Genomic DNA, 111,575 nt, shown 5'->3' with positions numbered 1-111,575 from the left:
TGATGGTGGTGAGGAAGCGCTCGCCGCCATAGAGGAGATCGGCCAGTGCCAGCGCGGTTTCGGTCTTGCCGACGCCGCTGGGGCCGACCAGCAGGAAAACGCCCACCGGCGCATCGGGTCTGTTCAGCCCGGCCGCAGTGGCGCGCATCGAGCGGTCCAGCGCCTCGATGGCCTGCTCCTGGCCGCGTACCCGCTGACGCAAGTCCGCGGCGAAGCTCAGCACTTTGCTGTTGTGCTCGCGTGCGAGCTGAGAAAGCGGCACACCGGTCCAGTGGCTGATCACTTCGGCCACGAGGCGTGGGCAGACTTCGAAGCTGACCAGGCGCTCGGCGGCCTGGACGCTGGCGAGTTCGGCCTGTAGGTCGCGCAGCTCGGCTTCGAGCTGTTCCAGATCCGGGGCGCGTTGCTCTCCGGCTTCTTCGGTATTGCCTGCCAGGCGGAGCGCGGCGCACTGCTTGCGCAGCTCCAGAAGGCGCTCGGCCAGTGTCCGCTGTGCCGACCAGCGGGTTTCCAGTTGCTCGAGCTCGGCGCGGGCTGCCGTCAGGCGGGCCTCCAGGCCATCGAGCGTCTCGGTCTCGATGCGCAGACCGGCTTCGAGATCCCGGCGCAAGGCCAGGCGCTGGCGCTCGCCTTCGGCGATCTCGCCACGCAGCCGCTCCAGTGTTTCAGGCGCCGCCGCCAGGCTGATGCGCACCCGAGCGCAGGCGGTGTCGAGCACGTCGACTGCCTTGTCCGGTAGCTGTCGGCCGGCGAGGTAGCGGGCCGAGAGCTCGGCAGCGGCGACCACCGCATCGTCGCGCAGGTAGATTCCGTGACTTGTCTCGTAGACCGGGGCGAGGCCGCGCAGGATGGTCACGGCTTCGTCGACGGTGGGTTCGTGCAATTGGACAGGTTGGAAGCGGCGCGCCAATGCCGGGTCCTTCTCGAAGTACTTCTTGTACTCGCTCCATGTGGTGGCGGCGATGGTGCGCAATTCGCCCCGTGCCAGCGCCGGCTTGAGCAGGTTGGCGGCGTCGCCGCTGCCAGCCTGCCCCCCGGCTCCAATGAGGGAGTGCGCTTCGTCGATGAACAGTATGGTCGGCTTCGGCGCGCCCTTGACCTCATCGATGACGCCTTGAAGGCGGCGCTCGAATTCGCCTTTCACGCTGGCGCCCGCCTGGAGCAGGCCGAGGTCCAGGCACAGCAGCTCCACGTCCTTGAGCGTTTCAGGCACCTCGCCGTGCGCGATGCGAAGTGCCAGCCCTTCGACAATCGCAGTCTTGCCGACACCGGCTTCGCCTACCACGATCGGGTTGCTCTTGCGCCGCCGGGCAAGGATGTCGATCAGCTGGCGGATGGCGCTGTCACGGCACAGAACAGGGTCAAGCTTGCCGTCGCGGGCCTGCTGAGTGAAGTTGTGGGTGAAGCGTGCCAGATTCGATTCACCTGCCGCGGCCGGCTTGCCAGGAGCCGTCTGGGGCTGTTGGGACAGCGCAAATTCACGTAACCGCTCGGTGTTCAAGCGCGCCAGCAAGGGCTGGTAATGACTGCCGGCGTAGCGCATCGGATTACGCAGCAAAGCCAGGATCAGCGCTGCCTGATCGATCTGGCTTTGACCAAGTTCCAGATTGCCGACCAACAGCGCGTCCTGCAGCCACTGCACCAGCTCGGCGGAGAAAACCGGGTTGCGCGATTCGCTGTGCTCGCCTCGTGGTTGCAGTGCTTGTGCCAGCTCACCCGCCTCGACGCCGGCATCCTGCAGGGCACGCCTGAGTATTCCATCGGGCCGTTCCAGCAGTCCCAGCAGCAGGTCTTCGACGAGGATCTTGCTGCCGCCGCGCATGACGCAGCGCTCGGCCGCGCTTTCAAGGTCGCGTTTGGTCTCGGCATCCAATGCCTGAACGAGTTGCTGTAGATCTACGTTGATCATGGTTCATCATTCCTTAATGAATCTGGCTGCCCAGGGTGACCATGCCATCGGCGCGCTCGCTGCCGAGCCAACTGGTCCAGCCGAGGCGGCAGGGGTTTTCGGCGCCGATGCGCAGGTCTCGGATGTCGTCACGCCGCAGTTGAAGGCGAATGTCATAGTCGAGCGGGTCGCGCAGGGTGAAGCGCACCAGCGCGCACAGGGGTTGGTAGCCGGTACCGACCGGCAGGAATTCATGGAAGCGGTGCCAGCTCAGCTGACGGACGTGGATGCGAAACTTGCCGCCGCGGTCCCGTACACGTTCGCCCAGCACCAAGCTTTCGCCGAGTTGGCTGTTGGCGCGACCCAGCCGGTTCTGCTGCTCGGCGAGAATGTCCACCTGTCGCTCCAGGCACTGCTCGATGCGCACGTCGGCGTGCTTGAAGTAATAGCGCAGTACCGATTCGATCAAGGCGGCGGAGTGCGCACGGAGGCTGAGCAGGCCGAGGTAGGGCAACAGCCTTTTCCAGTTGAGCTCGGACGCGGCACGAATCTGCGCGCCGCCCAGCCCGATCAGCGCAAACAGTTGCTCGGATAGGGGGTCACGTGCGCCGCTGGTAAAACGAGCGCGGTAGCGATACTTCTGCCATATCGGCAGCATCAGGCGCTGCAGGCGATTGTTGAACAGGTCGAGAAACTCGCGCGTCGGATTTCCCTCGGCCCCGTCGCCCAATGCCTGGTCGGCGTAGAAGGCAGGCAGCGGCGAGCCCGCACCGAAGAGGCTGACCAGATTGATGCGCAGGCGTGCGCGCAGCTCACCCTCCTCTTCGAAGAACTCGACCCGGTCGATGTCGCTCCCCGGGAAACCCAGACTCGGGTTGGCCTGGAACTCCAGATACTCGTAGAGCCGTTCTTCATCCAGATCAGGATGGGCGGCCTTCAAGCGGTCCATTATCAGCAGTACACCCTGGAACAGGCTGTACTCGCGGATACCACGGCTGAGCCGAGTCAGAGCAGGGGCTGCTGTCCCATGCGCGGCGTCCATTGATACACCTCTCCTTGTGTGCTCCTGACGCGCAACTCGTGATACGAATTGAGGCTGGCGTACAGCGCGAAAAATTCATTGAGTATCGAGGCGAAGAGGAACAGGTCGCCTTCACCCAGATAGCCCTCGGGATCCATCACCAGCTCGGTACGCACGCCGCGCACCGGCAGGCCGCGATGCAGCCGGTCGACGTGCTGGTGCCCGATCTGCTTGAGCCCTCCGAGCAGACGCTTGCTGACCTTCTCCGCGTGCTGGTCGTAGTAGCGCGGCAGGTCGTATGTCTCGAGGATCACCTTGAGCGCCTCGACGTTGGCGAGTGACAGGTAGTTGAGCGACATGTTGCTGATCAGCTTCCACAGGAAGTCCCGATGCAGCGGCGGCGCGTAGCTGGGTGTGACCGGACTGATGTTGCGAAAGGTCAGGAATTCGGGAGTGCCTTCGCTCGGCAGGCAGATGTCGCCCAGGCGCAGCTGGCGCGGAAGGTTCTGGTTGGTGCATGTCAGCTCGATGGAGAGCGTCTCGTGTTGGTCTAGATTGCGCAGACCGAAGCTGAGGTAGGTATCCAGGCCATCGCCAAGCATCGAAGGCTGTTGGCGTACGCTGTAATGTGGGCGCGCCACCGGGACGTCGAAGCTGGGATCGTGCTCGAAGGACTCGAAGGCGACATATTCCTCGTAGCCCATGCCGCCAGGCTTCCAGCCGGTCACGCGGTCGACCGAGAAGACACCACAGTGGCTGCTATCGAGCTCCGACGGCATCAGCAGATACTGATCCTGCTTGCCGTCGAGGCGAATCGGAATGGCGTCATGTTCGAAGAGATTCACGACCGGCGTGCAATACAGCCGCACGTTGTCCCGCGTCGGGCGGATGCGCTGTGCGCCGGCCTTCTGGATATCGAAGCGCAGCTCGAAGCCTCGGGCGTGCTCGAGCACATCCTGCGGTAGCCGCTTGAGCACATCGAGACCGAGCAGGTCGACGAAGAGGAATTTCTCCTGGAAGGCGAAATATTCCTGCAGGTAGCGGTAGCCCCGGAACGTGTTGAGCGGGTAGGGGATCAGGGCCTGGTCTTCGGCAAAGCCCACCGGTTCCAGACTCGAGGACGGCAGCCTCAAAACCGGCAGATTCATCCCGAATCCGTCCCGGAAGGGTTTACCGTCAGCGTCCAGCACAACCAGCTCGACACTACCGAGATGGCGCAGCAGGCTCAGGTAGAGCATCTGACTGATGTAGCGTTCGCCGGCCAGATGCAGGCGCAACTGCTTGAGGTTCAGCTCGCCCAGATGTCCGTCGGCCGTCATCTGCAGACGCAGGTTCAGCAGGGCACCGCCGCCCTTGACCGAATAGTCCAGCCCTTCGAGTGCCAACGGCAGCACCTCGGTGGTGTAGGCGGTGCGGAAGCGGCAGGTCACGCCCTGGATGGGCTTGGATTCGACCGGCGTGTTGCGCGGCACCGTCAGCGCCGGGCCGGGTCGCTTCAGCGGATCGAACTGCAGCATGCTGAAGGCCGGTAGCGGGCGCATGTAATTCGGCCACAACAGGTGCATCAGGGAATGGGTCAGTTCCGGCAGCTCATCATCGAGTTTCTGCCGCAGACGCCCGGTAAGGAAGGCGAAGCCTTCCAGCAGGCGCTCGACATCCGGGTCGCGCCCGGCCTGACCGAGAAAGGGTGCCAGCGCCGGACTGCGCTCGGCGAAGCGCTTGCCCAGCTGGCGCAGGGCGGTGAGTTCGCTCTGGTAGTAGTGGTTGAAAGACATTTATCTATCCCTGATCAGTCGGAGCCATTGGCTTGTCCAGCCAAATACTCGGCCCATTCATCGCTGGCCTTGTGCGCACTCAGATAATCCGCTCGAGTTTCGGCAGAGGCGTGTTCCCAATAGGGATTCCAAATCCAGTCCCACCAGTATTCGAGGCTGCCCTGCTTGTTCATGATCACCTCGATGGGCTCCATGTCAGGGAATGCAAACCAAGGCGGTGGTGGCGCCTTGAAGGAAGCATCCAGCCTCTCGAGAAACGTCTTCGAGTTGGTGATCAACTCTATGATCAAGCCGTTGAACTCGCGACGTGCAGACAGTTTCACCACCCCTTCGCCGACGCTCGCAGCATGGGTCGTCTGCCCGAGCGCAATGGTCGTCTGGCCAAACTGCTCTGCGATCAGCTCATGAAGCTGGTCGAATTCTTCTTCGGTAATCATCAGGACGAAGTAGTGATTTGCAGCGTCTTGCTCTCCAATGATGACCTTGCGTGGATAGGCCTCGAACGACGTGGTCAATTGATGGGACATGGTCATCAGGCAGGCACCTGGTTAAGAAAATAAGTGCCTGCAACATGCAGAGCTGGAACAGTCAAAAGGCCTAGAAACGCCATGGATCGGTATAGCCATGTATTCCGCGCCGGCTCAAAGAGTCCGAGGATGGCAGTAGCAAAACAATAGATAGCCAATATCCCAAACATATCGCTGTCCGCTACAGTGGCGAGGTAACCGGAAATGCTGGTGTTTGGCATTTTATTGACCTCTGCCCTTACTTAATCCACATTGATTGAAGTGCCATCTTGGCTCTCCAGCCGAAGCTGCTTGCCACTTTTGAGTTCGACAGAATCTCCGCCGTAATAACCAAGAAAATCACGATTGGTCAGGGCTTGCTCTTCCCCTTTTACCCAGCCTTTAGCCCAGAGACTTCCGTTCTCGTAGCGAATTTCGAGAAAGTAACGCGGCGGATCGTTCTCCGTGATTTCAAAATATGCTCCCCCATCTACACCACCGCTCCATTGAGCGTTGGGGTGGTCAAGTAATGGTTCTGGTTTAGCCACTATTGGCTCCCATCGAACAAAGAACACCTCAACAATTATCACAGTGAGCAGTAGCGCTACGCCTGCCAGACATACCCATTTCAGAGTTTTCAATCCGAAATCTCCAAATTGTCATTTGCGTAGTCATACTCCAAGTCAGGGTTACTGAGCTGAAACTGTTTCATATAGGTACTAGGAATCACGACAGGTGGACGGAAGGGACTATCCAATCCGATGTGATCGACCAGATCCGCGACAAACGTCATGCAGTTGTGATTACCGAGATCATATGCCTGACGCTTGGAGTCGGTGTTCTCAGCTTCCTTCGCTTTGAGCCAGGCTAGTGCTTGGTCAACTACCTGCCCACGTAATACGACTCCAGCGATCCGGCCTGACTGCCCGTGGTTATTGGAAACCGCCCGCAGAGTTTTCTTTAGAGAGGACTCGGTGATCATTCCGCCTTTTAAAGTCACATCAGGAATCGTCCCCGAGCGGGTTTTCCCATTCGGCCCATAGCGGCCATAATCGTAATATTTGGTAAGGCCGTTTTTCTCGTTAACGATCAATACCCCTGCATGGCCCAGATAAGGGGCTTTCTGAGCAGGGATCGTAATCTTTCGGCCAAAGATCTCGGCCTCATAACCATCGATGTGAATCAGGTAATCAGGGAAGACCACCGGGATGACGAAGTCCTCCTGTCCGACTAAGTAAAGCTGTGCAGGGCTTTGATCCTGAGCCGGGGTCGTTTTTACTGTGCCGAGTGGAATCGCTGCTTCAGTCATCTCATTCGCCTCGCAATATCCAGCTCGGCTTTACGGAGAGGGCAGCCGATTGCGGTATGTCCTTCTTGCCCAAGGACCGCGTTAAGCCATTTATGTCCGTCGTACCGTGCACGTGGCTGCCGTCCTCCAAGGTGGCGGTGTAAGCCATGTTTTTCATCGGCGCACCGCTTGCTTGATCCAGCAACTGAACACAGATATCGAATCCCTTCATGAGCAATGGCAGAGGAGCAGTAAACGCCGCCCCACCCCCACTAGTGCCAATCAAAACAGTCCCAGACCCTGCCACCACGGTATTGCCATGACTGCCCACACTGCCCACCACCGCCGCTGGCTTGCCGTTGATCAGCACGGTAGGAATCACCGCGCCGGCCATGGCGCCGCCGCAGGCGGAGGGGTCGCCCATGCGCGCAGCGGGCAGGCTGTCGAACAGCACGTCGGGCGAGCCGGCGGCGATCGGGTTGGTGCCGTGGCCGGGAATCGGGCAGGCGGTGGGATCGCCGAGGCGGGCTGCGGGTTTACCGGACATGTGCCGCTCCTGGGTTGACGTTGACCTGACCGCTGCCGTCCAGGCTCGCGGAGAAATTGACCTGGCGCTTGAGGCCATCCACTTCCAGCAGGCCTTCTATGGTGAAGGCGAGGGTAAGCGGGTCGTGGGTTCGCGGCAGCGACAGCACGCGCACCTGGGTCAGTCTGGGTTCGTACGCTTCGATGAAGCGCTCGATGGCGATACGCGCCTGCTGCAGCGAGTCGTGCAGCGACAGGCGCATATCGTTGAGATCGGGCAGCCCGTAGTCGGGCAGCGTTTGCACGCTGCCCGCCCGGGTGCTGAGCATTTTGGCCAGATGGGCAGCCACCGAGGCCATCGCCGCAACTTCGCGGCTCCAGCCGGTGCGCCGATCGGCGTCGCCACCGAGGCGCTCGAGGAGGCTGCCGTATCCGTTCAAATGCTTACTCCTTGTCCAGCTTGCCGACCAGCGACAGGGTGAAGTCGGCGCCCATGTACTTGAAGTGGGGGCGCACGTTCAGGCTGACGCGGTACCAGCCCGGCTCGCCTTCCACATCGCTGACGATGACCTGTGCGGCCCGCAGCGGACGGCGGCTGCGTACTTCGGCGCTGGGGTTTTCCTGGTCGGCGACGAACTGGCGGATCCACTTGTTCAGTTCCAGCTCGAGGTCGGTGCGCTCCTTCCAGGCGCCGATCTGCTCGCGCTGCAGCACCTTCAAGTAGTGCGCCAGGCGGTTGACGATGAACAGATAGGGCAATTGGGTGCCGAGCTTGTAGTTCAGCTCAGCGTTCTTGCCTTCCTCACTGTTGCCGAAGAACTTCGGCTTTTGCGCGGAGTTGGCGGAGAAGAAGGCGGCATTGTCGCTGCCCTTGCGCATGGTCAGTGCGATGAAGCCTTCTTCGGCCAGCTCGTATTCGCGACGGTCGGAGACAAGGACTTCGGTCGGGATCTTGGTTTCGATCTCGCCCATGCTTTCGAAGTGGTGCAGCGGCAGATCTTCGACCGCGCCACCACTCTGCGGGCCGATAATGTTCGGGCACCAGCGGAACTTGGCGAAGCTGTCGGTCAGGCGGCTGGCGAAGGTGTAGGCGGTGTTGCCCCACAGGTAGTGCTCGTGGCTGTTGGCGACGTTTTCCTTGTAGACGAAGGATTTGACCGGGTTGTCTTCAGGGTCGTAGGGGTTGCGCAGGAGGAAGCGCGGCACGGTCAGGCCGACGTAACGGGCATCTTCCTGCTCGCGGAAGCTTTGCCATTTGGCGAACTGCGGGCCTTCGAAGTGATCCTTCAGATCCTTGAGGTCCGGCAGACCGGTGAAGCTCTCCAGGCCAAAGAATTTCGGGCCGGCGGCCGCGATGAAGGGGGCGTGGGACATGCTGGCGACGCTGGATACGTACTGCAGGGTCTTGATGTCCGGGGCGCTCGGGTCGAAGAAATAGTTGGCGATCAGCGCACCGACCGGCTGGCCGCCGAACTGGCCGTACTCGGCGGTATAGATGTGCTTGTACAGGCCGGACTGGACCACTTCCGGGCTGTCCTCGAAGTCATCAAGCAGGTCTTGCTTGGACGCGTTGAGGATTTCGAGCTTGATGTTCTCGCGGAAGTTGGTGCGGTCGACCAGCAGCTTCAGGCCGCGCCAGGAGGATTCCAGCGCCTGGAACTGCGGGTGGTGGAGTATCTCGTCCATCTGCCGGCTGAGCTTGGCGTCGATCTCCGCGATCATGCGGTCGACCAATGCCTTCTTCACCGGCTCGTGTTCGTTCTGTGGCTTGAGCAGTTCTTCAATGAAGGCCGAGACGCCGCGTTTGGCGATGTCATAGGCCTCGTCGTCAGGGGTCAGTTTGGTCTCGGCGATGATGCGATCGAGAATGCCGAGGTCGGCCAGTTGGGTGCCGCTGTCGACGGCTGCAGCGCTAGTGCTCATGGTATTGGCGTTCCTTGTCCAGGTGATCAGGCGTCCAGGTGTTGTTTCGCGGCCAGGCCCAGCTCGCCGAGCACGCGCTCGCGCGAGTCGCCGTCGGCCAGCACGCTTTCGATGGCCTTGCGGAAAGCTGGGGCGTTGCCCAGCGGGCCCTTCAATGCAACCAAGGCGTCGCGCAGCTCCATCAGCTTCTTCAGTTCGGGCACTTGCTCGACGAGGTTGGCAGGATTGAAGTCCTTCATCGAACCGACGTTCAGTTGCACCGCCAGTTCTTCGTCCGTGGCCTCGTCCTGCAGGCGGTTCGGCACGGCGAAGGTCAGGCTTAGCTCCTGCTTGGCCAGTACTTCGTCGAAACTGTTCTTGTCGATGGCGATCGGCTTGCGGTCTTCGATCTTGCGATCGTCGGCGCGCTGGGTGAAATCGCCGAGCACCATGAGTTTCAGCGGCAGTTCGATTTCTTCCTGGGCGCCGCCGGTGGCGGGCTTGAAGGTGACGTTAATGCGTTCCTTGGGGGCTACCGAGCCTTCTTTGGCCATGGGTGTTCTCCTTGAATGGGTGGCCCGGGGGCCTAATCGAGCACCACCTCGAGGTCGAGGTGGCACAGCCTGCGGTAGATCTCGTCCTTGCTTTCACGCACCGCATGGTTTTGCGGCAACACTTCGCAGCAGTGATGCAAGAGGCGCAGCACTTCGAGGGCGAGAGCGGGTTCCCAGTCGCCGAGCCCAGTGGCGGTCAGCGTCAGGTCCAGTGATTCGAGTTGAGTCTTGGCGAGATCGTATTTCTTGGCGTGCAAACACAGTCGAGCCAGCGTCAGTTGCCAATGGAAGCGTTCGCGCCCGCCTTTCGCATGATTCAGCCCTTGCTTGAGTTGTTGCACGGCGCGCTTGAGCCCATCTTTGCGCAGCTCTGGAAGCACGTCCGCCAATGCCTGTTCCCAGGTCGGTGTTGACCCATGCGCGCTGATCATCGGCTCGTTCGCCGCTTTTTCTGGCTGAACATGCGGCATGACGCGGGCGGCGATCCATGCGCGTGTTTCGGCATCAGCGAAGGGGGTTCCGTCATGAAAGCGCAACTCGTCGAGCCCAGGCACGCGCAGCAAGAACAGCGCGAGCTGGATCTCCACTTCACGCATCGCCTGTTCGGCGTCGAGTTGTTGCAGGCACTCCCAGGCGATGCGTTGGCCATCGAGCCAGAAAGGCGCGCGCGCAATGCTCGTCTCCAGGTCCGCTATCAGGTCCGCATACACACCCTGAGCGAAACGCTCTATATAGGTTGCCAGCTTGTCTGCGGGCAAACCGCGGAGTGCAGTGACGTTTTCGGCGTTGCGCTCGGGCAGGCTCTCAATGGGCAGCCACAGCAAGGTCCGTGCAAGCCGAAGGGCTTTGAGGTCGGTAGCGTTCTGCTTCAGCCACCAGCTGCAAAGCGGGCGAGACTGGTCCTGCAGGGCGCGGAGGCTCTTGTGAGCATCCTTTTCATGCTCGACTGGAGATGTGGCGGTAAAGGCCTGGACAGCGGCCTGTTTGACTTGGGCGATCGCGGCGCCGACGGGGCCGGCTTGTGGGTGTGCGGTTCCTGCTCGCTTGACCATCTCTTCGAGACGCCGGCACAGCGGTAGCAGCAGCGGCGCCTGGCTCCCCAGATGCGCTGACAGGATCGCTTCAAGGCTACGAAGCTCGGTTGCGATGTGTTCGAACAGCGCCAGCTGCTCCGCCATAGGCACGTGATCGGCCAGCACCTGCTCCAAACGGGGCACCAGCCAGTTGATCGCAGCCGCGCGAGTCCGATCTTTACGAGGGTGAATGTCCTGCCAATGCTCACGGCAGAGAAGGCCAATCATGACCAGGCCGGCATGAAGGCCTAGGAACGAGTCCCGCTGATACAGGCCCCAGGTGAGCCATGCGGCAATGCGAATGTCCTTGGACTCGTTGGTCAGCAGCGACTCAGCACCCTGGTTAATGGTGTTCCAGTCCACTGATCCCGATGCGTATAGCGAGGTAGCTTTTGCAAGCTCCTGCTCTAGGCTTTCATAGGCAACGCTGTATCGGGTGTCCTCGCCTGCGAAACCGGCGGCTGAAATAGGAGTACTCGCTACCGCAGACAGGCGGGCGGATAGCTTGGTAGAAAACGTCATTCCATGACCCAAGTGTTGGTGCCGCCATGCGGGACGGCACTCGCGCTTCGATGCGCATTCAGTTGCATGCTATGTGCTGCATGCTTGTCGGGCCGGCATCCTAGGTTGTCGGCCTGGCTATGACTGTGAAGTGGTTTTCATCTGGGGCCACCAGACCATTTCTGCGGCTGGCTACGTTCCCATTGTGTGGCGTGGTTAACTTCTTCACGCCTGTTGCGGTTGAATTGCGGGGCGGGCGGTATGGTCGTGGCCTCGCTCCGGCCCGGCATCGAAAATTAGATGCTGAGGCGGCTTGGGAAAATTTCGGTTGACTCCTGAACTACGCCACCTATAATGCGCACCTTCTCCGGCGCAGGCCTTAGGCGAAACCTCTTGTAAATCAAGAAGTTAGCAGAAACAAAGGCTTGCACGGATGGCAAATTCGAGTAGAATGCGCCGGGCTGGCAGGGTAGTGGTTGAGTCCTGTTGGTGGCTCTGGTCAGGTTGATCGGAGGCGGTTGAAAGAGGTGGTTGACAGCGAGTTTAGACGCTGTATGATTCGCCTCCCGCTGACGAGAGACGCTAGGTTGATCGGAAGCGCAAGCGGTTGAGAAGAAAGAAAAACTTCTTCAAAAACAGCTTGACGAGACACAAGGCTGCTGTAGAATGCGCGGCCTCGGTTGAGACGAAAGACTTGATCGAAACGCTCTTTAACAACTGAATCAAGCAATTCGTGTGGGTGCTTGTGAGGTAAGACTGATAGTCAGCAAGATTATCAGCATCACAAATACTCAGCGAGAAATCATTGAGTGCTCTTCTTTTAGGGGAAGAGATTTGCGATTGCTGAGCCAAGTTTAGGGTTTTCTCAAAACCCAAGCAGTATTGAACTGAAGAGTTTGATCATGGCTCAGATTGAACGCTGGCGGCAGGCCTAACACATGCAAGTCGAGCGGATGAAGAGAGCTTGCTCTCTGATTCAGCGGCGGACGGGTGAGTAATGCCTAGGAATCTGCCTGGTAGTGGGGGACAACGTTTCGAAAGGAACGCTAATACCGCATACGTCCTACGGGAGAAAGCAGGGGACCTTCGGGCCTTGCGCTATCAGATGAGCCTAGGTCGGATTAGCTAGTTGGTGAGGTAATGGCTCACCAAGGCGACGATCCGTAACTGGTCTGAGAGGATGATCAGTCACACTGGAACTGAGACACGGTCCAGACTCCTACGGGAGGCAGCAGTGGGGAATATTGGACAATGGGCGAAAGCCTGATCCAGCCATGCCGCGTGTGTGAAGAAGGTCTTCGGATTGTAAAGCACTTTAAGTTGGGAGGAAGGGCAGTAAGTTAATACCTTGCTGTTTTGACGTTACCGACAGAATAAGCACCGGCTAACTTCGTGCCAGCAGCCGCGGTAATACGAAGGGTGCAAGCGTTAATCGGAATTACTGGGCGTAAAGCGCGCGTAGGTGGTTTGTTAAGTTGGATGTGAAAGCCCCGGGCTCAACCTGGGAACTGCATCCAAAACTGGCAAGCTAGAGTATGGCAGAGGGTGGTGGAATTTCCTGTGTAGCGGTGAAATGCGTAGATATAGGAAGGAACACCAGTGGCGAAGGCGACCACCTGGGCTAATACTGACACTGAGGTGCGAAAGCGTGGGGAGCAAACAGGATTAGATACCCTGGTAGTCCACGCCGTAAACGATGTCGACTAGCCGTTGGGATCCTTGAGATCTTGGTGGCGCAGCTAACGCATTAAGTCGACCGCCTGGGGAGTACGGCCGCAAGGTTAAAACTCAAATGAATTGACGGGGGCCCGCACAAGCGGTGGAGCATGTGGTTTAATTCGAAGCAACGCGAAGAACCTTACCAGGCCTTGACATGCAGAGAACTTTCCAGAGATGGATGGGTGCCTTCGGGAACTCTGACACAGGTGCTGCATGGCTGTCGTCAGCTCGTGTCGTGAGATGTTGGGTTAAGTCCCGTAACGAGCGCAACCCTTGTCCTTAGTTACCAGCACGTTATGGTGGGCACTCTAAGGAGACTGCCGGTGACAAACCGGAGGAAGGTGGGGATGACGTCAAGTCATCATGGCCCTTACGGCCTGGGCTACACACGTGCTACAATGGTCGGTACAAAGGGTTGCCAAGCCGCGAGGTGGAGCTAATCCCATAAAACCGATCGTAGTCCGGATCGCAGTCTGCAACTCGACTGCGTGAAGTCGGAATCGCTAGTAATCGTGAATCAGAATGTCACGGTGAATACGTTCCCGGGCCTTGTACACACCGCCCGTCACACCATGGGAGTGGGTTGCTCCAGAAGTAGCTAGTCTAACCTTCGGGGGGACGGTTACCACGGAGTGATTCATGACTGGGGTGAAGTCGTAACAAGGTAGCCGTAGGGGAACCTGCGGCTGGATCACCTCCTTAATCGAAGACTTCAGCTTCTTCATAAGTTCCCACACGAATTGCTTGATTCACTAGCGAAAAGCGATTGGGTTTCGACCCGAGAGAGACGATTGGGTCTGTAGCTCAGTTGGTTAGAGCGCACCCCTGATAAGGGTGAGGTCGGCAGTTCGAATCTGCCCAGACCCACCAATTGTCATGGGATGTGGCCGATCTGTAGATGGGGCCATAGCTCAGCTGGGAGAGCGCCTGCTTTGCACGCAGGAGGTCAGCGGTTCGATCCCGCTTGGCTCCACCATTAACTCGATATCGCTGAAAGCACAGAAATGAATAGATTCCTCTGGAGTGTATTGATTTCTGGTCTTTGCGCCAGTAACTGTTCTTTAAAAATTTGGGTATGTGATAGAAGTAGATTTGGGTAATTGCTCTCACTGGTAATTATTCAAGTCAAGGTAAAATTTGCGAGATGCTCGAGAGAGCAAAATGCGGATTTTCGGCGAATGTCGTCTTCACGTTATTAGACAGTAACCAGATTGCTTGGGGTTATATGGTCAAGTGAAGAAGCGCATACGGTGGATGCCTTGGCAGTCAGAGGCGATGAAAGACGTGGTAGCCTGCGAAAAGCTTCGGGGAGTCGGCAAACAGACTGTGATCCGGAGATGTCTGAATGGGGGAACCCAGCCATCATAAGATGGTTATCACACACTGAATACATAGGTGTGTGAGGCGAACCAGGGGAACTGAAACATCTAAGTACCCTGAGGAAAAGAAATCAACCGAGATTCCCTTAGTAGTGGCGAGCGAACGGGGACTAGCCCTTAAGCTTCTTTGATTTTAGCGGAACGCTCTGGAAAGTGCGGCCATAGTGGGTGATAGCCCTGTACGCGAAAAGGTCTTAGAAGTGAAATCGAGTAGGACGGAGCACGAGAAACTTTGTCTGAATATGGGGGGACCATCCTCCAAGGCTAAATACTACTGACTGACCGATAGTGAACCAGTACCGTGAGGGAAAGGCGAAAAGAACCCCGGAGAGGGGAGTGAAATAGATCCTGAAACCGTATGCGTACAAGCAGTGGGAGCCTACTTTGTTAGGTGACTGCGTACCTTTTGTATAATGGGTCAGCGACTTATTTTCAGTGGCGAGCTTAACCGAATAGGGGAGGCGTAGCGAAAGCGAGTCTTAATAGGGCGTCTAGTCGCTGGGAATAGACCCGAAACCGGGCGATCTATCCATGGGCAGGTTGAAGGTTGGGTAACACTAACTGGAGGACCGAACCGACTACCGTTGAAAAGTTAGCGGATGACCTGTGGATCGGAGTGAAAGGCTAATCAAGCTCGGAGATAGCTGGTTCTCCTCGAAAGCTATTTAGGTAGCGCCTCGTGTATCACTGCTGGGGGTAGAGCACTGTTTCGGCTAGGGGGTCATCCCGACTTACCAAACCGATGCAAACTCCGAATACCAGCAAGTGTCAGCACGGGAGACACACGGCGGGTGCTAACGTCCGTCGTGAAAAGGGAAACAACCCAGACCGTCAGCTAAGGTCCCAAAATCCTGGTTAAGTGGGAAACGATGTGGGAAGGCTTAGACAGCTAGGAGGTTGGCTTAGAAGCAGCCACCCTTTAAAGAAAGCGTAATAGCTCACTAGTCGAGTCGGCCTGCGCGGAAGATGTAACGGGGCTCAAACCAGGTACCGAAGCTACGGGTTCATCGTAAGATGAGCGGTAGAGGAGCGTTCTGTAAGCCTGTGAAGGTGAGTTGAGAAGCTTGCTGGAGGTATCAGAAGTGCGAATGCTGACATGAGTAACGACAATGCGAGTGAAAAACTCGCACGCCGAAAGACCAAGGGTTCCTGCGCAACGTTAATCGACGCAGGGTGAGTCGGTCCCTAAGGCGAGGCTGAAGAGCGTAGTCGATGGGAAACGGGTTAATATTCCCGTACTTCTAGTTACTGCGATGGGGGGACGGAGAAGGCTAGGCCAGCTTGGCGTTGGTTGTCCAAGTTTAAGGTGGTAGGCAGAGGTCTTAGGTAAATCCGGGATCTTAATGCCGAGAACTGATGACGATCCTTCTTTTAGAAGGAGAAGTGGTTGATGCCATGCTTCCAGGAAAAGCCTCTAAGCTTCAGGTAACTAGGAACCGTACCCCAAACCGACACAGGTGGTTGGGTAGAGAATACCAAGGCGCTTGAGAGAACTCGGGTGAAGGAACTAGGCAAAATGGCACCGTAACTTCGGGAGAAGGTGCGCCGGTGAGGGTGAAGGGTTTACCCCGTAAGCTCATGCCGGTCGAAGATACCAGGCCGCTGCGACTGTTTATTAAAAACACAGCACTCTGCAAACACGAAAGTGGACGTATAGGGTGTGACGCCTGCCCGGTGCCGGAAGGTTAATTGATGGGGTTAGCGCAAGCGAAGCTCTTGATCGAAGCCCCGGTAAACGGCGGCCGTAACTATAACGGTCCTAAGGTAGCGAAATTCCTTGTCGGGTAAGTTCCGACCTGCACGAATGGCGTAACGATGGCGGCGCTGTCTCCACCCGAGACTCAGTGAAATTGAAATCGCTGTGAAGATGCAGTGTATCCGCGGCTAGACGGAAAGACCCCGTGAACCTTTACTATAGCTTTGCACTGGACTTTGAATTTGCTTGTGTAGGATAGGTGGGAGGCTTTGAAGCGTGGACGCCAGTTCGCGTGGAGCCATCCTTGAAATACCACCCTGGCAACTTTGAGGTTCTAACTCTGGTCCGTTATCCGGATCGAGGACAGTGTATGGTGGGTAGTTTGACTGGGGCGGTCTCCTCCTAAAGAGTAACGGAGGAGTACGAAGGTGCGCTCAGACCGGTCGGAAATCGGTCGTAGAGTATAAAGGCAAAAGCGCGCTTGACTGCGAGACAGACACGTCGAGCAGGTACGAAAGTAGGTCTTAGTGATCCGGTGGTTCTGTATGGAAGGGCCATCGCTCAACGGATAAAAGGTACTCCGGGGATAACAGGCTGATACCGCCCAAGAGTTCATATCGACGGCGGTGTTTGGCACCTCGATGTCGGCTCATCACATCCTGGGGCTGAAGCCGGTCCCAAGGGTATGGCTGTTCGCCATTTAAAGTGGTACGCGAGCTGGGTTTAGAACGTCGTGAGACAGTTCGGTCCCTATCTGCCGTGGACGTTTGAGATTTGAGAGGGGCTGCTCCTAGTACGAGAGGACCGGAGTGGACGAACCTCTGGTGTTCCGGTTGTCACGCCAGTGGCATTGCCGGGTAGCTATGTTCGGAAGAGATAACCGCTGAAAGCATCTAAGCGGGAAACTTGCCTCAAGATGAGATCTCACTGGAGCCTTGAGCTCCCTGAAGGGCCGTCGAAGACTACGACGTTGATAGGTTGGGTGTGTAAGCGCTGTGAGGCGTTGAGCTAACCAATACTAATTGCCCGTGAGGCTTGACCATATAACACCCAAACAATTTGATGTTTGCGTGTCAGACGGTTGAAGTCGACAAACAAACCGAAAAGACGCATCGCTCGCAAAGCGAAAGCAACACCGATACACCATCACATACCCAATTAGGGGAAGCGATTCAACACCGACTCCCCAACCGAATTGCTTGACGACCATAGAGCGTTGGAACCACCTGATCCCATCCCGAACTCAGAAGTGAAACGACGCATCGCTGATGGTAGTGTGGGGCTTCCCCATGTGAGAGTAGGTCATCGTCAAGCTTGTACACCAAACCCCCGATCGTCGTAAGACGGTCGGGGGTTTGTCTTTGGGGCATGAAACGGTTCATTGGCATGGGGCGCCCTGACCGAGTACGGCTATGGCGAGGTGACGCAAAAGGGGCACTATGGCATGACGCGATTGAACGTGACCGATGCGCTCAAGGTGATCATCGGGGCCCGCGACAGCAGCTATGAAAAGACCAGCGAAGACATCTACTCGACGCCGTCTACATCGACGTGAAGCATGAGCTGACGCCCTATGGCGGCATCGTCTACGACCTGACCGACAAGCTGTCCGCCTATGCCAGCTACACCGAGATATTCCTGCCGCAATCGGAGCGCGACATCAACGGGCAGCAACTCGACCCGATTGTGGGCGAAAGCTACGAAACCGGGCTCAAAGCCGAGTTCTTCGATGGCCGACTGAATGCCTCCGCGGCGATCTTCAAGATCAAGCAGGACGGCTTCGGCCAGAGCACGGGCGTGGTCATCCCGAATACCCTGCGCGAGTGTGCCTACGAGGCCAGCGAAGGGCCGCCAGCAAGGGCTTCGAACTGGAGGTTATCGGGTGAAGTCGCTGAAGGCTGGAGCGTCGTGGCGGGCTACATCAAGTTCGAGATTCGGGATGCCGTAGGCGATGACGACCATACCTGCTACCCGACCAATCTGCTGCGCACTTTCATCACCTACCGGCTGCCAGGCGCCTTCAACAAGCTGACCATCGGTGGCGGGAGTGAACTGGCAGGACAGGACCTACGCCTACGCGACCAACCCGGCCGGCAGTGTGGGGAAGATCGAGCAGGAGGCCTATGCGCTGCTTAACCTGATGGCGCGCTACGAGGTCACGGAGAACATCACCGCGCAGTTGAGCGTCGTCACCCTGACGGACAAGGAATACTTCGACATGTTCGAAGCCTACGGTGCGTTGACCTACGGTGCCCCGCGCAGCGTGACGGCGTCTGCCAAGTACCGCTTCTGACGGGATCGCGAGGCAGAAACAGAAAAGCCCCGGCTGCATAGGCCGGGGCTTTTGCGTTCGGATACGCAGGGCTCAGGTAAAGAACACCGGTACCACGACGCTGGAGATCAGCAGGATCAGCGCCCCGCCCAGGCGCGAGGAGATCTGCGCGAAGGGCATCAGCGACATGCGCCGGGCGGCGGAGAGCACCGCGACGTCGCCGGTGCCGCCCATGTTGGCCATGCACAGCCCGGCGGTGATGGCCGATTCGATCGGATAGAAGCCCACCAGCTTGCCCACCAGCCCGGCGCCGAACGCCGCACCGGCAACCACCGCGAAGACGATCAGCACGTAGGTCAGCGAGATGGCGTCGATCACCTGGCCGAGGTCGGTGAAGGCCACGCCGATGCCGAACAGCAGGGCGAAGGTCCAGTTGCGCGCGACGAAGCGGAACCACTGCGCCGCGGCGTCATTGATCGACTCGGGCACCAGGTTGGTCACCTTCAGCAGCGCCACCAGCACGATCATCAGCGCATAGGGATGCAGCGGCACGAACTCGCCAAGTATCTGGCCAGCGACGAAGAAGCTCAGCGCTGCCACCAGGCCGATGCCGAGGGCGGAAAGGGTGATCGGGCTTTCCTTCTCGCTGACATCCACGCCGGGCATCATCTGGCCGTTGCCGGTCAGCGACGGGTAGCGGTTGCCGAGGCCATTGAGCAGGCCGGCGATGATGATCGCGAAGACATTACCCAGTGCCAGCGCCGGCACCAGAATCGAGATGTAGTAGCTCGCCGGCTGGCCGAGCAGCTGCTCGTAGATCTGGCTCATCGGCACCGCCCCGGCGCCCATGCCGCCGCCCATGATCGGCATGGCGATGACCACCACGGCGTCCTGTGCAGAGAATCCGAGCAGCGCGCCCACGGCCATGGCGAAGAGCGCGGCGAACAGCACCGAGCAGAGCAGCGGCAGCGCATAGCGCGAGCCGACCTTGACCAGCACCTTGGCATCCATGCCGAGGATGCTGCCGGTGATCAACGCGGCGATGTAGAAGTCGAGGAAGCCGCCGCCTTTCATGAAGGTCGCCACGTCGACCGCAACCGCAGCGGGCAACCAGCCGAAATACACCATCGCCGCGGCACCGAACAGCGCCAGGATGGCGCCGCCGCCCAGGTAGGTCTTGATGATGGGCAGGCGGTCACCGGCGAAACCAAGTAGCTCGCCAAGCAGCATCATCACCAGCAGGGCGCCGATCATGCCGCTGGGCAGGGTGTCGGTGGCGACGGCGCCGGCCATCACGATCAACGCAATGGCGAACAGCGGCAACGGCAGATTGAAAATGCGCTGGGAAAGCAGCGAAGGGCTCGGGCTGCCGTCAGGCATGGCAGCGCTCAGCGTGGTCCGGCTCATTGTTGTACTCCTTCGAACGTGGCGGCCCGGGGGCGCACGTACGGGTGACTGTTTGCGAAAGCGCTCAATTCAGGCGAGTGTGCGCACTAGACTCGGTTGCCGGGCGAGCTTAAGCAGAGATGCCGCACGGCCAATGTTTGGCGAAGTTAAAAAAGCATTACGAAACTAAATAAAGCGGAGCCGTGCTTGACCCAGCGCCCTCTGGGCTGGCTCGATCCGGCCTCTGCCGCGTCGTTATTGGAGAACACATTTGCGCTTGCGCCTGAACACGCTGATTTCCCTGCTGGTCGCCGTCATGGTGGCGCTTGCGCTCGTGCTTGCCCTCTGGCTGTTCAATATTCAGCTACAGGAAACCCTTGAAGAAGGTCAGGCATCGCGCGTGACCAACCTGGCGCAGAGCGTGGCGTTGCGCGCCGATGTGCAGCGTGCGCTGACTCACGCAGACCCTGAGATAAGGCGCCGCTTGCAGACCGATATCGACGGCTTACGGCAACGCCTGGGGGTGAACTTCATCGTGGTAATGGACCGCCACGCCTTACGCCTGACTCATCCCGAGCCGGCGCGCATCGGTCAGGCATTCCGCGGGGGGGACGAAGGCCGGGCACTGGCCGGTGCGATCTATGCCTCCCGTGCAACGGGAAGCCTGGGCACCAGTATTCGGGGCTTCGCCCCGGTGCTGGCCGAGCAGGGCGAAGTGGTGGGCGCGGTGTCGGTTGGTGTCACCCTGGCCTCGCTCGGTGAGCTGTTGAATGAGCGCCGCCGCGATGTGCTGCTCGGCGTGCTGGCGCTCATGCTCTTCGCCGCCTTTGGCGCGCATCTGCTGGCGCGCTACATCAAACGCGTACTGCTGGGCCTGGAGCCCTACGAGATCACACGTCTGGTGGAAGAGCGGCAGGCAATGCTCGCCTCGGTGCGCGAAGGGGTGCTGGCGGTGGACGGTCAGGCTCGCATCACGCTGGTCAATCCGGCCGCGGAACGGCTGCTCGCCAGTACCGGGCTGGGCAAGCCGCCGCTGGGGCGGCCGATCGCCGAATACCTGCCCAACAGCGGCTTACCCGAGGTGCTGAACAGCGTCATGGAGCAACTGGACCGCGAATTCAGCCTCAACGGCCGGGCGATCCTCGTCAACCGTGCGCCGATTCGTCACCAGGGCCGGGTAATCGGCGCCATAGCGACCTTCCGTGACAAGAGCGAGGTCAACGCGTTGGCCGAACAACTGACCGGCGTGAGTCGCTATGCCGAAGCGCTGCGCGCTGCGACCCACGAGTTCAAGAACAAGCTGCACGTCTTGCTTGGTCTGGCTCAGATGGGCGATCTGGACGCGCTGCGGGCGTATCTTCGCGATCTGGCCGACCATCAGCTGGCGCCCGCTACGACCCTTGTCGAGGGGATAGGCGATCCGGTATTGGCGGGCTTTCTGCTTGGAAAACAGAGCGAAGCGCGGGAGCGAGGCATCCTGTTCCAGGTGGATGTCGACCATCCGGTGCCGGCCGCGGCACCTGAACAGATACACGGGTTGGTGACCGTTCTCGGCAATCTGCTGGAAAACGCCTTTGAAGCTGTCGCCGACCAGACTGAACGGCGCGTCAGCCTGACGCTGGATTACGATGAAACGATGCTCTCCCTGCATGTGCAGGACACCGGCGCCGGTATCGAGGCTGCCGTGCGGGAGCGCCTGTTCGAGCGAGGCGTATCCACCAAGGGTGAGCGGCGTGGCATCGGGCTGGCCGCGGTCCAGGAACAGGTCGAGGCCTGGGGCGGAACCCTGTCTGTCTACTCGGAAGCGGGTCGCGGCAGCCTGTTCGAGGTCGAACTGCCCTATCGAACCGCCGCAGAAGGGAAGGGTTCATGAAAACCACCATGCGTGTGCTGATCGTCGAGGACGACCCGATGGTCATGCGGCTCAATGTGGATTACCTCGCCCGTCTCGACGGCGTCGAGCTGGTCGGTCAGTGCGAAAGCGTGCCGGCGGCGCTCGAGTTGCTGGAGCGCGAGGCGGTGGACCTGCTGCTGCTCGACGTCTACCTGCGCAACCGCTCGGGGCTGGAGGTGCTGCGTTACCTGCGCACTGAAGACCGTAACATCGACGCCGTGCTGATCACCGCAGCTTCCGAAATCGAGACCGTGCGTGCAGCTCAGCGACTCGGCGCGCGCGACTACCTGGTCAAACCCTTCAGCTACGAACGCTTTCGCGATGCAGTCGAGGCCTGCCGCCGCGCTCGTGCCGAGTTGGCGCGGTTACCGGATCAACTTGGCCAGAGGGATATTGATCGCCTGTTCAGCCAGCCGCCTGCCGCGGAAACGCGCCGCCCTGGCGCACTTCCCAAAGGCCTGACGGCGGCGTCACTGGCCCAGGTGGTGCAGGCGATCCTGGCGCTGGGTGACGACAGCTTCACCAGCGAGACCCTGTTGACCGCCACCGGTATGTCCCGCGTGTCTGTGCGCAAATACCTCAAGCACCTGAGCGACGCGCAACTGCTGGAAGAGTCCTTCCACTACGGCCAGATCGGCCGTCCGTCGTTTCGCTACCGCTGCCTGGATCGCGCCGCCCTGCAACAGCTGGCGCAAGGCTGAAGGTTTCAGTCTGCCGATTTCGGCGCGCTGTCCCGAGCCGCTTCGACAATCTCACCAAGCACCCGATGCAGCGCATCGCGATGGCCGGAGGCGCCGCCGGACGGTCGGGTGTCCGAGGTCATCACCACTGTCATCTCGAGCCCTGGCACCACGTAGACCATCTGCCCGCCATAGCCCCAGCCGTAGCGCACGGCCTCCCCGCCCAGTTCGGTGATGAACCAGCCGTAGCCATAGCCGTGACCCGTGTAGCGGGATCGCGTGCGCGGCGTCCATGAGGCTTCGATCCAGTCCTGCGACAGCAGCCGCTCGCCCGAGGCGGTCAGGCCGCCGCGGCGGTAGAGTTCGCCGAATGCCAGCAGCGAGCGCGGCGTCATCGCCATCTCGTTACCGCCGAGGTAGATGCCCTGCGGGTCACGCGTCCAGGCGCTGATGGCAAAGCCGTCGAGTGGCGCCAGCCATTGCCGTGCCAGCTGCAAGGTTGATTGCCCCGTCTGCCGTGTGAGAATCGCCGAGAGCAGGTGGCTGGAGCCGGTGGAGTAGATCATCGGCCCGCCGGGCTCTGCCTCGAACGGCCGTGCCAGTGCCGCGCGGACCCAGTTGCGACTCGCCACCCAGGCGCCGTAGTGGCGCCCGGAGGTTGCGCCGAGGCCGGCCTGCATGCTGAGCAGATGGCCGACCGTCACCTCATTCAGGCGCGGGTCAGGGTTGCGCGGCAGGTCGGCTTTCAGCAGCGCGGCGATCGGCTGATCGACGCCCTCGAGGATGCCCTTGTCGATGGCTATGCCTACCAGCGCGGAGATCACCGTCTTGGATGCCGACTTGATGTTGGTTGGCGCTTTCGTGCGGTGACCCCGATAGCTGCGCTCGGCAAGCACCTCACCGTGGCGGGCAACGATCAGGGTTTCCAGCTGTTCGAGCCGTTCAGCCTGGTCGAGTACGGTATCCAGCTCCACGGCTGCAGCCGCCAGCGGGCTGATGACAAGCAACAGCGCCACGTGAGGCAAGCGGCAAAAGCGGGTGATTCGCTGGAAAGAGGTCGAGGCCATGCCGCTTCGACCCTGACGCGGCGGCGCCGTGCGGTGGGCCCGTCTTCTACACATACGAGGCCCTTGCGGTGGTATATGGCGACGCCTACTGGCGGATCCAGGTCTGGCTGCGGCCGAGGGCTTCGATGCCGATGTAGCCGCGCACTTCCAGCTTGTCGCCGCCGTCGAGCAGGGTCGCCTTGGCGCGGTAGGTCTTGCCCTTGGCCGGGTCGAGGATGGTGCCGTTGCTCCAGACCTGCTCGCCGTCCGGCTTGAGGTCCCAGAGGATGGTCATGCCGGTGATGGGCTGGTCCTTGCGCTCGCCTTCGCACTCGGTGCACAGCGGATTCGGGCCATGGTCCGACTGGAGGATTTCAGCCACCTTGCCGCTCAGGGTGCCGTCGGCAGCCTGCTGGATCTCGACGATGGACTTGGGCTTGCCGGTTTCGTCATCGATGGTCTGCCAGCGCCCGGCGGGCGAGTCGGCGGCGGAGGCCAGTGACGAGAGCGCAAGCGGCAGGGCCAGCAACAGGGCGTTGAACAGTGGGCGCATGGTTTCTCCAGTGATCAGTTAGGCAGCGCCGACTCTACCACCGCCGCCCGCCGTCGCGAGGCCTGGAATGGCTGACTGGCCGGTTCTCGTCCGGGCCCATCAGTCGCCCCGCTCGGGGCGTGCGGAGCGGCCGATGCGGGCGGCCAGCTCCAACGCCTCGATCGCGCTATGGAAGCTGTTGGTGCCGTGGTTCGCGTCGGGGTTGAGCACAAAGCGCACGTCCAGGCCCGCGATCGCGTCCAGGCGCCTGGCCAGGTCGCGTGCGTTGCCGACCATGCGTCGCTCGGCCATGTGACGCTGGCGCGGGTCGGTCAGGGGGTCGTCTGGCGCGGGCTCTTCGGCACTGCCGGCGGTGACCAGCAATTGCGCGCCGAGGTCCAGATCGGCGGCCTGCCGTTCGAAGCCGGCCAGCGTGCGTTCGATGTAACCCTTGTACCACCAGATCGAGGGGCTGGCCGCGACATAGCCCTGGAATGCCTGGGGCCGGCTGAGCAGCGTATGGAGCGTGAACAGACCGCCGTAGGAATGGCCGAATAGCGTCTGCGCCTGGGCGTTGACCGGGTAGCGCCTGGCGATCAGCGGTTTGAGTTCGGTTTCGATGAAGGCGAGGAAGTCATCCGCGCCACCGGAGGGTGGCGGCTCGCGGCCAGGCGGGCGTTGCCGGTCCTCCGCGTCGGGGGTGTAGTCCTCGGCGCGTGCCTTGAACTGGTAGAGCGCTTCGCCCGGGTAGCCAATGCCAACCACCAGCACCGAATCGCGCAGGCTCGGTTCGGGACGGTCTTCGAGGGCTTGCGCCTGGATCGCCAGACCAGGGAACAAGGCATTGCCGTCGAGCACGTAGAGCACCGGATAGCCACCCGGTGGCGGTGCCTGGCTCGGCTCGGCGACATAAAGGCGATAGTCGCGCCCGGTGCTCTGCGAGTGGGTCTCATGCTGCACCGTGTGCGGCAGCTGGACCGGCTGCCAGGCGTCGTTGGCCACGGCATCGGCGGCGAGGCCGAGACCGGCCAGCAGGCTAACGAGCAGCGATCTCATGCGTCTGCCGGGCGCGCTGGCAGCGGCCCCTCCTGCCAGTCGACCTGCAACGCTTCTTCGCCGGAGAACCGATGGATGTGGTCGGCGAGGACGAAGCGCAGGCGCTTTTCCGCCTCGTCGGATTCGGCCTGGCAATCGATCAGGAGCTGATCATCGGCGGCATGCATGTGGCACTGGCCAAAGGCGAAGCTGCAGTGCGCGTCCGCCCCGGTCAGCGTGACGTCGGCCTTGTGGGCGAAGTGTTTGCACAATCGTGTCATGTTGCGCAGCGCGCGCGGCGTGGGCACCTGGGCATGAAACTGGGGCATGGTGATACTCCATGGCGAAGCCGCTGGCACCCGTTGCGAGTACCAGCGGCTCGGGTTGGATCAGAACGCGTATCGAGCTCCGACGGTGAAGCTGCGCGACGGGCCGTAGAAGTTGAAGGTGCCGACGCTGCCGACCCGCGAATAGTACTTGCGGTCCAGCAGGTTGTTGGCGTCGAACGTCGCGGTCAGCTTGTCGGTGATCGGATAGGACAGCTTGGCATCGACCACCGCATAGCCGGGTGCGCTCAGGGTGACGTTGTTGCGAGTGACCGAGAAGTCGCTCATGGCCGTGACGCCACCGCCGATGCCCAGGCCGCGCAGTGCGCCTCCATCGAGGGTGTAGGTGGTCCACAGCGAGGCCTGGTGGCGCGGCATCAGGGTGAAGATGGCGTTTTCGTCGCCGGACAGCGTCTCGGTCTTCATGTAGGTGTAACCGGCCAGCACTTCCCACTGCGGGGTCAGGTAACCGCTGACCTCGAACTCGCCGCCGCGGATGCGCGTCTTGCCGGCGGCGACGTAGTCGATGGTGGCGGACTGGCCGTCGGCGTCGGTGGCGCGGTTCTCGTCGGTCAGCTGGAAGGCGGTCAGGCGCGCGTTCAGGTCTCCGCCATAGTAGCTGCCCTTGATACCGATCTCGTACTGCTCGCCCTCGCGCGGATCGATGACGCGCCCATCGGCGCCGACTTCGGTTTGCGGCTTGAACACCTGCGAATAGCTGGCATAGAGCGAGTGCTGCTCGTCCAGGTCATAAACCAGTCCGCCGTAGGGCGTGACGTGGCCGTTGTCTTCGGAGCGCCCGCCCGCGACGCTGCCGGTCGCCAGGGTGGTGGTGGTGCTTTCGCCCTCGTACCAGCTCAGCCGTGCGCCGCCGATCAGTGCCAGGCGCTCGACCGGGCGGAAGGTCAGCTTGGCGTAGAAACCGGTCTCCTTCTCGTCGGAATCGACGCGGGTGCTGTAGGCCAGGTCCGGTTCGGCGAACTGGCTCGGGTCGTAGGTGGCGACATAGATGTTGCCCAGCACCTGGCTGCCGTTGAGGTAGTTGCCGTCGTAGTGCTTGTAGTCCGTGCCGACGACGAACTCGCTGACCTGCCCGAGCAGTTCGAAGGGCTGGCTGTAGTTGGCGTCGACCGAGAGAGTGTCCTGCTCGGTTTCGCGGCCGATGGCCACGGCGCGCGAGGTGCCCGTCGCGCTCACGCCGGTGCTGGTGTAGCTGTAGAGGTAGTCGGTGTCGCGCTTGGAGCCGCGCACGGCGACACGGCCGTAGCCTCCATTGTCGAAGCGGTGGCTGAGCTCGGCGATGACGTCGGTGGTGCGGCCGTTGAAGTCGTTCCAGTCCGAGCCGTAGAAGGTCGAGCGGCTGTAGCTGAGCAGGTTGCCCGCGGCATCGGTGGGGTAGCCGTTGTGCGGGACGATGTCCTTGGTCTGGTGGATCAGCCCGAAGGACATCACGGTGGCGTCGGACAGGTCGATGTCCAGCGCGCCGTAGAAGCTCTCGCTGGTGTTTTCGTTGTAGTCCACTTCGCCGTTGCTGTCGGCGCGCGAGATGACCGTGCGACCCCGGATGCGGCCCTGTTCGTCCAGCGGGCCGGAGAGGTCGGTCTCCAGGTAGCTGGTGTCCCAGCTGCCGTAGCGGCCGGTGACGCTGCCCTGGAATTCTTCGGTCGGGCGCTTGCGCACCATGTTGACGATGCCGCCCAGTTCGCTGGTGCTGTTGAACAGGCCGGACGGGCCACGCATGACCTCGACCCGGTCGAACGGCGACAGCGAAGGCACGGTGCCGTTGATGCTGGCCATGGGCGCGGGCAGGCCGTCGATGTTGAATTCGTCGTACTCGTAGCCGCGCGCATAGATCGAGGAGCGGCCGCTGTCGTTGGAGAGCGTGCGCAGGCCGGTGGAGTACTTGGCCAGGTCGTCCAGGTTCACGAACTGGCGGTCGCGGATGTACTCGCTGGTGTAAACGCTGATCGACTGCGGGATGTCGCGCAGCTCGGCGGGCGTCTTGGTGCCGACGGTGGCGGCGTCGACCGTGTAGCCGCCGGTCTCTTCGGATGACGGCATGTCGTAGAGGCGGTTGCCTTCGACGGTGATGCTGTCCAGCTCGACCGGTTCGCTCGGATTCGCCACGCTCTGCGCCAGCGCGCTCAGCGGGAAGGGGGCGAGCAGGCCGGCGAGCAGCAGCGGCCGGGCGCGACGGCCGAGGCCTGAGGTGCGGAGAATTCTGTCCATGGACGGCTCCTGTCGATGGCGGGCATGAACGGGGTTGGCAAACGTTCGAGCCGCTTAATGATAATGATTTGCATCAAAAGATGTCGGCGCGTAGTCTGCCAGCGTCCGCTCGGCGAAACCTTTGCGTGAGCGAATATTTGCTTTGCGATCCATCGCGTTCGAGGCGCAGCACGGCATGAACCAACCCGACCACATCATCCGCGGCGACGAACTGCCAGCCCCCAGCCGGACCGGGCTGCGCCTGTCCGACGGCGACGACGACCGGCTCTTCTATGGCCGGGTGAAATGGGCGCAGCTGCGCGACGGCTTGTCGCTGCACTGGTCCGATTGCCAGGAGCTACAGGATTTCGTCATGGAAAACACCGTCGGGCCGCGCCTGTCGTTCGTCCTGTTCCTGCAGGGCCAGAGCCGGGTCGACTACGGTGACCTCGCCCTGACCCTCGGGCACGCCTCGAGGCGCCATGCGCCCGAGGGGGTGGCGGTGGCGATGAACGAGCCGGTGTTGTTTCGCCGCCAGGCACGGCGCGGCAGCCATATCCGCAAGCTGGTGGTCAGCCTGACGCCAGACTGGTTCCAGGCCCGGGGTGAGGGGAGCGCCAGCGACGGGGCGATTCGCCGCTTCATGAGCAGCCACCTGGCTCCGCGGGTATGGAAGCCGTCGGCGCGGCTGCTGACCCTGGCCGAGCAGATGCTCAACCCGCCCGGCTATGACGCACTGCTCGAGGGGCTGTACCTGGAGAGCCGCGCCCTGGACATCGCCTGTGAGGCGCTGGTCAGCCTGGGCGACGGCACCGCGGCCGCGCAGCAGGGCCTGCGGCCACAGGAGCATCGGCGGCTGCAGAAGCTGGTCGCCATGCTCGACAGCGGCGAAGCCGATGACTGGACGCTGGAGCGCATCGCCCGGGAGCTCGGCGTCAACGCCACCACCTTGCAGCGCCAGTTCCGCCTGTTCAAAGGCACCACGATTTTCGAGTACCAGCGGGCGCGCCGCCTGCAGGCCGCGTGTGAAGCGCTGGAGCGTGAAGGCGCGAGCGTCACCGAGGCGGCCTGGCGAGCCGGTTACAACAGTGCGGCCAACTTCGCCACGGCCTTCAAGCGGCAGTTCGGCATCAGCCCGCGGCAGGTGCGCGCGCGGGTGTAGATAGGGCAGGGTGCCCTGAGTCGCGGCTTGTCACGACGAGGCAGCCCGGCCTCAGTGACCTCGCCGGCAAACCTGCATCAGACTACGGGCTCCTTGCTCGCCGTCCGGCACCCCAATGGCGGTCCATGGGTGTCCCGTCCGTCGGTGTTTCGTGTTGCTGGTCGCTGGCAGTTCAAGTCTTCGCTTTCGAGGCCGAAACAGGAGCGAGTGAGTGCTCTTCCTGCTGTGGTGGCGTGATGGCCAGCCTTGTCTTGGATGCCGCACGGCTGCTGTCCGCCCCCTGAGGTCACCTGATGAACCGATCCTCGTTCCGTCTTCTGATGTCTGTTCTGCTGCCGATGGCGTGGCTGGCCGGCAGCTGGGCGGCCGCTGCCGAAGGCATCACGGTCGTTACCGAGGAACTGCCTCCCTACAACATGACCGTCGACGGCAAGCTGACCGGCATGGGTACTGAGGTCGTGGAAGCGGTGCTGGCCGAAGTGGGCGAGACGGTGCGGATCCAATCGATGCCCTGGGCGCGGGCCTATGACATCGCGCTGAATTCGGAAAACGTGCTGATCTATTCCATCGCTCGCACGCCGCAACGCGAGGCGCTGTTCAAGTGGGTGGGCGTAATCGCCCCGACGCGTTGGTTCCTGTTCTCGCTGCCGGGCACGCATTTCGACCTGAAAAGCCTGGACGACGCCCGTCAGTATCAGATCGCCACGGTGAAGGAAGATGTTGGCGAGCAGTATCTGATCAGCAAGGGGTTCACCATCGGCCGCAACCTGCAGTCGAGCAACAAGTACGAGCACAACTACGAGAAGCTCAAGGCCGGGCGAGTGGATCTGTGGATTTCCAACGAGTTGAACGCTCACTATCTGGTGAGACAGGCCAGCGGAAATCCGGATGAAACCGCCGTGGCCCAGCTGAACCTGGACGACCTTGGTGGTGCCGACGGCTTGTGCATGGCGTTCAGCCGCAACACGTCAGATGAGGTGGTCGAGCGCTTCCGCCAGGGGCTCGCGCGGGTGCGTGCCGATGGTCGTTATGACGCCATCGCCGCCCGATGGCTGCAATGAACACCCGCATCCCCGGGCCCGCAGCGGTTGCGCCGCGGCAGACCGGATCGCTCGGGCGTCGTTTGGTATTGGTCACGCTCGGCTTTTGCCTGGTGTTCACACTGATGACGGCAGGGGTCAGAACCTGGTCGGCCTGGCAGACTAGCCTTGCGGCGATGCGCGCGGAGCTGGTGCTGATTGACCAGGTGTTTCAGAGCAACCTGGCCAAGGCGATCTGGGAGATGGACAGCGATGCCCTGCAGACCCAGCTCGACAGCGTTTCCGCAGCGGCTCCCATCGGTCGTGTCGAACTGCAGATCCGCCGTGCCGGCCGCGAGCCGGAAATCATCGCGCGCGAGCGGACGCCGCAGCGAGTTCCGCACCGCGCCCCAACCCTGCAGCATCCCCTGACATACGAGCCCTATCCTGGGGCTACCGAAACCGTGGGCGAGCTGACGCTCGAGGGCAACGAAGACCTGCTCTGGGAGCGGCTGGTCGACGAGGTGACCGACATCGTCATCACCCAGGTCATCCAGTCGCTGTTGCTGGCCGGCCTGATCATGTGGATGTTCAACCGCACCGTGACCCTGCACGTACGCCGGATCGCCCGTCACCTGACCCGCTTGAGCCCTGAGAATCTCGATCAGACCCTGCGCCTGGAGCGTTCGGTGGGACGGCACGATGAATTGAGCCTGCTGGAGTCCGGCGTCAACGGCCTGCAGGCGAAGCTTTCGGTCTATCTCGAGCGCCAGCATCAGGACGAACTGGTCCTGGCCGCGCATCGGGATCACCTGGCCGAGCTGGTCGAGGAGCGCACCGCCGAGCTGCGCGCCGCCAACGTGTTGCTCGAGCAACTGTCCCGCAGCGATCCGCTCACGGGGCTGGCAAATCGTCGCCACTTCGATGAGATCAAGGAGGTCGAATTCCGCCGCGCGATGCGGCTCGGCCAGCCCCTGGCGGTACTGATGTGTGATGTGGACTTCTTCAAACGCTACAACGACCACTACGGCCATGCCCAGGGCGACCAGTGTCTGCGCATAGTCGCCGACACGCTCAACACCGTGTTCGCACGTGCCGGTGAGGTGGTGGCGCGTCTTGGCGGTGAGGAATTCGTCGTGCTCCTGCCCGGCGTCGATGCCGAGTCTGCCCAGCGTTCGGCCGTTCGCCTTCAGCAGCGACTGGCGGAGCGGGAGATCCCTCATGAGGCCTCGGCGGTCTCGCCCCTGGTGACGCTTAGCATCGGCGTGGCCGGGTTCGACCGCGACAGCATGGATCAATTCGACCAGCTCCTGCGCCGTGCGGACGAGGCCCTGTATCGGGCCAAGTCACAAGGCCGTAACTGCATTTCCAACTGACCGCTTGCGAGGAACCGCACGATGCATCCGATCGCCTGGATTGCCCTGTCACTGGGCCTGCTCTATTCGACGGCGGAAGCCGCATCGTTGCGAGTGGTAACCGAAGAGACGGCCTACAGCTATCTGAAGGAGGGCAAGGTCAGCGGCCCGGCGACTGAGGTGGTCGAGGCAACGCTGCAGCGCGCAGGACTCCATGACTATCAGATAGGCCTGTATCCCTGGGCCCGCGCCTATGACATGGCACTTCAGGAACCGGGCGTACTGGTTTACCTCATCGCACGTACCTCCGACCGCGAGGCGCTGTTTCGCTGGGTCGGCGAGATCATGCGTATCGAGTACCACTTCTACAAGCTGCGCGGGCGTGACGATATACGGGTGCCTGACCTGGAAGCCGCGAAAGCCTATCGGATTGGCGTTGTGCGCGAAGATGTCCGCCATCAATTCCTGCAGGCCAACGGCTTTACCAAAGTGGTGGTGACGGCGCACAACAGCGACAATTTCAAGCGACTGCTCAACGGGCAGGTTGATCTCGTCCCCATGCCCGAGCGGGACATGATTGCGCTGTGCAACGAGGTCGGCCTGGACGCCGGGGAGGTCGAGCGGGTCTTTACCCCTGATCATTCGACGCGGCTGTACATGGCCTACAGCAGGCTGACCGATGACGAAACCGTGCTGCGCACCCAGGCGGCCTTCGAACATCTCCAGGCGGATGGCACCGTGGCGCGCATCATGGCCGGCCAGCGCTGATCGAGCCGCCGGGTTGCGGCTCGATTTCAGCTGTCCTGCTCGAATTCGCCGAGTGCCTTGCGGCAGCCCACCCCGGAGCCCTCGCCCAGCCCTGCTTCGACCCAAGGCAGGATGGCCAGGGGCGGTGCAATCAGGGCACCGACAACGCTGGCCACGGCTCGGGCTACCAGTTCAGTGGTCACCACGCTGACCTGCGGGTCACTCAGGGTGCCTTGCAATTGCACCGGTGAATTGCCCGACAGCAGGCTGATGTCCTTGGCATGCGCCTTCATTGCCAGGTCCAGGCGCTCGTTGGCGAGGTTGATCTTTCCGCCGCCGGTGATGTTGCTGTCGCGGGTACTGATGAACAGCTGCTCCAGCCGGGCCGTGCCCTGGGTGGCATCGAAGCGTAGATAGGAGCAGTTCATGGGCACCTGGTCCGAATCCGCCAGCGCGGCTACGGCCGCTTCGCCTGCATCCAGGCCAAGCACCTCCACCGCCAGCATGTCGAGCTTCCCTCCGGACATGGCAAGTTCGAGCTTGCCGTCCAGTGCCGCGGCGATTTCGCCCATGGATTGACCCTCGAAGGTCAGGTCCAGCTGGCCGCCTATGGTGCCGGCCGAGTCCTGTGCGACCTGCGGCAGATCGGCCTGGCGCAGTAGCGGAGACAGGTTGACGCTCTCCACCGTCAGATGCAGTTCCCCGGTGGGTTGCGCCGGGCGTACATCGAGGCGTAGCCGGCCGTTGGCGCGCCCCTTGCCGAGGGCCAGTTGCAGCGGTTCGGCCAGCAGCACGCCGTCGTCCAGTTCGACCTTGAGATCCACCGCATTCAGGGGGATGTCCTCCGCCAGCACCTGTTCCGCCTCGTAGCGGATGATCGCATTGCGGTTGCGCAGCGCATCGAGACCGAGGGATTCGTCGGAGAAGACCTGGCCGTCATTGGGGTCGGTCGGCGTGCCAGGCGCCTTGAGGTCGGCGGTATTCAGGGTGTCCGAGTGCAGATTGGCCCAGAGCATGGGGCGACCGCTGAGGTCGAGGCGAACGTCGCCGCTCAGGTCGCTCTTGCCCCACTGCGCACGCAGATCCTGCAGCCGCAGCTGCTGATCTTCCCAGAGCAGCTGGCCGCGCACTTGGTAGCCGGCCAGCGAGGGCAGGCTCAGGCCGGTGAGCGGGTTGAGGTTGGCCGGGTTCGGGCCCTCGAGCGAAACCGCCAGATCCGCCGCCTTCAACTGCAGCGGATCGGTGACCGTGCCATCTACGCTCAGGTGGCTGTCGCGCGACGTCACCTTGCCTTCGACGGGATAGGGTTGGTTGTCGAACAAGGCTTCCAGCGCACCGACATCCAGCTCGAACTGCAGCGGCACCTCGTTGCGCCAGGCCTGGCCCGTCAACTGCAGGCCGGAGTCGCTGGAGGTGGCGTCCACTTCGATCCGCAGGTCCCGTGCCGGGCTTGCATAGCTCAGGTGCGTGTCGCTCAGGCGGGCTGAGTTCTGCCCCAGCTGCGCATGCAACTCACCGTCCAGCGTGCCCAGCGCCGGATAGCCCATCGGTGCAAGCGCACGGCCCAGGTCCAACTCCTCGACGGAGAGATCGACCGTTCCGCTCAGCGAGTCCTTTGTCAGGTCTAGGGCTCCGTTGGCGCTGATGGACCCGTCGCCTTGCTCGGCGTGCAGTTGCTCGATCTGCAAGCGCTGCTGGGCCAGGCTGCCCTTGATCAGGATGTCGCTCAGCGCAGCATCGCCATACAGGAGCTGATCGAGGCTGAGGTCGACCTCGCCGCGATAGCGACGCAAAGGTTGCAACAGGCCCTGGGCACGCTGCTGCAGCGACTGCTTGTCGCCGCTTGCCTGCGCCTGCGTGCTGTCCTGCTCGGTATTGAGCAGGCGCATCACGCCCCAGCGATTGAGGTCGAGCCGGTTGCCCTGCATGTGCAGGGTCAGCTCCGGCGTCTCGCCGCGCTCCAGGATCAACGAGCCGGTGAGATGACTGTCGCCGGTCTCCAGAGCCATGTCCTGCAACGCCAGGCGCTGCCCGTCACGCTTCAACTGGGTGCTGAAATCGAATGCCGGCACGTCGATAGCCGGATTATCGAAGGCCATGAGTTCGGCCGAGTCCGGCGCGCTCACCTTCAGCCTTCCCTGCAGCGCGTCGAGCTGCGGCAGTTGCCTGGCTTCACCGTCGAAATGCGCCTGGATCTCGCCCAGCCTTGCGTCGAGCGTCACCGCATAGGGCGCGCCGCTGGCCAAGGCCTGGGAAGGCGGCTCGCCAGTCAGGCTCAGTTGCAGTGGTTTGCCCTGCACGCTGCCCTGGCCTTCGATGGAGAGCTGGCGCTGGTCCGGGCCGTTATCGGTGGTAGCGATATCAAGGGTGACCTCGGCATCCAGCGCTGCGTCGCGATAGGTCAGCTGCCCGTTCTGGATGCGGATGGTGTCGGGCTGGATGGGCGAGGTGCTGTCGCTGGAGCTGTCCTGGCTTGTCAACGCGGCCCAGTTGGAGCGGCCATCTGCCTGCCGGGCCAGATGGATCTCAGGCTGTTCGAGCTCGAGTGATTGCAGGCTGAGGTTGCCCGTCAGCAACGCACCCACATCGATCTCCGCCTGCAAGGCCTCGAGCTTGAGCATATTGGGCTGTTCGGCCCATTCAGGGTTGGCGATCTGGACATCGCCAACGCTGATCCCCAGCGGAAAGCCCCAATCGATGTCGAGGCTGCCGATCTCTACCGCGCGCCCATCCAGGCGTTGGCTCAGTTGGGCTTCTATCTTTTCCCGTGCCCACTGCGTTTGCACCACCACTGCCGCAGTCACCAGGAGCAGCGTCAGGGCCGCCAGCACGATTCCAAGAATTTTCGCTGCCTTCGCCATCCTGCCTCCCGATCCGATTCGCTTGCGCGAAAGGTGAGTGAGGGTGCCGCGGCACCAGGTGCAGCGGCCTAACGCTGTCGACCCCTTTCAGGCGGAAAAAGGTCACTGCCAATTTTGCGATCCAGTCTGAATGGACGCGCTGCAGCTGCGGCAGCGGCGGAAACACAGGGTGTGCCACGGAGGGGCAAACCGGGAACGCGGACGAATGGCAACCGGGCCCCGTCCGCGTTGGGCAGGGATCAGCCTTGCAGATCGGCCAGCATGGCCGTCGCTACCGCTTCGGCCACCTTGATGCCATCGACTCCGGCCGAAAGGATGCCACCGGCGTACCCGGCCCCTTCACCGGCGGGGTACAGGCCGCGAGTGTTGATGCTCTGTAGCGATTCGTTGTCGCGCTTGATCCGCACGGGTGAAGAGGTCCGTGTTTCGATGCCGGTGAGGATCGCATCGGCACGGTCGAAGCCGCGGATCTGCTTGCCGAACGCCGGCAGGGCTTCGCGGATGGCCTCGATCACGTAGCCGGGCAGCGACGGGGCGAGGTCGCCCAGGCGCACGCCGGGCTTGTAGGAGGGTTCGACCTCGCCGAATTCGCTGGAAGCCCGGCCACGAATGAAATCACCGACCAGCTGGGCCGGTGCGCAATAGTCGCTGCCCCCCAGCTCGAAGGCATGCGACTCGAGGCGTTCCTGCAACTCGACGCCGGCCAGCGGGCCGCCGGGAAAGTCCTCTTCCGGATTGATGCCGACGACGATGCCGGCGTTGGCGTTGCGCTCGTTGCGCGAATACTGGCTCATGCCATTGGTGACCACCCGGTTCGGCTCCGATGTCGCCGCCACCACGGTGCCGCCCGGGCACATGCAGAAGCTGTAGACCGCTCGGCCGTTCTTGGCGTGATAGACCAGCTTGTAGTCGGCGGCGCCCAGTTCCGGATGCCCGGCATACTTGCCCAGGCGGGCCTGGTCGATCAGCGATTGCGGGTGTTCGATGCGAAAGCCCACTGCAAAGGGCTTGGCTTCGATATAGACGCCGCGCTGGTGCAACATGCGGAAGGTGTCGTGTGAGCTGTGGCCGAGGGCGAGCACCACGTAGCGGCTACGGATCTCCTGGCCGTCGGCCATGCGCACACCCTGGATTCGACCGTCCTCGATGATGAAGTCCACCACGCGACTGTCGAAACGAACCTCGCCGCCCAGGGACTTGATTTCCTCGCGCATGGTCGAGACCACGCCGGTCAGGCGAAAGGTGCCGATGTGCGGCTTGCTGACGAACATGATCTCTTCCGGCGCGCCGGCGCGGACGAACTCATGCATGACCTTGCGGCCATAGAACTTCGGGTCCTTGATCTGGCTGTAGAGCTTGCCGTCGGAGAACAGCCCGGCGCCGCCTTCGCCGAACTGCACGTTGGATTCGGGGCTCAGCACCTTCTTGCGCCACAGCGCCCAGGTGTCCTTGGTGCGGCTGCGCACGTCACGCCCGCGCTCCAGCACGATCGGCTTGAACCCCATCTGCGCCAGGGTCAGGGCGGCGAACAGGCCGCACGGGCCGAAGCCGATCACCAGTGGGCGCTCGTTCAGCCCCTCGGGCGCCTGGCCGACAGGGTAATAGCCGGTGTCCGGCGCGACGCGAATGTTGCGGTCGTCTGCAAGGCGCTCGAGCGTCCCGGCTTCATCCGCCACGCTGGCATCGATGATGTAGACGAAGGTGATCTCGCTGTTCTTCTTACGCGCGTCATAGCTGCGCTTGAACACCGTGAAGTCGAGCAGCTCGGTATCGCTGATCTTCAGGCGCGTGACGATGGCCTGGCGCAAGGCCTCGGCAGGGTGGTCGAGGGGCAGTTGCAGTTCGTTGATGCGAATCATGACAGGTCCTGGCCGGTTGCCCCGGCAGAGGTAGGATGGCGGCGCAGCGAACCTGGCTGGCTCGCGCGGCGCGCAGTGTAGCCGCGGCGGCTCGGGCTGTCATGACGCTGGCATCTCTGGCCGGAGCCGACCCTCGCCGATGCGATGGTCGGTCGGCCGGATTCCGATTTTACTGAAGGATGACCCGCGCATTGATGGGCTGCAGCGGGCGGTTATTGGCATGGCCAACAGCCTCGGTCAAGGCCTCGATCTGCGCACGGGACGCGACGACCGGTTGCTTCAGCACCAGCCAGCGGACTCCCTCGGAGCAGGGCGGGGTGGTCAGCGAGCCGTTGAAGCGGTAGTAGTCCAGATCGGCCGGCAGCATGTCGCGGATGTTGGTCTGCGCAGCCACAGGCTGTTTTGTGCCCTCAGCCGGCGGCGTATCCCATAGGCTGGCCAGCACGGCATTCTCCTCGCCCTCCTTGAACATGATCGCCAGCACCGCCAGCTTGCCGTTTTCATCCGCGTGGACCAGGTGGCCTTCCAGAGGATACGACTGGCCCTTGATCAGGTTTTCACTAGGCATGTGAAAGTGGAACTGAATGAGCTGGAACCTGTTGCCATCCAGGGTAAGGGTGCTGCCGGGCTGGTAGGCAATCTGCACGGTATGGCCATTATTCACGGCCTCGCTCGCACCGGCGGCATAGTCGAGCTTCAGCGGTGCAAGCTCGGCTTCGATGAAGCCATTCAAGTCGACCGGCGACTGGTTGTTGCCACTGCAGGCGCTGAACTCAGGCGTGAGTTTCGCCCAGTTATCCGGGCCGGCTTCACCCGAGTAGTCCCAGTGCGTCCCTGGCGTGACGGCAAACGCATGGGTGCAGAAGAGCAGGGTGGCAAGCGACGGGGCAATTTTCATGGCGATTCCTCGACTTCAGTGAGCGACGGTGCTGTCTGCCGTCTGGTTATGCGGCTCCTGGGCTGGCGTGTGGCTACACACCGAAAAATTGAGCTTGCTGTGCAAGCGTCTTGAATGCCGACCGGGCGAGCTGGAGGCATTAACTCTTTGTCGTCGCAGCCCCGACGGCGTTCGCCTCATCCGACGGGGAGTGCAGTATGGGCGACGCGCTTTTCGCTTCCCTTTCCGGTTGGCGAACTTCACCATGCGCGCCTTGTATATGTATTGAAGCCGGAGCGACCCCATGATCAATAACGATGTGATGCGCAGCCTGCGCTACATCCTCAACGTCAATGACGCCAAGATCGCCGAGATCACCTGGCTGACAGGTTGCGAGATCCCCGATAGCGAGGCGGTGGCCTACCTGAAGAAGGACGACGAGGACGGCTTCAAACCCTGTCCGGATCGGATCATGGCGCACTTTCTCGATGGCGTGGTGATCTACAAGCGTGGCAAGGACGAGAGCCGGCCAACCCCGCCCATTGAATTGCCAGTCACCAACAACATGGTGCTGAAGAAGCTGCGCGTTGCCTTCGAGCTGAAGGAAGATGACATGCACGCCATCCTCCAGTCGGTCGACTTCCCCGTTTCGAAGCCCGAGCTCAACGCGCTGTTCCGCAAGGCCGGGCACAGCAACTACCGGGTGTGCGGTGACCAGCTGCTGCGAAATTTCCTCAAGGGACTGGCGCAGCGCAAGGGCTGATCCGATCCGGGTAAATGCGGCAGACATGAAAAAGCCCCGCTGCTCGTCGGGGCTTTTCGTTTGCTGAGCCTTAGCTCTGGATCATAGAAATGACCTTGTCGCGCAACTGAGGATTGTTCTGCACCGCCTGGTTGATGGCGTTGTACTCCTCAATGCTCAGGTCGTTGTTTTCGACCGTCTCCATCATTTTCTCGTTGGCCTGTTGCTGCAGTTGCTGAGCTTCGGCCGGGTCACCGGTCTTTTCCAGCTTGGCGGTGAAGTCCTCGCGGATCTCCATGATTTCGCCAAGCGAATCGGCAAACTTTTCCAGTTTCTTGTCACTGATGTCCGACGCTTGCATGGCCGGTGCCGCCTGAGGGGCTTGCGGCTGGCTCGCCTGCTGAGCGGAAACCTGGGAGGCACCGGCTGCCATGAACAGGGCAAACAGGCTGGTGGACACGAGGCGAGTATTGAACTTGATCATGGTGATAGTCCTGATAGTGAAAAGACCAACAGGCCTTTGCATCAGCCATGCCACCGATGCCGTGACTGCCTAACCTCCTGATTTCATTGGCAACTGACCACCCGTCCCGTTCGCCTCGACGGGCCGAAATGCGCTATGTAAGGTGCCAGAATGACACATGTAGCAGTTTGGCAACGAACCTCGACCTTACGCGGCGCCTTGCTTCTCAAGGTGGTGATTCCTCTCGTCGCGATCATGCTCGGCTTCAGTTACCTGTTGCTGTGGACGGTCGAGCGCAACAGCGAGCGGCGTTTGCAGGAGGAGGTAGAGCTGGTGGCGCGCGCCGTTCGGCTGCCGCTCAGCGACAGCCTGGAAAAACAGCACGACCGCACTGCACAGCAGGTGCTCGAATCGGTGCTCGGTGTCGGTCGCGTCTATGGTGCCTACCTTTATGATGCCCAGGGCGAGCTGGTGGCCTTCGCCGGTGCCATCGAGCCTGACCAGGACCAGTCCTCGATCCAGCAGCTGACCGCCGATGGCAAGCGCCGGGGCGGCTATCAGCGCATCCGCGGGCGGGAGGTCTATTCGTATTTCCTGCCGCTGGAGCAGAGCGGCGGGCGGATCAACGGACTGTTGCAGGTCACTCGTCGCTGGAACGATTTCGAGCGTGACACCCGCCAGCTGCGGATGATCGCCGGTATCTGCGCAGCGGTGCTGGCGCTGGCGGCGGTCTGCATCGTCCTGCTCGGGCACTGGTCGGCCATTGGTAGGCATCTGCATGAACTGACCCAAGGCATGGCGCGGGTGGCCGCAGGGGAACGCACGCATCGTGTCCCACGCAGTGGCCCGCAGGAGATTGCCGTACTCGGGCAGGCGCTGAATCGGATGCTCGACAGCATCGCCGATGCCGAACAGCGCATGGCCGAGCAGAAGGCCCGCGAGGCGGAGCTCGAGGCGCGTTTGCGGCGATCCCAGCAGCTGGCCGCCGTCGGCCGACTCGCCGCGGGTGTTGCGCATGAACTGGGCAGTCCGCTGAGCGTCATCGATGGCAAGGCCCAGCGCGTGCTGCGTAGCGAGACCCTGGAGGATGGCCAGCGCAAGGGCTTGTTACAGATCCGCAGCCAGGTGCAGCGGCTGAGCGAAATCGTTCGTCAACTGCTGGATTTCGGTCGCGCGGCCGGTCGCCCGGCGCGGCGCATGCCCGCCGAGGTGCTGGCGCACTCGGCCGCTGCTGCGGTGGCAGATGAACTGGCCTTGCTAAGTGTCAGGCTGCAAGTCCAAGCCTCGCCCGAGGCGCTGTTCTGCGAGGTCGATCCGGCTCGCTTCGAACAGGCCCTGACCAACCTGCTGCGCAACGCGGCCCAGGCCAGCCCGGGTGGCCAGGTGCTGCTGCGCTGGTGGCGGGACGGTAGCTGTCTGCTGTTCCAGGTCGAGGACGACGGGCCCGGCGTAGACGAGCAGCATCGCGCGGCCTTGTTCGAGCCCTTTTTCACCACCAAACCGGTGGGCAAGGGCAGCGGCCTCGGGTTGGCCGTGGCTCATGGCGTGGTCGCCGAGTGCGGCGGGCGGATCGAACTGGTGGAAAGCCAGCTGGGCGGTGCGGCGTTTCGAATTTCCCTGGCGTTGGCCGATGAGGAGAACAGCCATGCAGATGGATGAAGGCGCGCCCCAGCGGGTCCTGGTGGTGGAGGATGACGACGGCCTGCGCCAGTTGCTGGTCGAGGAGCTGGAGGACCGTGAACTCAGCGTCCGAGCCGTGGCCAGCGCCGAGGAAGCCGTACCGTTGCTGGAGGGCTGGGAGCCGGATCTGGTCGTCAGCGACCTGCGGCTGCCGGGCGCCGACGGCATGGCGCTGCTGCGGCGGGTCAAGGCGATGCAGGCGGCACCTGCGTTTCTGGTGATCACGGCGTTCGGCAGCATTCAGCAGGCGGTGGCAGCGCTCAAGGAGGGTGCCGATGAGTTCCTGACCAAACCGCTGGATCTCGACCATCTCGGCCTCGCCGTGTCACGGGCGCTGGAGACCCGCCACCTGCGCGACGAGGTGCGACGCTTTCAGCAGTTGCTCAGCGATGACCGCTTCCACGGCATGCTCGGGCGCAGCCGGGTCATGCGTGGCCTGTTCGACCAGATCCGCCAGTTGGCGCGTGCCGCAGGCCCGGTGCTGGTAATCGGCGAAAGTGGCACCGGCAAGGAGCTGGTCGCCCGCGCCGTTCACGCCGAAAGCGAGCGGGCTGGCCGACCGTTCCTGGCGATCAACTGCGCCGGGCTGCCGGCCGAACTGCTGGAGAGCGAGTTCTTCGGTCACGCCGCCGGCGCCTTTACCGGCGCCAGTCGCGCCCACAAGGGGCTGTTTCAGCAGGCCGATGGCGGCACGCTGTTTCTCGATGAGATCGGGGAGATGCCGCTGCCACTGCAGGCCAAGCTGCTGCGGGTGCTGCAGGAAGGGACCATCCGTCCGGTGGGCGGCGAGCGTGAGCTGAGCGTCGATGTGCGCATCATCGCCGCCAGCAACCGGCCACTGGAAACCGCTGCCGGCCGCGAGTCCTTTCGCGAGGACCTGTTCTTTCGCCTGGAGACCTTCATCCTGCAGGTGCCGCCCCTGCGTGATCGCGAAGAGGACCGTGAACTGCTCGCCGCCGGCTTCGTCGCGCATTTCGCTGCGCGGGACAGCCGGCCGGTGCGGGGCCTGTCGCGGGCGGCGCTGGAGCAGCTCAGACGCTACCCGTTTCCCGGCAATGTGCGCGAATTGCAAAACGCCATGGAGCGCGCCGTGACCTTTTGTCATGGCCGCAGCATCGAGCTCGAACATCTGCCGACGCGCATCGCCAGTTATCAGGACAGTGCGCCCGGAGGCGGCGCCGACGACCTGCTCGGGCTGATGATGGACGGCCCCCTGCTACCGACCCTGGACGAGCTGGAGATGCGTTACATCCGCCATGTACTGGAGCGCGTCGAGGGCAACAAGCGCCGCGCCGCCGCGCTGCTCGGAATCGGCCGGCGCACCCTCTATCGTCGTCTGGGTGAAAAGGAGCAGGACGGCGACGAGACCTGAGGCGAGTGGCCTGTGTCAGCCGATGCCAGGCGATGGACGCGAGGTTTCATCCGCCTTGCTGCGCTCGCCGGGTCGGCAGTTGCTCAAGGTGCAAGTGGTCCAGCTCGCGGTCGCGCAGCTCTACCCAGTCACGCAGCGCCAGCACCGAGCGCGGCGGCGAAATCAGGTAGCCCTGGAACAGGTCGCAGCCGGCCTCAAGCAGTGCCGACTGCTTTTCCAGGCTGTCGACGCCCTCGGCGGTGACCCGTTTGCCCTGCGCCCGGCAGAACGCAATCATCGCCGCCAGGCTTCGCTGCATGTCCGGCAGAGCCAGGCGCCTGACGATGGCCATGTCCAGCTTGATGGTGTCGGCCGGGTATTCGAGCAGCTGCTGGATCGAGGTGTAGCCAACGCCAAAGTCGTCGATCGCGACCCGGAAGCCGGCCGTGCGTATCGCCTGGACCACTTCCATGGTGCTGTCGCTCAATTCGGCGGCGTAGGTTTCGGTGAGTTCGATTTCCACATTGCCCGGCGCAACGCCGTGGTGCGCGGTACGCTCGATCAGGTAGCGGCAGATGTGATCATCGGTCAGTTGTGCGGAGGAAACGTTGATCGCCAGGATCACGCCTTCGCCGAACAGCTCGACCAGTTCGCCATAGCCAGCCAGCGCCCGGTCGATCACCCAGCTGTCGATCTTTGGAAACAGCCCCGCACGTTCGGCAATGGGAATGAACTCGCCGGGAGAAACCGTGCCCAGTAGCGGCGAGTGCCAGCGCAGCAGCGCCTCGCAACTGACCACCGCACCCTCACGATCCACTGCCGGCATGTAGACCAGACGCCATTGATCGTCACCCCCTATGGCACGCAGCTGGTCCTCGATCATCCGGATGCGTTCATTCTGCTGCTCGAGCTGCGCCGAATAGGCCACCGCCATGTTCTTGCCTTCGGCCTTGGCCTGGTACATGGCGTTGTCGGCGCGGGCCAGCAGCTGGCTGATGGAGGTGGCATCGGCCGGGTAGCGGGCCGTGCCGATGCTGGCGCTGATCGGAAAGTTGCGCTCGCCAAGGCGGAAGCCACCCCGGCACAGGTCCAGCACCGCCTCGCTCAGCGCCGGCACGGCGTCGTCGACGCTATCGGCCAGCAGCAGGATGGCGAACTCGTCACCAGACAGCCGGGCAAATGCTGTTTCGCTATGCGAGCAGGCTGCCCGGCAACGGTCGAGCGCGCCCTGCACCCGTTGTGCGAATGTGTGCAGCAGCAAGTCGCCGGCGTCGTGGCCGTGGCGGTCGTTGACCTGCTTGAAGTTGTCCAGATCGAGAAACAGCAGGGCCAGTTGCTGTCCGCTGCGGGTGCACTGCTCGTGCATGCGAGCGGCCAGCACACCAAAGTGCGCGCGATTGCTGATGTGCGTCAGGCTGTCGGTCCAGGAAATGTCCTGGATACGCTGCAAGGCGGCCGTGTTGCGTTCGTGCAGTGTCTTCATGTTCGCCGTCAGGCGGCCGATCTCTCCGCCCTCGCGCGGCTCATCCAGTGCCTCGCGCCGGCACAACAGCAGGTCGGTCAGCTGGCTGTCGAGCTGGCTGATCGGATCCGTGACATAGCGGCGGACCAGCAGCAGCAACAGGCCGATGGACAGCAGGCAGACCAGTGCTGCGCCCGTGATGAACGCAAGGCGCAGGCGCTGCAGGCGCTGGGCCAGATATTCGGGAGCGGGGACGAGACGCGCGGCCAATGCGCGCGACAGCTCGACATCGGCAGTCAGCCCTGGTGGGGCCGGCGCCAGTGCGGGGGCGATTTCCACTGCCGCGCCGTACTCTGCCTCGAGGCTGCGCTTGAGCGCTATGAAGCGCTCCGGCCTCACCGCCAGCTGAACGGCAAAGGCTTCCTGGCGCTGGCTGGGCAGCGGGCGGCTGTTGGAAGCCGGCAGCAGGAAGTCGGTCGCCAGCAGCAAGGGTCCGCCCTCTGCGGTATCCACATAGCTCATTTCGCCGGTATCCGGCGCTTGCCTGGCCTCCTGGGCGATCCTTCTCTGGGTGGCGTTCATGGTCGCGAACGGCGTCAGGCTGCTTTCGAAGTAGTAGGCCGCCTGGCCGTCGGGCTGAACAATGGCGAAGGACACGAAGGACAACCGCGTCGTGGACAGCGAGCGGATGCTCTGCTGGATGCGCAGCCCCAGCGTTTCGTTGCGGTAGACCGTATCGGACTCGCGCAGAAACTGCTGCAGCGCCTCGCTATCGATAATCGAATAGAGCACGCTGCGGTTGAATGCCTCGTAGTCCAGATAGGCGGATTTCAGCACCGAGAGCTGTTCTGCCAGGCGCGCCTGTTCGAGACCCAGCAGCGAATCACGCTGGGTCAGGTAGGCCGTGGTGGCGGCCATCATCTGGATGATCAGGATGACCGGGAAGATCACCAGCAGGGCGCGTTTACCGAGCGTCATGGGCGTTGATCAGTGCGCTGATGATGCGTCGCCGTGTCTGTGTCGCTTCCAGCGGCCGTGCTTCATAGACCTGGCTCGTTTGCAGGACGGTCTCGGGCGGATAGATACCGGGGTCCTGTTGGACTTCCGATGGCAGCAGGGCCCTGGCTGCCTCGTTGGTTGTCGCCACAGCCAGGTCGGAAGCGTTCAGCGCGGCGATCGCGGGGTCGTTGAGAAAGTTCAGGAAGCGATAGGCGAGCGCCTTTTTCGGGCTGTGTGCAGGCACCGACAGGCAGTCCACCCAGAGCAGGGTGCCTTCCTCCGGCACTACATAGCGCCAGGGTTCGCCTGCCACACCCTGGGCTTGATTGAGGACGTGCTGGTCACCGCTGTAGGCCAGCGCCATGTCCGCACTGTCGAGGTAGCGCTGACTGCGCACCGAGGTGATCACGTATTCGTAGGTCAGCACTGCACTGGACTGCGCCACGAGCAGTTCGAACGCAGCCTTCAGTTCGTCGTTGCTGGCCGTATTGATCGAGCGCTGCTGGTACAGCAGTGGACCGGCAAGGATGTCCTCGTGGTCCTCCATCATGATGATGTGCGGCTCGTCTCGTTTGGCCGGTTTCAACAGGTCGGCCCATGACGACGGCGCGACGGGCAGTCGGTCGGCGCGATAAGCGATGCCGAGCGTGCCCCAGAGATAGGGAACGCTGTAGGGTCCACAACTCTCGCGCCAGCGTTTCGGAATGTGCTTCAGGTTGGGCAGTGAGCCTTCATCGATGGGTTCCAGCAGGCCGCGTGCGCCGAAACGGTTGGCACTGATTTTTCCGCTCAGCGCAACGTCGATCTGGTGATCCGGTTTGGCAAGCACCTCGTCACGCTTGTCGCCACTGTCGAAGTGAACCTGCTTTATCTCCACGCCGGTCTCGGCCTGCCAGCGCGCGATCACCGCTTCGCTGAGGTATTCCTCCCAGTTCAACAGATTCAGCGTGTCGGCAGCCTGCGAGGCGGCCGAGGGGAGCAGCAAGCCGAGGGTTAGTGCCAGAGCGCTGCCGGTGCGGCAGCGTGCAGGTGTTCTCGTGGTGTTCATCCGCTCTTTCACCTGCTATGCACTGCCCATTCCGATCCCTGTGATCCGGACGCGTGGAGCGCCGCCGGGACCGCTTTCAGTGGCGCCGATCTGACCCACCACAGCCAGCACATCCCGGCTGCAGGAGATGGCACTTTAATGGCGCCAGCTAAGTGACGGCAACTCTTTTCTAGTGCGTGCCCGGCCGTTCCGATCAGCGGAGCGCGATCGGCCTTTGCTGCCGTGAGCGAGGCCGCAAGGGACGCTGCAGCCAGGGCGCCAGCAGTCGAGTGGACAGGGGAATGAACAGGTAGGTCATAAGCGGCGTCAGGGCCAGCGTGCTGAGCAGTATCCGCATGACCAGGCTCAGCTCGGCGAGCATGCCGCCGAACAGCAGGTTGAACAGCAACGACACCGGAAAGAACGCCAGCCAGATCGCCACGCTCTGTTTCCAGCGCGGCGCAGTGGGGGTACCGCCACCGCCAAACCAGGCATCGATACCTCGGGCGCGATGCTCGTGGGGCTGGCCGAAGAGTTCGCTGCCGCGCTGCAGCCAGGCCCGGCGTGAGGCCGAATGCGCCCAGGTATCGAGAGTCTGCTCATCGGCAAAACGGAAGACGATCTGGAATTCATCGTCGTCAGGCGGAGGCGCCAGAACGCCGGAACCGAGGTAGCCGGGAAAGTCCGCGGCCAGTTGTTCGCCCTGGTGCAGCCAGGCGAGGAGGTCGTGGTAGCGGCCATCGCGCACGCGGCGGGCCACCATCAGAGTGACGGGTTCGGTAGACATTGTGTATCTCCAGCATCAGGCCGGTAACCCGGGTAGGGCATTCGGCAAACGCAGCGCCGGGGTGGTGGGCTGCGAGATTGTTCAGGCAATGATCATGCCCTGATCGCCATACAGCGCCGGACCCTGGCGGGGCGGCTCATACGGAAGGCGACGGCGCACTATACGGAGATCTGCTGCACTTGGAAGAGGCATATCGTGCAGCCATGGTGCAAGTGGCTACGGTTTGGGAGGTGCAGCCAGAGGAAACTGCTATCTCGGCCGGGATCTCCGCTGAGCCTCTGCCAGCGAGTAGGTTGGTTCCGCCGTTCCGTCCTGCCGGTTACGACGCAGAACCGTAACGCCAGAGCTCCGGATTGTGAACGACGCGCTTGAAACAACCCCACTGCTCGTCCCTACTATCGCCCGTCGTGCTGCAGTCTTCCTGTGCATAGCGACAACTTCCAGCCAAGGATGGTGGACCCATGAGCGGTTACGTACCCAATATTCCCCGAGCCAAGCGCGAAGCCGAGCTGAAGGGTGTTCAGCCTGTCGAAATCCATGCCGAGCGCTGGGCCGAATACGAACGCCGCAGCAGCGAGCCGGCCAAATCGCCCGAGAAGATCAAGCTGGCCTTGCGTATCGGCGTGTTTTTCGATGGCACGCTCAACAACGCCACCAACGCCACGCTCGGCCTGGCATGTGGCGCGCACCATCCCATCACGACCGAAGATCTGGACTCCAATTGCAAACCCTATATGGCCGAGCCGGATAGCAGTTATGGGAATGATCTGACCAATGTGCGGAAGCTGATGAGCCTCCATGTCGATCGGGCCGATGCCGAGGGTTCGGGCCCGCAACGACAAGTCTCCTTAAGGGTTTATGTCGAGGGTATAGGGACCCAAAGTGGTGAGGAAGACAGCGCCTTGGGTTATGCGATGGGGCGGGGCGCTACCGGTGTTCAACAGTGTGTTCAGCGCGCATTCACCATGATCGGTGCAGCTGTTGGGCGCGCCAAGGAGGGCAATCCCGGCGGCGAAATTACTTCCCTGACCTTTGATGTCTTCGGTTTTAGCCGCGGTGCTGCAGCGGCGAGGCATTTTGCTAATGAAGTCGTCAAAGGCAAGCAAGGTCCTCTCGGTGCCGTTTTACAGAGCCATGCAAGCGCGTTTGATAAGAACTTTGTGAACCGTTATAGGAGGGATGTCGATGTCGGTTTTATCGGCCTGTTCGATACCGTCGCTTCAGTTGGTGGTTTGGCGAATCTGGGTAATGTCCGAAGCGCCACGACACCGGGGCTGAATCTCTACCTGCCACGTAAATACTTCAAGGATGTGGTCCAGTTAGTGGCGCGCGACGAAATACGCGCCAATTTTCCGTTGAGCGAGGTCAGCCCGGACCATACCGAAATTATCCTCCCGGGTGCTCACTCGGACATCGGTGGTGGCTACCTGGACGAGGCCGAGGAGCGAGTTCTGGTCAGCCCCATGCAGGCGCTGGTGGTTGGGCAGCGTGTCGATGTGACGACAACCTCTATCTACCAAGATGCGGCCGACGCCCGACAGCGAATGATTGACGCGGGCTGGCCTGCGGCCATGCTGGAAATCGTTACCCCAGAGTCGCAGTTACAGCCTGTTGATCCGCGTGATCGTCTAGCACCCCGGCAAAAGAGGGTGTTTGCAGGTCTGCTGCTTAAACGTCGGGTAAGTAGTGGACTGTCACGCGTCTATTTGCGACTTATGCATAGCCTCGCCAAGAAACATGGGGTTAGGTTAAACGAAGTCGATGAAAAGGATCCAAGTTATTGCGTTCCAAGCGATTTAACCTCTCTTCATGAACGATTTAGCAAGGGTAATTATCAGGTCCCGCCCGCTGAGGGCCGATTGTTGAGACTGCGCTACATTCATGTTTCTGCGAATTGGAATAGTCCGTTAAAGAAGCAGGCGCCCAGCAGTTTAAAGCTGGTATATATCAATGCGCCCAATGTTGGCGAAGTCCGCCACTTTCATCCTCACATTGCTGAATGGAATGTTCCTTGATAAAGCATGTCATCACCCTGCTGGGTATATTCATTCTGGGTGGCTGCCAGACCGCTGACCCCCTATCCGGGGAAAAGGACCCGAAGGACAAATGGTGGAGTTTGGAGTTCTTCTCACCGCTCTATATGGTGGGGTGGGTCGAGGCGAGTCTGGTTGAAGATATCCAGGGTAAAGTGTTCAACCACGGCACCGGCGGAATCGTCGGGACTGGCATCGACAATTTAGAAACTGACTTCGCAAAAGGTTGGCCACGTGGAAAATCGGGTGGAATTGATACTGTAGTGGGTGCGGACCTACCGAGGCGTGTCTATGTGCGGTGGCAGTCGGTAGTGGAGCCGCAGACCTATCGGGCATGGATAGATATCCCTGAAGCTGCCCGGCAGCTCATGCACACCTCCACCCATCGACGCTGTCCGGAAACGCCGGAGGTACCGGCTCTATATCTAGCTGCATTGCATGTAGGACTGGCGCCGGGTGGCGTCGTCCAAGTCTGGACTCGTAATGAATGCAACAAGCCAGTCGAAGTCGCCCGGGCTCAGGCGGAGATAGAACCGCTTGGCCCACATCTTGGAAAGTCAGGTGGCAACTATTATCCGTTGTCCATTGAGTCGAAACGCTATATCGAAAAATACGGAATCCCCTACGGAAGTTGGTGATGTCTTGGGTGTGCATAACAAAAATACGCGCCAAACTGCTTGAAATAACGAGCTGGACAGAGCGCAAGCTGTCGTTCAAGAGAGGCCGGGGATACCCTTGATGCTAATTTGAAAAATGGATAAACAAACAGGTAAGGGAACACCATGCAAGACAACCGAAGACCCATTGCATCCCGATCTAAACGCTGGGCAATGGAACTAACCACGCTTTTAATCAAGCGTGATATCTCGCCTAACCAGATTTCAGTGGCCAGTATCGGATTTGCAGCCGCAGCGGCTGCAAGTATGGTGGCCTCTGCGGGTGTGCTCGCTACTGTCGTGGCCATCCTGTTTATCCAGCTCAGGCTGATATGCAACCTACTTGACGGTATGGTGGCCATCGAAGGCGGAAAGCAGTCACCTTTGGGCAGCCTGTATAACGAGTTTCCAGATCGCATCGCAGACAGCTTATTGATCGTGGCGCTCGGGTACGCGGTTGGCGCTCCGACGCTTGGATGGTTTGCCGCGCTTGTCGCGGCGTTGACCGCTTATATTCGAGTCTTCGGCGGATCACTGGGGCTTCAGCAAACCTTTGTCGGGCCCATGGCCAAGCAGCACCGGATGGCAGTTATAACGGCTGGCCTGGCGTTGAATATTCCTGAGTCTTTGCTCTTCGCGACGCACCATGCTTTGTACTTCGCGCTGGTCGTTATCGCGGCAGGGTCCGTTTTAACCTGCGTTACCCGCACCCGAATTATTGCGCGCCAGTTGAAGGGGGCCGTCTGATGTGGCTCTCCACCCTGTTGATCTCTGTTCTGCGGCTACTGCTGGGTGCTAGCGCTCGTTTCGAAAGCACGCCGGACCTGTCCGGTCAGCGCATCTATTTCGCCAACCACACGAGTCATATCGACACGCTGGCGATCATGGCGGCTCTGCCCAGGGAGGCCAGGCTCAACACCAAGCCCCTTGCCGCAGCTGATTACTGGGGCAAGAACCGATTCCTGAGATACATCGCAACGCGTGGACTCAACGCGGTGCTGATCGAGCGCAAACCCAAGGAAGGCGAAGACGCTCTGGCGCCGGTGCATCAGGTGATGACTCAGGGGGCTTCGGTCATCATTTTCCCAGAAGGGACACGCAGGTTTCAGGCGATTCCTGGCGAGTTCAAATCCGGGCTTTACCGGCTTCATAGGGCCTTTCCACAGGCGCGGCTGGTTCCCATCTACCTGGACAACCTGTATCGCTCGATGCCGAAAGGCAAGCATGTGCCGCTGCCGATTATCTGTACCATTCGGGTCGGTGACCCGCTTGAAGTCATTGAGAACGAAGAGATCGGCCTCTTCTTGAGCCGGGCCCGCGAAGCGGTAGTGAGGCTCGCCGAATGATGATCGAAAACAAGTTCTATCTGTTGATGGCTGGGGTCGTTTCCCTGCTCACGGTGGCCACCGTCACAGGACTGATTCTGAAGCGCTTCGTCAGGACGGACGGTGCGATTGCGACAGTCGAAAACCTGAACCTGAGAACCAACGCCTGGTAGTCGATGATCGCGATCTTTGTCGCCTCGTACCTGTTGGGTAGCACGGCAACGGTGGTGCTGTTCGCGTTCGTTTCGCTCTTTACGCTGCGAGAGTTCATCACACTTACCCCAACCAGGCTTGGCGATCACAACGCGCTGTTCGCGGCGTTCTTTATCCTCATTCCCTTGCAATACATATTCATCGGCATCCATTGGTATTCGATGGTGACGCTGCTGATCCCGGTTTATGCGTTTCTGTTCCTGCCGTCGATTGCCGTGCTGTCACAGGAAACCGATGCCTTTCTTGAGCGGGTCGCCAAGATTCAGTGGGGCGTCATGATTACGGTGTATTGCATCAGCCACGCACCGGCGTTGCTGATTCTCGATCTGGAAGGGTTCGAAGGGCAGAACGCGTTGTTGCTGTTCTACCTGATGTTCGTCGTCCAGATCAGCGACGTTCTGCAGTATGTGTTCGGGAAACTGTTCGGAAAAACGAAGGTGGCGCCTATCGTCAGCCCCTCAAAGACAATCGAAGGGCTGGTAGGCGGCGGCCTGGCGGCGGTGCTGGCTGGAGGCTGCATGTTCTGGCTTACACCGTTCAGCTTCTATCAGTCGTTGGCCATGTCATTCGTGATCGTGGTGATGGGCTTTCTGGGTGGCCTGACGCTCTCGGCGATCAAGCGAAGCCTGCAGGCGAAGGACTGGGGCACCATGATCAAAGGCCACGGTGGCATGCTGGATAGGATGGACTCGGTGTGTTTCGCGGCGCCGGTATTCTTCCATCTCACCCGCTACTTCTTTTCGGTGTGACGCCCTCGGGTCGTGTTCGGAAGAAAGGGCGGTCCGCTTTGGCATCGTTCAACGATCGAAATGCCCCACCAGGCGGCCTCGCTTCAACTCAACCGGTCCCCAAATGCCGCCAGCGCCGCCTCACCGACCACGTCTTCGGCCAGTAGCGGCAGCTCTTGCAGGGGCAGGTCGGGGAGCGATTGGCGCAGCGTGTCCAGATGTCGCTGTTCCCCTGCATGGCGTTCGGCAAGGAAGGGACCGGCGTCGGCCGGGGAGCGTTTGTTCACCACCAATCCGGCCACGTCGATACCGCTGCGCTGCAGCTGGGCCTGTAGCTCGATGGTCTCGAGTACCGGCAGTCGCTCGGCGGCAAGCACGATGACAAAGGCGCAGCGCTGGCGATCCTGGATCAGGTCACGCAGCTGACCGAAGCGTTCGCGGCGTCGGTAGAGCAACTGGCGTACGCGCTGCTGGCGGTCCTCGCCGTCACCCTGCTCCTGGCCGAGCACGCTTTCGCCGAGACCGCTGTCGTCCTTGCCGAAATTGCGCAGCACGTTGCCGAAGCGCTTGCTGCGTTCCTGTCGCTGCAGCAGGCCTTCGGTCCAGGCCGTCATCATTTCCGGTAATGCCATCAGGCGCGAGGTATGGCCGGACGGCGCGGTGTCGAAGACCAGCAGATCGTACTCGGCCAGACCCTGAATGACGGTATCCGCGATGCGTTCGAGCAACGCCGCTTCGTGCATCCCGGGTGCGTCGCGGGACAGTGCCATGTGCTTGTCGACCTCGCCGGCGAGATGGGGCGGCATCAGCCGGCGCAGGGCGCTGCCGACTTCATCGAGGTGTTGGCGAACGGTTTCGTCGGGGTCGAGTTCCAGCCCGTCGAGCCCGGCTGCCAGGCGCACGATGTTCGACCCGATCGAGCGATTCCAGAGGTGCCCGAGGTTGTGCGCCGGATCGGTGGACACCAAGAGCACGCGGCGCCCGGCACGCGCCTGCTGCAAGGCAGTGGCGGCCGCGACGGTGGTCTTGCCGACGCCGCCCTTGCCGCCTATGAACAGCACCCTCCGCTGGGCGGCCAGCGCTAGCAGCATCCGATGTGGTCCAGCGGTGAGTGCTCCATGCCCATGCGCAAGTGCCAGTCGTGAAAACGTTCGTAGAGCTCCGGCATCAGTTCCAGGGTGTACCAGGCGGCCGGGTTGGGCACGCCCAGTGCTTCGGAGAACACCAGCAGCATGAACAGGTCGTCCTCGTCGCGCCGGGCGCGGGCGAAGGTACGCCGGTAGGGCGCGACGTAAAATTCCTTCAGCCCGTCCGACAGGCGCTCCAGGAACGGTTGCGCTGTCATGGCAGCGGCTCGTCCGTGGTCAGGTCGGCCGCCGGGTCGCGACCCTTGCGCATGGCGATGATCGCTTCGAGGGTGACCCACAGCGCGGCGATGAGGATCACCACGTCCATGCCCAGCAGCAACCAGTTTTCGGCGCGATAGAACTGGCCCATCTGCACCAGCAGCGCGTAGATGGACATCGCCAGCAGGAACACCAATGGCACCAGCGTGTACATCGCGGGCCGGCCCTGCTTGATCAGCAGCACGGTGATGATCGACAACGTCAGCCCCGCCAGCAGCTGGTTGGTGGTGCCGAACAGCGGCCAGATCGCCATCCCGCCGCTACCCTCGGAGCCGGCACCGAAGGCCAGCGCCATGCAGACGCCGACGGCGATGAGGGTGCCGACCATCGTGTTGACCTTCATGCCCGCCAGCTCGCCGGCCTCCTGGATCACGAAGCGTTGCAGGCGCAGGCCGGTGTCCATGGTAGTGCCGGCGAAGAGGATCGCCATGACGGCAAGAATGGTAGCGCCGAGGTCCGCCGGCAGGCCCAGGCCGTTGGCCAGCAGGGTGCCGCCGCCCTGGACGAAGGCATTTACGCCGCCCTGACCGAACGCCGTGTACACCTGCTGCCAGTCGAGCAGCGTGGCGAAGCCGGCGGTGCAGCAGATGATCGCCGCCAGCGAGAGCATGCCTTCACCTACGGCACCGAAATAGCCGACGAAACGGGCATCGGTCTCCTTGTCCAGCTGCTTCGACGTGGTGCCCGAGGCGACCAGCCCGTGGAAGCCGGAAATCGCACCGCAGGCGATGGTGACGAACAGCAGCGGCACAATGCTCGGGCTGTCTGGCGGCAGGTCAGCGTTATAGGCGGGTGCGACCAGCTCCGGTGCGCCGAACAACACTGCCATATAGAGCAAGCCGAGACCCACGAACAATTGCAAGCCGTTGATGTAGTCGCGGGGTTGCAGCAGCACCCACACCGGCAGCAGCGAGGCAATGGCGGCGTAAGCGAACAGCAGCAGAATCCAGAACGACTTGGCGCTCAGGCCCAGCACCGTGTCCGGCAGCGAGACCGGAAATTGGCTGCCCAGCAGGATCAGCAGGTAAAGCACGATCACACCGCCCAGTGAAGGCCACAACAGTTTCACGTTGTAGCGGTAAATGAGCTGGCCGATCACCAGCGCGACGACGATCGCGCCCCACACAGGGATCACCGAAGTCGGCGTCGAGACCAGCAGATTGGAGATCACCGCAGCAAAGGCGCCGTTGACCATCAGCAGCACCAGGAAAATCACCACGAGGAACAGGCTGCGGCCGCGCGAACCGATCAGCCGACCGCTGAGCATGCCCACCGACTGCCCGCGGTTGCGCGCGCTGGCCCAGAGCGCCCCGAAGTCGTGGATGCCAGCAAAGAAGATGGTGCCGATCACTACCCACATGAACGCCGGCACCCAGCCCCAGATCACCGCAATGGCCGGGCCAACGATGGGAGCGGCGCCCGCCACCGAGGTGAAGTGGTGGCCCCAGAGCACGAACTTGTTAGTCGGCACGTAATCCACGCCATCGCGCATGGTGTGGGCCGGCGTACGGTAGGTGGGATCAAGGCGGTAGATCTTCGCGGCGATGAACTTCGAATAGAAGACATACCCCAGCGACATCGCCGCCAGCCCGACAATCATCAACGCAATCGCACTCATCTAACGGCTCCTCGCACGCGTGCCAAAACAGGCATCACGCAGGCTTGGGCTACTTGCCCAGTGATCCATGCCACCCATGCAGGTAGCGGTTCGCTGTTGTCGGTGCGGCACCGACGCTGCAGATTCGAGCGATGGCTTCGTGAAGGGTTCCGCCAGCAGTCAAGAACGGTCGTCTCGCCCGTTCAGGACAGGCCAACGGCGGCGACCGGAACCTGCCCGCACGCAGCAGAGCGGCGAACCCTCGCCGGCGGTTCAGGTCCGTTGAAGGACGAGCCTGAGCCGCTGGAGCACGTCCATGCAACGCCTCACCCTGCTGTCGCTTGGCAGCATCAATGCCGATTTCCAGGTGCGGGTCGACGAACCCGCTGGCAGCCGCGAAACCCAGCTGGCCCATGATCTGTGCCGCTTGTCCGGCGGCAAAGCGAGCAACACGGCGTACCTCGGCGCCCGTTTCGGTCACCGCAGCCTGCTGCTTGGCCGCGTCGGCGATGACGGGCTGGCCGAACAGGCACTCGAGCCGCTGCGCCAGGCTGGCGTCGAGGTGGATAACGTCGGGCGCGCCTCGGGTAAGTTCACTGGCGTGTCGATGATCATGGTGCCGCCGGATGGGAAGAAGAACATCGTCCTGGCGACCAATGCCAACGATTGCTGGGATGACGCGGCCATCGAAGCCATGGCCGCGGCCATCGACGGTTGCGAAACGCCCGCCTGCCTGGTGCTCGATTACGAAGTGCCGGCGCCGGTGGTACGCCAGGCGCTGGAAGCGGCCACTCGAAGGGGCATCCAGGCGGTGCTCGACCCGTCCTTCCCCGATCGCGTGGAGCGAGCGTTATTGCCCAGACTGCATGCGATCACACCAAACGTCTCGGAAGCCGAAGGGCTGGTCGGCCGTTCGCTCGACACCCGGGACCAGCTTGCGAAAGCCGCGCGTCAACTGCAGCGCGACGGGCCTGCCGTGGTGTGCATCAAACTGGGCGATGGCGGCTGCGTGCTGGCGACGGTTGACCAGACCCTGCACATCCCGCCGGGCGACGTTGAGCCGGTCGATACCACCGGCGCTGGCGATGCCTTTACCGGCGTGTTCGCCGTTGCCTTGCTCGAAGGCCTTGAGCCACGGGAGGCCGCCGCCTGGGGCGTGGCCGCGGCGAACCTGGCTGTCACAGGTTACGGCTCGCAGCCCGCGTATGCCGATCGGCAACAGGTGGTCGAGCTGGCCCAGAAGCTACTCGACAACGCGAGAACGCTGGATGGCTGAGCCAGACACGCGGTGCCAGGTCGTCTTCGAGCATTACGACCGCGGCGATGAGCGACGGCGCGAAGCCTTGCTCGCGCTGGGCAACGGGGTCCTGTCGTGGCGGGCCAGTGCGCCGGAAGCCTCGGTTCAGCCGCATGTGGATGACAGCGACCACTACGCGGGTTTCTACCGCGCCGGCTGGTATGACGAGGCGCCGCGCGAGGTCAATGGTGACTCGGTGCAGATGGCGGCCCTGGTCAACTTGCCGGACCCCTTCGGTCTCAGTTTTGCGCTAGATGATGGCGATTGGTTCAGCCTCGATAGGGTCGACCTGCAGCGCTATCGGCAAGCGCTGAGCCTGGACACCGGCGTGCTCGAACGGCACCTCGAATTCGATCTGGCTGAATATCGGGTGAGGTTGCTGGAACGTCGTCTGGTCAGCATGGCGACGCCCAATCTTGCCGTGCTGCGCTGGGAGCTGCAGTTGCCGCCCGGCCATCGGGTGCGCCTGCGGACAGTGCTGGACGGTGGCGTACGCAACGCCGGGGTTCGCCGCAACCGTGCCTATGAAGGACGGCGATTGCAGCACCTTGCCTACGACCATGACGAGAAGGGCGTGGCCGCACTCAGCGCCCGGCTGCACGACCATCGCCGTCGACTGGCGCTGGCGACAGAGATCAGGACGCCCGAGCAACCTCTGCAATGGCGCGCCACCCTCGAGGACCATCGGCTGATCCAGCAGACGGACTGCACCGTGCCGGACAGCGGTCGGCTGATCATCGAGAAGTGCGCGGTGGTGCTGGTCGACGAGGAACGACCCGCAACCGGCGAGGATGCGCGTGTCGAGGCACAGCGACAGTTGCCATGTGACGGTTATGAGCAGTTGGAACAGGCCAGCACCGAAGCCTGGCAAAGGCTGTGGCAGGGGTTGTCGCTCACCGCGGGCGACCCGGATCTGCAGCGTACGCTGCACTTTCATGCGTTCCATCTGCTGCAAACCGTGTCGCCGCTCAGCGTTGGGCGTGACCTCGGCTTTCCGCCTCGGGGTTGGATGGAAGGCTATTACGGCCAGGTGTTCTGGGACGAGCTGTTTGCCTATCCGGTACTCGCGACCCACTGGCCAGAGCTGGCCAGAAGCCTGCTGGATTACCGCTATGCCCGGCTCGACAAGGCGCGCGAGCGGGCCCGTCGCGCCGGGCTGCGGGGGGCCATGTTCCCCTGGCGCAGCGCACGCACGGGCGAAGAGGAGACGCCGCCGTGGCAGTGCAACCCGATGTCCGGTCGCTGGATGGCCGACCACACCCGCCTGCAGCGGCATATCGGTTCGGCCGTGGCGTACGACGCCTGGCAGCTCTATCTGGCCACCACTGACGAGGCGTTGCTGGCCGGGCCGGTCGGTGAGCTGGTCATTGAAGTGGCGCGGTTCTGGGCCAGCCTGGCGCAGTTCGATGCGTCGCGGCAGCGCTACCTGATCTGCGGCGTGATCGGCCCGGACGAGTATCACAACAGTTACCCGGACGCCGCAGAGCCGGGTTTGAACAACAACGCTTACACCAATCTGATGGCGGCCTGGACGCTCGACCGCGCGCGGCAGGTGCTGGCGTTGCTCAGTGAGCCCGATGCAGCCGCGCTACGGCAACGACTGCGATTCGAGCCGGACGAGCCGGAACACTGGCAAGCGGTGGCTGAAAACCTTTACCTGCCCTTCGTCGATGACCAATTGCTCAGCCAGTTCGAAGATTTCGACAAGCTGGAAGCGCCTCCGCAGGAGTGGCTGCACGGCGACCGGCCGCGCTTGGACTGGATGCTCGAAGCGCGGCATGACAGCTGCGATCGCTACCAGCTGACCAAACAGGCCGATGTGCTGATGGTTTATCACCTGCTGCCCTGTCAGACGTTGCAGCAAATCCTCGAGCGTCTGGGCTATCGCCATGACAGTGCCTGCACACGCCACACCGTCGCCTACCATCTTGCCCGCATCACCCATGAGTCGAGCTTGTCCAAGGTCGTCTGCGCCGGTGCGCTGGCGGGTATCGACAGCGACGCGTCATGGACCTATTACCAGCAGGCGCTAGCCACAGACTTGGGCTCGCCGGGTAACAGCGGCACCCAGGAAGGCATCCACCTCGGCGCCATGTGTGGCTCGCTCGACGTGATGCAGCGCCATTACCTTGGGGTGCGTCTGGAGCTTGATGGGTTACACATTTTCCCCTCTCCGCCGCCGCAGTTGCGGCAGATAGCGCTGTCACTGGTGTTCCGGCAGGCACGCCTGCATCTGCAGCTGGCTGACGGCTCGCTGTGGGTTCGCGCCGCCGATGAAAACTCGGGTTCGGTGCCGCTGCACTATGCTCAAGGCAGTTGCCAGCTGGGGCCGGGCGAGTCGCTCGAGATCGCCATCCCGCCGCCGCAGGATCGCTCGGCAACGCATTGAAACAAGGAGGCGGGTCGATTCAGCGGAACGTCCGGTCCAGAGCCCGTTCCATAACAGGACGTGCCAGACAAGGAGACGCAGTGATGATGGAGGTCGGAAGCGCTCGCCGATGGCTGGATGGGTTGGGCTGGCTGGTGATCTATGCGTTCATCTGGGCACTCTTCAGCGAAGGTGGCGGATGGTCGCTGGGTATACCAACCATCCTGTTGGCCACGGGGCTTTCAGTCTGGTTAGGGTTGCGGCCCTGGCACCCTTCGCTGCGGGCGCTGCCTGGGTTTCTTCTGTTCTTTATCGGCAAGATGGCCGCTGGTGGCTGGGATGTGGCCGTGCGTGCGGTTCATCCACGCCGACCGCTGCAGCCCGCGTGGCTCGACTACCCGATTGCCAGCCCTTCGCCCCAGGTGCGGCTGGTGCTCTCTGCGCTGGTCGGCCTGCTGCCCGGCACCCTGGCCTCGCGAGTGGAGGGCGACCAGATGCGGGTGCATGTGCTTGATCAGCGCCAGCCGTGGAAACCCACCGTGAGCGAACTCGAACAGCGACTCGAGCAGCTGCTGGTGCGGGGGCGCTCGCACTGATGGCGGTGTACGCGTCCCTGCTGCTGCTGACCATCATCATCGGGCTCGGCCGCGTTATGTTGGGGCCGGGTCGGGTGGATCGGCTGCTGGCAATCCAGCTGTTCGGCACCACCGGCACGGCCTTGCTGTTGGTGCTTGCTCAATGGCAACACCAACCGGCGTTACGTGACGTGGCGCTGCTGCTGGGATTGCTCGCGGCGGTCGCAAGCGCCGCGCTGGTGCAATTGCTGCGCAGGGGCCGGCATGACTGAGCTGTTGCTGGATGGCCTCAGCTGGCTGCTGCTGGTTGGCGGCCTGCTGTTTTTCGTGGCGGGCAGTATCGGTCTCCTGCGCTTTCCCGACACCGTCAGCCGTCTGCATGCCTTGACTAAGGCGGACACCCTGGGCCTCGGGCTGGTGATTGCCGGCCTCTCGCTGCGCGCCGACAGCCTATGGGAGGTCGGGCAGATGCTGCTGATCTGGCTGTTGCTGCTGGCCTCCAGCGCCACCGCCTGCCAGTTGCTGGCGCGACAGGCCGGTGAGGAGCCACGCGATGACTGAGTGGCTGTTCGACGGGGTGCTTGGGCTGCTGCTGTTGGGGCTCGCCTTTGGCGCGCTGCATGGTCGCAACCTCTACACCAGCGTGCTGCTGTTCATCGCCTTCGGCCTCGCGCTGGCGTTGATCTGGGCGCGCCTGGGCGCAGCGGACCTGGCGTTGGCCGAAGCGGCGATTGGCGCCGGGCTGACCGGCGTTCTGCTATTCACCGCTCTCGCTCGCCAACCGCGGCCAGCAGACAAGCCTGAGGCCACCGACACAAGACGCCGTCTCGGCGCTGCCGCCGTGGTGTTGCCACTGCTGATTCTGCTGGTACAAGGGCTGGCGCCGCTGAGTGAGCTAGAGCCGCTTCTGCCGGCGCTGATCACGCTGCATCTAGATGAGACCGGTGTCAGCCACCCGGTAACCGCCGTGCTGCTGAACTACCGCGCCTGGGACACGCTGCTGGAGCTGTGCGTCCTGCTGCTGGCGCTGCTTGGCGCTCGGCAACTGGGGCCGCGACCACTGGATCTGGCCGAACCCTGGCCGCTTCTGCGAGCCTGGGCGCGGGTGCTCGCGCCGCTGCTGGTGCTGGCCGCCGGCTACATTCTGTGGCGCGGTGCCAGCGCGCCAGGTGGCGCCTTTCAGGCTGGGGCGATACTGGCCTCGGGTGTGGTGCTACTGCGCTTGTCGGGCCTGCTGCCGCGACTGCGCTGGTCATCCATGCCGTTGCGCGTGCTGGTGCTGGGCGGCCTGCTGGTCTTTATCGGTGTTGCGTTGATGACCGCCTGGCTGGGCGAGGGCTGGCTGACTTACCCACGCGGGGCGGCCAAGCTGCTCATCGTTCTGATCGAGAGCGTAGCGACCTTGTCGATCGCTGCGAGCCTCAGCCTGCTGGTGGTGGGCGAAGGGGAGGACGTCTCCTCATGAGCAGCGGCCTGTTCTGGATGATCATCGGTGCCACGCTCTGGTTACTCGGGCTGCACGGCCTGCTGACCTTGCGTCAGGCACTGCGCCGGATTATCGCCTTCAACCTGATGGGCAGTGGCGTGTTTCTGGTGATGATTGCCCTGGCGGCGCGCAGCCAGCCGAGCGATCCGCTGCTGATAGCGCTGGTGGTGACCGGGCTGGTGGTGGCGGTCAGCGCCACCGCCCTGGCGTTGCGGTTGGCCGGCGTGGCGCAAGGCCCGGAGCACTCAAAGGGCCAGCAGGAGCCGCGACAATGAATGCGGCGTTACTGAGCCTGTCCCTACCGCTGCTTGCAGCTCTGCTGCTGGTATTGCTGCGGCCGGCTCGCAGTGGCCTCTGCGTGATCCTGATGAGCGCAGCCAGCCTGACCGCCGCGGCGTTTGCCTTGCAGCAGGCGATCAGCCTCGGGCCGCAGCTGTTGCAGATCGGCGGTTGGGAGACACCGCTGGCGATCCGGTTCCAGCTGACCCCGCTCACCGCGCTGTTGATGGTCTTTACCGCCGGCCTGCATCTGCTGGTCGCGCTTTATGCAGCGCGCAGCCCGCACGCCACCGGCAACGAGGACTACTGGCCATTGTCCTGCCTGTTGCATGCGTCGCTGGTCGCACTGTGGCTATCGGCGGACCTGTTCAACCTGTACGTCACGCTTGAATTGCTGAGCCTCTGTGCCGTGGCGCTGGTGGCACTGGCCGGGCGCAAGGCCTATCGACCGGCCTTCAACTACCTGATGCTGTCGCTGGCCGGGTCGCTCGCTTACCTGTTTGGCGTCGCGTTGTTCTATGGCCGCTACGGCGTGCTCGATGTGCTGGTACTGGCCGAGCTGACCGAGGCCGACAACACGACCCGGCTGGCGCTATTGCTGATGAGTGTCGGGCTGATGCTCAAGGCGGCATTGTGGCCGCTGCACCTGTGGTTGCCCCCGGCGCATTCCGGCGCACCGACGGCCGTCAGCGCCTTGCTCTCTGCGCTGGTGGTCAAGGGACCGATCTATATCCTGTGGCTGATCTGGAGCCAGATCGCGCCACCGGAACTGGGGCGTCAGGCCGGGTTTCTGTTCGCTGGGGCCGGCATCCTGGCGTTGATATCTGGCGGCTGGTCGGCGTTGCGAGCGCCACGTCTGAAAATGCTGGTGGCCTATTCGACGGTTGCGCAGCTGGGCTATGCGCTGCTGGCGCTCGGCCTGTTGCTGCACTGGCAGGAAGCGCGCATGGAAGCGGCGCTGTGGCTGTTCATCCTCGCCCACGGCTTGGCCAAGGTATCGATGTTCCTGGCCGCCGGCGAGCTGCAGCGGGTGCTGGGTACGCGTCGGGTGCGCGCGCTGAAAGGGGCCAGCCAGAACATGCCGGTGGCCATGGCGACCTTCGCTGTCGCAGGGGGCAGCCTGATCGGTCTGCCGCCCAGTGGAGGCTTTCTTGCCAAGTGGCTGTTGCTGCAGCCGCTGTTCGAGCAACCTCAGCACTGGCCGTGGGCTTTTGGTGTGCTGCTCGGCACGCTGATGTCGGCGGCCTATGTGTTCCGTGTAGTGGCGCTGGGCTTCGATCGTGCGCGGCCCAACCCACCCAGCGTCAAGCCTGATCCCGTTGCGCAATGGCTGGCGATGCTGCCGGCGCTGTTGGTGCTGGGCCTGGCGCTGATCAGTGAGCCCTTGCTGCTGTGGATCGGCGGGGTGGCGCGATGAACTGGACCCACTGGCTGCCGCTGGCGATCGTGCTCAGCTCGCTGGTGCCGGGCCTGCTGATCTTTACCCTGCGTGAAGATCAGCGTCGCTTGCGGGTGACGCTCAACCTCTGTGGCGTGGTGATCAAGCTGTTGCTGGTGGCGGCGATGATCTATGGCGTGAGCCGCGGCCTGGAGTTTCGCTTCAGCTTGCCATTCCTTCCCGGGGCGCCGCTGGTGCTGCAGGGCGATGCGCTGTCGCTGTTGTTCGTTACTCTATCGTCAGTGCTGTGGCTGGCGACGACCATCTACGCCATTGGCTACCTCGAAAATTCTCCGTTGCAGTCGCGCTTCTTCGGCTACTTCAGCCTTTGCGTGAGCGCCACCGTAGGTCTCGCGCTGGCGGGCAATCTGGTCAGCTTTCTGTTGTTCTACGAGATGCTGACCTTGGCGACCTTCCCGCTGGTGGTGCATCGAGGTACGCCCGAATCGCTGCGCGCCGGGCGCGTCTATCTGGCCTACACCGTGGGCGGCGGTGCATTGGTATTGATGGGCGTGGCGCTGCTGCATGGCCTGGCCGGTGGGCAGGATTTCCAGCCGGGCGGCTATCTTCTGGACGCGGTGGGCGAGCATGACCTGGCGCTGCGCGTCGCCTTCGTCCTTCTGGTCGCCGGGCTTGGGGTCAAGGCAGCGCTGATCCCGCTGCATGGCTGGCTGCCAAAGGCGATGGTGGCGCCGGCACCGGTCAGTGCACTGCTGCATGCGGTGGCGGTGGTCAAGGCCGGTGCGTTCGGCATCATCCGGGTGGTCTATGACGTCTATGGCGCCGAGGCGATGGGTCAACTGGACATGGCCGGCCCGCTGCTCTGGCTGGCCGCGGCAACGATCCTCTATGGCTCGATGCGCGCTCTGCAGCAGCAGGAGCTGAAGAAGCGCCTGGCCTACTCGACCATCAGTCAGGTGTCCTACGTGACACTTGGCGTTGCGCTGCTCGGGCCGATTGCGGCGGTCGGTGGGCTGGTGCATCTGGTCCATCAGGGGCTGATGAAGGTCACGTTGTTTTATTGCGCGGGTATCTTCGCCGAAACACTCGGTATTCACCGGATTCGCGAAATGGACGGCGTCGGCCGGCGCATGCCGCTGACCATGGCTGCGTTCAGTATCGGTGCGCTGGGCATGATCGGCATTCCGCCGATCGCTGGCTTCGTCAGCAAATGGGCGCTGGGCATGGGCGCGCTGGAGGTCGGGCAGGATTGGGTGCTGCTGGTCCTGATGGGCTCGGCGTTGCTCAATGCCGGCTATTTCTTGCCGCTGCTGTGGCGTGGCTGGTTTGCCGAACCGGCTGACTGGCATGAAGACAACTGGCGCGAGGAGCGCTGGGAAACCCACTGGATGTTGTTGCTCCCCGCGATCTTCACCGCCTTTTTGTCAGTGCTGGTGGGCGTGCTGGCCGGCACGGCGCTGAGCCCGCTGGGCTGGGCGCAGTTGATCGTCAATCGGGAGTTCGAGATATGAGCGGCGCCTGGCTCTGGATGTTGGTGCCGCTGGCGCCACTTCTCGCCGCGGGCTGCCTGGCCATCTGGCGCGAACGGGCCATCGGCTGGCTATGGCTGGCCTGTATTCCGGCGCTGGCGCTGGTTGCTCAGCCCGTTCCCTTGCTGGAGCTGCCGATGCTCTGGGATGGCGTGCGCTGGGGCGCCAGCGATGACCTCAGCCGTGCCTGGCTGGGCTTCACCGCGCTGCTGTGGGGCTGTGCAAGCGTCTTCGCCAGCAGCAGCCAGAAGGATGACGCTTGTCTGCTTCGCTTCTGGACCTTTTGGCTGCTGGCGCTGGCCGGCAACCTGATGCTGATCATCTCGACCGACGCCTTGAGCTTCTACCTCGGTTTCAGCGCCATGAGCCTCGCCGCGTATGGGTTGATCGTGCATCGGCGTGGGCCAGGCCCCCGTCGCGCCGGACGGCTGTACCTGCAACTGGCCATCTGCGGCGAAATGGCCTTGCTCGCTGGGCTGATGCTGCGCAGCCACGCCGCGGACGGCGATTTCTCCTTCGCCGCCTGGCAAACGCTGCCCATGGATGGCCTGACGCTGATCCTGTTGCTGGCGGGACTGGGGCTCAAGGCCGGTTTCTGGCCACTGCACGTCTGGTTGCCCCTGGCCCATCCGGCAGCACCTGCACCGGCCAGCGCGGTGCTGTCGGGGGCGATGCTCAAGGCCGGTCTGCTGGGCATCTGGCGATGCTTGCCGGAAAGCGATCCGTTGCTGTCCAGCCTGGCGGACGTGTTGCTCGCCATGGGCATCTTCGGGGCTGTGTATCCGGCGCTGCTCGGGCTCGTTGCAGGCAAGGCCAAGGCGGTGCTGGCCTATTCATCGGTCAGTCAGATGGGCTATCTGGTGATGCTGCTGGCGCTGGCCTGGCGACATCCCGAGCAACTTCAGGCGATGACCGTCGTGCTGATGCTCTACGGCGTCCATCACGGCCTGGCCAAGGGGGCGCTGTTTCTCGCGGCGGGCCTGATCCATGCCGGTCGTCTTCCGCGCATCGGCTGGGCGATCCTGACACTGCCAGCCCTGGCGATCGTGGGGTTGCCGCTGACCAGCGGCGGGGCGGTCAAGACAGCGTTGAAAGACGTCTGGCATGCCGGGGAGTTCGAAAGTTGGCTGGTCTGGCTGAGCCTCAGCAGCCTGACTACCGCCCTGCTTTTGATTCGCGCGCTGTGGTTGCTACGCCAGGATGCCCGCGATGCGCCCGCGATCCGTCCACCGCTACCTCAGCTGTTGCCCTGGGCGTTGCTCAGCAGCAGCTCGTTACTCTTGCCCTGGTTGTGGCCCGCGCTGCGCGAGCCGATGCTGCATGGCCTCTATCCGGGTGGCATCTGGGCCGCACTATGGCCGCTACTGCTGGCATCGGTTTTGGCTGGCGTGGCCTTGAAAAGGGGCTGGAAGGTTCCGGCACGCCTGGTGAATCTACCCAACCCGACGCTGACGCTCTCGCTGCGACTCAGACGCCTGGTACTGCGTCCGCCGTTGCCGGTGCCCATCCTTCGCCCGGATGCTTCGCGCTGGCGACAACGCGAGCGCTGCTGGAACCGCTTCTGGAACAAGGGCGCGCTCAGCCTGAGTGCCTGGCTGTTGGCAGCCCTGTTGTGGCTGGGATGGCTGTGGTGAACCGCTAGACCTGGAAGTGCCCGACCTGCTTGCTCAGGGTGCCGCCGAGGCGCGCCAGTTCCACGCTGGAGGCAGCGGTCTGCTCGGCCGACGTCGCCGACTCGTCGGCAATATCCCTCACGCGGGTAACGCTGCGGCTGATCTCCTCGGCCACGGCGCTCTGCTGCTCGGCGGCGGTTGCGATCTGCTGCATCATCTGCTGGATGGAGGCGATCATGCGGGTGATGTCGACCACCGCTGCACCGGTGTCATCGACCCCCGTAACGGTGCGTTCAGTCAGCTCGCTGCAGGCCTGCATGGTCGCGGCGGCTTCTTCGGCAATCTGTTGCAGCCCCCCGATCAGGTTCTGAATCTCCACGGTTGCATCCTGGGTGCGCCGAGCCAGGGTGCGTACTTCGTCAGCCACCACGGCGAACCCTCGACCCGCATCGCCCGCCCGTGCTGCCTCTATCGCGGCATTCAACGCCAGCAGATTGGTCTGGTCGGCCACGGACTTGATGACATCCAGCACCCCGCCGATCTGTGCACTCTCGCGCTTGAGGCGCGTCATGGCCCCGGTGGACTGGGCCACTTCTTCGGCCAGTTGCCTGATCTGGCTGACGGCCTGGCGCGCAGTGGCCTCGCCGGCCTGCGCCTGCTGATCGGCAGACAGCGCGGCATTGGCCGCTTGCTCCGAATTTCTCGCAACCTCCTGAACGGTGGCGGCCATTTCGTGTATCGCGGTCGCGACCTGATCGACTTCCTGTTTCTGCGCCACCACGCCGGCACTGGCCTGTTCCGTTGCGCTGGACAGTTCGGCAGCGGCGCCGGAGATGGTGTCTGCCGAGCTGCGCACCTGGCCGATCAGCTCGCCAAGGCTGCGTTGCATCTCGCCGAGGGAGGCCATCACGCTGCCTGTCGGGGCGCGGCTGGCACCGGGCAGGCTGCGCATGTCGCCCGAAGCCACGCGTCGGGCAGCGGCAGACAGCTCAAGGGGTTCCGCGCCGAGGGTACGCAACAGCCCCCTGACGATGCTGATGCCGAGCCCCAGGGCCAGCAGTACGGCCACAATGCTCACCCCGATCATCAGGTTGCGCTGGGTTTCGTACTCGGCGTGTTCGGACAGGACTTCGGCGTTGGCGGCTTCGCGGCTGTGCTGCATATAGGCTTCGCCTGCTGCCAGCAACTGGCGAAGCAGGGGTATGCAGTCACGGTTGATCCGTACGATGGCTTCTTCGCGCTGTCCGTTTACGGCGCGCTCGACGATGTCCAGTGCCACCGGACCATAAAGGCTTTCGACGCGTGTCAGTTCGGCAAGCAGCTGGGTTTCCTTGCCCGCATCAGCTATACGGCCAACGGCAGTTTGCAGCTCAGCGAGATGGGTCTGGACGTCGCGGTGGGCTTCCACCACTTCGGCATGCTCGAGCTGAAGATCGGCATCGGAGGTCACCAGCACCAGGTTACGTGCCGCGACCGCACGGCGCTGCGCTGCGATCAGCAGCTCGGATGCAAGCTCCTCGCGGGCGTTCACTCCTTCCACATAGTCAGAAAAGGTGTCGTTGAACTTGGCCAGCTCCACCATCGCCAGGGCGGAGACGAACAGCACGATGAGGGTCAGTGCAGCGAAGCTCAGGCCGAGCTTCAGCTTAACGGTCAGGTTCATTCTTGTTCTCTGAAGGGTGGAGGATTAATTCACGGATTGACTGTGCGGTCATAATAATGGCCGTTAGATATCAATCAATTGTACTTTGGTATTGGTTTTGTACAAGCCCCGTATCGATTGGGTGAATGTAAAGCTGTCGGGATAGGCTAGGTGCCTGCATCCCGGGAGGCCGGAGAGGCCGGTGAGAAATGTCGAGACGAAAAAAAGGCGCCAACGGCGCCTCGAATGGAGCGGTTTGGTTCAGACGGTGCCGAGCGCAGTGCGGTCGCTACCGTCTTCTGCCAGCAGTTGCCCCAGTGGTGTACGGGCGAAACCGTCGTCGGCAACCTGGTCTGCTTGCGGCGTCAGGTCGAATCCGTCCTCGGCGAGCCCTTCGCTCAGGGGCGTACGATCAAAGCCATTTTCGGCGAGGGCCCGATCACCTGGCGCGGCCTTCCCGACAGTGGAAGGGCTCTGCGCCTCACCCAGAACCGGCTGCGGGTGGCTCGGTGGAATGGCAAAGGCGGTGGAGGCGAGGCTGGCCAGAATCAGACTTGCAAATAGCTTTTTCATGATGTTGTCCTCGGTAGGAGTGGGTACGGGACCCATGCTACGGGCGAGGACGAAGTGGACAAACGTGAGCGTATCGATACTGCTAATCGACAGTCTTGATACTTGATTCCAGGGCTCGCCGATAGCGAAACAGCCAGGGTTCAGCTGGCCGTTTTGCCGACAACCTTCCCGCTGCTGCGGCGGGGTTGATCCAGCGCCGCCATGCTGCGGTCATGCAGACGAACCAGAAGTGTCATGGCCGTGAGCGCGCCGAGCAGGGCGCAGAACATGTCGGCCTGGGTGTCCCAGGGGTCGCCCTGCATGCCGAGGAATTCCTCGGCGCCCTGGCCAAGGCCGAGCGCCGCCGCCCACTCGACCAGCTCGTAGACGGCGCTCAGGGTCATCGCCATGCACACGCAGACGAAGGGCAACAGGTGCTTGCCATGGACACGATCCTTGCGCACCAGCAACTCGCGGGCGATCAGCGCCGGCACGACCCCCTGAAGAAAATGCCCCAGCCGGTCATAGGGATTACGGTCCAGCTCCAGCCAGTCCTGCAGCCAGAAGCCCACCGGAACGCGGGCAAAGCTGTAGTGCCCACCGGCAATCAGCCCCAGCGCCTGAACGGCCAGCAGCAGGTAGAGCAGCGACGAGAGGGGGAATCGCTGATGGTTGTAGATCAGAGCCGGCAGCAGGATGGCTGCGGGCAAAATCTCCATCAGCCAGGTGGTGCGGTCATGCGGGCTGAAGGCGGAGGCCAGCAGGGCCAGCAAGACAAGGATAACCAGGGTCTTGAGCAACAGCGTTCGGTGCATTCAACCTGCCTTTCGATAGCGGGGCGACTGTGCAATGGACCGCAAAACCGGGGCGTTGTCTGCCACGAGGAAGCGAATCGCCGCTTTGCGTGCCGATCAGCCGGCGTCAGGGCAGGGCTTTCTCCGCGTAGGTGCGTGTTGCCAGGCCCAGTTGGGAGCGGAAGCTTTCCATGTCGAACATGGTGCATATCTCGCGAATTAGTCCGCTTGGGGTCAGGGTCCAGAAAGCCATGGCAGAAATGCTCAGCACCTTGTCGCTGGGAGGATAGCCAAGCGCTGCGTTTTCAATAGTGCCGATCAGCGTGCTCCAGGTGACCACCTTGTCGCCTTCGGCGACGCACTCTTCGATCACCACCTGGAGATCCGGCATGGCCGTACGAATCTGCATGACCATGGCGGCGAAGCCTGCGCTGGACAGGGGATGGCCGACGAACGAGCTCTTGTAGAGAAAATCCTTGCCGTGCAACTGCTCGGCGAGCGCCAGATGGCCGCGGTTCCAGCTCAGGTCGACGTGTTTGCGTACCCGTCGTTTGTAATCATCCGGTGACATCCGATGCGTCCAGTGCTTGTTGGGAAGGTGAACTCTAGCAATGGCAACCTGCCAGGGCATCCATCGCGTGGGTGCTTTGTCATTTCAGTCCGCAGGCAGGCGCAGGCGGAACGCTGCGCCACCAAGATCGGAGTCATCGAGCCTGAGCTCGCCGCCATAGCTGTCGAGAATGTCCTTGACCACCGCCAGGCCGATGCCCTGGCCAGGGTGCTGGGCGTCAAGGCGTTCGCCACGACGCAGGATGCGTGCGCGCTGATCGACCGGCACGCCGGGGCCGTCATCTTCGACGCTCAGCATCAGGCATTCGCCGTCCTGTTGCAGGCTGACGCGTACCTGATGGAGGCAGAGCCGGTAGGCGTTCTCCAGCAGGTTGCCGAGCAGTTCCATGAGTGCACCCTGCTCCAGCGGCAGGGTAGCTTCTGGAGGCAGCTGCAGCCCGACCTGTACACGCTTGTCCTGATAGACCTTGTCCAGGGTGCTGCACAGGCGCACCAGCAACGGCAGCAATGCGACCCGGTGGCGCACCAGGCCGCTCTGGCCGAGGCTTGCCCGCTGTAGCTGGTAACCAATCTGCTGGCTCATGCGCTCGATCTGCGCGCGCATGACACGGGATTGCTCACGGTTGTCCGGCTGGGCGCTGATGACCTCGCCGACGCTTTGCAGGACGGTCAAGGGTGTCTTCAGGCTGTGGGCCAGGTCACCGAGCGAATTGCGATACTGCTCGCGCTGGCGACGTTCGCCATCGAGCAGTCGGTTCAGCGAGCGCGTCAGGCGCAAGAGCTCACGTGGATGCCGCTCGCTCAGCCGGTCGAGCTGTCCTGCCTCGGCCAGGTCCAGCTCATGGCTAAGGCGCTTGAGCGAGCGAAAGCCCCATGTCAGGCCCAGCCAAAGCAGTGTCAGCAAAACCAGCAGGCCTCCGCCGAGCCAGAGGTAGAGCTGCTGACGGAATTCCTCGAACAGGCTGCGGTATTCGCTGGTCGGTTGCATGGTGACGAAACTGAAGGCCTGGCGCCGATCGTCGCTCAGTCGCAGTTCGACATCGTAGACGAAATATTCCACGCCCTCTGCGTCACGCACTCGCTTGAATTCGGTAACGCCGTCCTGCAGGCGCGGCCGATAATCGATGCTTTCGTCTTCGGCCGAGCGCGATTGCCAGAGCCGTCTGCCTTGAGGATCGAATATGTAGCCCAGCAATTTGGCGTCAGGCAGGTTGAACTCCTCGTCCGGCATGCGGGCGGGCATGACCAGCCGGCCGCCTTCGATGCGCGACGCGGTAATCAGGGTATTGGCGTCGGCGGCCAGGCGCTCTTCGATGACGCGCTCGAAGGCAAGGCTGAACGCAGCCTGCAGCACCGGTAGCAGGGCAAACATGAACAGGATGGCCAGGCCGGTAGCGCCCAGCATGAGCCGCAACCGCAGCGAGAGACTGCCGTTGCGGGAGGTTCGCACCAGCACCAGCCAGCGGCGCCAGCGCCGGCTCATCGGCAGCGCTCGGTAAACAGATAACCGAGACCGCGAACGGTATCGATGGGTTTCAGCCCGCCCTGGGCTTCCAGCTTGCGCCGCAAGCGGCCGACCAGCACTTCGATGACATTGGTGTCGCGCTCGTTGTCGTCTGGATACAGCTGTTCCATCAGGCGTTCCTTGGCCACCACCTGCTGCTGATGACGCATCAGGTATTCAAGGATGCGGTACTCGAACGCGGTCAGCGGCAGCGGTTCATCGTTGATCAGCGCCTGCTTGCGGTTGAGATCGAGCCGCAGCGGCCCGGCTTCGATGCTGGCCTGGGTGAAGCCGGACGAGCGACGCAACAACGCGTTGAGCCGCGCCTCGAGCTCCTCGAACTGGAAGGGTTTGACGACGTAGTCATCGGCCCCGGCGGCAAGCCCTTCGACCTTGTCCTGCCAGTTGCCCCGCGCCGTGAGGATGAGGATGGGAAACCGCTCACCATTGCTACGCAGCTGGCGGATCAGGTCCAGCCCGCTGATACCCGGCAGGCCGAGATCGACCACCGCCAGATCGTGATTGAATTCGCGGGTCTGATAAAGCGCCTCTTCGGCATCGGCCACTGCGTTGACGACGTGGCCGCTTTCGCTCAGGCGAGTCAACAGGTGGTGGCGCAGCAGCGCCTCGTCTTCCACCACCAGCACTTTCATCCTCGGCTCCTGTCATGCAAGCGGCCGGGGCAATCCCGGCCGTGGTCCATTGGGCAAATTGCGCTTTAGAACTGATAGTTCACACCCAGGTAGGCCTGCTTGCTGCTGTGTACGTCGATCGAGCCTACCTTGCCGACGCCGCGCTCAGCCACTTCGGTGCCGGCGTTGCTACGTAGATAACGGTAACCCGCTTCGATCGAGGTGTTGTTGCCGACGTCTTGCAGGACACCGGCCTGCAGACCAACCAAATAACCGATGTCGCTGTCGCGGCGGTAACCGCTGGACTCGTTCTCCAGCTTGGTCAGGCCGGCACTGGCGCCGCCGAACAGACGGGTGGTATCGCCGATCGGCAGGAACAGGTCATAGCTGCCGATCAGGTTCTGCTGGCGCAGTTTAAGCGAGCTGCCGTAGTCATCGGAGACATTCTCATAGGTCGCATAGTAGCGGGCCTCGTCAGTCATCTGGCCCGCGCGGATGCCCCAGGTGCCACTGTTCTTGATGGTGTCATCGAAACGGTTGGTACCGGGCATGTTCTGCTTCAGGGTGCTGGAGCGATCGATATTGACCGTGCTCTTGCCCCAGGTGAGGCCGACGAAGTTGTCGGCGGCTTGGGCGCCGAGGGCGAAAACGCTGAGAGTGGTGGCGATGGTCAGGCTATGCAGCTTGTTCATGTGTCGCTCCTTTGCAGGCGTGGAAAAATTTACGTCTCCATCCTGCCTGCGGTCCCCTGAACCGCGCCTGAACCCTGGCTGAACCTGAGCTGAACGGCTGCGAAGACGGCGCAGCAAGGGCTGCGCCGCCAATCCGCTAGCGCCCGCGACGTCCCAACAGGGCGATCAGCGCTGCGGCTCCCACCGCCACGGCTGCGGTGGTGGCAACCGGATGCTGCGTGGCCCGGGTGTAGAGACTGCGGGTCAGCACCATGCCGGGGTAGTCACCGCTGGCCTTGCCGTCACCGGCCCTGCCTACGTCATTGGCGTAAAGTGCGCCGCGCGAATCTCGCTCCGGACGCCCGCTCTGGATCGCGTCATAGACAAAGGTGCGGTTGATCCAGTCGGCCAGGCGAGGCGCATTCTGGGCCAGCTTCGACAACAGCTTCGCATTACCGATATAGACGTCGCGTTGCGGGTGCTCGGCTGCGTGCAGAATCGCCTGGGCGACCACCTCTGGCGCATACACAGGTGGCGGAAACACCGGCGCGCTGGGTAGGTAGTTCTTGGAGTGGTCCATGAACATGGTATCGGTCGAGGACGGCCGTACCAGCGTTACCGAAACAGGCGTGCCGGATTTCTCCAGTTCCACCCGCAGCACGTCGGTCATGGCCTTGATGGCGTGCTTGCTGGCGCTGTAGCTGCTGTGGAAAGGCAGCGCATTGGCCGACTCGACACTGCCGATGTTGATCAGCGCACCGCCCTTGTCGCGTAGATGTTGCACTGCGATTGCGGAGCCGTAATGGGTGCCCCAGAAATTGGTCTGCATGACCTGTTGATGATCTTCGTCGCTGACCTCGTCAAAGCGGCCCCAGACCGAGCTGCCGGCGTTATTGATCCAGGTGTCGAAGCCGCCGAAGTGCGAGATCGTTTCCTTGGCCACGTGCTCGAGTTGCTCACGCTGGCCGACGTCCGCCATCACATGCATGACCCGATCGCCTGCATTCAGGTCGCGCTCGATGCTGGCCAGCGCTTCTTCATTTCGCGCCACCAGCACCACGCGGGCACCTTTTTCGACAGCCAGGCGGGCGGTGGCAAGGCCGATTCCGCTCGAGGCGCCGGTGATGACGATGACCTGCTCATGCAAGGGTTTCAGAGAGATGCGCATTGGATGTCCTCGGATTTCAATGAAGGGGCTTGGCTCGGTAGAAGCCGGGGGCCCGCTTGCGGTTCCGGGCAGGCGATGGATGGCAGAGGCTGGACACGCTTGGCTATTGGCTGGTGCCACTGCGCGGCAGTCTCCTACTCGAAAGCGCGCAAGTGCATGCAGGGTTGCGTCAGATTCTGCGGAACTCTTTTGATGGCCAATTGATCTCAGTGGGGCTCGGGAGATCTCTCCCGCTTATCCATCGATCAGGAAGTCTGCACATCCGTCGTGCAGCGGTATGCCTCGACATCGAGCCAGGTGCAGGAATGAAACGCTTTGTAGTGCTGGATGGTTTTCGCGGTATTTGTGCGGTCGCTGTGGTGCTGTTTCATACCCAGATATTGCTGAGTTTCTCTGAGCTCAACTTCTTCAGGCATGCCGATCTGTTCGTCGAGTTCTTTTTCGTGCTCAGCGGCTTTGTCATGTTTCACGCATACGGCAGCCGAGATTTCGGCCCGGATGTGCTCAGGCGGTTCGTCATCAGCCGCACCTTTCGGCTGTACCCGCTGCACCTGTTGATGTTGCTTGTGTTCATCGGCTTGGAGTTCGGCAAGTTATGGGCCGAGCACCACGGATACTCGTTCAATGACTCGGCGTTTACCGGCAAGACGGCGCCGAGCGAGATCCTGCCCAATGCACTGCTGCTGCAGAGCTGGATCGGGGATTTCAACAGTCTGTCGTTCAACACGCCAGCCTGGAGCATCAGCATCGAGTACTACCTGTACATGCTGCTTGCGATGGTATTGCTGATCCTGCCGCGTTACTGCGCCCAGGTGCTGGGGTTGGCCACGGTGATCTCGTTCGTGGCGCTGTATATCGAATTGGACGTGATCAAACCATTCATCTGGCGTGGCGCCTCCTGCTTCTTTGCCGGCGCGTTGACCTATCGCGTCTATCAGCGATTGGACGCAGCATTCAGCCGCATGGACGACCGTCTGTTCTTTACCGGCCTCGAGCTGCTATGCCTGTTGCTGGTATACCGCACCTTGACGCACGAGACGCCGCATCAGGGCATCATCGCCAGCCTGCTCTTCTGCGCGGTAGTGCTGGTCTTCGCCGGCGAGCGGGGCGCTGTCTCGCAGTTGCTGCAGCACCGGAGCTTCTCCCGCCTGGGCGAACTGTCGTTTTCGATCTACCTGACCCACGCTGCCGTGATCTTTGCATTCACCAGCGCCGCGGTGGTGATGTCCAAGCTCACGGGCAGCGAATACACCACCATTCTGCAGCAGCCAGGCAGCGAGCAGATCATGCGCTATATCAGCACTGGCAGCAGGCTGGTGGACGACCTGCTGACCTTGCTCGAGCTTGGCATCGTCCTGGCGGTATCGAGCCTGACTTATCATTTCGTGGAGTTGAAGGGCATCGAGATGGGCCGTCGTCTGGCGCGCAGTAAACCGCTGCCGTTATCGCACGTTTAAACAACCTTTCCGGTCCCTGCTGCGAGTCGAGAGTGTAGATCGTGCGCCTCGTCCGGTGGGGCGGTCTGCAGGCTCATGGCGGCGGAAACCTGGGCGGTCCGGGCAATCGCAACCCTCCGAAGGGAGCGGCTTCGTGGTCCGTTGGTTTGCCAGTGCGGGCGCGTTGCACCGGCCCAGGAGGCAGCTCGCCAGCCCGCTGTCGGTTTGTCAGGTGTTCGAGTCGGCAGAGTCGGTCGGTTTTGCCGGGGGATACGTCTCGTGCAATGGCGTTTGCTCTTCACCGTCGACGGTCCAGGTCAGCGTCGCCTCGATGCGGCTGTCCTCCGCCAGGCCGATCCGGTTGTTCAGCGGGCACTGCGCCTCGGGTCCGCTGGTCAGCTTGCCGGATTGCCGGCTACGACTGGTCCCGGCGCGGCCAATGGTGCTTACGTCAAGGTTATAGGTCAGTTGGTGGGCTTCTTCACTGCTGAAACACAGCCGCAGATTAAGCCGGTTGTCGTCGGGAGAGAGCTCCAGCCGGGCCGCGACAGGTGCCGCGGCGGCTAGTAACAAGGCGGCCAGCGTGACTGTAACCATGGGCGCTACTCGATGGACTTGAGGTTGGTCTATTGCTGGGTAATCGTAGCCAGGTTGCCGGTTCCGTTCTGCATGATGACGGCGTTCAACATTTCCGCGCTTTGGGTAATGGACGCCTGATTCGACGCTCCGATCTGGCTGATACGGGCCTCGTTGTAGCTGGCTAGCTGGCTGATGTCAGCCATGTTGCCGTCGCCGACCTGCACGACGCTGGCGCGATTGCCATCGAAGCCTTGCTCCACCTCGACGCTGTTGTCATTTCCGGTCGATGAGCCGCGAAAGCTGTTGTCGCGGCCGCTTTGTTCGACGAGCAGCAGGTTGCTGTCGCCCACCTGGTTGAAGACGACCTCGCCGAACAGGGTGAACTGCTCGATATCCGCGGTATTCGAGTTGCCATTCTGGGCGAGCTGGATCGCGCCGCCATCGCCCTGGTCGATGGTCGCCGAGTTCTCGTCGCCGACTTGGAACACCGCTGTTCGCGTCCCGTTGGAAATGCCGTCTTGCGCCAGGGCTAGCGAATTGCCGTTACCGATCTGACGCGCTTCGGCTATTGCAAAGCCGGTTTGATTGGCGGAAATCCTATTGTTGTCACCAATGCTGCTGGCCTGAAGGTCGTTGGTATACCAGTACTGCTGAACCTCGGCGAGGTTGCCAGTGCCCTCCTGGTAGATGCTGGCAACAGAGAAATAGCTTTCGTCACCCTGGGAGACGGTAACGTCGTTGTCGGAACCGATCTGCACTATTGAGGCCTGGTTTCCCTCGGCAATCAGCCCCTGGTAGATCGAGGCGGTATTGGTGGAGCCGTTCTGCCTGACCAGGGCCTCGTTCAGCCAGCCCGTCTGCTCGATGGTGGCGTCGTTATCGTTGCCGTTCTGCACGGCCTTGGCGCTGTTGTCAGCGTAGAGGTTACTGGCGACCGCGAGCAGGACGGCACCCGTGATGAGGTTGAGACGGCGCATGTCGTTTCCTTTCGTTCTTGATTATTGGTGTTGAACGACCTGAACGCGCTGGCTGCTGCCATATTGGACGACGCTGCTGCTCAAACCGCTGCCTACCTGTTCGATGCTGGCTTCGTTGTTGGAGCCCCACTGAGCAATTGCCGCCTGGTTGTCGCTGCCGATCTGGGAAATATCGGCCAGGTTGCCCTGACCATACTGCAGGATGGTGGCGAGCTGATTTTCGCCCTGCTGAAGGATGTAAGCCGTCTGGTCGTCGCCCGCCTGAATAATACTGGCCAACTGGTTCTGACCGGTCTGGCTGAGGTCGGCGAGATTGTCGTTGCCTTGCTGCAGCACCTGGGCGAGCTGTGATCCCTGTAATTGAGTGGCAGGCACCGCCATGCTACCCAGAACCGACGTGCCGCCGAGAAGATCGGCGTTGTCCATCAGGTCTGCCGCGTGAAGCGGGACGTTGGCGGTCAGCAGAAGAGCGGCAAACAAGCCGCGGCGAAACAGCGCTAGACGATCCATGCAGGCACCTCGAAGTTGTGCCTGGATTTTTCACTGGCGGGGTAGGGCTGAACATCCATCGAACGGTGCAAAAACGGCTTTGGGTGACGAGAGGGGCGGATTAAGCCGTCGCGACTGCTCATAGCTCATCCCGGTCCATATCGAAGGTGTCCTGCAAGAGGTTTTGCAGCTTGCTGCGGCTGATGTCTTCAAGGATCACCTGAGCGGCCTCATCGGCGATCGTTTCGATCTCGGTCATGTTGGGTTGAAGGAACCGCCGGTAGACGGTTCGGGGGCCGTATTCCACCCAGACCAGGCTGCCCCAGCGCGCCGAGGGACGCTCGCGAACCACGAGATCGTTCTCCAGTTCGCTGGAATCCTGCAGGCGAAAGCTCAGATAGCGGTGAAAGTCATGACCGAAGCGTGACACCGTGTTGTCGATGATCAGCCCGCTCAGTTCCGCCTCGCTTTGCGCCTGCGTGGCGGTCTCCTGCGCCTGCGCCGGGCCGAGCAGGCAGCACAGCAGCAGGCCGACCGTCAGGCGTGACACGACTCGGACCAGTCCAGCCGGCCACGCAGCAGGAAGGCCGCCTCGGCGCGGTTGGAGGCGCCAATCTTGCGCAACAGGTTGTGGATGTGACTCTTGATGGTATGCGGGCTCAGGCACAGCTGTTCGGCAATCTCGGCGTTGGACAGGCCCTTGCCGGCCAGGCTGAGGATCTCCCGCTCACGGAGCGTCAGGGACGGTTTGCTACCAGCGAGCTGACGCATGCGCCGCCACTGGCTGAGCAGGCGCTCGGTGAGCACGCGGGGCAGCCAGTCGCCACCTTCGAGCAACACCTGAATGCCATCGAGCAGATGCTCACGCGTGGCATGGCTATAGAACACGCCGCGAATGCCGGGGTGCTTGTCCACCAGTCGTTCGGCCTGTTCGGGGGCAATGTTTACCAGCGCCACGGGGGTGTGTTCGTCGAGGCGGTCGAGCAGCGTCGACAGTTGTTCGGTCTGGCTGTTGCCAGCATCGACCAGGTAGAGGTCCGCCGCGTCGCTGGGGACTTCTTCGAGCCTCGCCAGGGCGACTTCCGCTTGTGCTTCCTCGCCGAGGAAATGCTTGAAGAAAAGGCCCAGCAGTTCATTGCCGGTCAGCAGGGTGACGCTGGGTTGATTACGTTCCCGGTGGGTGAGATCCGCTTCGTCCATGTTCGATCCTTGGATTGGGTACCGTTGAGTCGCGTAGAAAAGTTACTAAACGACCGGCCCGAAATGATGAAGTTCAGCGTTCAGGTCGCGATTAAGCCGGCATCTGCGTCGGGGGGACGATAACCCGACGGACGGTTGGCGAAACGGGCGAGTGGATGGAATGGACTAAGGTGGGTCAATCACCCATTGGATGGAGTCGGCATGAGCAACCCCACTCGCGAACTGACACTGCGCGCACTGCTGACCGGGCTGTTGCTGGGCGCCGTGCTCACACCTTCGAACATCTACTCGGGGTTGAAGATCGGCTGGTCGTTCAACATGTCCATCATTGCCTTGCTGGTCGGCTTCGCCTTCTGGCAAGGCTTGGCGAAGGTGCTGGGCAGGCCTGCCTGGAGCCTTCACGAAAGCAACATCAGCCAGACCACCGCCTCGTCCGCTGCCTCCATCATCTCCAGTGGGCTGGTGGCGCCGATACCGGCCTATACCCTGATCACAGGGCAACAGTTCGACACCCTGCCGCTGATGGCCTGGGTCTTTTCGGTGAGCTTTCTCGGCATCTGGGTGGCCTGGTACTTGCGGCCATCGTTGGTCGTCGAAGCCCAGCTGCGCTTCCCGGAGGGCATGGCCACGCTGGCGACCATGCAGCAGATCTACAGCCATGGCGCCGAAGCCGCCCGGCGGCTGCTGGTGCTGTGCTCGGCCGCGCTGCTGGCCGCTGCAATCAAACTGGTGGACAGCCTGCTGTGGTCCTTGCCGCGCTGGGCTCCCTCCGCGCAATTGGAGCGCCTGACATTCGCCCTTGAACCCTCGTTGCTGCTGCTGGGTTTCGGCGGGATCATCGGCCTGCGGGTCGGCCTGTCGTTGCTGCTGGGCGCCGTGGTTGCCTGGGGCCTGCTTGCGCCCTGGTTGCTCGCCGAGGGTCTGGTCGTGATGCCTTTGGACGCCAGTGGTCCGCAGTTCGCGCTGCTGATCGAGTGGCTGCTGTGGCCGGGGGTGAGCCTGATGGTCTGCGCAACGCTGACGTCACTTGGCTTGCGCTTTGTACGTGCCCGACGGGAGGGTGCGGCCAATCACCTGCAACTGAGTCGGCCTGCGCCCTGGCCTGCGCTCGGACTCGTCCTCGCGGCGCTTCTGGTGATCACCTTGCAGATGACCCTGTTCGATATCCATCCGCTGATGGCTGCGCTTTCGATCCCTTTGGCGCTGCTGCTGGCGATGGTGGCGGCCCGGGTCGTGGGTGCCACCGGCATTCCGCCGATCGGCGCCATCGGACAGCTGTCGCAGCTGAGTTTCGGGGCCATAGCGCCAGGGCAGGTGGCCATCAATCTGATGAGCGCCAACACCGCTGGTGGCGCGGCGGGCCAGTGCACCGACCTGCTCAATGACTTCAAGGTCGGTCACGCCATCGGAGCCTCGCCGTCGCGGCAGGTGATCGCACAGTGCGTGGGGATCCTGGTTGGGAGTCTGATTGGGGTGCTGGTCTACCAACTGCTGATCCCTGATCCAGAAGCGATGCTGATCACTCCGGAATGGCCCGCGCCTGCCGTGGCGACCTGGAAAGCGGTGGCCGAGGCACTGACGGCAGGGCTCGGCTCGATAGGTCTCGACATCCGTTGGGCCATGCTCGCCGGTGCCCTGGCTGGCCTGGTGCTGGGGGCGCTGGAGGGCTTGGCCCCGGCCTGGCGGTTGCGCTGGCTGCCGAGTTCGGCCGCCCTGGGGCTGGCCTTTATCATTCCCGCTTCGATCTCGCTGATGATGGCCTTTGGTGCGTTGCTGGCCTGGCTGTTTTCGAGCCGCTGGGGGAGCCTTGCCGAGCGATTCGTGATTGTTGCAGCCGCCGGGCTTGTAGCCGGTGAGAGCATGGCCGGCATTGGCATCTCGCTTTGGCAACTGGTGCACTAATAGCGTCCTGAGCCATACCGAGGCCGACGAACGGTCAGTCTGTGTGCTTGCGACGAACGGCACTTGCCCTTGGATCGCCCGTTTTGCATGGGTCCCAGCGGAAACGGGCGGCTACCGCAGTAGAAGTGATGAAATTCTTTTCCCTGCCCGCTGCCTGAATAAAGGAACCCCTTTCAACAGGAGAGTGATCATGAAAACGACCCAACTCGCTGCGCTGACCCTGGCTGGCCTGATGTCCACTGGCGTGTTTGCTGCTGGTACCGCCGATAGCGGGACCATGAAGCATGACGATGGGCACGGCTCCATGAGCAGCGATTCGATGAAAAGCGGCTCCATGAACAATGGCAAGGACCGCACCATGATGGACGGCAAGACCACCGATGATACCGATCGCAACGGTCTGACCACCGGGGCGGGTACCACCACCGGTTCCGGTGAGACAGCAGGTCCGGGCACCGAGACTGGCACCAGCGTGGGGAACACCACGTCAACCGGCAACAGCGCAACTGGCAACTGATGCCCGTGGCGTCACATCTGGAGCCCTGGCTGCCTGGCCGGGGCTTTTTCTTGCGCAGCCGTTAGCGTCCTGTTGTCGCTGCTGATCGGGTCGCTGACTGTTGCAGATCAGGAGAAGGTCATGGCTAAGCGTTTTGCGTTGCTTGTGTCGGCGTCTATGGCGGCCTCGCTGGCGATTGCCGCCGGAACGGGCCCGACGCATCCGGAAAAGAGCCGCGAGCATCCTCTGGATACCCGCGAACCACGGCAGGATGTCATAGAAGGGCGAGACGGCAACCAGGACCAGCCGAGGCCGCCGACCCTCGAAACGCCAGAGGAAACTGCGCCCGCCGAGCCGGCGGAGCCGTCGCTCCAGCCGGGTCCCTGCGACCCCCGTTCAACCGGAAGCGGTGCCCCTGCGGCCAGCTGAAATTGCGCCGGCGGAAAACTAAAACGGGAGGCCTGAGCCTCCCGTCAATGTCTCGCGCGAGTGTTTAGAACAGGACGCGGCTGCGAATGGTGCCGTTGACTTGCTGGAGCTTTTCCAGGGCCAGATCCGAATATTCCGCATCGACGTCGATCACCACGTAGCCGACGCGCTCGTTGGTCTGCAGGAACTGGCCGCAGATGTTGATGCCGTTGTCGGCAAACACTTTGTTGATCTCGCTCATCACGCCGGGGATATTCTCGTGGATGTGCAGCAGACGGTGCTTGCCCGGGTGCGACGGCAGCGCGACTTCGGGGAAGTTGACCGAGGATACCGAGGTGCCGTTGTCGCTGTACTTGACCAGCTTCTCGGCCACTTCCAGGCCAATGTTGGCCTGTGCTTCGGCCGTCGAGCCACCGATGTGCGGGGTGAGGATCACGCGATCCAGGCCACGCAGCGGGCTTTCGAACTCTTCGTCGTTGGACTTCGGCTCGACCGGGAACACGTCGATGGCGGCGCCGATCAGGTGCTCGTCCTTGATAGCCTGGGCCAGGTGATCCAGCTCGACCACAGTGCCGCGGGCGGCGTTGATCAGGATGCCGCCTTTCTTCATGGCGCGGATTTCCTTCTCGCCGATCATCCACTGGGTGGACGGCAGCTCCGGTACATGCAGGGAAATGATGTCGCACATACCCAGCAGTTCGTACAGCGAGCCGATCTGCGTGGCGTTGCCCAGCGGCAGCTTGGTCACCACATCATAGAAATAGACCTGCATACCAAGGCTCTCGGCCAATACTGACAGCTGGGTGCCGATGGAGCCGTAGCCGATGATCCCCAGCTTCTTGCCGCGAATCTCGAAGGAATTGGCTGCCGACTTGATCCAGCCTCCGCGGTGGCAGGAAGCATTCTTCTCCGGGATGCCGCGCAGCAGCAGGATGGCTTCGGCCAGTACCAGCTCGGCCACCGAACGGGTGTTGGAGTAGGGTGCGTTGAACACCGCGATACCGCGTTCGCGGGCGGCGTTGAGATCGACCTGGTTGGTGCCGATGCAGAAGCAGCCGACGGCAATGAGCTTCTTGGCAACGTCGAAGACTTCCTCGGTGAGCTGGGTGCGCGAGCGGATGCCGATGAAATGGGCGTCGGCAATCTTCTCCTTCAGTTCCGCATCGGTCAGTGCAGTCTTGAGGTACTCGATATTGGAATAGCCGGCGGCCTTGAGGGTGTCGACAGCGTTCTGGTGAACGCCTTCGAGAAGAAGGAACTTGATCTTGCTCTTGTCGAGTGAGGTCTGGCTCATCTGCATTAAAACCTTAAGGCCGAAGGGTAGGACGAAGTGTCCAGCGAAGGCTGGCCGACCCGAGAACACCGGAGCCGGGAGTCTGCCGAGGCACGTTTCAAAAGGGTGCGTATGCTAGCATACGGGCCCCTCGAAACACCCCATGTCCTGAGCTGAAGCGTACTCAGGGTGACCATGAATCGAATGAGAGTTTCCAAGATGACCGATCTCGCCCTGATCGACGAGCTGAAGACCCTGGTCGAGCCTGGCAAGGTGCTGACCGATGCCGATTCGCTGAATACCTATGGCAAGGACTGGACCAAGCAATACGCTCCGGCACCCTCGGCCATCGTGTTCCCGAAAACGGTCGAGCAGGTACAGGCTATCGTGCGTTGGGCCAACGAGCGCCATGTCGCTCTGGTGCCCTCCGGGGGGCGTACCGGCCTTTCCGCCGCGGCGGTCGCCGCTAGTGGCGAGGTGGTGGTCTCCTTCGATTACATGAATCAGATCCTCGCGTTCGACGAGATGGACCGCACCGTCGTTTGTCAGCCTGGTGTGGTCACCGCTCAACTACAGCAGTTCGCCGAAGACAAGGGCCTCTATTACCCGGTGGATTTCGCCTCGTCCGGTTCGAGCCAGATCGGTGGCAATATCGGCACCAATGCCGGCGGGATCAAGGTGATTCGCTATGGGATGACCCGCAACTGGGTGGCCGGGCTGAAAGTCGTCACCGGCAAGGGCGACCTGCTCGAACTGAACAAGGACCTGATCAAGAACGCCACCGGCTACGACCTGCGGCAGCTGTTCATCGGCGCCGAAGGCACCCTGGGCTTCGTCGTTGAAGCCACCATGCGCCTGGAACGCCAGCCAACCAACCTCACCGCCATGGTACTGGGCACGCCGGACTTCGATTCGATCATGCCGGTGCTGCACGCCTTCCAGGACAAGCTGGACCTCACTGCCTTCGAGTTTTTCTCCGACAAATGCCTGGACAAGATTCTCGGCCGTGGCGACATTCCCGCACCCTTCGAGACCCGTACGCCGTTCTACGCGCTGCTGGAATTCGAGGCGACCACCGAAGCCCGTGCTGAACAGGCGCTGGCGACCTTCGAACATTGCGTCAACGAAGGCTGGGTGGTCGATGGCGTGATGAGCCAGAGCGACCAGCAGCTGCAGAACCTGTGGAAATTGCGCGAATACATCTCTGAGACCATCTCGCACTGGACGCCCTACAAGAACGACATCTCCGTCACGGTTTCCAAGGTACCGGCCTTCCTTGCCGACATCGACGCCATCGTCACCAGCAACTACCCCGACTTCGAAGTGCTCTGGTACGGCCACATCGGCGACGGCAACCTGCACCTGAACATCCTCAAGCCCGAGGCGCTGTCCAAGGAGGAATTCTTCGACAAGTGCGCAGCGGTCAATAAATGGGTGTTCGAGACGGTGGAAAAGTACAACGGCTCGATCTCGGCCGAGCACGGCGTTGGCATGACCAAGCGCGATTACCTGACCTACAGCCGTTCGGAGACCGAAATCGCGTACATGAAGGCAATCAAGGCCGCATTCGATCCGAATGGCATCATGAATCCGGGCAAGATCTTTAAGCCTGAAGCCTGAAGCCTGAAGCCTGAAGCCTGCGCTTAGCCATTTGCTTTCAGCTTGCTGCTACCCCTGAGGATTCCGCCATGAACTACAAGCACCAGTACACCGACGGCACCACGATCCACTTCCCGCTGGGCAAGGTGGTCTGCATCGGCCGCAACTATGCCGAGCACGCCAAGGAGCTGAACAACCCGGTGCCCACCGAGCCGCTGCTGTTCATTAAGGCCGGCAGCTGCACCGTGCCGCTGGAGGGTGGCTTCAGCATTCCGACTGACCGCGGCGTCGTGCATTACGAAGCGGAAATCGCCGTGCTGATAGGCAAGCCACTGTCGCGCAAGCCGAACGAGGAAGAGGTTCGCGATGCGATCTCCGGTTTCGCCCCGGCACTGGACCTGACCCTTCGCGATGTGCAGGCCAAGCTGAAGGAAAAGGGCCATCCGTGGGAAATCGCCAAGAGCTTCGATGGAGCCTGCGTGCTGGCGCCCTTCGTCCCAGGCGATGCGGTACAGGACCTGACCGACATCGGTATCCGCCTGACCATCAATGGTGAAGTGCGTCAGGACGGCAACAGCAATCAGATGCTCAACGCCATTCTGCCGCTGCTGCAACACATCGCCGGCCATTTCAGCCTGCAGCCAGGCGACGTGGTGCTGACGGGTACGCCGGTTGGCGTCGGCCCGCTGAACCAGGGTGATGAGCTGGTGCTGGAGCTGGTCGGGTTGTCTCGTTTCGAGAGTCGCGTGCTCTGAGCAGAGCCGGCCGGGTGAGCGCAATGCACATCCGGCCGCTTTCACCCGTATCCCCCGCCTCGCGGCTCATGCTGTAATCCGTGACTCGTTTCGGGTCAGCATTTCCATGCCAATCAACAGTTATCGTCGCTCCCGTCTGCGCCTGTTGCTCTATGTCCTGCTCGCGCTCAGCATCGTCCTGGCCATAGTGGTCGGTGCGCTGCTGCGCTGGGACCAACAGCTGAAACTCTACTGGCAGGAAGGAACGGTGGATGCGCAGCAGCGCGCGGCAAGCATCTGGTTGCCCGATTATGAGCTGGTGCTTGAAACCAGGCTGGCGGGTCTGGAAGAGGACGAAACATCAGGCCTGACCTGGAACCCGGCGACCGGCACGCTGTTCACCGTTACCGGGCAAAACCCGCAGCTTGTCGAGTTTACGTCCGGGGGCGTGGTGCTCCGTCGCGTGCAGCTGGTCGGCTTTTCAGACCCTGAAGCCGTCGAAGCACTGGACGATGGCCAGCTGGGGATTGTCGACGAGCGGCGCCGGCTGGTTGCGGTGTTTCGCCTGCCGCCCGACGTTGAGCGTCTCGATCTGGGGCAGCTGGCGACCTATGACCTGGGCTTCGAGGACGCCGGCAACAAGGGCTTCGAAGGGTTGGCCTGGAACCCGCGCACCCGACGCATGCTGCTGTCCAAGGAACGCGACCCGCACGGGCTGTTCGAGCTGCCATTTCCCGGCGAAGACGGGGCTGCCGGCGTGCTGGAGGCGCTGCCCCAGCGGCCGCTGCTGGTGCGGGACATTTCCTCCGTGACCATCGATCCACGTACCGGTCATACCCTGATGCTTTCGGACGAGTCGCGCCTGCTGGTCGAGCTCGATCTGCTGGGGCGCCCCCGCAGCTTCATCAGTCTGCTCGGCGGACTCAATGGGCTGGTGGAAGGTATCGACCAGGCCGAGGGCGTGGCCATGGACGGCGAGGGGAATATCTATGTGGTGGGCGAGCCGAACCGGTTCTATGTGTTCAGCCGAAAGTAGGCTGGCGCAGCGTGATGCGTGACGCAGGCCAGCCGCTTCCTGGCTTCAGGCCCCTCGCTTCATGGTCCTGACGCCGTCCTCGGTGCCGAGCAGCAGTATGTCGGCCGGGCGTGCAGCGAACAGCCCGTTGGTGACCACGCCGACGATGTTGTTGATCTGCGCTTCCACATCCGGGGCGAAGCCGATCATCAGGTTGTGTACGTCGAGAATGACGTTGCCGTTGTCGGTCACCACGCCGTCGCGGTAGACAGGGTCGCCGCCCAGCCTGACCAGTTCGCGCGCCACGTGGCTGCGCGCCATGGGAATCACTTCGACCGGCAGGGGAAACTCGCCAAGGCGCTCGACCAGCTTGCTGCTATCTGCAATGCAGATGAAGGTTCTGGCAACGGCCGCGACGATCTTCTCGCGGGTCAGGGCTGCGCCGCCGCCCTTGATTAGCTCCAGGTGGCTGTTGGCCTCGTCGGCACCATCGACATAGAACTCCAGGTCCGATACCGAATTCAGGTCGTACACCGGAATGCCATGGCCCTTCAGTCGCTCGGCGGTGGCGTCGGAGCTGGCCACGGCGCCATCGAAGAAGCCCTTGTGCCTGGCCAGCAGATCGATGAAGAAGTTGGCGGTTGAGCCGGTGCCGACACCGACGATGCTGCGGTCGGTGAGTTGCGGCACGATGAGGTCGACAGCGGCCTGGGCAACGGCCTGCTTGAGTTGATCCTGGGTCATGGCGTAAAGGTCCGGGCAGTGAGTGAATCGAGGGGCGAGAGTATAGCGGGGGCAGATCGGCGGGTCTTGCCTGCAGAACCTGTACGGCTGGCTTGCGCGCCGATTGTCGGTGGCCGCAGGGTTTTTCGCAGAGTAGACTCGTCTGCCCCGCAATGCCCGCCAAGATAGCCACGATGCTCGAAGAATACGTCAAGAAGATCCTCACCTCGCGCGTCTATGACGTTGCGGTGGAAACCCCATTGCAGCCCGCGCGCCAGCTTTCCGAGCGGCTCGGCAACCAGATTCTGCTCAAGCGCGAGGATTTGCAGCCGGTGTTCTCCTTCAAGATCCGCGGTGCCTACAACAAGCTGGCGCAGCTTTCCGCCGAGGAGCTGGCGCGCGGCGTGGTCACTGCTTCTGCCGGCAACCATGCCCAGGGCCTGGCCCTGGCGGCGCGCGAGCTGGGCATCAAGGCCACAATCGTCATGCCGCGCACCACGCCGGAACTGAAGGTTCAGGGCGTGCGTGCCCGCGGTGGCAAGGTGGTCCTGCACGGTGACGCGTTCCCCGAGGCACTGGCGTATTCGCTGAAGCTGGTCGAGGAGAAGGGCTACGTCTATATCCACCCCTACGATGATCCACACGTAATCGCAGGGCAGGGTACGGTGGCGATGGAAATCCTACGCCAGCACCAGGGTCAGCTGGATGCCGTGTTCGTGCCGGTCGGCGGCGGCGGGCTGATTGCGGGCGTGGCCGCATACATCAAGTACCTGCGACCCGAGGTCAAGGTCATCGGCGTGGAACCCGATGATTCCAACTGCCTGCAGCAGGCGATGGCCGCCGGTGAGCGCGTGATGCTGTCGCAGGTGGGTTTGTTCGCCGATGGGGTGGCGGTGGCGCAGATCGGTCAGTACACCTTCGATATCTGCAAGGACTACGTCGACGAAGTGATCACCGTCAGCACCGACGAAATCTGCGCGGCGATCAAGGACATCTACGATGACACCCGCTCGATCACCGAGCCGGCCGGCGCACTGGCTGTGGCCGGGATCAAGCGCTACGTCGAGCGCGACGGCGTCGAGAAGCAGGTGCTGGTCGGCATCGACTCCGGTGCCAACGTCAATTTCGACCGCCTCCGCCACGTGGCCGAGCGGGCCGAACTGGGCGAAAAGCGCGAGGCGATCATCGCGGTGACCATCCCCGAGGAGCCGGGCAGCTTCAAGGCCTTCTGCGAGGCCATCGGCAAGCGCCAGATCACCGAGTTCAACTACCGTTACCACCAGGATCGCGAGGCGCACATCTTCGTCGGTGTGCAGACGCATCCGGAAAACGATCCACGTGCTGCGCTGGTGGAAGGCCTGAGAGCGAAAGGCTTTCCGGTACTCGATCTCACCGACAATGAGCTGGCCAAGCTGCACACCCGTCACATGGTTGGCGGACATGCGTCCGGGGTCAGCGACGAGGTGGTCTATCGGTTCGAATTTCCGGAGCGTCCGGGGGCGCTGTTCAACTTCCTCAACAACCTCGGCGGGCGCTGGAACATCTCGATGTTCCACTACCGCAACCATGGCGCGGCAGACGGTCGCGTGGTTGCAGGTCTGCAGGTGCCCGCCGAGGACCGTCACCTGTTGCCGGCGGCGCTGGACAAGATCGGCTACCGCTACTGGGACGAGACGGACAACCCTGCCTACCAACTGTTTCTCGGCTGACCAGCCGTGCCGCGAGGATCGATGGAACACTATCAACTGCTGAACATTACCCATGCCGCGCTGGCAATCCTGCTCACGCTCGGGCTGATCGCCCATATCGCCATGCTCTGGAAGGCCTCGCGGCGGGCGGATCCGACGGTGTTGCAGAAGAAGCTGCGGCGGACCCGGTTGATGTCGCTGCCGCTGCTCGCCGTGCTGGGATTGCTGCTGCCGGTGACAGGCTGGTGGCTGGCGCATCTGGCGGGCTTTCCGCTCGGCCAGCTCTGGCTGCTGGCCAGCTCGGTACTGTTCCTGATTCTCGTCCCGCTGACGCTGCTGCTCGGTGGCCGTCTGCGCGCCTGGCAAGCAGTGGGCGATACCCCGGCAGCGGCGAAGCTGCCGCGTTTTGCGCTGGTCTATGCCGGGCTGATCCTGCTGATCCTGGTCGCCATCATGGGGTTGATGGGCGCCAAGCCGGTCTAGCCAGGGGCCCTCGCTCAGCGCAGGCTGATGATTTCCCAGCCACGCTGCTGGGCGATATCGCGAAGGGTGGGGTCAGGATCGACGGCCACCGGATGACTGACCCGCTCGAGCAGCGGCAGATCGTTGCGCGAATCGCTGTAGAAATAGCTGTCGTCCAGGCTTTGATCGTTGTCGCGTAGCCAGCGCTCTATTCGCGTCACCTTGCCTTCCTGGAAGCAGGGAACATCGGTCAGCCGGCCGGTATAGCGCCCATCCTGCATTTCACATTCGGTGGCCAGCAGTGTATCGACGCCCAGGCGCTTGGCGATGGGCCCGGTGATGAAACGGTTGGTCGCGGTGATGATCACCACCCGGTCGCCAGCTTCATGGTGTTGGCGGACCAGCGCTTCGCCCTTGGCCAGCACGATGGGCTCGATGTGGTCGCGCATGAACTCGGCGTGCCACTGCTGCAGCAGCGCCATCTCGCTGCGGCCCAGCAGCTCCTGGCAGAAGTTCTGGTATTCGAGCACATCCAGCGCACCGGCCAGGTAGTCCTGGTAAAAGGCATCGTTGCGGGTGCGATAGGCCTCGGCGTCAACCAGGCCGCGCTGGCAAAGAAATTCGCCCCAGGCGTGATCGCTGTCACCGGCCAGCAGGGTATTGTCGAGATCGAATAAAGCCAGGCGCACGCTGCGTTCCTCGAAAGGTGAAGGGAGGCGAAGCATAGCGGGATTGCCCTGGACATGGCAGCGGCGGGGTCGAGTATCGGTCCCCGGGCCGGGTTGGTCGACGGCTTCTCAGCGTGCTTTCTGCTTGTCGCGTTTTTGTGGAACAATGCCGCGACATGCGTTTGCGAGGTTGTATGCCGTGATCGACTCCGATGGTTTTCGCCCCAATGTCGGCATCATCCTGACCAATGATGTCGGGCAGGTGCTTTGGGCCCGGCGGATTAATCAGGACGCCTGGCAGTTTCCGCAAGGCGGGATCAATCCGCGCGAGACGCCGGAAGAAGCCCTCTACCGCGAACTCAACGAAGAAGTCGGGCTGGAACAGCAGGATGTGAAGATTCTCGCCTGCACCCGTGGCTGGTTGCGTTATCGTCTGCCGCAGCGTCTGGTGCGTACCCATAGCCAACCACTGTGCATCGGGCAGAAACAGAAATGGTTTCTGCTGCGTCTGACTGGCGCTGAAGATCGGGTGCGAATGGATCTGACCGGCAAGCCCGAATTCGATGGCTGGCGCTGGGTCAGCTACTGGTATCCGCTGGGCCAGGTCGTTACCTTCAAGCGCGAGGTTTACCGGCGCGCCTTAAAAGAACTCGCTCCGCGCCTTCTGGCACGGGACTGACGGGAGAAAGCCCCTGAGCATGCTCGGCACGCTGCGCAAGATTGTCCAGGAAGTGAATGCCGCCAAGGACCTCATGGCGGCCTTGGGCATCATCGTGCTGAGAGTCAGGGCGGCCATGGGCAGCCAGGTCTGCTCGGTCTACCTGCTCGATCCGGACTCGGGTCGTTTTGTCTTGATGGCCACCGAGGGCCTGAACAAGAAGGCCATTGGCAAAGTCAGCATGGCGCCCAACGAGGGGCTGGTCGGTCTTGTCGGTACGCGCGAGGAGCCGCTCAACCTTGAGCACGCATCCGAGCATCCGCGTTACCGCTACTTTGCCGAGACCGGTGAAGAACGCTATGCCTCTTTTCTTGGCGCACCGATCATTCACCACCGCCGGGTGATGGGCGTTCTGGTCATCCAGCAGAAAGAGCAGCGCCTGTTCGACGAAGGCGAAGAAGCCTTCCTGGTCACCATGAGTGCGCAGCTCGCAGGCGTCATCGCCCATGCCGAGGCGACCGGTTCTATCCGCGGTCTGGGTCGGCAGGGCAAGGGCATCCAGGAAACCCGCTTCATCGGCATCCCCGGCGCGCCAGGTGCGGCAGTGGGCACTGCCGTCGTGGTGCTGCCTCCCGCCGACCTGGATGTCGTACCGGACAAGACGGTTGAAGACATCCCGGCCGAGCTCGCCCTGTTCGAATCCGCACTCGAGGCAGTGCGCGCCGACATGCGTGCGCTCTCGGAAAAGCTGGCGTCGCAGATGCGCAAGGAAGAGCGGGCCCTGTTCGACGTTTACCTGATGATGCTCGACGATTCTGCGCTGGGCGGCGAGGTAGCCAAGGTGATACGCACCGGCCAGTGGGCGCAAGGCGCGTTGCGCCAGGTGGTCGCCGATCACGTCGGTCGTTTCGAAATGATGGATGACGCCTACCTGCGCGAGCGCGCCTCGGACGTCAAGGATATCGGTCGGCGCCTGCTGGGCTATCTACAACAGGCGCGCCAGCAGACCCTGAGCTACCCGGATAAGACCATCCTGGTCAGTGAAGAACTGTCGCCGGCGATGCTTGGCGAGGTTCCCGAAGGCAAGCTGATGGGAATGGTCTCGGTGCTGGGTTCGAGCAATTCCCACGTGGCGATCCTGGCCCGCGCCATGGGCATTCCCACGGTGATGGGCGCGGTGGACCTGCCGTATTCGAAAGTCGACGGCATCGAGCTGATCATCGACGGTACCCGCGGCGAGATCATTACCAACCCGGCGAAGGTGCTGCGCGAGCAGTATCTGGTCCTGGCCGAGCAGGAGCGTCAGCTCTACGAAGGCCTGGATATACTGCGCGAACTGCCCTGCGAGACCACGGACGGCGTGCGCATTCCCCTGTGGGTCAATACCGGCCTGCTCGCCGATGTGGTGCGCGCACAGGAGCGTGGCGCAGAAGGGGTCGGCCTGTATCGCACCGAAGTGCCCTTCATGATCAAGGAGCGCTTCCCCAGCGAGAAGGAGCAGATGGCGATCTATCGCGAGCAGCTGCAGGCCTTCCACCCGCTGCCGGTGACCATGCGCAGCCTCGACATCGGCGGTGACAAGAGCCTGCCGTATTTCCCCATCAAGGAGGAAAATCCCTTCCTCGGCTGGCGGGGCATTCGCGTCACCCTCGATCACCCCGAGATTTTCCTGCTGCAGACCCGCGCCATGCTCAAGGCCAGTGCCGGGTTGAACAACCTGCGCATCCTGTTGCCGATGATTTCCGGCACCCGCGAGCTGGAAGAGGCGCTGCACCTGATCCACCGCGCCTGGGGCGAGGTGCGCGACGAAGGCACTGACGTCGAGATGCCACCGGTGGGTGTGATGATCGAGGTTCCCGCGGCCGTCTACCTCACGCGGGAGCTGGCGCGTCAGGTGGATTTCATCTCGGTGGGCTCCAACGACCTGACCCAGTACCTGTTGGCAGTCGACCGCAACAATCCTCGTGTCGCCGATCTCTATGACTATCTGCATCCGGCGGTTCTCGAAGCCTTGCAGCGGGTCGTTCGCGAAGCCCACGATGAAGGCAAGCCGGTCAGCATTTGCGGCGAGATGGCTGGCGACCCCGGGGCGGCCATCCTGCTGCTGGCAATGGGTTTCGACAGCCTGTCGATGAACGCCACCAACCTGCCCAAGGTGAAGTGGATGTTGCGTCAGATCAGTTCCGCCACGGCGCGTGAGCTGCTGGCCAAGGTAATGGTGATGGACAGCCCGCAAGTGATTCACGCCACCGTGCAGCTGACCCTGCGCAACCTGGGGTTGGATCGCATGCTTAATCCTTCTGCGGCGCTCTAGCCGTCTGTCCCGGGCCGGGGCTGGTTGAGCGCCGGTAGATGGATACAGCTATCACCCAGAATGCCGGCTGGGCCAAAGCTGCGTTCGATGATTTCGGTTGCGCCCTCTGCGCGACGGAGCAGCACGGTGCTGGCGCGGGTCCCGTAGTCAGGGCTGGCAATGAACACGCTCGACAGTCTCTTTTCCCATTCATAGGGCACGCCGGTGCTGGGCAGGTCGGCGTCTGCGGCGGGCTGCGGGTCGCTCAACAACTTCAGCAGGGTGTCGGTATCCGGCGTGTCGTCAATGCAGGCTTGCAGGGCCAGGCGTGCGCGCAGGAGCTTTGGCCAAGGCGTGTCCAGCGCCGCGTTGGACAACCCGTAAACGCCGGCCTCGAGCTGTTTCGGCATGCCGATGCGAGAGTTCAGGTACCACAGCTGATCGGTATCTCCAACCAGCAGGTTGAAGCCGGCGTAGTGATCGAGGCTGCCAACCAGTTCCTCCAGATAGGCCCGCGGCGACAGCGAGCCGCAAAGGAAGCGCTCGGGCAGTTCACCGCGCGAACGGCTGCCGCCGGGCGAGCCGGGTGCACGGATGTTGGTGACTGCCGCGAAACGTCGCCCCGTTGTCACGCCCATCCAGGTGCCGCCGGCCTGCAGGTCGCGGCCGGCCACGACATGTGGCGCGTCCTCCCAAGGGGCCAGGGGCAGGCTTGGACGGGCATGAAACTCGTCACGGTTGGCGGCAACGACCAGCGGTAACGCATGGGTCGGGCGCCAGGCAAATACGATCAGGCACATAGGCAGTCGAAAGCGAGCGAGGCTCGAGGCTAGACGAAAGGGCGGCTCGACTACAAGCAGGCGAGCAGCCCTGCCAGAACTCTGACCGTTGCCAGTCGCTGCCGATCCCCTGTCGCCTGTCGGCCACGCGCGTCGACGCGGCCATGCCTCGGCTTCCAACCTGGTTTTCCGCTACCATGCCGCTTTGTTTTTCAGGGTGGCCCGATGGAGTTCGCGCTTTATCTGCTTCTCGGCGGGTTCGCTGGCGTATTGGCGGGCCTGTTCGGCGTCGGCGGCGGGCTGATCATCGTTCCGGTGCTGGTGTACAGCTTTACCGCACACGGCTTCGATCCCCTGGTCCTTACGCATCTGGCGGTCGGAACGTCGCTGGCGACCATTGTCTTCACCTCGTTGAATTCGATCCTGACGCACCATCGCAAGGGTGCGGTGCAATGGCCTGTCGTGCTCTGGATGACGGTCGGGATACTGCTGGGGGCGGCATTGGGAAGCCTGACCGCAGCGGCGATCCAGGGGCCGATGCTGCAGAAGATCATAGGGATTTTCGCCATCGCGATGGCTGTGCAGATGGGCTTCTCGTTACAGCCCAAGGCCAGCGCCGGCGTGCCGGGCAAGCCGGTACTGACCGTGGCCGGGTTGCTGATTGGTTGGGCGTCGTCGATCTTCGGGATCGGAGGTGGCTCGCTTACCGTGCCGTTCCTTTCCTGGCGTAGCGTGCCGATGCAACAGGCGGTGGGTACGTCCGCTGCCTGCGGTCTGCCAATCGCCATCGCCGGTGCGTTGAGCTTTGCCGTGGTTGGCTGGCAGGATGCGCATCTGCCCGAGTGGAGCGTCGGCTATGTGTACTTGCCCGCGCTGTTTGGCGTTGCGATCACCAGCATGTTTTTTGCCCGCGTCGGTGCCTTGCTAGCGCATCGACTGTCAGCGCTGATGTTGCGGCGTCTGTTTGCGCTGTTGCTGTTGGGCGTTGGAATCAATTTCTTGATCTGAGGAAACCTGGATGCTGCCTTATCCGCAGATAGACCCTGTGGCCGTTTCGCTAGGCCCGTTGCAAATTCACTGGTACGGCCTGATGTACCTGATCGGCATTGGCGGAGCCTGGTTTCTGGCATCGCGCCGGTTGCATCGTTTCGATCCAAGCTGGGACAAGGACAAGCTCTCCGACCTGGTGTTCTGGGTGGCGATGGGAGTGATAGTCGGCGGGCGGCTGGGCTACGTGTTGTTCTATGACCTGGCGTCATACCTCAACGATCCGACGCTGATATTCCAGGTCTGGAAGGGCGGCATGTCATTCCATGGTGGTCTGCTCGGCGTGCTGCTGTGTACCTGGATCTTTGCCCGGCGCAACGGCAAGAAATTCTTCGAGCTGATGGATTTCATTGCGCCCTTCGTGCCGATCGGGCTGGGTGCCGGGCGGATCGGCAACTTCATCAATGCCGAACTCTGGGGCAAGGCGACAGACCTGCCTTGGGCCATGGTGTTTCCCACCGACCCCCAGCAGCTGGCGCGACATCCGTCGCAGCTCTATCAGTTCGCCCTCGAAGGCGTGGCGCTGTTGGTGATCCTCTGGATCTATTCCAGCAAGCCGCGGCCGACCATGGCGGTGTCCGGTCTGTTCGCGGTGTGCTACGGCATCTTCCGCTTCATCGTCGAGTTTGTCCGCGTGCCCGATGCGCAGCTCGGTTACCTGGCGTTCGGTTGGCTGACCATGGGGCAGGTGCTCTGCGTACCGATGATCCTGATCGGCGTCGGGATGATCGCCTGGGGTTACCGCCACGAGCCGGTGAAGGCATCGGCCTGACCGGCCCGGCCCGGCTTGTCGACAAGTGGGCGACAAGCCGGGCGCTGCCTCTTACCATCTGCAGGTTTCCTTTCACCGCGCCCAGGCGCCCGCTTCGAGCCCATCGATGAAACAGTATCTCGACCTGATGCGCCACGTGCGCGACAACGGAACCTTCAAGAGCGATCGCACCGGTACCGGGACCTACAGCGTATTCGGCCACCAGATGCGTTTCGACCTGGCCGAGGGCTTTCCGCTGGTGACCACCAAGAAATGCCACCTCAAGTCGATCATCCATGAACTGCTGTGGTTTCTGCAGGGCGACACCAACATCAAGTACCTGCAGGAAAACGGCGTGCGTATCTGGGACGAGTGGGCCGACGAGAACGGCGAGCTCGGCCCGGTCTACGGTTACCAATGGCGCAGCTGGCCGGCACCCAACGGTGAATCGGTCGATCAGATCGCCAATCTGCTGGCGATGATCCGCAAGAATCCTGATTCGCGGCGCCTGATTGTCTCGGCCTGGAACCCCGCGCTGGTCGACCAGATGGCGCTGCCGCCGTGCCACGCGCTGTTCCAGTTCTATGTTGCGGAAGGCAAGCTCAGCTGCCAGCTGTACCAACGTTCGGCTGATATCTTCCTTGGCGTACCGTTCAATATCGCCAGCTATGCACTGCTGACCTTGATGGTGGCCCAGGTCTGCGACCTGCAGCCGGGTGAGTTCATCTGGAGCGGCGGCGATTGCCACCTCTACGCCAACCATCTGGAACAGGCCGACCTGCAGCTGACCCGCGAGCCGCTGCCACTGCCGCAGATGAAGCTCAATCCCGAGGTGAAAGACCTGTTCGCCTTCCGCTTCGAGGATTTCGAGCTGGTGGGGTACGAGGCCCATCCGCACATCAAGGCGCCCGTCGCCGTCTGAGCACTGCGCCGCTCGGCTTGCCGGCGGCGCTACGATCACCGTTCGCCGAGATAGCGCGCCTGCATGTCCTGCCAGCGTGCGCTGTTGGTGATGTCCAGGATCGCCTGGCTCAGCGGCTCCCGGTAGGGGCTGCCAGCGGGCACTGCAAAGGCGTAGGACTGCTGCTCGAAAATGCCGGGAAGCAGCCGCAGGCCTTCGCCCTGCAATTCCGTGTTGCGGTACTGGAGTATTGGCTGGTCATACACCACCGCTTCCGCCTGGCCGTCGAGCACGGCACTGATGGCCTGGCCGAGATCGGAGTAGGCGGTGGCGCGAATGCGATTTTCCTGTAGGTAGCCTGCGCTGACGGTGCCGTCCACCGTCGCAACGTGTGCGCTGCGCAGGTCGTCCGGACTCTGCAGGCCACTCTTCAGGCTGCCGACCGTCAAGGTGCTGGTGACCGCTGCGGTAAAGGTCGACACCATGATCAAGGCGGCGAACATCCAGACGATGGCGATCAGTCGACCGCCCAGCGTGACCGGCGCCTTGTCGCCGTAGCCGACCGTGGTCATGGTCACCGCGGCCCACCAGAAGCTGTTGCCGAGCCCTTCTACCGAGCTGCCGCCGAACTGCTCGCGGTTGCGCCTGCGTTCGAACAGCCAGAGCAATGCACCGACCATCAGCAGTAACGCTCCGAGCCCCAATACCAGGCTTGCGAACTGCCAGGAAAACAACGCACGGACCGCACTCCAGCCGCCGCCTTCCTGATCCTGCGGGACGCCAATCGCCAGCCCGGTGCGGTAGAAGGGATGGGTGAAGTCGACCAGGGCCTCACGGCTAGCGGTCATGGTCAACGCACCGACCACCACATCCAGCTGGTCGCCTTGCAGGCCAGTCAACAGCTGGTCGAATGGCAAGGGTTGCAGCTCGTAGCGATAACCCTCCTGCTCGGCGATCGCTTCCCACAGGTCGATGCTGATGCCGCTCCAGCTGCCGTCTGCCTCGTGGATGACGAAAGGTGGGACTTCGGTGATGCCCACCCGCAATACCTCGTCTCCTGATTGGGCGAAGGCCTGCTGGCCCATCACAGCGAACAGCAATGCGATCAGAAACCTCTGCACATGTCTTTCCTCGTTGTCGTTTCGGACCAGAGTAACAAAGCTGAACGGTGGGTCCGCCACGCGACCTGTGCATGTAAAGTCGCCAGAACACCATCTGCGTTGTATAGACTCGGGTGAAACCATGATCAGAGGACGAAGCATGCGACGGGTTGTGTTCAATCAGAAAGGCGGGGTTGGCAAATCGAGCATTGCCTGCAACCTGGCGGCGGTGAGTGCATCACAGGGCTATCGCACCCTGCTGATCGACCTCGATGCCCAGGCCAACTCCAGCCACTACCTGTCGGGGCTCACCGGCGATGCGTTGCCCACCGGGATTGCTGACTACTTCAAGCAGGTGCTTGCCGGTGGCGCGTCCGGCAAGAAGGCTCGGCCGCCGATCTTTGAAACGCCGTTCGAGAATCTGCATCTGATCGCCGCCAACGCCGAACTGGCGGACCTGCAGCCGAAGCTCGAAGCCAAGCACAAGATCAACAAACTGCGAAAGTTGCTGGAAAGCCTGTCGGAAGAATACGAACGCATCTATCTCGACACACCGCCTGCGTTGAATTTCTTCACCGTCTCGGCATTGATCGGTGCGGATCGCTGCCTGATTCCCTTCGACTGCGACAGTTTTTCGCGTCAGGCGCTGTACAGCCTGCTGGCTGAGATCGAGGAGCTGCAGGAAGACCACAACGAGGGGCTCGAGGTCGAAGGCATCGTGGTCAACCAGTTCCAGCCACGCGCCGCACTGCCGCAGCAGATGATCGACGAGCTGCTGACCGAGGGCCTACCCGTGCTGCCGGTGCACCTGATGAGTTCGGTACGGATGCGCGAGTCCCATCAGGCGTGCATGCCGCTGATCCATTTCGATCCCCGGCACAAACTGACCCAGCAGTTCATCGAGCTGCACGGGCATCTGGAAGGGCACTGATTCATTCGTCCCGGGACTGCTCGATTCGGCGGCCCAGGCGCGAAGCATAGAGCTCCCCGACGATGCCCCGGCGAAAAACCAGCACGCAGACCATGAAGATGACGCCGGTGAGCAGCGTGACCGGCAGCTCGGATGTGGCGAAGTAGTTGCCTAAGCTGGTCACCAGGGCGGCGCCGAACACCGGCCCGACCAGGGTGCCGATGCCCCCGAGCAGGGTCATCAGCACCACTTCACCTGACATCTGCCAGCTCACGTCAGTGAGGGTGGCGAACTGGAACACCAGCGCTTTCAGTCCACCGGCCAGTCCGGCCAGCGCCGCTGACATGACGAAGGCGCCGAGCTTGTAGCGCGTCACCGAATAGCCGAGGGAGATGGCGCGGCTTTCGTTTTCGCGTATCGATTTGAGAATCATGCCGAAGGGCGAATTGACGATCCGCCAGATCGCCAGCATCCCCAGCAGGAACACGCTGAGCACGAAGAAATACATGTGCAGCGGTTCCTTCAGATCGATCAGGCCGAACAGGTGGCCACGCGGGATGCCCTGGATGCCGTCTTCGCCATGGGTGAAGGGCGCCTGCAGGCAGAAAAAGAAGAACATCTGCGACAGCGCGAGGGTAATCATCGTCGAGTAGATGCCCTGTCGCCGGATCGCCAGAAAGCCGATCACCAGGCCGAGTAGCGCGGCGCCGGACACCCCGACCAGGATGCCCAGCTCCGGCGTCAGGCCCCATTCCTTGACCGCGTGGGCGGTGAAGTAGGCAGCGCCGCCAAAGAACGCCGCATGGCCGAACGAGAGAATGCCGGCATAGCCCAGCAGCAGATTGAAGGCGCAGGCGAACAGCGCGAAACACATCACTTTCATCAGGAAAACGGGGTAGAAGTGCAGGGGCGCCAGCACCAGCGCGACGATGCCGAGCAGGATCATTATCGTCTCGGCGTTCCAGCGGCTGCGCTTGGCGAGCGGGTTCGTGGTTGGGGTCATGTCAGGCATCCTTTCCCATAAGGCCGGCGGGACGCACGAGCAGCACGATGGCCATGACCACGAAGATCACGATGTTGGAGGCTTCCGGGTAGAAGACCTTGGTCAGTCCCTCGAGAATACCGAGCATGTAGCCGGTGATGATCGCGCCGAGGATCGAGCCCATCCCGCCGACCACCACGACGGCAAACACCACGATGATCAGGTTCGAGCCCATCAGCGGGCTGACCTGATAGATCGGCGCGGCGAGTATTCCGGCCAGCCCCGCCAGGCCGGCGCCAAGGCCATAGGTGAAGGTCAGCAGCAACGGTACGTTGATGCCGAAGGTGCGCACCAGCGTGGGATTTTCCGTCGCGGCGCGCAGGTAGGCGCCCAACTTGGTTTTCTCGATCAGCAGCCAGGTGCTCAGGCAGATGATCATGGACGCGATCACTACCCAGGCGCGGTATTTGGGCAGGAACATGAAGCCCAGGTTGTAGCCGCCGGACAGCAGATCCGGCACGGCGTATGGCTGGCCCGAGGAACCGTAGTAGTAGCGGAAGGTGCCCTCCAGTGCGAGGGCCAGGCCAAAGGTGAACAGCAGGCTATAGAGATGATCCAGGTTGTACAGCCGCGACAGTGCGAAGCGCTCTATCCCGGCGCCGACAAGCCCTACGATCAGCGGCGCGAGGATCAATGCCGGCCAGTAGCCGATGCCGAGTACCGCAAGCAGCAGGTAACCGGCAAAGGCGCCCATCATGTATTGCGCGCCGTGGGCGAAGTTGATCACCTTGAGCAGGCCGAAGATGATCGCCAGGCCCAGGCTGAGCATGGCGTAAAAGGAGCCGTTGATCAGCCCGATAAGCAGCTGACCGAGAAAGGCCTGAATAGGTACGCCGAAAATCGCCGTCATCAGACCCCCAGGGTTTCGTTGAGTATGGTCATGCGACCGGGCAGTTCATCGACGTGGAAGTTGTCGACGATCCGCCCGTGGTCGACCAGGTAGAAACGATCCGCGACCTTGCTGGCGAAGCGGAAATTCTGCTCCACCAGGAGGATGGTCATCCCGCGCTGCTTGAGGGTCAGCAGCACATCGCCGATGCGCTGGACGATCACCGGTGCCAGGCCTTCGGTGGGTTCGTCGAGCAGTAACAGTTTCGCGCCGGTGCGCAGAATCCGGGCAATCGCCAGCATCTGCTGCTCCCCACCCGACAGCTTGGTACCCGGGCTGTTACGCCGCTCCTCGAGGTTAGGAAATAGTTGATAGATCTCGTTGGTGCTCATCCCTCCCTTGGCGATGATTGGTGGCAGGGTGAGGTTTTCGTCCACAGTCAGGGTGGCAAAGATGCCACGCTCCTCGGGCACGAAGCCCATGCCCGTGTGTGCGGTACGGTGCAGCGGTACGCGCATCATGTCCTGGCCATCGAAGTGGATGGTTCCGCTGCGCTTGCGGATGATGCCCATGATGGAGCGCAGCGCCGTGGTTTTGCCTACGCCGTTGCGGCCGAGCAGGGTCACGGTCTCGCCCTGGTGCACGTCCAGGTCAATGCCATGCAAGGCATGGCTTTCGCCGTACCAGGCATTCAGCTCGCGAATACTCAGCAATGCCCTGGCCTCAGTCATCGTCCGTCCCCATATAGGCTTCTCGCACGCGGGCGTCCCGGCTGACGGTCTGGTAATCACCCGATGTAAGGATCTCCCCGCGCTGCAGCACCGTGACCTCATCACAGAGATCGGCGACCACCTTGAGATTGTGCTCCACCATCAGGATGGCCCGGTCACGCGCCACTTCGCGGATCAGCTCGGACACGATGCGAACGTCTTCATGGCCCATCCCGGCCATCGGCTCGTCCAGCAGCAGTACCTTTGGCTCAAGCGCCAATGTGGTCGCGATCTCCAGGACTCGTTTGCGACCGTAGGACAGATCGGCAGCGGGGCTCTGCCAGGCGTCCTGCAGGCCGACCGACTCGATCAGCGCCATGGCGCGTTCGTTGAGCCGGTTCAGCGAGCGCAGCGGCAGCCAGAATTGCGTAGCCAGCCCACCGGGCCGTTGCAGCGCAACCCGCACGTTTTCCAGAACGCTCAGGTGCGGAAATACCGCCGAGATCTGAAACGACCGCACCAGCCCCATGCGCGCCACCTTGGCCGGGTCGGTGCGGGTGATGTCATGGCCGAGCAGCTGGATGCTTCCGCTGGTGGGTTGAAGAAACTTGGTCAGCAGGTTGAACACGGTGGTCTTGCCTGCGCCGTTGGGGCCGATCAAGGCGTGGACGCGGGCATGGTGGATATCGAGGTCAACGTTGTTCACCGCGACGAAACCGCCGAAGTCCCGACGCAGGCCACGGGCCGAGAGCACGACGCCTCGCGCGGGCGAAGCGTCGCTCTTGGCTGCGGTATCACGCCCGGCGGCGGGGTGAGCGCTGCTCGCCATGCTTATTGCTTGGCCAGGTCGCAGCCGCTTTTGGCTGGATCGATATACGCCTCGTCGCCGGGAACCGTGGCAAGCACCTTGTAGTAATCCCAGGGCTCCTTGCTCTCGTCCGGCTTCTTCACCTCCATCAGGTAGACGTCGCTGATGAGCCGCCCGTTGGCACCGACCTTGGCGTTGCGGGCGAATACGTCGTCCACTGGCATCTCGTGCATGGCCTTGGCCACCGCTTCGGTTTCGTCGGTGCCGGTTTTGTCGATGGCCTTGAGGTACTGCATCACGCCCGAATAGGTGCCGGCATGAACCATGTTCGGCATCCGGCCGGTGCGTTTGAAGAAGCGCTGTGCGAACTCGCGGGACTTGTCGTCGCGGTCCCAATAAAAGCTTTCGGTCAGCGTCAGGCCCTGCGCGGCGTTCAGGCCCAGCCCATGCACCTCGGAGAGGGTAAAGAGCAAGGCTGCCAGTCGCTGTCCACTGGCGACGATGCCGAACTCGGCGGCCTGCTTGATCGCGTTGGCGGTATCCAGCCCCGCGTTGGCGAGGCCGATCACTTCGGCGCCCGATGCCTGCGCTTGCAGCAGGAAGGACGAGTAGTCGTTGGTTGCCAGCGGATGGCGCACCGAGCCCTTGATTTCACCGCCCTTGTTCTTGACGAACTGGCTGGTCTGCTCTTCCAGCGAATAGCCGAACGCGTAATCGGCGGTCAGGAAGTACCAGCTGTCGCCACCCTGGGAAACGAGCGCACCACCTGTGCCCACCGCCAGCGCATGGGTGTCATAGGCCCAGTGAAAGCCGTAGGGCGAGCACTGCTTGCCGGTCAGCTCGGTGGTGGCAGCGCCGGTTACCAGGTCGATCTTCTTCTTGTCCCTGGAGATGCCCTGCACGGCCAGCGCCACGGAGGAGGTGGTCAGCTCCATGATCGAGTCGACCTCTTCACGGTCGTACCACTGCCGAGCGATGTTCGAAGCAATGTCCGGCTTGTTCTGGTGGTCGGCGGTGACGATCTCGATCGGTGCGCCTTGAACGGTCCCGCCGAAATCCTCGGCTGCCATCTTGGCCGCCTCGTAGGACCATTTGCCTCCGAAGTCGGCGTAGACCCCGGACTGGTCATTGAGAATGCCGATCTTCACCTTGCCGTCGGATATCTCCGCAGCCGACGCCGGTAGGGTGGTTGCCGCGCCCATCACTGCCGTTGCAATTGCCAGAAGCTTCATCGCCTGTCTCCTTGCTGGGGTCGACCGCTTACAGCACGGCTCGTGGATTGCCACGAGCTGAACGGTTCGGTTGGAAAAGCGGGTAGGGTGCAGCCGGTCTGAGGACAGGTGCGCCAGCATCACAAAAGGTTCGCCGTACGGACGGAGCCGTTGGTTCGTGCCGTTGCAGACGGCTCCAGTGCCGGACGGGCACGGGTCGCCGAAAGCCCCGGAACTGCAGCATGGTGGTCTGGGCTGGCATGCGATCTGTCTTGTTATTGTTTGTAGCTCTAAACGTAGCAGGGGTTTCGGCAAGCGCAACCGCGCATCGCTCAGAGGCATGGCCGAGCCGCCCGCGACATGCGGGACGGGATGACGATCTATGTACCTGGGGCCCGGACCTACGGGCGCAACGCGGCTTGCGCCTGCGGAGTCAATGGGCGATCAGCACATCGCAGGGCGGTTGGTCGAGATACTGCCGGGTCAGGCTGCCGAGCAGGGCGTTACTTACTTCCCCACGGCTGTGACCGCCCAGTGCGAGCAGTTGCGGTTGCAGCTCAGCGATGGCAGCTTCCAGGCAGTTGTTGCGTTCGCCCTGGCGAAGGCTCGGGTTCAGACGAGCACCGTTGTCGGCCAAGTTGCTGCGCAGGTCGGCCACCAGTTGGTCAAACAGCTCCTGCTGCAGTGCCAGCTCTCCATCGTCGGCGCCATGCACCTCGGCGACTTCGTGAATATTCAGCGCGGTCAGTTCGGCCATCGCAGGCAGCAGTTGCCAGGCGCTCTGCAGGGCACGGCTGGCGCAGCGTGAATAGTCCAGCGCCGCCAGCGCACGGTGGTATGACGCGGCGGGACTGACGGCCAACAGGAGCGGCATCGGGCAGGCGAGCAGGATGCGCTCCAGTGTGGTGCCGGCAAAGCCTTGCGGTTGTCGGCGATGGTGGCGACCCACGACCAGCAGGTCCGCCTCGAGCCCTGTTGCCTGGGTGAGCAATTCTTCTACCACACCGCCCCGGCGAAGCCAGAGCCTCGGTTCGCCCAGGCCAGTAGCATCGAGCTGGGCCTGCAGCTCGCCGCGCGCCTGCTGTTCAGCGTCACCATCGGCGTGCTCGTGCATAACATGCAGCACGCTCAGTCGAGCGCCAATCTGTTTCGCCAGGGCGGCTGCGCGGCGTAACGCCACGTCGGCTTCCCGGCTTAGATCATGGGCGACGAGGATGTGCTGAGGCATGAAGGGTCCCGGGACGGCTATGGATACCGGGTGAGTATGCCGCGCCATTGGATGCTTGTCCGCACCCTCGCCGTCGCAGGGTTCCTGTCGCAGAAAACCAGCCGCACAGGGCGGCTGTGCTTTTTTCAACCGGCAGCTACCGCTATGCTGGCGACCATTCGAGCAGGAGCGATTGATGAGCAAGGTCAGTGTGCTGGTAGTGGATGACGCACCTTTCATCCGGGATCTGGTGAAAAAAGGGCTGCGCAGCCACTTTCCGGGCATCCGTATCGAGGAGGCAGTCAACGGACGCAAGGCCCAGCAGATGCTCGATCGCGACCGTTTCGATCTGATCCTCTGTGACTGGGAAATGCCCGAGATGTCCGGGCTCGAACTGCTTACCTGGTGTCGCGCCCATGAGAATCTGAAGACCACGCCGTTCATCATGGTCACCAGCCGCGGCGACAAGGAAAACGTAGTCCAGGCGATCCAGTCCGGGGTCTCCGACTTCATCGGCAAACCGTTCAGCAACGAACAGCTGACCACCAAGGTGCGCAAGGCGCTCGGCAGGGCCGGCAAGCTCGATGCGCTCGCTGCCAGCGCCCCGCCACGGCCGACAAATACCGGGATGGCCAATGACTCCTTGGCAGCGCTTACCGGTGGCAAGGCAGAAGTGATCAAGCCGGCTACCGCGGCGCCGACCGTTTCGCCTGCGCCCGGTTTTGCGGCACCGCTGACCCAGCCCGGCGCCGCCAAACCCTCTTCCGCCAATGGCGGTCGTGGTCAGGGCCAGCTGCGGCTGGCGACCGGAACGCTTCCCTGTGTGATCAAGGCGCTAAGCCTCAAGGAGGGATTGCTGGTGGTCAGGCGCGGTGAGGCGCTGCCACAGGTACTGGAAAGCGCGGTACTGGATCTGGAGCAGGGCGAAGGCGGCGAGGTTGCCCGTCTCAATGGCTATCTGCATGCCGTCGCAGCGCTGGAGCCCAAGCCCGACAGCGAATGGCTGCAATTGACTTTTCGCTTCGTCGATCGCGATCCGCAGAAGCTCGACTACCTGTCCCGCCTGATTGCCCGGGGTACGGCGCAGCGGCATTTCGTACCGGGAGCCTGAGTTTTTCGGGAGTACGGCTCAGCTCTGACAGGGTCCGTTCGTCCGATTGATTGGGGCGGTTAATGAACGATCTCACAGCCCGACGGTCGGCGGCTCGCGTCAGCTCCGTTGCGCTGCTAGTCTGCGGGCCTCTGAATACATAACCACATGAAGTCTGCCGTTATGTTGGGGCGCACCATTCTTGCTCTTGGGTTGTTCTGGCTGGCCTCGTCCGCCTCAGCCCTGACCATCTACAAGTACACCGACGCCAACGGCGTGGTCACCTACAGCGACCAGGCCGCACCGGGCGCGAGCGTGTTCACCTTCAACGATCGGATGGTCGAGAAAATCGATGCCCAGGTGAAACTGGAAACCCGCAAACATGCAGGCGGCGAGACCTTGCTGGTGCGTAACGACCTGTACGCTCCGGTGGATGTCGAACTCAAACTGACCGGTGTGCAGAACGCCGTTGGCGTGCCGGACAAGCCGATCCGCTGGGTGTTGCCGCCACGCAGCCAGATCCGCCTGGCGACTCTTGCGCCGCTCGATCCGTCGAAGCCGTTGAAATACACGCCCAAGCTGCGCCACGCCCTGGGCGATCCACGACTGATTCCCAAGCCTTACAAATATCCCCTGCCCTGGCACGGCGGCCCGTTCCGCCTGACGCAGGGCGCCAACGGCAAGTACAGCCACTTCACCCCCAAAGGCCGCTACGCCGCCGACATCGCCATGCCCGAAGGAACCCCCATCGTTGCGGCACGCGGTGGGGTGGTGGTGCGAGTGGAGAACAGCCAGAGCGGGCGTGGCAACAACCCGTCCGGTAACTACGTACGGATCCTCCACGATGACGGCACCATGGGCGTCTACCTGCACCTGATGCAGGGGTCGGTCAGCGTGCGGGAGGGCCAGCGTGTCCAGACTGGCGCGCGCATCGCCCGCTCCGGCAACACCGGCAACAGCACCGGTCCGCACCTGCACTTCGTGGTGCAGCGCAACGTGGGCCTGGCGGTCGAATCCATTCCCTTCGACTTCTCACAGCCGGTCAACAGCCTGCCGAATTTTGCGGTGGGTGGTGATTGAAGCTGCCGGACACGGCTAACGCGACAAGCGGCCAGTGGAAGCGGTTTTAAGCGACTCACAAGCCGCCAAGCTATCCAACCCAGCTAGTCCTGCTTCAACACCTTGGCCAGCACGATTTTTGGCCCGCGCATTTTCTTGACCACGATCTGCAGGTCGTCGACCAGCAGCTCCTCGTTTTCTTCAGGGACGCGCTTTAGGGTCTCGTAGATCAGCCCGGCGAGGGTGTCGGCCTCGATATGGTCCAGGTCCACGCCGAGCAGGCGCTCGAGCTTGAACAGCGGGGTGTCACCGCGTACCAGCAGCTTGCCGGGCTGGTAGGCGAGAATGCCTCGTTCGGTCTTGCGGTGTTCGTCCTGGATATCGCCCACCAGCACTTCCAGCACGTCCTCCATGGTCAGGAAACCCACCACCTTGTGGTCTCCTTCTTCTACCAGCACGAAATGGGCACCGCCCTGGCGGAACTGATCCAGCAGGACATTCAGGGGCAGGTAGCGCGGCACCCGCTCCAGCGGTCGCAGAAGATCGGCAAGGTTGAAATGCTCAGCCAGTTTCTCGTCGCTGGCCAGGGCCAGCAGCAGATCCTTGATGTGCAGCAGGCCGATGTAGTCGCCCTGTTCAGTGTCGTACACAGGGTAACGGCTGAATTTGTGGCGGCGAATCAGGTCCAGGATTTCCGCCAGCGAGGCGTCGTGCTCGAGCTGCAGCAGGTCTTCGCGCGAGTTGGCCCAGTCGGCCACCTCCAGCTCGCTCATTTCCACCGCCGAGGCGAGCACCTTGATGTCCTGGTTCGCCGGGTCCAGGGCGCGGTTGGAATGCAGGATCAGCTTGAGTTCTTCGCGACTGTAGTGGTGTTCATGATGACTGCCGGGCTCGCCTTGTCCGGCAAGTCGCAGGATGGCGTTGGCGCTGGCATTGAGCAGGTAGATGGCCGGGTACATGGCCCAATAGAAGAGGTACAGCGGTGCGGCCGTCCACAGCGACAGCAGTTCGGGCTTGCGGATCGCCCAGGACTTGGGCGCCAACTCGCCGACCACGATGTGCAGGTAGGAAATGATGAAGAACGCCGTGAAGAAGGCGATGCCATGCACGACGGCCTGAGACTGGATGCCCGCCGCGGCCAGTACCGGCTCGAGCAGGTGGGCGAATGCCGGCTCACCGACCCAGCCGAGGCCCAGCGAAGCCAGGGTGATGCCAAGCTGACAGGCCGACAGGTAGGCATCCAGCTGGCTGTGCACCTTGCGCAGGATGTGCCCGCGCCAGCCGTGCTGCTTGGCGATTGCCTCGACCTTGGTGGCACGCAGCTTGACCATGGCGAACTCTGCCGCCACGAAAAAGCCGTTGAGCAGGACCAGAAAGAGCGCAAAAAGTATCAGACCGAAATCGGCGAAATAGGAGGGGGCGGCGTAGCTGGCGGCAATACTGGGGGAAGGGTCCATTAGGCTGTCGGGTAGTCAGAGACGGCCCAAGAATGGGGCCGCATCGGGGTTATTTCAAGGACCCGGCAGGCTGCAGGTGCCGGCCGGTTACGCGGCGTCAGACCACCGTGGCCTGAGTCAGTGGAAAGTGGCAGGTGAAGACGCTGCCCTGGCCCGGCGTACTGTTCACATCCAGACGGCCCTGGTGGCGCAGCAGCACATGCTTGACGATGGCCAGACCGAGACCGGTACCGCCGGTATTGCTGGCGCGACTGGAGTCGACCCGGTAGAAGCGCTCGGTCAGGCGGGGCAGGTGCTTGGATTCGATACCGATGCCCGAATCCTGCACTGCCAGATGGGCGCCGTGCTCGTTGCACCACCAGCGAATATGAACCTCGCCGTTGTCCGGGGTGTATTTGACCGCGTTGAATATCAGGTTGGAGAAGGCACTGCGCAGTTCGCTCTCACTGCCCTTGAGTCGCAGGGTTGCATCGGCGTCAAGGGTGATCCGGTGGTTGCGTTCCGCGGAAAGTGCCTGGGCATCGGCCTTGATCGACTCGAGCAGCTTGGCAACGGCCACTGGCTGGGTGTTGGTCGGCGGGCTGGTCGCTTCCAGCTTGGCCAGCAGGAGCAGGTCGTTGAGCAGGTGTTGCATGCGACCGGCCTGCTGGTTCATCTGGTTCAGTGCCCGTGGCCAGCGCGGCGGCATCTCGTCGGTGTGCTCCAGCATTGTCTCCAGGTAGCCGGCGATCACTGTCAGCGGGGTGCGCAGCTCATGGGAGACGTTGGCGACGAAGTCCTTGCGCATCTGCTCCAGCTGATGGAGTCGCGTGATATCGCGCACCACCATCAGGTGCTCGCTGTTGCCGTAGCGGGTAATGGTGATCTGCAGCCAGAGTCGGTTGTTGACTGGCGAAGACAACTCCAGCGGTTCCTCGTGACGACCCTTGTCGAAGTACTCCTTGAAGCTTGGGTGGCGCACCAGATTGGTTACCGGGTGGCCGGTATCCTGCGGCTTCTTCAGGCCCAGCAGGCGTTCGGCGGCGGGGTTCCACCACTCCAGGTTGCCATCGCTGTCGAGCATGATGACTGCATCCCTGAGCGCGGTCGTCGAGCCCTGTACTCGGTCGATCACCGACTGCAGTTGCGCCCGCAGGCGCAGATCGCGGCGCTGGAGCTGGTACAGGTTGTCGAAAATTTCGCCCCAGATGCCATGACTATCTGGCGGGGGTTGGTCCGCCTGGTCCTTGAGCCACAGCAGCAGCCGACGGACCTGGCGCAGGGTCCAGCCCAGGTAACCGGTCAGGCCGATCACCAGCGCCCAGGCGTACTCGCCGGTGGCCAGACCGGCCAGCAGGCATACAGCCACTATCAACAGCAGGCGACGCACCAGAGCGCCTTGCCAGTCTTGATTCACCGCTAACGCTCCTTGAGGCAGCTTGAGGCCGGCCGGAATTCATCTAAAACGCCAGCTGACGCAAGGCGTGTTCAGCTCTTGGTGGAAAAACGATAGCCGGTGCCGCGGACGGTCTGCACCAGGTTTTCATAGGTTTCGCCCAGGGCTTTGCGCAGACGGCGGATATGCACGTCCACGGTGCGCTCTTCGACGTACACATTGCCGCCCCAGACCTGATCGAGCAACTGCCCGCGGGTATAGGCGCGCTCCTGGTGGGTCATGAAGAACTGCAGCAGCCGGTACTCGGTGGGGCCCATGTCGGCTGGCGTGCCGTCGATGGTGACTCGGTGGCTGATGGGGTCCAACAGCAGGCCACCGATCTCGATCGGTGTCTCGTTGTCGCTGGGGGCTGCGCGACGCAGCACGGCCTTCAGGCGCGCCACCAGCTCGCGTGGCGAGAAGGGCTTGGTGATGTAGTCGTCGGCGCCCACTTCCAGGCCCTGGATCTTGTTGTCCTCGGCATCCTTGGCGGTGAGCATGATGATGGGTGTATTGGCGGTCATCTCGTCGCGCTTGAGGCGCCGTGCCAGCTCGATGCCGGATGTGCCGGGCAGCATCCAGTCAAGCAGGATAAGGTCCGGCTGGCGATCGATGATCAGCGCATGGGCCTGCTGAGTGTTCTCCGCTTCCAGGCACTCGTAGCCGGCCATTTCCAGCGCCACCACGATCATCTCCCGGATCGGCGCTTCGTCATCGACGATCAGTATGCATTTGCCGTTCATGTCCGCTCTCGGTCCGTTTTATTGTCGCTCGGCATTAGATAACGGAAATGTTGCAGAGATGTTACATGGCAGCCTGAAGCTAGAAGCTTGCAGCTGGAGGAAAAGAGCTGACGAACCCGGCGATGCTTCCAGCTGTCAGCTTGCCTTCGTCGCATAGTCCATCATTATCCCAACCAAAATCACCAGCCCGGCCCAGTGGTTGTGGAGGAACGCCTTGAAGCAGACTTGCGGTTTGCGCGAGCGGGTTTTCCAGAATTCCCAGGCGAAGCAGCCGGCTGCGATCGTCAGGCCCAGGTGGAACCACTGGCCGAGTTCGAAGCGCACGCCAGCGAGAATCAGGCAGAACAGGGCGAGCCCTTGCAGTGTGGCGATAATGACTCGGTCGCCGTCGCCGAACAGGATGGCGGTGGACTTGATGCCTATTTTCAGGTCGTCATCGCGGTCGGCCATGGCGTAGTAGGTGTCGTAGCCCACGGTCCAGACCACGTTGGCGATGAACAGCAGCCAGGCTTCGGGGGGTAGCTCGCCGCGTTCGGCGGTGAAGGCCATCAGCATGCCCCAGGAAAACGCAGCCCCGAGCACGACCTGCGGATAGTAGGTGTAGCGCTTCATGAAGGGGTAGAGCGATGCGACAGCGAGGGCGCCAAAAGACAGCCAGATGGTCGCCGCGTTGGTCAGCAGAACCAGCACGAAGCTCAGTGCGACGAGGAGGGCGAAGAGGACCCAGGCTTCCTTCGAGGAGATCTTGCCGGTCGCCAGTGGGCGGCCCTTGGTGCGGCTGACGTGGCCGTCCAGGTTGCGGTCGGCGAAATCATTGATCACGCATCCGGCGGCGCGCATGAGAATGACGCCAAGAACAAAGATCAGGATGTTCTTCACGCTGGGCGAGCCCTCGCCCGCAATCCACAGCGCCCAGAGCGTCGGCCAGAGCAGCAGGTAGGTGCCAATCGGGCGATCCAGGCGCATCAGCTGGATGAAGTCCCAGGCGCGCGGGTGGAGGCGATTGCTCGATTGCAGAAGCTTCTGGAACATCGGAGGGTCTCCGGTCGGTGAAGGCGGTTGCGGGCAGTTTGTGTCGGGTTCAGGTCGCGATCCGTGCGGCCTGCCACAGGGCCGGCAGAAACACTTCAGCGACCAGCACGCGAAGGTCACCCTGGCTGAAACAGGAACGGCGCGCCCAGAGCTGGGCCTGGCGGACCTCCTGCGGCAACCATGTATCGGGATAGCGTCGGGCTTGCAGCGGGCCGCGAGTGAACGCCGGATCGCTGAACAGCAATTCCCCCAGCGAGCGGCTGCCCAGGTGCGGCAGGTCCAGGCCGGACCTTTCCAGCGCGCTGCGTGCGGCGACGCTGCGAGCAAATACCCAGGGCCGCTGATGGCCGCGCAAATAAACCTCGCGAACCCAGCCCTGGCTCCCGTCGGCCACGCCTAGCGCTGAGCATTCGTCATTACGCAAGATCTGCCAGCCTTCAGTCAGTGGCGTCACGCTGAATTCGCCGGCTGCCAGCTCGGTAAGGCGGCGAGTGAGCGAGCCTTTGTCCACATAGAGCCAGTCGTGCAGGTCAGGTCCGAGGGAGGTGCTGTGGTGGTCGGCGGCTTGCCAGTCTTGAGAGTCGGGCACGGATAATAGTGGGCAGCGAAGAGGAGCGGCGAGTCTAGCATGGGGGGAATGGGGGGCTTAAGGCCGGAAACGCCAGGCCCGGGAAACAGGTTAGGTGCCGCTGTCGATCGGGCCCCACCAGGCGCCCTGCAGCGCCGGTGGGACGGATTGCGCGATCAGGTATCAGCTGGCCTGCTGGAACAGGCTCTTCAGGATCTGCGCAAGCTCGGAGATGTTTTTCTGGACGCCTGGGTTGAACTGCTCGCCCATGGCGTATGTGCGCCACTCTTCTTCGGCCATGTCAGCCTGGCGATCCAGTTCTTTCTCCATGGTGTCCAGACGCTGCTGAGCCTGCTGGAGGTTCTGTTGGTTGACGTTCAAGCCTTCCGTGTCCTGCAGTGCCTGGACCAGATCCTCGACAGTTTCCTGCAAGTCATCCACCTGATTCGCGACGTCGGCGCTATCGATTTCCTGCATCTTCTGGCCTTTCGCACCGCTGAGCATCTTGGCGACTTCGTCGAGGTTGCCGGCAAGCTCGTTGACCTGCTCCGTCACGCTGACCTTATATTCCTCTCCGCGGATCCAGCTTTTCCAGTAATCGTCGGTACGCTCGGCTTTTTCGTCCAGCTTGTGTTCCATCTGTTGATTGAGCTTTTGCTCCATTTGTGCGAGCTGGCTGTCGCTCTGCTTCCAATTGCTTACGCCCATGGTAGAGCCGGACTGGCGCAGGGAACCAATCAAGTCGGCAACGTTTTCGCGGACGTCGTCTACCGCGTCGACAACATCATGGCCGACTCGAATTGAGGAGCCGCCTCCCTGCTTCATGCCAGACTGAGCGCCTTGCTGCTGGGTCTGCATGCCGGACTGTTGTGCAGTGTTCTGTTGCTGCGCGATGGCAGGCAGGGCCAGGCCAGAGGCCAGCAAAGCGGTGACGAGTGCGAGCGGTTTCTTGGTCATTGTGCGTTCCTCTCTTGTCAGTTCGGGACGCGGATTTGTGAACTCCGCATATTTTTCGAAGGCACTCGTCTTTGAGGGTTCAGATTTTTCCCAAAAGACAGCGTGTCCCGAATTGCAGTCAGCTGTGGTTGCTGCTCATCCCCAACCCTCCAGCCGCATCGTCGCCCGCACCAGTCGCTGTTCTTCCTGCTCGATTTCCTTGAGATTGTCGCGAATGCTGTGAATGTGGTCGCGCGCCGCACGCTGTGCCTGATCCGGCAGGCGTTCGGTGATGGCGTGGAACAGGCGAGAGTGCTGCCGGTCGATCTGCCGCTTCTGCATCGGCCGGTGGTAAAGGTTGTTTACCGAGGCGAAGACTGTGGAGAGCATCAGGTCGGTCAATGACTGTAGGGTGTGCACCAGCACAGGATTGTGCGAGGCCTCGCTGACGGCGAGGTGAAAGGCGTGGTCGAGGCGAGCATGTTCGCGCGGGTCGGCCTCTTCGGTGGTGTGCGCCGCGAGCATTTCTTCATAACGGCGACGGAGCAGGATGAAGTCGGCGTCGGTGCCGCGCAGCGCGGCCAGTCGTGCCGACTCGCCCTCCAGCAGGGCGCGTACTTCGAGCAGGTCGTACAGCGTGCGCGGTTGCGAATTGAACAGGTGCATAAGCGGACTGGCGTCCTGTTCACCGGACAGCTTTGCGACGTGTGAACCGCGCCCTTGAGAGGTTTCGATGATGCCTCGGCCGCGCAGCACGCGCAGGCCTTCACGCAGCGCCGAGCGCGAGATGCCAAGCTTTTCGCACAGGCGACGCTCCGACGGCAGCGCCTGGCCGACCTTAAGTACGCCGTCGACGATAAGCCGCTCAATGCGTTCGGCTACCACGTCCGCCAACTGGCGGCGCTCCGTATGTTCAATCAACATGTTTCGTTCTCCATAACTGGTAGGACCAGTTTGGAGGAAGTCTAGCGTGGTCAGCGCCAGGAATGCATCAGCCCTTGATATACGGGGGGTTCGGATGGCTCGGCTGAAAGGTTAGCGAAAGAAACTGGTAGGACCAGTGGTTTTCGAGATGGACGGAGGGGTGTGGCAGGGCTAATGATGCGTCAAACCACCGCAGCTGGCCGTGCGCGCGGTGAACAATCGAGAGCACCGACTGCCATGAATATCCTCTACGACGAACGCGTCGACGGTGAGCTGCCCAAGGTTGACAAGGCGGCGCTGCTGGCCGAGTTGCAGGCGCAGCTGCCCGGCATGGACATCCTTCATCGAGGCGAAGACCTCAAGCCCTACGAGTGCGATGGCCTCTCTGCCTACCGCACCACGCCGATGCTGGTTGTGCTCCCCGAGCGCGTCGAGCAGGTCGAAACCCTGCTGAAGATCGCCCACAAGCGTGGTGTACCGGTGGTGGCGCGTGGCGCGGGAACCGGGCTTTCCGGCGGGGCGCTGCCGCTGGAACAGGGCATCCTGCTGGTAATGGCGCGCTTCAACAAGATTCTCGAAGTCGACCCGGCCGGTCGCTTTGCCCGTGTCCAGCCGGGCGTGCGCAACCTGGCGATTTCCCAGGCCGCCGCGCCCTATGACCTCTATTACGCGCCCGATCCGTCCTCGCAGATCGCCTGTTCCATCGGTGGCAACGTTGCCGAGAACGCCGGTGGCGTGCACTGCTTGAAATACGGGTTGACGGTGCACAACCTGCTCAAGGTCGAGATCCTCACCGTCGAGG

General features: G+C 62.4%; 102 protein-coding genes, 2 tRNA genes, 3 rRNA genes and 1 pseudogene (2 of these 108 cut by a window edge). 50 read left to right on the top strand and 58 right to left on the bottom strand.

Going from position 1 to position 111,575, the window contains the following annotated elements:
- From tssH to tssA, 11 genes are all read right to left on the bottom strand, one after another.
- On the bottom strand, positions 1–1,909 hold the 5' portion of the coding sequence (gene tssH / locus AC4LFW_RS16885) for a type VI secretion system ATPase TssH (RefSeq protein WP_491820532.1). 695 nt of this gene lie to the left of the window's left edge; 1,909 of the gene's 2,604 nt are visible here — the first part of the coding sequence; the start codon lies at positions 1,907–1,909; its stop codon lies beyond the left edge, outside the window.
- Between the two features lie 13 nt (positions 1,910–1,922).
- Entirely contained in the window at positions 1,923–2,930 is a 1,008-nt protein-coding gene (gene tssG, locus AC4LFW_RS16880; protein WP_491820531.1) for a type VI secretion system baseplate subunit TssG, read from the bottom strand.
- Complete coding sequence (gene tssF / locus AC4LFW_RS16875) at positions 2,894–4,684, bottom strand: type VI secretion system baseplate subunit TssF (RefSeq protein WP_491820530.1); 1,791 nt, start codon at positions 4,682–4,684, stop codon at positions 2,894–2,896. The genes tssG and tssF overlap by 37 nt, the downstream gene beginning before the upstream one ends.
- 14 nt (positions 4,685–4,698) lie before the next feature.
- On the bottom strand, positions 4,699–5,217 hold the full coding sequence (locus tag AC4LFW_RS16870; RefSeq protein ID WP_491820529.1) for a hypothetical protein: 519 nt from the start codon (positions 5,215–5,217) through the stop codon (positions 4,699–4,701).
- 236 nt (positions 5,218–5,453) lie between these two features.
- On the bottom strand, positions 5,454–5,831 hold the full coding sequence (locus tag AC4LFW_RS16865) for a hypothetical protein (protein WP_491820528.1): 378 nt from the start codon (positions 5,829–5,831) through the stop codon (positions 5,454–5,456).
- The gene (locus AC4LFW_RS16860) at positions 5,828–6,499 is read right to left on the bottom strand and encodes a hypothetical protein (RefSeq protein WP_491820527.1); all 672 of its coding nucleotides are present in this window, start codon (positions 6,497–6,499) and stop codon (positions 5,828–5,830) included. Before AC4LFW_RS16860 ends, AC4LFW_RS16865 begins: the two co-directional genes overlap by 4 nt.
- A 1-nt stretch (position 6,500) precedes the next feature.
- Positions 6,501–7,025 carry a PAAR domain-containing protein gene (locus tag AC4LFW_RS16855; protein ID WP_491820526.1) on the bottom strand — a complete coding sequence of 175 codons (525 nt, stop codon included), beginning with the start codon at positions 7,023–7,025 and terminating at the stop codon, positions 6,501–6,503.
- The gene (gene tssE, locus AC4LFW_RS16850) at positions 7,015–7,443 is read right to left on the bottom strand and encodes a type VI secretion system baseplate subunit TssE (protein WP_491820525.1); all 429 of its coding nucleotides are present in this window, start codon (positions 7,441–7,443) and stop codon (positions 7,015–7,017) included. Before tssE ends, AC4LFW_RS16855 begins: the two co-directional genes overlap by 11 nt.
- A 4-nt stretch (positions 7,444–7,447) precedes the next feature.
- Positions 7,448–8,926 (bottom strand): type VI secretion system contractile sheath large subunit, encoded by a 1,479-nt coding sequence (gene tssC, locus AC4LFW_RS16845; RefSeq protein ID WP_491820523.1) that lies wholly within the window; start codon positions 8,924–8,926, stop codon positions 7,448–7,450.
- 26 nt (positions 8,927–8,952) lie between these two features.
- Positions 8,953–9,459 carry a type VI secretion system contractile sheath small subunit gene (gene tssB / locus AC4LFW_RS16840; RefSeq protein WP_243607689.1) on the bottom strand — a complete coding sequence of 169 codons (507 nt, stop codon included), beginning with the start codon at positions 9,457–9,459 and terminating at the stop codon, positions 8,953–8,955.
- A gap of 32 nt (positions 9,460–9,491) precedes the next feature.
- Positions 9,492–11,054: a type VI secretion system protein TssA gene (tssA, locus tag AC4LFW_RS16835; protein ID WP_491820522.1), complete on the bottom strand. Its 1,563-nt coding sequence runs from the start codon at positions 11,052–11,054 to the stop codon at positions 9,492–9,494.
- Between the two features lie 863 nt (positions 11,055–11,917).
- Here tssA and AC4LFW_RS16830 point away from each other — a divergent pair.
- The 8 genes from AC4LFW_RS16830 (at position 11,918) to AC4LFW_RS16795 (ending at position 18,120) form a co-directional block, all read left to right on the top strand.
- A 16S ribosomal RNA gene (locus AC4LFW_RS16830) occupies positions 11,918–13,454 on the top strand.
- Positions 13,455–13,545: 91 nt separating this feature from the next.
- Positions 13,546–13,622: transfer RNA gene (locus AC4LFW_RS16825), tRNA-Ile, on the top strand.
- A gap of 30 nt (positions 13,623–13,652) precedes the next feature.
- A tRNA-Ala gene (locus AC4LFW_RS16820) sits at positions 13,653–13,728 on the top strand.
- A gap of 251 nt (positions 13,729–13,979) precedes the next feature.
- Positions 13,980–16,870, top strand: a 23S ribosomal RNA gene (locus AC4LFW_RS16815).
- A 155-nt stretch (positions 16,871–17,025) separates the two neighbouring features.
- Positions 17,026–17,141, top strand: a 5S ribosomal RNA gene (rrf, locus tag AC4LFW_RS16810).
- Together the 16S, 23S and 5S rRNA genes with 2 tRNA genes alongside form the textbook arrangement of a ribosomal RNA operon.
- A gap of 67 nt (positions 17,142–17,208) precedes the next feature.
- The gene (locus tag AC4LFW_RS16805) at positions 17,209–17,382 is read left to right on the top strand and encodes a hypothetical protein (RefSeq protein ID WP_491820521.1); all 174 of its coding nucleotides are present in this window, start codon (positions 17,209–17,211) and stop codon (positions 17,380–17,382) included.
- Positions 17,379–17,963: a TonB-dependent receptor domain-containing protein gene (locus AC4LFW_RS16800; protein WP_491820520.1), complete on the top strand. Its 585-nt coding sequence runs from the start codon at positions 17,379–17,381 to the stop codon at positions 17,961–17,963. Before AC4LFW_RS16805 ends, AC4LFW_RS16800 begins: the two co-directional genes overlap by 4 nt.
- Positions 17,926–18,120, top strand: coding sequence for a hypothetical protein (locus AC4LFW_RS16795; RefSeq protein ID WP_491820519.1), 195 nt, complete (start codon positions 17,926–17,928; stop codon positions 18,118–18,120). The genes AC4LFW_RS16800 and AC4LFW_RS16795 overlap by 38 nt, the downstream gene beginning before the upstream one ends.
- Before the next feature lie 72 nt (positions 18,121–18,192).
- On the opposite strand, the gene AC4LFW_RS16790 is transcribed toward AC4LFW_RS16795, so the two are convergent.
- Positions 18,193–19,506: a 2-hydroxycarboxylate transporter family protein gene (locus AC4LFW_RS16790; RefSeq protein WP_491820517.1), complete on the bottom strand. Its 1,314-nt coding sequence runs from the start codon at positions 19,504–19,506 to the stop codon at positions 18,193–18,195.
- Positions 19,507–19,756: 250 nt separating this feature from the next.
- Here AC4LFW_RS16790 and dcuS point away from each other — a divergent pair, with 250 nt between their 5' ends.
- Complete coding sequence (gene dcuS, locus AC4LFW_RS16785; protein ID WP_491820516.1) at positions 19,757–21,358, top strand: DcuS/MalK family sensor histidine kinase; 1,602 nt, start codon at positions 19,757–19,759, stop codon at positions 21,356–21,358.
- Entirely contained in the window at positions 21,355–22,080 is a 726-nt protein-coding gene (locus AC4LFW_RS16780) for a response regulator (RefSeq protein WP_491820515.1), read from the top strand. The genes dcuS and AC4LFW_RS16780 overlap by 4 nt, the downstream gene beginning before the upstream one ends.
- Before the next feature lie 5 nt (positions 22,081–22,085).
- Here AC4LFW_RS16780 and AC4LFW_RS16775 read toward each other — a convergent pair whose 3' ends face one another.
- The 5 genes from AC4LFW_RS16775 to AC4LFW_RS16755 form a co-directional block, all read right to left on the bottom strand.
- Positions 22,086–23,126 (bottom strand): serine hydrolase domain-containing protein, encoded by a 1,041-nt coding sequence (locus AC4LFW_RS16775; RefSeq protein WP_491820514.1) that lies wholly within the window; start codon positions 23,124–23,126, stop codon positions 22,086–22,088.
- An 85-nt stretch (positions 23,127–23,211) separates the two neighbouring features.
- Complete coding sequence (locus AC4LFW_RS16770; protein ID WP_423707114.1) at positions 23,212–23,658, bottom strand: DUF2147 domain-containing protein; 447 nt, start codon at positions 23,656–23,658, stop codon at positions 23,212–23,214.
- 99 nt (positions 23,659–23,757) lie between these two features.
- On the bottom strand, positions 23,758–24,693 hold the full coding sequence (locus AC4LFW_RS16765) for an alpha/beta hydrolase (protein ID WP_491820512.1): 936 nt from the start codon (positions 24,691–24,693) through the stop codon (positions 23,758–23,760).
- On the bottom strand, positions 24,690–25,001 hold the full coding sequence (locus AC4LFW_RS16760; RefSeq protein ID WP_491820511.1) for a DUF2218 domain-containing protein: 312 nt from the start codon (positions 24,999–25,001) through the stop codon (positions 24,690–24,692). The genes AC4LFW_RS16765 and AC4LFW_RS16760 overlap by 4 nt, the downstream gene beginning before the upstream one ends.
- Before the next feature lie 60 nt (positions 25,002–25,061).
- Positions 25,062–27,227, bottom strand: a complete 2,166-nt coding sequence (locus AC4LFW_RS16755) for a TonB-dependent siderophore receptor (RefSeq protein ID WP_491820510.1) — start codon at positions 27,225–27,227, stop codon at positions 25,062–25,064.
- A 175-nt stretch (positions 27,228–27,402) separates the two neighbouring features.
- Between AC4LFW_RS16755 and AC4LFW_RS16750 the strand changes: the two genes are divergently transcribed.
- From AC4LFW_RS16750 to AC4LFW_RS16735, 4 genes are all read left to right on the top strand, one after another.
- On the top strand, positions 27,403–28,368 hold the full coding sequence (locus AC4LFW_RS16750) for a helix-turn-helix transcriptional regulator (protein ID WP_491820509.1): 966 nt from the start codon (positions 27,403–27,405) through the stop codon (positions 28,366–28,368).
- A gap of 293 nt (positions 28,369–28,661) precedes the next feature.
- A complete protein-coding gene (locus AC4LFW_RS16745; RefSeq protein ID WP_491820507.1) occupies positions 28,662–29,429 on the top strand; it encodes a substrate-binding periplasmic protein in 768 nt (255 codons plus the stop codon).
- Positions 29,417–30,763 (top strand): GGDEF domain-containing protein, encoded by a 1,347-nt coding sequence (locus AC4LFW_RS16740; RefSeq protein WP_491820505.1) that lies wholly within the window; start codon positions 29,417–29,419, stop codon positions 30,761–30,763. The genes AC4LFW_RS16745 and AC4LFW_RS16740 overlap by 13 nt, the downstream gene beginning before the upstream one ends.
- Before the next feature lie 21 nt (positions 30,764–30,784).
- On the top strand, positions 30,785–31,510 hold the full coding sequence (locus tag AC4LFW_RS16735; protein WP_491820504.1) for a substrate-binding periplasmic protein: 726 nt from the start codon (positions 30,785–30,787) through the stop codon (positions 31,508–31,510).
- Between the two features lie 26 nt (positions 31,511–31,536).
- Here the strand turns inward: AC4LFW_RS16735 and AC4LFW_RS16730 are convergent, their stop codons facing one another.
- The 3 genes from AC4LFW_RS16730 to AC4LFW_RS16720 form a co-directional block, all read right to left on the bottom strand.
- The gene (locus AC4LFW_RS16730; protein WP_491820502.1) at positions 31,537–34,350 is read right to left on the bottom strand and encodes an AsmA family protein; all 2,814 of its coding nucleotides are present in this window, start codon (positions 34,348–34,350) and stop codon (positions 31,537–31,539) included.
- 239 nt (positions 34,351–34,589) lie between these two features.
- Positions 34,590–36,209 carry an NAD(P)/FAD-dependent oxidoreductase gene (locus tag AC4LFW_RS16725; protein ID WP_491820500.1) on the bottom strand — a complete coding sequence of 540 codons (1,620 nt, stop codon included), beginning with the start codon at positions 36,207–36,209 and terminating at the stop codon, positions 34,590–34,592.
- Positions 36,210–36,378: 169 nt separating this feature from the next.
- On the bottom strand, positions 36,379–37,107 hold the full coding sequence (locus tag AC4LFW_RS16720) for a carbonic anhydrase (protein ID WP_491820498.1): 729 nt from the start codon (positions 37,105–37,107) through the stop codon (positions 36,379–36,381).
- Between the two features lie 283 nt (positions 37,108–37,390).
- On the opposite strand from AC4LFW_RS16720, the gene AC4LFW_RS16715 reads away from it, so the two are divergent.
- Entirely contained in the window at positions 37,391–37,849 is a 459-nt protein-coding gene (locus AC4LFW_RS16715) for a YehS family protein (RefSeq protein WP_491820497.1), read from the top strand.
- A 70-nt stretch (positions 37,850–37,919) separates the two neighbouring features.
- On the opposite strand, the gene AC4LFW_RS16710 is transcribed toward AC4LFW_RS16715, so the two are convergent.
- Entirely contained in the window at positions 37,920–38,312 is a 393-nt protein-coding gene (locus AC4LFW_RS16710; RefSeq protein WP_491820495.1) for a DUF4168 domain-containing protein, read from the bottom strand.
- Between the two features lie 150 nt (positions 38,313–38,462).
- Between AC4LFW_RS16710 and AC4LFW_RS16705 the strand changes: the two genes are divergently transcribed.
- Both AC4LFW_RS16705 and AC4LFW_RS16700 read left to right on the top strand, forming a co-directional pair.
- Complete coding sequence (locus tag AC4LFW_RS16705; RefSeq protein ID WP_491820493.1) at positions 38,463–39,950, top strand: sensor histidine kinase; 1,488 nt, start codon at positions 38,463–38,465, stop codon at positions 39,948–39,950.
- A complete protein-coding gene (locus tag AC4LFW_RS16700; RefSeq protein ID WP_491822158.1) occupies positions 39,943–41,343 on the top strand; it encodes a sigma-54-dependent transcriptional regulator in 1,401 nt (466 codons plus the stop codon). The genes AC4LFW_RS16705 and AC4LFW_RS16700 overlap by 8 nt, the downstream gene beginning before the upstream one ends.
- A gap of 46 nt (positions 41,344–41,389) precedes the next feature.
- Here AC4LFW_RS16700 and AC4LFW_RS16695 read toward each other — a convergent pair whose 3' ends face one another.
- From AC4LFW_RS16695 to AC4LFW_RS16685, 3 genes are all read right to left on the bottom strand, one after another.
- Complete coding sequence (locus tag AC4LFW_RS16695) at positions 41,390–43,762, bottom strand: putative bifunctional diguanylate cyclase/phosphodiesterase (RefSeq protein ID WP_491820491.1); 2,373 nt, start codon at positions 43,760–43,762, stop codon at positions 41,390–41,392.
- Positions 43,749–44,831, bottom strand: coding sequence for a polyamine ABC transporter substrate-binding protein (locus AC4LFW_RS16690; RefSeq protein ID WP_491820490.1), 1,083 nt, complete (start codon positions 44,829–44,831; stop codon positions 43,749–43,751). Before AC4LFW_RS16690 ends, AC4LFW_RS16695 begins: the two co-directional genes overlap by 14 nt.
- A 193-nt stretch (positions 44,832–45,024) precedes the next feature.
- Positions 45,025–45,597, bottom strand: coding sequence for an antibiotic biosynthesis monooxygenase (locus AC4LFW_RS16685; protein ID WP_491820489.1), 573 nt, complete (start codon positions 45,595–45,597; stop codon positions 45,025–45,027).
- A 461-nt stretch (positions 45,598–46,058) separates the two neighbouring features.
- On the opposite strand from AC4LFW_RS16685, the gene AC4LFW_RS16680 reads away from it, so the two are divergent.
- The 5 genes and pseudogenes from AC4LFW_RS16680 (at position 46,059) to AC4LFW_RS16660 (ending at position 50,573) form a co-directional block, all read left to right on the top strand.
- On the top strand, positions 46,059–47,612 hold the full coding sequence (locus AC4LFW_RS16680; protein WP_491820487.1) for a phospholipase effector Tle1 domain-containing protein: 1,554 nt from the start codon (positions 46,059–46,061) through the stop codon (positions 47,610–47,612).
- Entirely contained in the window at positions 47,612–48,268 is a 657-nt protein-coding gene (locus tag AC4LFW_RS16675; RefSeq protein WP_491822156.1) for a DUF2931 family protein, read from the top strand. Before AC4LFW_RS16680 ends, AC4LFW_RS16675 begins: the two co-directional genes overlap by 1 nt.
- Positions 48,269–48,460: 192 nt before the next feature.
- Positions 48,461–49,033 (top strand): CDP-alcohol phosphatidyltransferase family protein, encoded by a 573-nt coding sequence (locus tag AC4LFW_RS16670; protein WP_491820485.1) that lies wholly within the window; start codon positions 48,461–48,463, stop codon positions 49,031–49,033.
- Positions 49,033–49,632, top strand: a complete 600-nt coding sequence (locus AC4LFW_RS16665) for a lysophospholipid acyltransferase family protein (RefSeq protein WP_491820483.1) — start codon at positions 49,033–49,035, stop codon at positions 49,630–49,632. Before AC4LFW_RS16670 ends, AC4LFW_RS16665 begins: the two co-directional genes overlap by 1 nt.
- 2 nt (positions 49,633–49,634) lie before the next feature.
- Positions 49,635–50,573: pseudogene (locus AC4LFW_RS16660) on the top strand (phosphatidate cytidylyltransferase).
- 83 nt (positions 50,574–50,656) lie between these two features.
- Here the strand turns inward: AC4LFW_RS16660 and AC4LFW_RS16655 are convergent.
- From AC4LFW_RS16655 to AC4LFW_RS16645, 3 genes are read right to left on the bottom strand one after another with little or no spacing between them, the layout of a single operon-like run.
- A complete protein-coding gene (locus AC4LFW_RS16655) occupies positions 50,657–51,643 on the bottom strand; it encodes an ArsA family ATPase (RefSeq protein WP_491820482.1) in 987 nt (328 codons plus the stop codon).
- On the bottom strand, positions 51,634–51,897 hold the full coding sequence (locus tag AC4LFW_RS16650; protein ID WP_491820480.1) for a cory-CC-star protein: 264 nt from the start codon (positions 51,895–51,897) through the stop codon (positions 51,634–51,636). Before AC4LFW_RS16650 ends, AC4LFW_RS16655 begins: the two co-directional genes overlap by 10 nt.
- Complete coding sequence (locus tag AC4LFW_RS16645) at positions 51,894–53,576, bottom strand: carbon starvation CstA family protein (RefSeq protein WP_491820479.1); 1,683 nt, start codon at positions 53,574–53,576, stop codon at positions 51,894–51,896. Before AC4LFW_RS16645 ends, AC4LFW_RS16650 begins: the two co-directional genes overlap by 4 nt.
- Before the next feature lie 295 nt (positions 53,577–53,871).
- Between AC4LFW_RS16645 and AC4LFW_RS16640 the strand changes: the two genes are divergently transcribed.
- From AC4LFW_RS16640 to AC4LFW_RS16595, 10 genes are all read left to right on the top strand, one after another.
- Positions 53,872–54,831, top strand: a complete 960-nt coding sequence (locus tag AC4LFW_RS16640) for a PfkB family carbohydrate kinase (protein WP_491820478.1) — start codon at positions 53,872–53,874, stop codon at positions 54,829–54,831.
- A complete protein-coding gene (locus AC4LFW_RS16635) occupies positions 54,824–57,241 on the top strand; it encodes a glycoside hydrolase family 65 protein (RefSeq protein ID WP_491820477.1) in 2,418 nt (805 codons plus the stop codon). The genes AC4LFW_RS16640 and AC4LFW_RS16635 overlap by 8 nt, the downstream gene beginning before the upstream one ends.
- Positions 57,242–57,324: 83 nt before the next feature.
- The gene (locus AC4LFW_RS16630) at positions 57,325–57,816 is read left to right on the top strand and encodes a Na+/H+ antiporter subunit E (protein ID WP_491820476.1); all 492 of its coding nucleotides are present in this window, start codon (positions 57,325–57,327) and stop codon (positions 57,814–57,816) included.
- Positions 57,816–58,067 carry an MrpF/PhaF family protein gene (locus AC4LFW_RS16625; RefSeq protein WP_491820474.1) on the top strand — a complete coding sequence of 84 codons (252 nt, stop codon included), beginning with the start codon at positions 57,816–57,818 and terminating at the stop codon, positions 58,065–58,067. Before AC4LFW_RS16630 ends, AC4LFW_RS16625 begins: the two co-directional genes overlap by 1 nt.
- Positions 58,060–58,356 carry a cation:proton antiporter gene (locus tag AC4LFW_RS16620; protein ID WP_491820473.1) on the top strand — a complete coding sequence of 99 codons (297 nt, stop codon included), beginning with the start codon at positions 58,060–58,062 and terminating at the stop codon, positions 58,354–58,356. Before AC4LFW_RS16625 ends, AC4LFW_RS16620 begins: the two co-directional genes overlap by 8 nt.
- Complete coding sequence (locus tag AC4LFW_RS16615; protein ID WP_491820472.1) at positions 58,349–59,260, top strand: Na(+)/H(+) antiporter subunit B; 912 nt, start codon at positions 58,349–58,351, stop codon at positions 59,258–59,260. Before AC4LFW_RS16620 ends, AC4LFW_RS16615 begins: the two co-directional genes overlap by 8 nt.
- Entirely contained in the window at positions 59,257–59,556 is a 300-nt protein-coding gene (locus AC4LFW_RS16610) for an NADH-quinone oxidoreductase subunit K (protein ID WP_491820471.1), read from the top strand. Before AC4LFW_RS16615 ends, AC4LFW_RS16610 begins: the two co-directional genes overlap by 4 nt.
- Entirely contained in the window at positions 59,553–60,977 is a 1,425-nt protein-coding gene (locus tag AC4LFW_RS16605) for a complex I subunit 5 family protein (protein WP_491820469.1), read from the top strand. Before AC4LFW_RS16610 ends, AC4LFW_RS16605 begins: the two co-directional genes overlap by 4 nt.
- Positions 60,974–62,470: a complex I subunit 5 family protein gene (locus tag AC4LFW_RS16600; protein ID WP_491820468.1), complete on the top strand. Its 1,497-nt coding sequence runs from the start codon at positions 60,974–60,976 to the stop codon at positions 62,468–62,470. The genes AC4LFW_RS16605 and AC4LFW_RS16600 overlap by 4 nt, the downstream gene beginning before the upstream one ends.
- Positions 62,467–64,122 carry a proton-conducting transporter transmembrane domain-containing protein gene (locus tag AC4LFW_RS16595; RefSeq protein WP_491820467.1) on the top strand — a complete coding sequence of 552 codons (1,656 nt, stop codon included), beginning with the start codon at positions 62,467–62,469 and terminating at the stop codon, positions 64,120–64,122. Before AC4LFW_RS16600 ends, AC4LFW_RS16595 begins: the two co-directional genes overlap by 4 nt.
- Positions 64,123–64,126: 4 nt before the next feature.
- Here AC4LFW_RS16595 and AC4LFW_RS16590 read toward each other — a convergent pair whose 3' ends face one another.
- The 8 genes from AC4LFW_RS16590 to AC4LFW_RS16555 form a co-directional block, all read right to left on the bottom strand.
- On the bottom strand, positions 64,127–65,764 hold the full coding sequence (locus AC4LFW_RS16590) for a methyl-accepting chemotaxis protein (RefSeq protein ID WP_491820466.1): 1,638 nt from the start codon (positions 65,762–65,764) through the stop codon (positions 64,127–64,129).
- A 240-nt stretch (positions 65,765–66,004) separates the two neighbouring features.
- Positions 66,005–66,316, bottom strand: coding sequence for a hypothetical protein (locus tag AC4LFW_RS16585; RefSeq protein WP_491820464.1), 312 nt, complete (start codon positions 66,314–66,316; stop codon positions 66,005–66,007).
- A gap of 140 nt (positions 66,317–66,456) precedes the next feature.
- Complete coding sequence (locus AC4LFW_RS16580; RefSeq protein ID WP_491820463.1) at positions 66,457–67,110, bottom strand: DUF2238 domain-containing protein; 654 nt, start codon at positions 67,108–67,110, stop codon at positions 66,457–66,459.
- Positions 67,111–67,216: 106 nt separating this feature from the next.
- Positions 67,217–67,660, bottom strand: coding sequence for an ester cyclase (locus AC4LFW_RS16575; protein ID WP_491820462.1), 444 nt, complete (start codon positions 67,658–67,660; stop codon positions 67,217–67,219).
- An 84-nt stretch (positions 67,661–67,744) separates the two neighbouring features.
- Positions 67,745–69,142 carry an ATP-binding protein gene (locus tag AC4LFW_RS16570; protein WP_491820460.1) on the bottom strand — a complete coding sequence of 466 codons (1,398 nt, stop codon included), beginning with the start codon at positions 69,140–69,142 and terminating at the stop codon, positions 67,745–67,747.
- Positions 69,139–69,816: a response regulator gene (locus AC4LFW_RS16565; RefSeq protein ID WP_491820459.1), complete on the bottom strand. Its 678-nt coding sequence runs from the start codon at positions 69,814–69,816 to the stop codon at positions 69,139–69,141. Before AC4LFW_RS16565 ends, AC4LFW_RS16570 begins: the two co-directional genes overlap by 4 nt.
- Before the next feature lie 65 nt (positions 69,817–69,881).
- The gene (locus tag AC4LFW_RS16560) at positions 69,882–70,487 is read right to left on the bottom strand and encodes a hypothetical protein (RefSeq protein WP_491820458.1); all 606 of its coding nucleotides are present in this window, start codon (positions 70,485–70,487) and stop codon (positions 69,882–69,884) included.
- A 136-nt stretch (positions 70,488–70,623) separates the two neighbouring features.
- On the bottom strand, positions 70,624–71,634 hold the full coding sequence (locus tag AC4LFW_RS16555) for an SDR family oxidoreductase (RefSeq protein ID WP_491820457.1): 1,011 nt from the start codon (positions 71,632–71,634) through the stop codon (positions 70,624–70,626).
- A gap of 305 nt (positions 71,635–71,939) precedes the next feature.
- Here AC4LFW_RS16555 and AC4LFW_RS16550 point away from each other — a divergent pair, with 305 nt between their 5' ends.
- On the top strand, positions 71,940–73,091 hold the full coding sequence (locus AC4LFW_RS16550) for an acyltransferase family protein (RefSeq protein ID WP_491820456.1): 1,152 nt from the start codon (positions 71,940–71,942) through the stop codon (positions 73,089–73,091).
- A gap of 207 nt (positions 73,092–73,298) precedes the next feature.
- Here AC4LFW_RS16550 and csgH read toward each other — a convergent pair whose 3' ends face one another.
- The 5 genes from csgH to AC4LFW_RS16525 all read right to left on the bottom strand — a co-directional run bounded on the left by csgH (position 73,299) and on the right by AC4LFW_RS16525 (position 76,315).
- Positions 73,299–73,667: a curli-like amyloid fiber formation chaperone CsgH gene (csgH, locus tag AC4LFW_RS16545; RefSeq protein WP_491820454.1), complete on the bottom strand. Its 369-nt coding sequence runs from the start codon at positions 73,665–73,667 to the stop codon at positions 73,299–73,301.
- Positions 73,668–73,696: 29 nt separating this feature from the next.
- On the bottom strand, positions 73,697–74,626 hold the full coding sequence (locus AC4LFW_RS16540) for a hypothetical protein (protein WP_491820452.1): 930 nt from the start codon (positions 74,624–74,626) through the stop codon (positions 73,697–73,699).
- A 21-nt stretch (positions 74,627–74,647) separates the two neighbouring features.
- A complete protein-coding gene (locus AC4LFW_RS16535) occupies positions 74,648–75,052 on the bottom strand; it encodes a curli production assembly protein CsgB (protein ID WP_491820451.1) in 405 nt (134 codons plus the stop codon).
- Positions 75,053–75,254: 202 nt separating this feature from the next.
- Complete coding sequence (locus AC4LFW_RS16530; protein WP_491820449.1) at positions 75,255–75,665, bottom strand: CsgE family curli-type amyloid fiber assembly protein; 411 nt, start codon at positions 75,663–75,665, stop codon at positions 75,255–75,257.
- Positions 75,653–76,315 (bottom strand): helix-turn-helix transcriptional regulator, encoded by a 663-nt coding sequence (locus tag AC4LFW_RS16525; protein WP_491820448.1) that lies wholly within the window; start codon positions 76,313–76,315, stop codon positions 75,653–75,655. Before AC4LFW_RS16525 ends, AC4LFW_RS16530 begins: the two co-directional genes overlap by 13 nt.
- Positions 76,316–76,516: 201 nt before the next feature.
- Here AC4LFW_RS16525 and AC4LFW_RS16520 point away from each other — a divergent pair, with 201 nt between their 5' ends.
- The 3 genes from AC4LFW_RS16520 (at position 76,517) to AC4LFW_RS16510 (ending at position 79,142) form a co-directional block, all read left to right on the top strand.
- Positions 76,517–78,217: an OPT/YSL family transporter gene (locus AC4LFW_RS16520; protein WP_491820447.1), complete on the top strand. Its 1,701-nt coding sequence runs from the start codon at positions 76,517–76,519 to the stop codon at positions 78,215–78,217.
- 190 nt (positions 78,218–78,407) lie between these two features.
- Entirely contained in the window at positions 78,408–78,734 is a 327-nt protein-coding gene (locus tag AC4LFW_RS16515) for a hypothetical protein (RefSeq protein WP_491820446.1), read from the top strand.
- Positions 78,735–78,854: 120 nt separating this feature from the next.
- A complete protein-coding gene (locus AC4LFW_RS16510) occupies positions 78,855–79,142 on the top strand; it encodes a hypothetical protein (RefSeq protein WP_491820445.1) in 288 nt (95 codons plus the stop codon).
- 64 nt (positions 79,143–79,206) lie between these two features.
- Here AC4LFW_RS16510 and serA read toward each other — a convergent pair whose 3' ends face one another.
- Positions 79,207–80,436 carry a phosphoglycerate dehydrogenase gene (gene serA, locus AC4LFW_RS16505; protein ID WP_491820444.1) on the bottom strand — a complete coding sequence of 410 codons (1,230 nt, stop codon included), beginning with the start codon at positions 80,434–80,436 and terminating at the stop codon, positions 79,207–79,209.
- A gap of 198 nt (positions 80,437–80,634) precedes the next feature.
- On the opposite strand from serA, the gene AC4LFW_RS16500 reads away from it, so the two are divergent.
- From AC4LFW_RS16500 to AC4LFW_RS16490, 3 genes are all read left to right on the top strand, one after another.
- Positions 80,635–82,035, top strand: a complete 1,401-nt coding sequence (locus AC4LFW_RS16500; protein WP_491820443.1) for an FAD-binding oxidoreductase — start codon at positions 80,635–80,637, stop codon at positions 82,033–82,035.
- 68 nt (positions 82,036–82,103) lie between these two features.
- Positions 82,104–82,769, top strand: a complete 666-nt coding sequence (locus tag AC4LFW_RS16495) for a fumarylacetoacetate hydrolase family protein (protein ID WP_491820441.1) — start codon at positions 82,104–82,106, stop codon at positions 82,767–82,769.
- Between the two features lie 106 nt (positions 82,770–82,875).
- On the top strand, positions 82,876–83,784 hold the full coding sequence (locus AC4LFW_RS16490) for an SdiA-regulated domain-containing protein (protein ID WP_491820439.1): 909 nt from the start codon (positions 82,876–82,878) through the stop codon (positions 83,782–83,784).
- Positions 83,785–83,829: 45 nt separating this feature from the next.
- Here AC4LFW_RS16490 and rpiA read toward each other — a convergent pair whose 3' ends face one another.
- The gene (gene rpiA, locus AC4LFW_RS16485; RefSeq protein ID WP_491820438.1) at positions 83,830–84,507 is read right to left on the bottom strand and encodes a ribose-5-phosphate isomerase RpiA; all 678 of its coding nucleotides are present in this window, start codon (positions 84,505–84,507) and stop codon (positions 83,830–83,832) included.
- 173 nt (positions 84,508–84,680) lie between these two features.
- Here rpiA and ilvA point away from each other — a divergent pair, with 173 nt between their 5' ends.
- Together ilvA and AC4LFW_RS16475 are read left to right on the top strand one after the other, a co-directional pair.
- On the top strand, positions 84,681–86,195 hold the full coding sequence (gene ilvA / locus AC4LFW_RS16480) for a threonine ammonia-lyase, biosynthetic (RefSeq protein WP_491820437.1): 1,515 nt from the start codon (positions 84,681–84,683) through the stop codon (positions 86,193–86,195).
- Between the two features lie 21 nt (positions 86,196–86,216).
- Positions 86,217–86,657 carry a DUF2269 family protein gene (locus AC4LFW_RS16475; protein ID WP_491820436.1) on the top strand — a complete coding sequence of 147 codons (441 nt, stop codon included), beginning with the start codon at positions 86,217–86,219 and terminating at the stop codon, positions 86,655–86,657.
- Positions 86,658–86,671: 14 nt separating this feature from the next.
- On the opposite strand, the gene AC4LFW_RS16470 is transcribed toward AC4LFW_RS16475, so the two are convergent.
- Positions 86,672–87,325 (bottom strand): histidinol-phosphatase, encoded by a 654-nt coding sequence (locus tag AC4LFW_RS16470; RefSeq protein WP_491820434.1) that lies wholly within the window; start codon positions 87,323–87,325, stop codon positions 86,672–86,674.
- A gap of 178 nt (positions 87,326–87,503) precedes the next feature.
- Between AC4LFW_RS16470 and AC4LFW_RS16465 the strand changes: the two genes are divergently transcribed.
- The gene (locus AC4LFW_RS16465) at positions 87,504–87,983 is read left to right on the top strand and encodes an RNA pyrophosphohydrolase (protein WP_045432287.1); all 480 of its coding nucleotides are present in this window, start codon (positions 87,504–87,506) and stop codon (positions 87,981–87,983) included.
- A 19-nt stretch (positions 87,984–88,002) separates the two neighbouring features.
- The gene (gene ptsP / locus AC4LFW_RS16460) at positions 88,003–90,276 is read left to right on the top strand and encodes a phosphoenolpyruvate--protein phosphotransferase (protein ID WP_491820432.1); all 2,274 of its coding nucleotides are present in this window, start codon (positions 88,003–88,005) and stop codon (positions 90,274–90,276) included.
- On the opposite strand, the gene AC4LFW_RS16455 is transcribed toward ptsP, so the two are convergent.
- Positions 90,273–91,055 (bottom strand): NRDE family protein, encoded by a 783-nt coding sequence (locus AC4LFW_RS16455; RefSeq protein WP_491820431.1) that lies wholly within the window; start codon positions 91,053–91,055, stop codon positions 90,273–90,275. The two genes, ptsP and AC4LFW_RS16455, sit on opposite strands and share 4 nt — an antisense overlap.
- Positions 91,056–91,259: 204 nt before the next feature.
- On the opposite strand from AC4LFW_RS16455, the gene AC4LFW_RS16450 reads away from it, so the two are divergent.
- From AC4LFW_RS16450 to AC4LFW_RS16440, 3 genes are all read left to right on the top strand, one after another.
- On the top strand, positions 91,260–92,042 hold the full coding sequence (locus AC4LFW_RS16450) for a sulfite exporter TauE/SafE family protein (RefSeq protein WP_491820430.1): 783 nt from the start codon (positions 91,260–91,262) through the stop codon (positions 92,040–92,042).
- A gap of 10 nt (positions 92,043–92,052) precedes the next feature.
- Positions 92,053–92,853, top strand: a complete 801-nt coding sequence (gene lgt / locus AC4LFW_RS16445; RefSeq protein ID WP_491820428.1) for a prolipoprotein diacylglyceryl transferase — start codon at positions 92,053–92,055, stop codon at positions 92,851–92,853.
- A gap of 106 nt (positions 92,854–92,959) precedes the next feature.
- A complete protein-coding gene (locus tag AC4LFW_RS16440) occupies positions 92,960–93,754 on the top strand; it encodes a thymidylate synthase (RefSeq protein WP_491820426.1) in 795 nt (264 codons plus the stop codon).
- Between the two features lie 35 nt (positions 93,755–93,789).
- Here AC4LFW_RS16440 and AC4LFW_RS16435 read toward each other — a convergent pair whose 3' ends face one another.
- Positions 93,790–94,854 carry a transporter substrate-binding domain-containing protein gene (locus AC4LFW_RS16435; RefSeq protein WP_491820425.1) on the bottom strand — a complete coding sequence of 355 codons (1,065 nt, stop codon included), beginning with the start codon at positions 94,852–94,854 and terminating at the stop codon, positions 93,790–93,792.
- Between the two features lie 139 nt (positions 94,855–94,993).
- Here AC4LFW_RS16435 and AC4LFW_RS16430 point away from each other — a divergent pair, with 139 nt between their 5' ends.
- A complete protein-coding gene (locus AC4LFW_RS16430; protein ID WP_491820423.1) occupies positions 94,994–95,764 on the top strand; it encodes a ParA family protein in 771 nt (256 codons plus the stop codon).
- 1 nt (position 95,765) lies between these two features.
- Here AC4LFW_RS16430 and AC4LFW_RS16425 read toward each other — a convergent pair whose 3' ends face one another.
- The 6 genes from AC4LFW_RS16425 to AC4LFW_RS16400 all read right to left on the bottom strand — a co-directional run bounded on the left by AC4LFW_RS16425 (position 95,766) and on the right by AC4LFW_RS16400 (position 101,571).
- On the bottom strand, positions 95,766–96,746 hold the full coding sequence (locus AC4LFW_RS16425; RefSeq protein ID WP_491820422.1) for a branched-chain amino acid ABC transporter permease: 981 nt from the start codon (positions 96,744–96,746) through the stop codon (positions 95,766–95,768).
- A 1-nt stretch (position 96,747) separates the two neighbouring features.
- Positions 96,748–97,635 carry a branched-chain amino acid ABC transporter permease gene (locus AC4LFW_RS16420; protein WP_491820420.1) on the bottom strand — a complete coding sequence of 296 codons (888 nt, stop codon included), beginning with the start codon at positions 97,633–97,635 and terminating at the stop codon, positions 96,748–96,750.
- On the bottom strand, positions 97,635–98,345 hold the full coding sequence (locus tag AC4LFW_RS16415) for an ABC transporter ATP-binding protein (RefSeq protein WP_491820419.1): 711 nt from the start codon (positions 98,343–98,345) through the stop codon (positions 97,635–97,637). The genes AC4LFW_RS16420 and AC4LFW_RS16415 overlap by 1 nt, the downstream gene beginning before the upstream one ends.
- Complete coding sequence (locus AC4LFW_RS16410) at positions 98,338–99,153, bottom strand: ABC transporter ATP-binding protein (RefSeq protein ID WP_491820418.1); 816 nt, start codon at positions 99,151–99,153, stop codon at positions 98,338–98,340. The genes AC4LFW_RS16415 and AC4LFW_RS16410 overlap by 8 nt, the downstream gene beginning before the upstream one ends.
- A 2-nt stretch (positions 99,154–99,155) precedes the next feature.
- Positions 99,156–100,364 (bottom strand): ABC transporter substrate-binding protein, encoded by a 1,209-nt coding sequence (locus AC4LFW_RS16405; protein WP_491820417.1) that lies wholly within the window; start codon positions 100,362–100,364, stop codon positions 99,156–99,158.
- Positions 100,365–100,776: 412 nt separating this feature from the next.
- Entirely contained in the window at positions 100,777–101,571 is a 795-nt protein-coding gene (locus AC4LFW_RS16400; protein WP_491820415.1) for a universal stress protein, read from the bottom strand.
- A 175-nt stretch (positions 101,572–101,746) separates the two neighbouring features.
- On the opposite strand from AC4LFW_RS16400, the gene AC4LFW_RS16395 reads away from it, so the two are divergent.
- Both AC4LFW_RS16395 and AC4LFW_RS16390 read left to right on the top strand, forming a co-directional pair.
- The gene (locus tag AC4LFW_RS16395) at positions 101,747–102,661 is read left to right on the top strand and encodes a response regulator (protein ID WP_491820414.1); all 915 of its coding nucleotides are present in this window, start codon (positions 101,747–101,749) and stop codon (positions 102,659–102,661) included.
- 162 nt (positions 102,662–102,823) lie between these two features.
- Positions 102,824–103,720: a peptidoglycan DD-metalloendopeptidase family protein gene (locus tag AC4LFW_RS16390; RefSeq protein WP_491822154.1), complete on the top strand. Its 897-nt coding sequence runs from the start codon at positions 102,824–102,826 to the stop codon at positions 103,718–103,720.
- A gap of 83 nt (positions 103,721–103,803) precedes the next feature.
- Here the strand turns inward: AC4LFW_RS16390 and AC4LFW_RS16385 are convergent, their stop codons facing one another.
- The 7 genes from AC4LFW_RS16385 to glcC all read right to left on the bottom strand — a co-directional run bounded on the left by AC4LFW_RS16385 (position 103,804) and on the right by glcC (position 110,773).
- Positions 103,804–105,156, bottom strand: coding sequence for a hemolysin family protein (locus AC4LFW_RS16385; protein WP_491820412.1), 1,353 nt, complete (start codon positions 105,154–105,156; stop codon positions 103,804–103,806).
- A gap of 97 nt (positions 105,157–105,253) precedes the next feature.
- Entirely contained in the window at positions 105,254–106,552 is a 1,299-nt protein-coding gene (gene phoR, locus AC4LFW_RS16380) for a phosphate regulon sensor histidine kinase PhoR (RefSeq protein WP_491820411.1), read from the bottom strand.
- A gap of 71 nt (positions 106,553–106,623) precedes the next feature.
- Positions 106,624–107,313: a phosphate regulon transcriptional regulator PhoB gene (gene phoB / locus AC4LFW_RS16375; protein ID WP_021207221.1), complete on the bottom strand. Its 690-nt coding sequence runs from the start codon at positions 107,311–107,313 to the stop codon at positions 106,624–106,626.
- A gap of 135 nt (positions 107,314–107,448) precedes the next feature.
- Positions 107,449–108,345, bottom strand: a complete 897-nt coding sequence (gene ubiA, locus AC4LFW_RS16370; protein WP_491820408.1) for a 4-hydroxybenzoate octaprenyltransferase — start codon at positions 108,343–108,345, stop codon at positions 107,449–107,451.
- A 49-nt stretch (positions 108,346–108,394) separates the two neighbouring features.
- Positions 108,395–108,934, bottom strand: a complete 540-nt coding sequence (locus AC4LFW_RS16365; RefSeq protein ID WP_491820407.1) for a chorismate--pyruvate lyase family protein — start codon at positions 108,932–108,934, stop codon at positions 108,395–108,397.
- A gap of 162 nt (positions 108,935–109,096) precedes the next feature.
- Positions 109,097–109,870 (bottom strand): hypothetical protein, encoded by a 774-nt coding sequence (locus AC4LFW_RS16360; RefSeq protein ID WP_491820405.1) that lies wholly within the window; start codon positions 109,868–109,870, stop codon positions 109,097–109,099.
- Positions 109,871–110,005: 135 nt separating this feature from the next.
- Positions 110,006–110,773 (bottom strand): transcriptional regulator GlcC, encoded by a 768-nt coding sequence (glcC, locus tag AC4LFW_RS16355; RefSeq protein ID WP_491820404.1) that lies wholly within the window; start codon positions 110,771–110,773, stop codon positions 110,006–110,008.
- A gap of 237 nt (positions 110,774–111,010) precedes the next feature.
- Here glcC and glcD point away from each other — a divergent pair, with 237 nt between their 5' ends.
- Positions 111,011–111,575, top strand: the start of a protein-coding gene (gene glcD, locus AC4LFW_RS16350; RefSeq protein ID WP_407294564.1) for a glycolate oxidase subunit GlcD. The gene runs 935 nt beyond the window's last position; the window shows 565 of its 1,500 coding nt (coding positions 1–565); the start codon lies at positions 111,011–111,013; the stop codon falls past the right edge of the window.

Source organism: Stutzerimonas sp. C6.4V (genome assembly GCF_058536345.1).
This window is presented reverse-complemented; position numbering and strand designations above follow the sequence as displayed.

Bases quoted from the DNA above. Each gene is read 5' to 3' on its own strand.
- tssG (WP_491820531.1), bottom strand. From the start codon at position 2,930: ATGGACGCCGCGCATGGGACAGCAGCCCCTGCTCTGACTCGGCTCAGC.
- tssF (WP_491820530.1), bottom strand. From the start codon at position 4,684: ATGTCTTTCAACCACTACTACCAGAGCGAACTCACCGCCCTGCGCCAG.
- AC4LFW_RS16870 (WP_491820529.1), bottom strand. From the start codon at position 5,217: ATGACCATGTCCCATCAATTGACCACGTCGTTCGAGGCCTATCCACGC.
- AC4LFW_RS16860 (WP_491820527.1), bottom strand. From the start codon at position 6,499: ATGACTGAAGCAGCGATTCCACTCGGCACAGTAAAAACGACCCCGGCT.
- AC4LFW_RS16855 (WP_491820526.1), bottom strand. From the start codon at position 7,025: ATGTCCGGTAAACCCGCAGCCCGCCTCGGCGATCCCACCGCCTGCCCG.
- tssC (WP_491820523.1), bottom strand. From the start codon at position 8,926: ATGAGCACTAGCGCTGCAGCCGTCGACAGCGGCACCCAACTGGCCGAC.
- tssB (WP_243607689.1), bottom strand. From the start codon at position 9,459: ATGGCCAAAGAAGGCTCGGTAGCCCCCAAGGAACGCATTAACGTCACC.
- tssA (WP_491820522.1), bottom strand. From the start codon at position 11,054: ATGACGTTTTCTACCAAGCTATCCGCCCGCCTGTCTGCGGTAGCGAGT.
- AC4LFW_RS16790 (WP_491820517.1), bottom strand. From the start codon at position 19,506: ATGAGCCGGACCACGCTGAGCGCTGCCATGCCTGACGGCAGCCCGAGC.
- AC4LFW_RS16780 (WP_491820515.1), top strand. From the start codon at position 21,355: ATGAAAACCACCATGCGTGTGCTGATCGTCGAGGACGACCCGATGGTC.
- AC4LFW_RS16775 (WP_491820514.1), bottom strand. From the start codon at position 23,126: ATGGCCTCGACCTCTTTCCAGCGAATCACCCGCTTTTGCCGCTTGCCT.
- AC4LFW_RS16770 (WP_423707114.1), bottom strand. From the start codon at position 23,658: ATGCGCCCACTGTTCAACGCCCTGTTGCTGGCCCTGCCGCTTGCGCTC.
- AC4LFW_RS16765 (WP_491820512.1), bottom strand. From the start codon at position 24,693: ATGAGATCGCTGCTCGTTAGCCTGCTGGCCGGTCTCGGCCTCGCCGCC.
- AC4LFW_RS16760 (WP_491820511.1), bottom strand. From the start codon at position 25,001: ATGCCCCAGTTTCATGCCCAGGTGCCCACGCCGCGCGCGCTGCGCAAC.
- AC4LFW_RS16755 (WP_491820510.1), bottom strand. From the start codon at position 27,227: ATGGACAGAATTCTCCGCACCTCAGGCCTCGGCCGTCGCGCCCGGCCG.
- AC4LFW_RS16750 (WP_491820509.1), top strand. From the start codon at position 27,403: ATGAACCAACCCGACCACATCATCCGCGGCGACGAACTGCCAGCCCCC.
- AC4LFW_RS16745 (WP_491820507.1), top strand. From the start codon at position 28,662: ATGAACCGATCCTCGTTCCGTCTTCTGATGTCTGTTCTGCTGCCGATG.
- AC4LFW_RS16740 (WP_491820505.1), top strand. From the start codon at position 29,417: ATGGCTGCAATGAACACCCGCATCCCCGGGCCCGCAGCGGTTGCGCCG.
- AC4LFW_RS16735 (WP_491820504.1), top strand. From the start codon at position 30,785: ATGCATCCGATCGCCTGGATTGCCCTGTCACTGGGCCTGCTCTATTCG.
- AC4LFW_RS16730 (WP_491820502.1), bottom strand. From the start codon at position 34,350: ATGGCGAAGGCAGCGAAAATTCTTGGAATCGTGCTGGCGGCCCTGACG.
- AC4LFW_RS16725 (WP_491820500.1), bottom strand. From the start codon at position 36,209: ATGATTCGCATCAACGAACTGCAACTGCCCCTCGACCACCCTGCCGAG.
- AC4LFW_RS16720 (WP_491820498.1), bottom strand. From the start codon at position 37,107: ATGAAAATTGCCCCGTCGCTTGCCACCCTGCTCTTCTGCACCCATGCG.
- AC4LFW_RS16715 (WP_491820497.1), top strand. From the start codon at position 37,391: ATGATCAATAACGATGTGATGCGCAGCCTGCGCTACATCCTCAACGTC.
- AC4LFW_RS16710 (WP_491820495.1), bottom strand. From the start codon at position 38,312: ATGATCAAGTTCAATACTCGCCTCGTGTCCACCAGCCTGTTTGCCCTG.
- AC4LFW_RS16705 (WP_491820493.1), top strand. From the start codon at position 38,463: ATGACACATGTAGCAGTTTGGCAACGAACCTCGACCTTACGCGGCGCC.
- AC4LFW_RS16700 (WP_491822158.1), top strand. From the start codon at position 39,943: ATGGATGAAGGCGCGCCCCAGCGGGTCCTGGTGGTGGAGGATGACGAC.
- AC4LFW_RS16695 (WP_491820491.1), bottom strand. From the start codon at position 43,762: ATGACGCTCGGTAAACGCGCCCTGCTGGTGATCTTCCCGGTCATCCTG.
- AC4LFW_RS16690 (WP_491820490.1), bottom strand. From the start codon at position 44,831: ATGAACACCACGAGAACACCTGCACGCTGCCGCACCGGCAGCGCTCTG.
- AC4LFW_RS16685 (WP_491820489.1), bottom strand. From the start codon at position 45,597: ATGTCTACCGAACCCGTCACTCTGATGGTGGCCCGCCGCGTGCGCGAT.
- AC4LFW_RS16680 (WP_491820487.1), top strand. From the start codon at position 46,059: ATGAGCGGTTACGTACCCAATATTCCCCGAGCCAAGCGCGAAGCCGAG.
- AC4LFW_RS16670 (WP_491820485.1), top strand. From the start codon at position 48,461: ATGGAACTAACCACGCTTTTAATCAAGCGTGATATCTCGCCTAACCAG.
- AC4LFW_RS16665 (WP_491820483.1), top strand. From the start codon at position 49,033: ATGTGGCTCTCCACCCTGTTGATCTCTGTTCTGCGGCTACTGCTGGGT.
- AC4LFW_RS16655 (WP_491820482.1), bottom strand. From the start codon at position 51,643: ATGCTGCTAGCGCTGGCCGCCCAGCGGAGGGTGCTGTTCATAGGCGGC.
- AC4LFW_RS16650 (WP_491820480.1), bottom strand. From the start codon at position 51,897: ATGACAGCGCAACCGTTCCTGGAGCGCCTGTCGGACGGGCTGAAGGAA.
- AC4LFW_RS16645 (WP_491820479.1), bottom strand. From the start codon at position 53,576: ATGAGTGCGATTGCGTTGATGATTGTCGGGCTGGCGGCGATGTCGCTG.
- AC4LFW_RS16640 (WP_491820478.1), top strand. From the start codon at position 53,872: ATGCAACGCCTCACCCTGCTGTCGCTTGGCAGCATCAATGCCGATTTC.
- AC4LFW_RS16635 (WP_491820477.1), top strand. From the start codon at position 54,824: ATGGCTGAGCCAGACACGCGGTGCCAGGTCGTCTTCGAGCATTACGAC.
- AC4LFW_RS16630 (WP_491820476.1), top strand. From the start codon at position 57,325: ATGATGGAGGTCGGAAGCGCTCGCCGATGGCTGGATGGGTTGGGCTGG.
- AC4LFW_RS16625 (WP_491820474.1), top strand. From the start codon at position 57,816: ATGGCGGTGTACGCGTCCCTGCTGCTGCTGACCATCATCATCGGGCTC.
- AC4LFW_RS16620 (WP_491820473.1), top strand. From the start codon at position 58,060: ATGACTGAGCTGTTGCTGGATGGCCTCAGCTGGCTGCTGCTGGTTGGC.
- AC4LFW_RS16615 (WP_491820472.1), top strand. From the start codon at position 58,349: ATGACTGAGTGGCTGTTCGACGGGGTGCTTGGGCTGCTGCTGTTGGGG.
- AC4LFW_RS16610 (WP_491820471.1), top strand. From the start codon at position 59,257: ATGAGCAGCGGCCTGTTCTGGATGATCATCGGTGCCACGCTCTGGTTA.
- AC4LFW_RS16605 (WP_491820469.1), top strand. From the start codon at position 59,553: ATGAATGCGGCGTTACTGAGCCTGTCCCTACCGCTGCTTGCAGCTCTG.
- AC4LFW_RS16600 (WP_491820468.1), top strand. From the start codon at position 60,974: ATGAACTGGACCCACTGGCTGCCGCTGGCGATCGTGCTCAGCTCGCTG.
- AC4LFW_RS16595 (WP_491820467.1), top strand. From the start codon at position 62,467: ATGAGCGGCGCCTGGCTCTGGATGTTGGTGCCGCTGGCGCCACTTCTC.
- AC4LFW_RS16590 (WP_491820466.1), bottom strand. From the start codon at position 65,764: ATGAACCTGACCGTTAAGCTGAAGCTCGGCCTGAGCTTCGCTGCACTG.
- AC4LFW_RS16585 (WP_491820464.1), bottom strand. From the start codon at position 66,316: ATGAAAAAGCTATTTGCAAGTCTGATTCTGGCCAGCCTCGCCTCCACC.
- AC4LFW_RS16580 (WP_491820463.1), bottom strand. From the start codon at position 67,110: ATGCACCGAACGCTGTTGCTCAAGACCCTGGTTATCCTTGTCTTGCTG.
- AC4LFW_RS16575 (WP_491820462.1), bottom strand. From the start codon at position 67,660: ATGTCACCGGATGATTACAAACGACGGGTACGCAAACACGTCGACCTG.
- AC4LFW_RS16570 (WP_491820460.1), bottom strand. From the start codon at position 69,142: ATGAGCCGGCGCTGGCGCCGCTGGCTGGTGCTGGTGCGAACCTCCCGC.
- AC4LFW_RS16565 (WP_491820459.1), bottom strand. From the start codon at position 69,816: ATGAAAGTGCTGGTGGTGGAAGACGAGGCGCTGCTGCGCCACCACCTG.
- AC4LFW_RS16560 (WP_491820458.1), bottom strand. From the start codon at position 70,487: ATGAACAAGCTGCATAGCCTGACCATCGCCACCACTCTCAGCGTTTTC.
- AC4LFW_RS16555 (WP_491820457.1), bottom strand. From the start codon at position 71,634: ATGCGCATCTCTCTGAAACCCTTGCATGAGCAGGTCATCGTCATCACC.
- AC4LFW_RS16550 (WP_491820456.1), top strand. From the start codon at position 71,940: ATGAAACGCTTTGTAGTGCTGGATGGTTTTCGCGGTATTTGTGCGGTC.
- csgH (WP_491820454.1), bottom strand. From the start codon at position 73,667: ATGGTTACAGTCACGCTGGCCGCCTTGTTACTAGCCGCCGCGGCACCT.
- AC4LFW_RS16540 (WP_491820452.1), bottom strand. From the start codon at position 74,626: ATGCGCCGTCTCAACCTCATCACGGGTGCCGTCCTGCTCGCGGTCGCC.
- AC4LFW_RS16535 (WP_491820451.1), bottom strand. From the start codon at position 75,052: ATGGACAACGCCGATCTTCTCGGCGGCACGTCGGTTCTGGGTAGCATG.
- AC4LFW_RS16525 (WP_491820448.1), bottom strand. From the start codon at position 76,315: ATGGACGAAGCGGATCTCACCCACCGGGAACGTAATCAACCCAGCGTC.
- AC4LFW_RS16520 (WP_491820447.1), top strand. From the start codon at position 76,517: ATGAGCAACCCCACTCGCGAACTGACACTGCGCGCACTGCTGACCGGG.
- AC4LFW_RS16515 (WP_491820446.1), top strand. From the start codon at position 78,408: ATGAAAACGACCCAACTCGCTGCGCTGACCCTGGCTGGCCTGATGTCC.
- AC4LFW_RS16510 (WP_491820445.1), top strand. From the start codon at position 78,855: ATGGCTAAGCGTTTTGCGTTGCTTGTGTCGGCGTCTATGGCGGCCTCG.
- serA (WP_491820444.1), bottom strand. From the start codon at position 80,436: ATGAGCCAGACCTCACTCGACAAGAGCAAGATCAAGTTCCTTCTTCTC.
- AC4LFW_RS16500 (WP_491820443.1), top strand. From the start codon at position 80,635: ATGACCGATCTCGCCCTGATCGACGAGCTGAAGACCCTGGTCGAGCCT.
- AC4LFW_RS16495 (WP_491820441.1), top strand. From the start codon at position 82,104: ATGAACTACAAGCACCAGTACACCGACGGCACCACGATCCACTTCCCG.
- AC4LFW_RS16490 (WP_491820439.1), top strand. From the start codon at position 82,876: ATGCCAATCAACAGTTATCGTCGCTCCCGTCTGCGCCTGTTGCTCTAT.
- rpiA (WP_491820438.1), bottom strand. From the start codon at position 84,507: ATGACCCAGGATCAACTCAAGCAGGCCGTTGCCCAGGCCGCTGTCGAC.
- ilvA (WP_491820437.1), top strand. From the start codon at position 84,681: ATGCTCGAAGAATACGTCAAGAAGATCCTCACCTCGCGCGTCTATGAC.
- AC4LFW_RS16475 (WP_491820436.1), top strand. From the start codon at position 86,217: ATGGAACACTATCAACTGCTGAACATTACCCATGCCGCGCTGGCAATC.
- ptsP (WP_491820432.1), top strand. From the start codon at position 88,003: ATGCTCGGCACGCTGCGCAAGATTGTCCAGGAAGTGAATGCCGCCAAG.
- AC4LFW_RS16455 (WP_491820431.1), bottom strand. From the start codon at position 91,055: ATGTGCCTGATCGTATTTGCCTGGCGCCCGACCCATGCGTTACCGCTG.
- AC4LFW_RS16450 (WP_491820430.1), top strand. From the start codon at position 91,260: ATGGAGTTCGCGCTTTATCTGCTTCTCGGCGGGTTCGCTGGCGTATTG.
- lgt (WP_491820428.1), top strand. From the start codon at position 92,053: ATGCTGCCTTATCCGCAGATAGACCCTGTGGCCGTTTCGCTAGGCCCG.
- AC4LFW_RS16440 (WP_491820426.1), top strand. From the start codon at position 92,960: ATGAAACAGTATCTCGACCTGATGCGCCACGTGCGCGACAACGGAACC.
- AC4LFW_RS16430 (WP_491820423.1), top strand. From the start codon at position 94,994: ATGCGACGGGTTGTGTTCAATCAGAAAGGCGGGGTTGGCAAATCGAGC.
- AC4LFW_RS16425 (WP_491820422.1), bottom strand. From the start codon at position 96,746: ATGACCCCAACCACGAACCCGCTCGCCAAGCGCAGCCGCTGGAACGCC.
- AC4LFW_RS16420 (WP_491820420.1), bottom strand. From the start codon at position 97,635: ATGACGGCGATTTTCGGCGTACCTATTCAGGCCTTTCTCGGTCAGCTG.
- AC4LFW_RS16415 (WP_491820419.1), bottom strand. From the start codon at position 98,345: ATGACTGAGGCCAGGGCATTGCTGAGTATTCGCGAGCTGAATGCCTGG.
- AC4LFW_RS16410 (WP_491820418.1), bottom strand. From the start codon at position 99,153: ATGGCGAGCAGCGCTCACCCCGCCGCCGGGCGTGATACCGCAGCCAAG.
- AC4LFW_RS16405 (WP_491820417.1), bottom strand. From the start codon at position 100,364: ATGAAGCTTCTGGCAATTGCAACGGCAGTGATGGGCGCGGCAACCACC.
- AC4LFW_RS16400 (WP_491820415.1), bottom strand. From the start codon at position 101,571: ATGCCTCAGCACATCCTCGTCGCCCATGATCTAAGCCGGGAAGCCGAC.
- AC4LFW_RS16395 (WP_491820414.1), top strand. From the start codon at position 101,747: ATGAGCAAGGTCAGTGTGCTGGTAGTGGATGACGCACCTTTCATCCGG.
- AC4LFW_RS16390 (WP_491822154.1), top strand. From the start codon at position 102,824: ATGTTGGGGCGCACCATTCTTGCTCTTGGGTTGTTCTGGCTGGCCTCG.
- AC4LFW_RS16385 (WP_491820412.1), bottom strand. From the start codon at position 105,156: ATGGACCCTTCCCCCAGTATTGCCGCCAGCTACGCCGCCCCCTCCTAT.
- phoB (WP_021207221.1), bottom strand. From the start codon at position 107,313: ATGAACGGCAAATGCATACTGATCGTCGATGACGAAGCGCCGATCCGG.
- ubiA (WP_491820408.1), bottom strand. From the start codon at position 108,345: ATGTTCCAGAAGCTTCTGCAATCGAGCAATCGCCTCCACCCGCGCGCC.
- AC4LFW_RS16360 (WP_491820405.1), bottom strand. From the start codon at position 109,870: ATGACCAAGAAACCGCTCGCACTCGTCACCGCTTTGCTGGCCTCTGGC.
- glcC (WP_491820404.1), bottom strand. From the start codon at position 110,773: ATGTTGATTGAACATACGGAGCGCCGCCAGTTGGCGGACGTGGTAGCC.